The organism is Oerskovia sp. Root22, assembly GCF_001429135.1.
Taxonomy (GTDB): Bacteria; Actinomycetota; Actinomycetes; order Actinomycetales; family Cellulomonadaceae; genus Oerskovia; species Oerskovia enterophila.
Genome location: NZ_LMIL01000007.1, coordinates 749,731 through 855,882 on the forward strand (window position 1 = coordinate 749,731; position 106,152 = coordinate 855,882).

At 70.8% G+C, this 106,152-nt stretch carries 106 protein-coding genes, 4 tRNA genes and 2 pseudogenes (1 of these 112 only partly in view); 26 read left to right on the forward strand and 86 right to left on the reverse strand.

The window, feature by feature from the left end; genetic code table 11:
- Positions 1-406, forward strand: partial view of a class I SAM-dependent methyltransferase gene (locus ASE15_RS08200; RefSeq protein ID WP_056762563.1) — the end only. It extends 893 nt beyond the left edge of the window; the window shows 406 of its 1,299 coding nt (coding positions 894-1,299); its start codon lies beyond the left edge, outside the window; the stop codon is at positions 404-406.
- 3 nt (positions 407-409) lie between these two features.
- On the forward strand, positions 410-1,546 hold the full coding sequence (locus ASE15_RS08205) for a glutamate--cysteine ligase (protein WP_056653873.1): 1,137 nt from the start codon (positions 410-412) through the stop codon (positions 1,544-1,546).
- Positions 1,547-1,589: 43 nt separating this feature from the next.
- Here the strand turns inward: ASE15_RS08205 and ASE15_RS08210 are convergent, their stop codons facing one another.
- Positions 1,590-2,825 (reverse strand): hypothetical protein, encoded by a 1,236-nt coding sequence (locus tag ASE15_RS08210; protein ID WP_056762564.1) that lies wholly within the window; start codon positions 2,823-2,825, stop codon positions 1,590-1,592.
- A gap of 120 nt (positions 2,826-2,945) precedes the next feature.
- Between ASE15_RS08210 and ASE15_RS08215 the strand changes: the two genes are divergently transcribed.
- Positions 2,946-3,695: a class I SAM-dependent methyltransferase gene (locus ASE15_RS08215; protein WP_056762565.1), complete on the forward strand. Its 750-nt coding sequence runs from the start codon at positions 2,946-2,948 to the stop codon at positions 3,693-3,695.
- A 45-nt stretch (positions 3,696-3,740) separates the two neighbouring features.
- Here ASE15_RS08215 and tsaD read toward each other — a convergent pair whose 3' ends face one another.
- Positions 3,741-4,811 (reverse strand): tRNA (adenosine(37)-N6)-threonylcarbamoyltransferase complex transferase subunit TsaD, encoded by a 1,071-nt coding sequence (gene tsaD / locus ASE15_RS08220; protein WP_056653863.1) that lies wholly within the window; start codon positions 4,809-4,811, stop codon positions 3,741-3,743.
- Between the two features lie 117 nt (positions 4,812-4,928).
- Here tsaD and ASE15_RS08225 point away from each other — a divergent pair, with 117 nt between their 5' ends.
- A complete protein-coding gene (locus ASE15_RS08225) occupies positions 4,929-5,570 on the forward strand; it encodes a malonic semialdehyde reductase (protein ID WP_056653860.1) in 642 nt (213 codons plus the stop codon).
- A 77-nt stretch (positions 5,571-5,647) separates the two neighbouring features.
- Here ASE15_RS08225 and ASE15_RS08230 read toward each other — a convergent pair whose 3' ends face one another.
- The 8 genes from ASE15_RS08230 to ASE15_RS08265 all read right to left on the reverse strand — a co-directional run bounded on the left by ASE15_RS08230 (position 5,648) and on the right by ASE15_RS08265 (position 13,560).
- Positions 5,648-6,505: a sulfurtransferase gene (locus ASE15_RS08230; RefSeq protein ID WP_082618296.1), complete on the reverse strand. Its 858-nt coding sequence runs from the start codon at positions 6,503-6,505 to the stop codon at positions 5,648-5,650.
- Entirely contained in the window at positions 6,502-7,056 is a 555-nt protein-coding gene (rimI, locus tag ASE15_RS08235; RefSeq protein WP_056762567.1) for a ribosomal protein S18-alanine N-acetyltransferase, read from the reverse strand. The genes ASE15_RS08230 and rimI overlap by 4 nt, the downstream gene beginning before the upstream one ends.
- Positions 7,053-7,787, reverse strand: coding sequence for a tRNA (adenosine(37)-N6)-threonylcarbamoyltransferase complex dimerization subunit type 1 TsaB (gene tsaB, locus ASE15_RS08240; protein ID WP_056762570.1), 735 nt, complete (start codon positions 7,785-7,787; stop codon positions 7,053-7,055). The genes rimI and tsaB overlap by 4 nt, the downstream gene beginning before the upstream one ends.
- A gap of 9 nt (positions 7,788-7,796) precedes the next feature.
- Positions 7,797-8,441: a tRNA (adenosine(37)-N6)-threonylcarbamoyltransferase complex ATPase subunit type 1 TsaE gene (tsaE, locus tag ASE15_RS08245; protein ID WP_082618297.1), complete on the reverse strand. Its 645-nt coding sequence runs from the start codon at positions 8,439-8,441 to the stop codon at positions 7,797-7,799.
- Complete coding sequence (gene alr / locus ASE15_RS08250) at positions 8,438-9,733, reverse strand: alanine racemase (protein WP_056762752.1); 1,296 nt, start codon at positions 9,731-9,733, stop codon at positions 8,438-8,440. Before alr ends, tsaE begins: the two co-directional genes overlap by 4 nt.
- A 246-nt stretch (positions 9,734-9,979) precedes the next feature.
- Positions 9,980-10,987, reverse strand: coding sequence for a pseudouridine synthase (locus ASE15_RS08255; RefSeq protein ID WP_235534265.1), 1,008 nt, complete (start codon positions 10,985-10,987; stop codon positions 9,980-9,982).
- 94 nt (positions 10,988-11,081) lie between these two features.
- On the reverse strand, positions 11,082-11,834 hold the full coding sequence (locus ASE15_RS08260; protein WP_235534266.1) for a nucleoside/nucleotide kinase family protein: 753 nt from the start codon (positions 11,832-11,834) through the stop codon (positions 11,082-11,084).
- A 49-nt stretch (positions 11,835-11,883) separates the two neighbouring features.
- A complete protein-coding gene (locus ASE15_RS08265; protein WP_056762571.1) occupies positions 11,884-13,560 on the reverse strand; it encodes a bifunctional ADP-dependent NAD(P)H-hydrate dehydratase/NAD(P)H-hydrate epimerase in 1,677 nt (558 codons plus the stop codon).
- A gap of 99 nt (positions 13,561-13,659) precedes the next feature.
- Between ASE15_RS08265 and ASE15_RS08270 the strand changes: the two genes are divergently transcribed.
- Positions 13,660-14,712 carry an LLM class F420-dependent oxidoreductase gene (locus ASE15_RS08270; RefSeq protein WP_056653846.1) on the forward strand — a complete coding sequence of 351 codons (1,053 nt, stop codon included), beginning with the start codon at positions 13,660-13,662 and terminating at the stop codon, positions 14,710-14,712.
- A 197-nt stretch (positions 14,713-14,909) separates the two neighbouring features.
- Here ASE15_RS08270 and ASE15_RS08275 read toward each other — a convergent pair whose 3' ends face one another.
- Positions 14,910-15,260 (reverse strand): holo-ACP synthase, encoded by a 351-nt coding sequence (locus ASE15_RS08275; protein WP_056653843.1) that lies wholly within the window; start codon positions 15,258-15,260, stop codon positions 14,910-14,912.
- A gap of 124 nt (positions 15,261-15,384) precedes the next feature.
- A complete protein-coding gene (glmS, locus tag ASE15_RS08280) occupies positions 15,385-17,250 on the reverse strand; it encodes a glutamine--fructose-6-phosphate transaminase (isomerizing) (protein WP_056653840.1) in 1,866 nt (621 codons plus the stop codon).
- A 172-nt stretch (positions 17,251-17,422) separates the two neighbouring features.
- Here glmS and coaA point away from each other — a divergent pair, with 172 nt between their 5' ends.
- On the forward strand, positions 17,423-18,403 hold the full coding sequence (coaA, locus tag ASE15_RS08285; protein ID WP_139107692.1) for a type I pantothenate kinase: 981 nt from the start codon (positions 17,423-17,425) through the stop codon (positions 18,401-18,403).
- A gap of 128 nt (positions 18,404-18,531) precedes the next feature.
- On the opposite strand, the gene ASE15_RS08290 is transcribed toward coaA, so the two are convergent.
- The 8 genes from ASE15_RS08290 to ASE15_RS08325 form a co-directional block, all read right to left on the reverse strand.
- A complete protein-coding gene (locus ASE15_RS08290) occupies positions 18,532-19,290 on the reverse strand; it encodes a DedA family protein (RefSeq protein ID WP_056653837.1) in 759 nt (252 codons plus the stop codon).
- Positions 19,291-19,608: 318 nt separating this feature from the next.
- On the reverse strand, positions 19,609-20,283 hold the full coding sequence (locus ASE15_RS08295; protein WP_235534267.1) for a peptide deformylase: 675 nt from the start codon (positions 20,281-20,283) through the stop codon (positions 19,609-19,611).
- On the reverse strand, positions 20,280-21,644 hold the full coding sequence (glmM, locus tag ASE15_RS08300; RefSeq protein ID WP_056653834.1) for a phosphoglucosamine mutase: 1,365 nt from the start codon (positions 21,642-21,644) through the stop codon (positions 20,280-20,282). Before glmM ends, ASE15_RS08295 begins: the two co-directional genes overlap by 4 nt.
- A 153-nt stretch (positions 21,645-21,797) precedes the next feature.
- A complete protein-coding gene (gene rpsI, locus ASE15_RS08305; RefSeq protein ID WP_056653832.1) occupies positions 21,798-22,286 on the reverse strand; it encodes a 30S ribosomal protein S9 in 489 nt (162 codons plus the stop codon).
- A gap of 46 nt (positions 22,287-22,332) precedes the next feature.
- Positions 22,333-22,776: a 50S ribosomal protein L13 gene (gene rplM / locus ASE15_RS08310; RefSeq protein ID WP_030151909.1), complete on the reverse strand. Its 444-nt coding sequence runs from the start codon at positions 22,774-22,776 to the stop codon at positions 22,333-22,335.
- Between the two features lie 269 nt (positions 22,777-23,045).
- Complete coding sequence (locus ASE15_RS08315; protein ID WP_082609108.1) at positions 23,046-24,005, reverse strand: rhodanese-related sulfurtransferase; 960 nt, start codon at positions 24,003-24,005, stop codon at positions 23,046-23,048.
- Positions 24,006-24,198: 193 nt separating this feature from the next.
- Positions 24,199-25,926, reverse strand: coding sequence for an ABC-F family ATP-binding cassette domain-containing protein (locus ASE15_RS08320; RefSeq protein WP_056762573.1), 1,728 nt, complete (start codon positions 25,924-25,926; stop codon positions 24,199-24,201).
- 176 nt (positions 25,927-26,102) lie between these two features.
- The gene (locus ASE15_RS08325) at positions 26,103-26,657 is read right to left on the reverse strand and encodes a DUF937 domain-containing protein (RefSeq protein ID WP_056762575.1); all 555 of its coding nucleotides are present in this window, start codon (positions 26,655-26,657) and stop codon (positions 26,103-26,105) included.
- 187 nt (positions 26,658-26,844) lie between these two features.
- Here ASE15_RS08325 and ASE15_RS08330 point away from each other — a divergent pair, with 187 nt between their 5' ends.
- Positions 26,845-27,243 carry a DUF5709 domain-containing protein gene (locus ASE15_RS08330; protein WP_056653823.1) on the forward strand — a complete coding sequence of 133 codons (399 nt, stop codon included), beginning with the start codon at positions 26,845-26,847 and terminating at the stop codon, positions 27,241-27,243.
- Between the two features lie 32 nt (positions 27,244-27,275).
- Here the strand turns inward: ASE15_RS08330 and truA are convergent, their stop codons facing one another.
- Complete coding sequence (gene truA / locus ASE15_RS08335; protein ID WP_056762764.1) at positions 27,276-28,196, reverse strand: tRNA pseudouridine(38-40) synthase TruA; 921 nt, start codon at positions 28,194-28,196, stop codon at positions 27,276-27,278.
- A gap of 34 nt (positions 28,197-28,230) precedes the next feature.
- Here truA and ASE15_RS08340 point away from each other — a divergent pair, with 34 nt between their 5' ends.
- A complete protein-coding gene (locus tag ASE15_RS08340; protein ID WP_056762577.1) occupies positions 28,231-29,016 on the forward strand; it encodes an ROK family protein in 786 nt (261 codons plus the stop codon).
- A gap of 27 nt (positions 29,017-29,043) precedes the next feature.
- Here ASE15_RS08340 and ASE15_RS08345 read toward each other — a convergent pair whose 3' ends face one another.
- The 43 genes from ASE15_RS08345 to ASE15_RS08555 all read right to left on the reverse strand — a co-directional run bounded on the left by ASE15_RS08345 (position 29,044) and on the right by ASE15_RS08555 (position 67,323).
- Positions 29,044-29,781 carry an alpha/beta fold hydrolase gene (locus tag ASE15_RS08345; protein WP_056762579.1) on the reverse strand — a complete coding sequence of 246 codons (738 nt, stop codon included), beginning with the start codon at positions 29,779-29,781 and terminating at the stop codon, positions 29,044-29,046.
- A 261-nt stretch (positions 29,782-30,042) separates the two neighbouring features.
- Entirely contained in the window at positions 30,043-30,561 is a 519-nt protein-coding gene (gene rplQ / locus ASE15_RS08350) for a 50S ribosomal protein L17 (RefSeq protein ID WP_056762581.1), read from the reverse strand.
- A gap of 56 nt (positions 30,562-30,617) precedes the next feature.
- Complete coding sequence (locus tag ASE15_RS08355; protein WP_056653808.1) at positions 30,618-31,637, reverse strand: DNA-directed RNA polymerase subunit alpha; 1,020 nt, start codon at positions 31,635-31,637, stop codon at positions 30,618-30,620.
- A gap of 154 nt (positions 31,638-31,791) precedes the next feature.
- The gene (gene rpsK / locus ASE15_RS08360) at positions 31,792-32,196 is read right to left on the reverse strand and encodes a 30S ribosomal protein S11 (RefSeq protein ID WP_056653805.1); all 405 of its coding nucleotides are present in this window, start codon (positions 32,194-32,196) and stop codon (positions 31,792-31,794) included.
- Between the two features lie 103 nt (positions 32,197-32,299).
- Entirely contained in the window at positions 32,300-32,674 is a 375-nt protein-coding gene (rpsM, locus tag ASE15_RS08365; RefSeq protein WP_030151919.1) for a 30S ribosomal protein S13, read from the reverse strand.
- Positions 32,675-32,888: 214 nt separating this feature from the next.
- On the reverse strand, positions 32,889-33,002 hold the full coding sequence (gene rpmJ, locus ASE15_RS08370; RefSeq protein WP_009740505.1) for a 50S ribosomal protein L36: 114 nt from the start codon (positions 33,000-33,002) through the stop codon (positions 32,889-32,891).
- Between the two features lie 85 nt (positions 33,003-33,087).
- On the reverse strand, positions 33,088-33,309 hold the full coding sequence (infA, locus tag ASE15_RS08375; RefSeq protein ID WP_012867920.1) for a translation initiation factor IF-1: 222 nt from the start codon (positions 33,307-33,309) through the stop codon (positions 33,088-33,090).
- A 307-nt stretch (positions 33,310-33,616) separates the two neighbouring features.
- Positions 33,617-34,453, reverse strand: coding sequence for a type I methionyl aminopeptidase (gene map, locus ASE15_RS08380; RefSeq protein WP_056762582.1), 837 nt, complete (start codon positions 34,451-34,453; stop codon positions 33,617-33,619).
- A gap of 22 nt (positions 34,454-34,475) precedes the next feature.
- Positions 34,476-35,096 (reverse strand): adenylate kinase, encoded by a 621-nt coding sequence (locus ASE15_RS08385; protein ID WP_255354269.1) that lies wholly within the window; start codon positions 35,094-35,096, stop codon positions 34,476-34,478.
- The gene (gene secY / locus ASE15_RS08390; RefSeq protein WP_056653799.1) at positions 35,093-36,388 is read right to left on the reverse strand and encodes a preprotein translocase subunit SecY; all 1,296 of its coding nucleotides are present in this window, start codon (positions 36,386-36,388) and stop codon (positions 35,093-35,095) included. The genes ASE15_RS08385 and secY overlap by 4 nt, the downstream gene beginning before the upstream one ends.
- A 233-nt stretch (positions 36,389-36,621) precedes the next feature.
- Positions 36,622-37,194 carry a 50S ribosomal protein L15 gene (gene rplO / locus ASE15_RS08395; RefSeq protein ID WP_082609121.1) on the reverse strand — a complete coding sequence of 191 codons (573 nt, stop codon included), beginning with the start codon at positions 37,192-37,194 and terminating at the stop codon, positions 36,622-36,624.
- A 2-nt stretch (positions 37,195-37,196) separates the two neighbouring features.
- Positions 37,197-37,379, reverse strand: a complete 183-nt coding sequence (gene rpmD / locus ASE15_RS08400) for a 50S ribosomal protein L30 (protein ID WP_030151924.1) — start codon at positions 37,377-37,379, stop codon at positions 37,197-37,199.
- On the reverse strand, positions 37,379-38,035 hold the full coding sequence (rpsE, locus tag ASE15_RS08405; RefSeq protein ID WP_056653795.1) for a 30S ribosomal protein S5: 657 nt from the start codon (positions 38,033-38,035) through the stop codon (positions 37,379-37,381). The genes rpmD and rpsE overlap by 1 nt, the downstream gene beginning before the upstream one ends.
- Before the next feature lie 52 nt (positions 38,036-38,087).
- Positions 38,088-38,459, reverse strand: coding sequence for a 50S ribosomal protein L18 (gene rplR, locus ASE15_RS08410; RefSeq protein ID WP_056653792.1), 372 nt, complete (start codon positions 38,457-38,459; stop codon positions 38,088-38,090).
- 2 nt (positions 38,460-38,461) lie between these two features.
- Positions 38,462-38,998, reverse strand: coding sequence for a 50S ribosomal protein L6 (rplF, locus tag ASE15_RS08415; protein ID WP_056653788.1), 537 nt, complete (start codon positions 38,996-38,998; stop codon positions 38,462-38,464).
- Between the two features lie 20 nt (positions 38,999-39,018).
- Positions 39,019-39,417, reverse strand: coding sequence for a 30S ribosomal protein S8 (rpsH, locus tag ASE15_RS08420; protein WP_030151928.1), 399 nt, complete (start codon positions 39,415-39,417; stop codon positions 39,019-39,021).
- Positions 39,418-39,493: 76 nt separating this feature from the next.
- Positions 39,494-39,679 carry a type Z 30S ribosomal protein S14 gene (locus ASE15_RS08425; protein ID WP_012867931.1) on the reverse strand — a complete coding sequence of 62 codons (186 nt, stop codon included), beginning with the start codon at positions 39,677-39,679 and terminating at the stop codon, positions 39,494-39,496.
- A 1-nt stretch (position 39,680) separates the two neighbouring features.
- Complete coding sequence (rplE, locus tag ASE15_RS08430; protein WP_056653785.1) at positions 39,681-40,253, reverse strand: 50S ribosomal protein L5; 573 nt, start codon at positions 40,251-40,253, stop codon at positions 39,681-39,683.
- Positions 40,253-40,594: a 50S ribosomal protein L24 gene (rplX, locus tag ASE15_RS08435; RefSeq protein ID WP_056653782.1), complete on the reverse strand. Its 342-nt coding sequence runs from the start codon at positions 40,592-40,594 to the stop codon at positions 40,253-40,255. Before rplX ends, rplE begins: the two co-directional genes overlap by 1 nt.
- A gap of 2 nt (positions 40,595-40,596) precedes the next feature.
- Positions 40,597-40,965: a 50S ribosomal protein L14 gene (gene rplN / locus ASE15_RS08440; RefSeq protein WP_056653778.1), complete on the reverse strand. Its 369-nt coding sequence runs from the start codon at positions 40,963-40,965 to the stop codon at positions 40,597-40,599.
- Between the two features lie 204 nt (positions 40,966-41,169).
- Positions 41,170-41,472 (reverse strand): 30S ribosomal protein S17, encoded by a 303-nt coding sequence (rpsQ, locus tag ASE15_RS08445; protein WP_056653775.1) that lies wholly within the window; start codon positions 41,470-41,472, stop codon positions 41,170-41,172.
- 7 nt (positions 41,473-41,479) lie between these two features.
- On the reverse strand, positions 41,480-41,719 hold the full coding sequence (gene rpmC, locus ASE15_RS08450) for a 50S ribosomal protein L29 (RefSeq protein WP_056653772.1): 240 nt from the start codon (positions 41,717-41,719) through the stop codon (positions 41,480-41,482).
- Positions 41,719-42,138 (reverse strand): 50S ribosomal protein L16, encoded by a 420-nt coding sequence (gene rplP / locus ASE15_RS08455; protein ID WP_056653770.1) that lies wholly within the window; start codon positions 42,136-42,138, stop codon positions 41,719-41,721. Before rplP ends, rpmC begins: the two co-directional genes overlap by 1 nt.
- Before the next feature lie 2 nt (positions 42,139-42,140).
- Positions 42,141-42,983, reverse strand: coding sequence for a 30S ribosomal protein S3 (rpsC, locus tag ASE15_RS08460; RefSeq protein ID WP_030151934.1), 843 nt, complete (start codon positions 42,981-42,983; stop codon positions 42,141-42,143).
- Positions 42,983-43,354, reverse strand: a complete 372-nt coding sequence (rplV, locus tag ASE15_RS08465) for a 50S ribosomal protein L22 (RefSeq protein WP_030151935.1) — start codon at positions 43,352-43,354, stop codon at positions 42,983-42,985. The genes rpsC and rplV overlap by 1 nt, the downstream gene beginning before the upstream one ends.
- 70 nt (positions 43,355-43,424) lie before the next feature.
- On the reverse strand, positions 43,425-43,706 hold the full coding sequence (gene rpsS, locus ASE15_RS08470) for a 30S ribosomal protein S19 (protein ID WP_012867940.1): 282 nt from the start codon (positions 43,704-43,706) through the stop codon (positions 43,425-43,427).
- A gap of 14 nt (positions 43,707-43,720) precedes the next feature.
- Positions 43,721-44,557, reverse strand: coding sequence for a 50S ribosomal protein L2 (rplB, locus tag ASE15_RS08475; RefSeq protein WP_056653766.1), 837 nt, complete (start codon positions 44,555-44,557; stop codon positions 43,721-43,723).
- A 33-nt stretch (positions 44,558-44,590) separates the two neighbouring features.
- Positions 44,591-44,893 (reverse strand): 50S ribosomal protein L23, encoded by a 303-nt coding sequence (gene rplW / locus ASE15_RS08480; protein WP_056653763.1) that lies wholly within the window; start codon positions 44,891-44,893, stop codon positions 44,591-44,593.
- On the reverse strand, positions 44,890-45,591 hold the full coding sequence (gene rplD, locus ASE15_RS08485) for a 50S ribosomal protein L4 (protein WP_056653761.1): 702 nt from the start codon (positions 45,589-45,591) through the stop codon (positions 44,890-44,892). Before rplD ends, rplW begins: the two co-directional genes overlap by 4 nt.
- Before the next feature lie 5 nt (positions 45,592-45,596).
- On the reverse strand, positions 45,597-46,259 hold the full coding sequence (gene rplC / locus ASE15_RS08490) for a 50S ribosomal protein L3 (RefSeq protein ID WP_056653758.1): 663 nt from the start codon (positions 46,257-46,259) through the stop codon (positions 45,597-45,599).
- Positions 46,260-46,273: 14 nt separating this feature from the next.
- Positions 46,274-46,582 (reverse strand): 30S ribosomal protein S10, encoded by a 309-nt coding sequence (gene rpsJ, locus ASE15_RS08495; RefSeq protein WP_012867945.1) that lies wholly within the window; start codon positions 46,580-46,582, stop codon positions 46,274-46,276.
- A gap of 1,018 nt (positions 46,583-47,600) precedes the next feature.
- Positions 47,601-48,791 carry an elongation factor Tu gene (tuf, locus tag ASE15_RS08500; RefSeq protein ID WP_056653755.1) on the reverse strand — a complete coding sequence of 397 codons (1,191 nt, stop codon included), beginning with the start codon at positions 48,789-48,791 and terminating at the stop codon, positions 47,601-47,603.
- A gap of 118 nt (positions 48,792-48,909) precedes the next feature.
- Positions 48,910-51,015: an elongation factor G gene (fusA, locus tag ASE15_RS08505; RefSeq protein WP_056653753.1), complete on the reverse strand. Its 2,106-nt coding sequence runs from the start codon at positions 51,013-51,015 to the stop codon at positions 48,910-48,912.
- A 108-nt stretch (positions 51,016-51,123) separates the two neighbouring features.
- Positions 51,124-51,594, reverse strand: coding sequence for a 30S ribosomal protein S7 (rpsG, locus tag ASE15_RS08510; RefSeq protein WP_030151942.1), 471 nt, complete (start codon positions 51,592-51,594; stop codon positions 51,124-51,126).
- Positions 51,594-51,968: a 30S ribosomal protein S12 gene (gene rpsL, locus ASE15_RS08515; RefSeq protein ID WP_021479869.1), complete on the reverse strand. Its 375-nt coding sequence runs from the start codon at positions 51,966-51,968 to the stop codon at positions 51,594-51,596. Before rpsL ends, rpsG begins: the two co-directional genes overlap by 1 nt.
- Positions 51,969-52,348: 380 nt before the next feature.
- Positions 52,349-56,218, reverse strand: coding sequence for a DNA-directed RNA polymerase subunit beta' (locus ASE15_RS08520; protein WP_056653751.1), 3,870 nt, complete (start codon positions 56,216-56,218; stop codon positions 52,349-52,351).
- Positions 56,219-56,347: 129 nt separating this feature from the next.
- A complete protein-coding gene (gene rpoB / locus ASE15_RS08525; RefSeq protein ID WP_056762583.1) occupies positions 56,348-59,872 on the reverse strand; it encodes a DNA-directed RNA polymerase subunit beta in 3,525 nt (1,174 codons plus the stop codon).
- A 474-nt stretch (positions 59,873-60,346) separates the two neighbouring features.
- A complete protein-coding gene (gene rplL, locus ASE15_RS08530) occupies positions 60,347-60,730 on the reverse strand; it encodes a 50S ribosomal protein L7/L12 (RefSeq protein ID WP_030151946.1) in 384 nt (127 codons plus the stop codon).
- A 108-nt stretch (positions 60,731-60,838) separates the two neighbouring features.
- A complete protein-coding gene (rplJ, locus tag ASE15_RS08535; protein ID WP_030151947.1) occupies positions 60,839-61,366 on the reverse strand; it encodes a 50S ribosomal protein L10 in 528 nt (175 codons plus the stop codon).
- A gap of 357 nt (positions 61,367-61,723) precedes the next feature.
- The gene (locus ASE15_RS08540; protein ID WP_056653745.1) at positions 61,724-64,294 is read right to left on the reverse strand and encodes a CHAT domain-containing protein; all 2,571 of its coding nucleotides are present in this window, start codon (positions 64,292-64,294) and stop codon (positions 61,724-61,726) included.
- 9 nt (positions 64,295-64,303) lie between these two features.
- The gene (locus tag ASE15_RS08545) at positions 64,304-66,109 is read right to left on the reverse strand and encodes a S8/S53 family peptidase (protein WP_157277172.1); all 1,806 of its coding nucleotides are present in this window, start codon (positions 66,107-66,109) and stop codon (positions 64,304-64,306) included.
- Between the two features lie 75 nt (positions 66,110-66,184).
- Positions 66,185-66,682: a carboxypeptidase-like regulatory domain-containing protein gene (locus ASE15_RS08550; RefSeq protein ID WP_068708638.1), complete on the reverse strand. Its 498-nt coding sequence runs from the start codon at positions 66,680-66,682 to the stop codon at positions 66,185-66,187.
- Complete coding sequence (locus ASE15_RS08555) at positions 66,679-67,323, reverse strand: RNA polymerase sigma factor (RefSeq protein WP_056762593.1); 645 nt, start codon at positions 67,321-67,323, stop codon at positions 66,679-66,681. Before ASE15_RS08555 ends, ASE15_RS08550 begins: the two co-directional genes overlap by 4 nt.
- Positions 67,324-67,801: 478 nt before the next feature.
- Between ASE15_RS08555 and ASE15_RS08560 the strand changes: the two genes are divergently transcribed.
- A complete protein-coding gene (locus ASE15_RS08560; RefSeq protein WP_200960526.1) occupies positions 67,802-69,130 on the forward strand; it encodes a glycosyl hydrolase family 18 protein in 1,329 nt (442 codons plus the stop codon).
- A 133-nt stretch (positions 69,131-69,263) separates the two neighbouring features.
- Here ASE15_RS08560 and ASE15_RS08565 read toward each other — a convergent pair whose 3' ends face one another.
- From ASE15_RS08565 to ASE15_RS08590, 6 genes are all read right to left on the reverse strand, one after another.
- Positions 69,264-71,306, reverse strand: coding sequence for an alkaline phosphatase family protein (locus ASE15_RS08565; RefSeq protein ID WP_056762595.1), 2,043 nt, complete (start codon positions 71,304-71,306; stop codon positions 69,264-69,266).
- A 326-nt stretch (positions 71,307-71,632) separates the two neighbouring features.
- Complete coding sequence (rplA, locus tag ASE15_RS08570; RefSeq protein WP_056653730.1) at positions 71,633-72,349, reverse strand: 50S ribosomal protein L1; 717 nt, start codon at positions 72,347-72,349, stop codon at positions 71,633-71,635.
- 125 nt (positions 72,350-72,474) lie between these two features.
- The gene (gene rplK / locus ASE15_RS08575; RefSeq protein WP_056653726.1) at positions 72,475-72,906 is read right to left on the reverse strand and encodes a 50S ribosomal protein L11; all 432 of its coding nucleotides are present in this window, start codon (positions 72,904-72,906) and stop codon (positions 72,475-72,477) included.
- Positions 72,907-72,981: 75 nt separating this feature from the next.
- Positions 72,982-73,785, reverse strand: a complete 804-nt coding sequence (gene nusG / locus ASE15_RS08580) for a transcription termination/antitermination protein NusG (protein ID WP_056653723.1) — start codon at positions 73,783-73,785, stop codon at positions 72,982-72,984.
- Positions 73,786-73,911: 126 nt separating this feature from the next.
- Complete coding sequence (gene secE / locus ASE15_RS08585) at positions 73,912-74,187, reverse strand: preprotein translocase subunit SecE (protein ID WP_082609106.1); 276 nt, start codon at positions 74,185-74,187, stop codon at positions 73,912-73,914.
- A gap of 105 nt (positions 74,188-74,292) precedes the next feature.
- Positions 74,293-74,365, reverse strand: a tRNA-Trp gene (locus ASE15_RS08590).
- A gap of 357 nt (positions 74,366-74,722) precedes the next feature.
- On the opposite strand from ASE15_RS08590, the gene ASE15_RS08595 reads away from it, so the two are divergent.
- Entirely contained in the window at positions 74,723-76,369 is a 1,647-nt protein-coding gene (locus ASE15_RS08595) for an AbgT family transporter (protein WP_056762598.1), read from the forward strand.
- A gap of 137 nt (positions 76,370-76,506) precedes the next feature.
- On the opposite strand, the gene ASE15_RS08600 is transcribed toward ASE15_RS08595, so the two are convergent.
- Both ASE15_RS08600 and ASE15_RS08605 read right to left on the reverse strand, forming a co-directional pair.
- Complete coding sequence (locus ASE15_RS08600) at positions 76,507-77,988, reverse strand: M17 family metallopeptidase (protein WP_056762600.1); 1,482 nt, start codon at positions 77,986-77,988, stop codon at positions 76,507-76,509.
- 108 nt (positions 77,989-78,096) lie between these two features.
- Positions 78,097-79,941, reverse strand: a complete 1,845-nt coding sequence (locus tag ASE15_RS08605) for an SLC13 family permease (protein ID WP_056653716.1) — start codon at positions 79,939-79,941, stop codon at positions 78,097-78,099.
- 181 nt (positions 79,942-80,122) lie between these two features.
- On the opposite strand from ASE15_RS08605, the gene ASE15_RS08610 reads away from it, so the two are divergent.
- The 8 genes from ASE15_RS08610 (at position 80,123) to ASE15_RS08645 (ending at position 87,880) form a co-directional block, all read left to right on the forward strand.
- On the forward strand, positions 80,123-81,142 hold the full coding sequence (locus tag ASE15_RS08610) for an ABC transporter ATP-binding protein (protein WP_082618298.1): 1,020 nt from the start codon (positions 80,123-80,125) through the stop codon (positions 81,140-81,142).
- Positions 81,139-81,993, forward strand: coding sequence for an ABC transporter permease (locus tag ASE15_RS08615; protein WP_056653713.1), 855 nt, complete (start codon positions 81,139-81,141; stop codon positions 81,991-81,993). Before ASE15_RS08610 ends, ASE15_RS08615 begins: the two co-directional genes overlap by 4 nt.
- Entirely contained in the window at positions 81,980-83,323 is a 1,344-nt protein-coding gene (locus ASE15_RS20795) for a sensor histidine kinase (protein ID WP_235534268.1), read from the forward strand. The genes ASE15_RS08615 and ASE15_RS20795 overlap by 14 nt, the downstream gene beginning before the upstream one ends.
- An 83-nt stretch (positions 83,324-83,406) precedes the next feature.
- On the forward strand, positions 83,407-83,997 hold the full coding sequence (locus ASE15_RS08625; protein ID WP_056762773.1) for a response regulator transcription factor: 591 nt from the start codon (positions 83,407-83,409) through the stop codon (positions 83,995-83,997).
- Between the two features lie 74 nt (positions 83,998-84,071).
- Positions 84,072-85,121: an adenosine deaminase gene (locus ASE15_RS08630; protein ID WP_056653710.1), complete on the forward strand. Its 1,050-nt coding sequence runs from the start codon at positions 84,072-84,074 to the stop codon at positions 85,119-85,121.
- Positions 85,122-85,167: 46 nt separating this feature from the next.
- A complete protein-coding gene (locus ASE15_RS08635) occupies positions 85,168-85,605 on the forward strand; it encodes a hypothetical protein (RefSeq protein WP_056762602.1) in 438 nt (145 codons plus the stop codon).
- Entirely contained in the window at positions 85,605-87,215 is a 1,611-nt protein-coding gene (locus tag ASE15_RS08640) for a cell wall metabolism sensor histidine kinase WalK (protein ID WP_235534270.1), read from the forward strand. Before ASE15_RS08635 ends, ASE15_RS08640 begins: the two co-directional genes overlap by 1 nt.
- Complete coding sequence (locus tag ASE15_RS08645; RefSeq protein WP_056762604.1) at positions 87,212-87,880, forward strand: response regulator transcription factor; 669 nt, start codon at positions 87,212-87,214, stop codon at positions 87,878-87,880. The genes ASE15_RS08640 and ASE15_RS08645 overlap by 4 nt, the downstream gene beginning before the upstream one ends.
- A 178-nt stretch (positions 87,881-88,058) precedes the next feature.
- Here ASE15_RS08645 and ASE15_RS08650 read toward each other — a convergent pair whose 3' ends face one another.
- Both ASE15_RS08650 and ASE15_RS08655 read right to left on the reverse strand, forming a co-directional pair.
- Complete coding sequence (locus ASE15_RS08650) at positions 88,059-88,376, reverse strand: hypothetical protein (RefSeq protein ID WP_056762606.1); 318 nt, start codon at positions 88,374-88,376, stop codon at positions 88,059-88,061.
- A gap of 11 nt (positions 88,377-88,387) precedes the next feature.
- Positions 88,388-89,740 (reverse strand): phosphotransferase family protein, encoded by a 1,353-nt coding sequence (locus ASE15_RS08655; RefSeq protein WP_056762609.1) that lies wholly within the window; start codon positions 89,738-89,740, stop codon positions 88,388-88,390.
- A gap of 169 nt (positions 89,741-89,909) precedes the next feature.
- Between ASE15_RS08655 and ASE15_RS08660 the strand changes: the two genes are divergently transcribed.
- Together ASE15_RS08660 and ASE15_RS08665 are read left to right on the forward strand one after the other, a co-directional pair.
- Positions 89,910-90,311 (forward strand): GntR family transcriptional regulator, encoded by a 402-nt coding sequence (locus ASE15_RS08660; protein WP_082609103.1) that lies wholly within the window; start codon positions 89,910-89,912, stop codon positions 90,309-90,311.
- A 123-nt stretch (positions 90,312-90,434) separates the two neighbouring features.
- Positions 90,435-91,340, forward strand: a complete 906-nt coding sequence (locus tag ASE15_RS08665; protein ID WP_056762611.1) for a L,D-transpeptidase family protein — start codon at positions 90,435-90,437, stop codon at positions 91,338-91,340.
- 123 nt (positions 91,341-91,463) lie between these two features.
- Here ASE15_RS08665 and ASE15_RS08670 read toward each other — a convergent pair whose 3' ends face one another.
- From ASE15_RS08670 to ASE15_RS08680, 3 genes are all read right to left on the reverse strand, one after another.
- Complete coding sequence (locus ASE15_RS08670; protein WP_082618300.1) at positions 91,464-92,681, reverse strand: UDP-N-acetylmuramate dehydrogenase; 1,218 nt, start codon at positions 92,679-92,681, stop codon at positions 91,464-91,466.
- Between the two features lie 64 nt (positions 92,682-92,745).
- Entirely contained in the window at positions 92,746-94,056 is a 1,311-nt protein-coding gene (locus tag ASE15_RS08675; RefSeq protein WP_056762614.1) for an MFS transporter, read from the reverse strand.
- Positions 94,053-95,639, reverse strand: coding sequence for an MFS transporter (locus ASE15_RS08680; RefSeq protein WP_082618301.1), 1,587 nt, complete (start codon positions 95,637-95,639; stop codon positions 94,053-94,055). The genes ASE15_RS08675 and ASE15_RS08680 overlap by 4 nt, the downstream gene beginning before the upstream one ends.
- A 99-nt stretch (positions 95,640-95,738) precedes the next feature.
- On the opposite strand from ASE15_RS08680, the gene ASE15_RS08685 reads away from it, so the two are divergent.
- Positions 95,739-96,839 (forward strand): LacI family DNA-binding transcriptional regulator, encoded by a 1,101-nt coding sequence (locus ASE15_RS08685; protein ID WP_056762615.1) that lies wholly within the window; start codon positions 95,739-95,741, stop codon positions 96,837-96,839.
- Between the two features lie 121 nt (positions 96,840-96,960).
- Here ASE15_RS08685 and ASE15_RS08690 read toward each other — a convergent pair whose 3' ends face one another.
- From ASE15_RS08690 to ASE15_RS08715, 6 genes are all read right to left on the reverse strand, one after another.
- A complete protein-coding gene (locus ASE15_RS08690) occupies positions 96,961-97,413 on the reverse strand; it encodes a MaoC family dehydratase (RefSeq protein WP_056653686.1) in 453 nt (150 codons plus the stop codon).
- Positions 97,410-97,877, reverse strand: coding sequence for a MaoC family dehydratase N-terminal domain-containing protein (locus ASE15_RS08695; RefSeq protein ID WP_056653682.1), 468 nt, complete (start codon positions 97,875-97,877; stop codon positions 97,410-97,412). The genes ASE15_RS08690 and ASE15_RS08695 overlap by 4 nt, the downstream gene beginning before the upstream one ends.
- Before the next feature lie 32 nt (positions 97,878-97,909).
- Positions 97,910-98,080, reverse strand: coding sequence for a 50S ribosomal protein L33 (gene rpmG / locus ASE15_RS08700; RefSeq protein ID WP_030151977.1), 171 nt, complete (start codon positions 98,078-98,080; stop codon positions 97,910-97,912).
- Between the two features lie 88 nt (positions 98,081-98,168).
- Positions 98,169-98,245 (reverse strand) — tRNA-Met (locus ASE15_RS08705).
- A gap of 63 nt (positions 98,246-98,308) precedes the next feature.
- A tRNA-Thr gene (locus ASE15_RS08710) sits at positions 98,309-98,381 on the reverse strand.
- Positions 98,382-98,821: 440 nt separating this feature from the next.
- Positions 98,822-98,903 (reverse strand) — tRNA-Tyr (locus tag ASE15_RS08715).
- A gap of 162 nt (positions 98,904-99,065) precedes the next feature.
- Here ASE15_RS08715 and rarD point away from each other — a divergent pair.
- The 5 genes from rarD (at position 99,066) to ASE15_RS08740 (ending at position 103,401) form a co-directional block, all read left to right on the forward strand.
- Positions 99,066-100,049 (forward strand): EamA family transporter RarD, encoded by a 984-nt coding sequence (gene rarD, locus ASE15_RS08720; RefSeq protein WP_157277174.1) that lies wholly within the window; start codon positions 99,066-99,068, stop codon positions 100,047-100,049.
- Between the two features lie 112 nt (positions 100,050-100,161).
- On the forward strand, positions 100,162-100,656 hold the full coding sequence (locus ASE15_RS08725; RefSeq protein WP_191801466.1) for a YajQ family cyclic di-GMP-binding protein: 495 nt from the start codon (positions 100,162-100,164) through the stop codon (positions 100,654-100,656).
- 134 nt (positions 100,657-100,790) lie between these two features.
- The gene (locus tag ASE15_RS08730) at positions 100,791-101,513 is read left to right on the forward strand and encodes a hypothetical protein (RefSeq protein ID WP_056762616.1); all 723 of its coding nucleotides are present in this window, start codon (positions 100,791-100,793) and stop codon (positions 101,511-101,513) included.
- On the forward strand, positions 101,510-102,355 hold the full coding sequence (locus ASE15_RS08735; protein WP_056653673.1) for an HAD family hydrolase: 846 nt from the start codon (positions 101,510-101,512) through the stop codon (positions 102,353-102,355). The genes ASE15_RS08730 and ASE15_RS08735 overlap by 4 nt, the downstream gene beginning before the upstream one ends.
- Positions 102,355-103,401 carry a S9 family peptidase gene (locus tag ASE15_RS08740; protein ID WP_056653669.1) on the forward strand — a complete coding sequence of 349 codons (1,047 nt, stop codon included), beginning with the start codon at positions 102,355-102,357 and terminating at the stop codon, positions 103,399-103,401. Before ASE15_RS08735 ends, ASE15_RS08740 begins: the two co-directional genes overlap by 1 nt.
- A gap of 76 nt (positions 103,402-103,477) precedes the next feature.
- Here ASE15_RS08740 and htpX read toward each other — a convergent pair whose 3' ends face one another.
- The 3 genes and pseudogenes from htpX to ASE15_RS21470 all read right to left on the reverse strand — a co-directional run.
- Positions 103,478-104,353 (reverse strand): zinc metalloprotease HtpX, encoded by an 876-nt coding sequence (gene htpX / locus ASE15_RS08745; protein ID WP_082609100.1) that lies wholly within the window; start codon positions 104,351-104,353, stop codon positions 103,478-103,480.
- A 245-nt stretch (positions 104,354-104,598) separates the two neighbouring features.
- A pseudogene (locus tag ASE15_RS21465) lies at positions 104,599-105,034 on the reverse strand (pyridine nucleotide-disulfide oxidoreductase); the annotation flags it as partial.
- Between the two features lies 1 nt (position 105,035).
- Positions 105,036-106,123: pseudogene (locus ASE15_RS21470) on the reverse strand (FAD-dependent oxidoreductase); the annotation flags it as partial.
- Between the last annotated feature and the right edge of the window lie 29 nt (positions 106,124-106,152).

Here is a 106,152-nt window from a genome sequence, read left to right on the forward strand (position 1 = left end):
CGCCGGGCTCGTCGCCCAGGCCGCAGCGGAGCTGGGCGGGCGCCTGCTCGACCGGACCATCGCCTACGTGACCACGGACTCCCCCGCTCCGCGCGCGGCGGTCGGCAGCGCCGACAGTGCTGATCTCGCGACCGGGTACCGCGTCCTGGACGTCATGCCCTTCAGCCTCAAGAAGCTCAAGGCCTACCTGCGCGAGCGTGGCGTGGGACGCCTGACCATCAAGAAGCGGGGCACGGCCGTCGTGCCCGAACAGCTCCGCAAGCAGCTCGACCTCCGCGGCACCGCGGAGGCGACCGTCGTCCTCACCCGGATCGCCGGCTCGCAGCAGGTCCTGGTCGTCGAACCGTTGATCCGGCCCGACGGCACGAACATCCTCGACTCCCCCACGCCTCCTGAAAGGGGCTGATCGGTGCACCTTCCCTTCGCCCGGTCCGAGCGTTCGTCCGTCGGCATCGAGTGGGAGCTCGCGCTCGTCGACAAGGACTCGGGCGACCTGCGCCAGGTCGCCCAGACCGTGCTCGACGCCGTCGAGCCCACCGACGGCTCGCAGCACCCGCACATCCGCCAGGAGCTGCTGCTCAACACGGTCGAGGTCGTGAGCGGCGTGTGCCGCACGGTCGGCGACGCCGGCCGCGACCTCGAGGCCGCGATCGAGGAGATCCGCGTCCTGACCGACCCGCTGCGCGTCGAGCTCATGAGCGCGGGCACGCACCCGTTCGCGCGCTGGGCCCAGCAGAAGGTCACCGACAAGCAGCGCTACGCGACCCTCATCGACCGCACCCAGTGGTGGGGCCGCCAGATGCTCATCTACGGCGTGCACGTGCACGTCGGGATCGAGGACCGCAGCAAGGTGCTGCCCATCTCGCGAGCCATGCTCGGGTACTTCGCGCACCTGCAGTCGCTCTCGGCCTCGTCGCCGTTCTGGGGCGGCAAGGACACGGGCTACGCATCGAACCGCGCGCTCATGTTCCAGCAGCTGCCGACGGCCGGCCTGGGCTTCCAGTTCGAGACCTGGGAGCAGCTCGAGGGCTACGTCGGGGACATGATCCACACGGGCGTGATCGACCAGTTCGACGAGGTCCGCTGGGACCTGCGCCCGTCGCCGCGGTTCGGGACGCTCGAGACCCGCATCTGCGACGGCGCGACCAACCTCACCGAGGTCCTCGCGCTCGCGGCGCTCAACCACTGCCTGGTCGAGCACCTCTCGACGCTGCTCGACCAGGGCAAGGAGCTCCCGACCATCCCGGCCTGGTTCGCCCAGGAGAACAAGTGGCGCTCGGCCCGGTACGGGATGGACGCCATCATCATCCTCGACCGGGCGGGCAACGAGGAGCTCGTGACCGAGGCCGTGGCCAAGCTGCTCGTCGAGCTCGAGCCCGTCGCGGCCCGGCTCGGCTGTCTCCAGGAGCTCGACGACGTCCGCGTGATCCTGCGCCGTGGCGCGTCGTACCAGCGGCAGCGTGCGGTGGCGCGGCGCAACGGCGGCGAGCTGGACGCCGTGGTGCGCGCGCTCGTCGCGGAGATGCGGGCGGGTCGCCCGCTGTAGCCGCGACGTGCCCGACGCCGGAGCGCACCTCGGGTGCGCCCGGTCAGTAGTCCGTGATCGTGACCCCGCGTGCCGCAGCCTGCTCGGCGAGCCAGTCCTCGGACCAGTCGGGGGCCGTGCACGGCGACGACGAGCTGTCCGCGACCTCCTGCGAGTAGCCGCCCCAGGACAGGACGCGGCAGGTCGCGTCCGACTCGACGACCGTCTTCCAGTCCTCGTCGTCCCGCAGTCCTGCGTCGCCCGCGGACTGGACGACGTCGAACCGGTGCCACCACTGCATGAGGTGCGAGAGCTCGTGCGCGAGCACGAACTCCTTCGCCGCGGCGCTCGCCTCGGGTCCCCAGTACATGAACAGGGTCGTCGGGTAGTCGGGGTCGTAGCACCCCGCGACGCCCGACTCGCGCATGTCGCGCTCGACGATCCAGTCCATGCCGCAGTTGTACGTGCTGTCGTCGGTGAACACCACACGCAGGCCCTCGTTGGCCGCGTTGAGGTCGACGAGCCATCGCGTCGGGTCGGGCTGACCGGGCGCGAAGGGGGTACCGGGGGAAGCCGTGAGCAGGTCGTCCGGCACGGGCAGCGCGTACTCGCCCTGCTTCCATCGTTCCTCCATGCCCGCGCCGGGTGGGAGGTCCGTCCCGTCCGCGGTGAGGTCGCCCGGAGCCGGGTCGACGTCGCCCGTCGCGGGGACCTGGTCCGTGGCGGGCTCCGGGACCGGCTCGGGCGCGACCCAGCCGTCGATCGCCGGGACGGTCGGCGCGGGGTTGTCGAACACCTCGGCGAGGCCCTGCTGCGCGGACCGCACCACGCCGAGGACCATGCCGATCAGCACCAGGACACCGACGATCGCGACGAAGGTTCCGACGAGCGCGGGCCCTCGGCGGCGCGGGGGCTGCGGCGCGCCGGGGGCAGGGTATCCCGGGGGTGCAGCAGGGGCCGGGGGCCCGTGGTGACCGGCTGTGCCCCAGGCCGGGCCGGCGGCCGACGACGGCCCCGGTGCAGGTGCCAGCCCGGTCGGTGCCACCGCAGGGGGCGTCGGGTGCGCTGCCCAGCCGGCTCGCGCGGACTCCTGGGCGGCGAGCGTGCGGTGCACCGCGAACCAGTGCGCCGACGCTGCCAGGGCGTGCTGCTGGGCCGGCCCGGCCTGGGTGCGTGCGTACGCGTGCCACGCCTGCGCGCTCTGCCACGCAGCGGCGGCGCTGCCGGGCGTCGCGGGCACCGACCCCGACGGCGGGCCCGGGTACGCCGGTCCTGCCGGGCCGGGTCGGGCGGGGTCCATGAGCCCTCCGTACTGCCCCCGCGGCGGTCGCGTCGGCCAGGTGGCACGGTATCAAGTCCACCCGCGCGCCCCGCCCGAGGGTCCGAACAATTGGGTGGCGGTGGCTGAGAGCATGGGCGCATGGATCCCGCGGACTTCTACACCGGACTCGTCGTCGAGCTCTACTCGCCCCTGAAGTCGGGTCATGAGGACCCCGAGCGCTACGCGCGCTTCGTCCTGGACTCGGGCGAGCCGGCCCTCGAGCTCGGGTGCGGGGACGGGGACCCGCTCCTCGCGCTGCGCGCGCTCGACCTCGACGTCGAGGGCGTCGACTCGTCGGCCGACATGCTCGCGCGGTGCCGCGAGCTCGCGGCCCGGGAAGGGATCGACGTCGTGGTGCACCACCAGCGCATGGAGCAGCTCGACCTCGACCGGAGCTTCCGCTCGATCTTCCTCGCGGGCCCCACGTTCAACCTGCTGCCGGACGACGACACCGCCCTCGCCGCGCTGCGCCGCATCCGGACCCACCTGACCCTCGACGGCACCGCGATCGTCCCGCTCTTCGTCCCGTCGCCGACACCGACCGAGCAGCTCGGCCTGGCGCGCGGGACGACGCGCGACGACGGCGCGGTCCTGCGCGTCGGGGTCATCTCCGAGGAGCGCGACGAGGAGACCCGGGTCCAGCGCAGCACGCTGCGCTACGAGCGGGTCCTGGACGGGCTGAGCACGGTCGACGAGCGCGTGTGGACCATCCACTGGTACACCCGCGACGGCTTCCGGGAGCTGGCCCGGGCAGCCGGTCTCGAGGTCGTCGACGTCCAGGACGACGAGGGCCGCCCGGCCGCGCACGACGCGAGCGACGTCACGTTCGTGCTGCGCGCCGCGCGCTGACGCGGCGTCGCGCGCGGTTCAGACCGTGACGGTCGTCGGGGCAGATCAGACCGTGACGGTCGTCAGGGGCATGGAGGAGTCGACAGGGATGTCGAGCCCCGACGGCGCGACGCCCGCCCGCACCACGGCCGAGCCGAGCGCGGCGATCATGGCGCCGTTGTCGGTGCAGTAGCGGATGGGCGGGATGCGCAGGTCGATCCCCGCCTCGGCGCAGCGCTTCGCGGCCATGTCGCGCAGCTGCGAGTTGGCGCTGAACCCGCCCCCGACCACGAGCGTCTCGACGCCGTGCCGCTGGCAGGCCGCGATGGTCTTGGCCGTGAGCACGTCCGCGACGGCCTCGGCGAACGAGGCCGCGACGTCGTTCAGGGGCACCTCGAGCCCGCTGTCGACGCGTGCCTCGACCCAGCGGGCGACCGCGGTCTTGAGGCCCGAGAACGAGAAGTCGTACGCGTGCTTCTCCTGGTCCTTGCGCGCGGTGAGCCCGCGCGGGAAGCGGATCGCGGTCGGGTCGCCCTCGCGCGCGAGGCGGTCGACGTGGGGCCCGCCGGGGTAGGGCAGGCCCAGGAGGCGACCGACCTTGTCGAAGGCCTCGCCCGCGGCGTCGTCGAGCGTCGAGCCGAGCTCGGTCACGTCGGTCGCGATGTCGTCCACGAGCAGCAGCGACGAGTGCCCGCCCGAGACCACGAGCGCCATGACGCGCTCGGGGAACTCACCGTGGACCAGCTCGTCGACCGCGGCATGCCCGATCACGTGGTTCACGCCGTACAGGGGCTTGTTCAGGCCGATCGACAGCGCCTTGGCGGCCGAGGCGCCGATCGTGAGCGGGCCCACGAGCCCGGGACCCGCCGTGACGGCGATCGCGTCGATCTGCGAGAGGTCGACGTCCGCCTCGCCCAGCGCGCGCTGGATCGTGGGGATCATCGCCTCGAGGTGGGCGCGCGAGGCGACCTCGGGGATGATGCCGCCGTAGCGGGCGTGCTCGTCCATCGAGCTCGCGACCGCGTCCACGAGGAGCTCGCGGCCGCGCACGAGCGCGACCCCCGTCTCGTCGCAGGAGGACTCGATGCCGAGGACGAGGGGGGCGCCGAGGCTGTCAGAGGTACCGCCAGAAACCATGGTTCCCAGCGTAGTCGTGCCGCAGGGGTCGTCGTGCGACGGGAGCCCCCTGCGCTGTGTCGCACGTCACGGCCCGGATCGGGAAGAGTGATTGATCCTTCAACTGTTGACCGAGGCATGAGCACAGAGACCTTCACCCCCATCGACGCCGCTTTCGACGACCTGCTCGAGATCGACGCCTCGACCGCCGACCTGCTGTTCCGCGAGGCCCGCACCGTCCACGCGTTCGAGGACGAGGCCGTGCCGGACGAGAAGATCCAGGCCGCCTACGACCTGGTCCGCTGGGGACCGACCGCCATGAACACCGTGCCGCTGCGCCTCCTCGTGGTTCGTGACCCCGAGGCCCGTGCGCGCCTGGTCGAGCACATGGCGGACGGCAACAAGGCCAAGACCCTCGCCGCGCCGCTCACGATCGTCGCAGCGGCCGACACGAACTTCCACGAGTTCCTCCCGGTCCTCGCCCCGCACATGGAGGGCGCCAAGGAGAACTTCGAGGCCGCCGGTGAGGAGACGCGCGCCGGGATGTCGCGCACGTCCGCGCTGATCCAGGTCGGCTACTTCATCGTGGGCCTGCGCGCTGCCGGTCTGCACGTCGGTCCCATGGGCGGGTTCGACGCGGCCGGCATCGACGCCGAGTTCTTCGGCGAGAACGGCTGGAAGTCGCTCGTCGTCATCAACGTCGGCACCCCGGCCGGCGAGGGCGCGACCTACCCGCGCCAGACGCGCCTCACGTTCGAGCAGGCGTCGCAGACCCTCTGAGGTACCGCGGCACCGCGTGACCCGTGCTCCGACGCCCCGCGCGTCGCGGTGCCGAGCACGACCCGAGACCCGTCCGGTCAGGCCCCCGTGGCCACCGGGCGGGTCTCGTCGTTGGACCACTGGGACCACGAGCCCGCGTAGAGCGCGGCGTCGACCCCCAGCGTGGCGAGGGCCGCGACCTCGTGCGCGGCCGTGACCCCGGACCCGCAGTAGACACCGACGTGCTGCTCACCGTCGGCGCGCACCCCGAGCGCCTCGAAGCGCTCGCGCAGCGCGTCCTCGCCGAGGAACCGGCCGTCGGGCCCCAGGTTCTGGACGGTCGGGGCGCTCACGGCTCCCGGCACGTGCCCCGCACGCGGGTCCACGGGCTCGACCTCGCCCCGGAAGCGCTCGCCCGCGCGGGCGTCCAGGAGCAGTCCCGCGCCCGACGACGCCAGGTGCGCTGCGTCGTCGGGCGTGAGCGTGGGGAGCTCGCCCTCCGACAGGACGACGTCCCCCGGGACGGGGACGACCTCGCCCTGCTCGAGCGCGAAGCCCGCGCCGGTCCACGCACCGAGGCCGCCGTCGAGGAGGCGGACGTCGGCGAGACCCGCCCACCGCAGGAGCCACCAGACGCGGGCGGCCGACGTGGCGCCCACCGCGTCGTACGCGACGACCCGGGAGCCCGCGCGCACGCCCCAGCGACGCGCTGCCGCCTCGAGGTCGGCGAGGTCCGGGAGCGGGTGCCGCCCCCGCGCGGGCGACGGTGGAGCGGCCAGCTCGGTCTCGAGATCCACGAACACCGCGCCGGGCAGGTGCCCTGCGAGGTACTGGCCGTGGCCGTCGGTGACACCGAGCGCCCAGCGGACGTCGAGCAGGACCAGGTCGCCCGTGCCCGCCGCCACCTCGTCGTGCAGCGCCCGCGCCGGGACGAGCACCGCGTCGCGTGCGCTCACGCGACGCCCGGCTCGTCGGGTACCGCTGCGTCACGGATCTCGGCTGCGGGCGCGTCGTCCGTCGCCGAGTCGTCGGTCAGCTCGAGGCGCATGGTGTACGCGTCGACGTCCTCGGGCTGGTAGTACCGCTTGCGGATGCCGAGCTGCTCGAACCCGAACTTGCCGTACATGGCCAGCGCGGCGTCGTTGTCGACGCGGACCTCGAGCAGCACCGCGCTCGCGCCGACCTGGCGCGAACGGTCGATCAGCGCGGTCAGCAGCACCGACCCGATGCCGAGGTGCTGGTACTGCGGGTCCACGCCGATCGTCATGATCTGCGTGACGTCGCCGTCGAACCACAGCCCCGCGTAGCCGACGAGCTCCTGGGGGCCCGCGGCGTAGAGGCGGACGGGCTCGGCCGCGACGTACCACCGGCCCAGCGCCCCGAGCTCCTCGGCGAGCATGCCGTAGGTCCAGGCGCTCGACCCGAACAGCTCCTGCTCGAGGCGCACGACGCGCGGGAGGTCCGCAGCCCGCAGCGGCCGGAGCTTGACCTCGTAGTGCGCGCTCACGCCCCGGCCCCCGTCGGGGTCGCCGCGGGCGGTGCGTCGCTCGCCCGCTTGCGCGCGGCCGGCTCCTGGACGTCGGGACGGCGCAGGTACAGCGGCTCGGTGGGCTGCTCGACGCCCGCGTCGCGGCGGGCGATCGCGAGCCGCGCGAGGACCGTCGCGTCGGGTACGAGGGGCGCGTCCTCGGCGAGCGGCAGGTGCTCCGGGTACAGCGCGGCCCCTTCGCCCACGACGACGGCGCCCGCGGCCTGGTCGGCCAGCCCCGCGGCCGGACCGACGTCGGGCCCGGCGACGAGCTCGACGACCGGGGTCGCGTGCGGACCCTCGTGCGCCACGACGCGGTAGCGCGCCCAGTAGACCTCCCGACGGCGGGCGTCGGCGGTCGCGAGGACCTCGTCGCCCGGCGTCAGGCCCAGGTCGCTCACGGCCTGCGCCGCGATCGCGTCGAGCCCCGAGACCCCGAGGGCCGGGATCCCGAGCGAGAGCGCGAGCGTGCGGGCCGTGACGAGCCCGACGCGCAGGCCCGTGAACGGAGCCGGACCGGTGCCCGCGACGACCGCGGTCAGCGCGGTCCGGTCCACGCCGGCCTCGGCGAGCACCTCGCTGACGAGGGGGGCCAGGGTCTCGGCGTGCCGACGTCTCTCGTCCGCAGAGCGCACGGCGAGCCGTTCACCGCCTTCCCCGACGAGGGCGACCGCGACGGCGGCTGACGTATCGAGCGCGAGGACTGCCACGGTCCCAGCCTACTTTTCCGCGGACGGGTCGGCGGCCAGCGCCTGCGCGTCCGGTCGGCCCGTGCTCGTGCCCAACGGGGTGTCCGGATCCCCCGACGCCTCGACTGCCTCGACGACGGCCGCGCGCAACGCGGCCGCGGCCCGCTCGAAGTCGGCCCACCGGTCCCCCACGGCCCGCACCGTCACGTGCCGGACACCGGCCTCGGGCGCGTCGAGCCCGTCGTCGGGCTCGCCCCCCGCGACGGACACGCCCAGCCCGCCGCGCGGGCGCTCGATCGTGATCTCCAGGCGGTCCTCGGCGAGGGACTCCACGAGGTCCTGGCCCCACTCGACGACCGTGACCGACTCGTCGAGGCTCGCGTCGAGGTCCAGCGCCTCGACCTCGTCGAGCGAGCCGAGCCGGTAGGCGTCGACGTGGACCAGGTACGGCCCGTCCGCGAGCGGCGGGTGGACGCGCGCGATGATGAACGTGGGCGACGCCACCTGCCCCCGGACCCCCAGGCCCGTGCCGATCCCCTGGGTCAGGGTCGTCTTGCCCGCGCCCAGGTCGCCCGTGAGCATCACGAGGTCGCCCGCGCGCAGCTCACGGGCCAGCGCGAGCCCGAACGCGCGCGTCGCGTCGGCGTCGGGCAGGTCGATGGTCAGGTCGGTCATGACAGCCACTCCTGGTCGTGGTGAAGGGGGGTGTGCGAGGCGGTGGGGGCGGGCTCCGCCGGTGTCGCCGACGCGCCCGAGGCGAGCGCCGTCGTCGGGCCCTCGTCCGCGCCGTCGACGTACACGCGCGGAACCCGCGCACCCAGGCGCGTCGTGATCTCGTAGCTGATGGTCCCGGCGGCCAGCGCCCAGTCCTCGGCGGTCGGGGCTCCCCCGCGGGCCAGGCCCGCGCCGGGCCCGAACAGCGTCACGACGTCGCCCGCCTGCTCGGACGCGTAGGGGCCCAGGTCCAGCACGAACTGGTCCATGCAGACGCGGCCGGCCACGTGCAGGACGCGTCCCGTGCCGTCCACGCCGCCGGCCTCGTCGATCGGCCCACCCACCAGCACGGGGCCACCGGGCCGCTCGGGCAGGGCGCCCGAGGCGTGCCGCGGGATGCCGTCGGCGTAGCCGAGCGGGACCACGCCGAGGTTCGTCGCCCGGGGCGTCGTGTAGGCGTGCGCGTAGGAGACGCCCTGGCCTCCCGCGACCTGCTTGACGGTCGCGAGCCGTGCCTCGAGCGTCATGGCCGGGACCAGCCCGTAGTCGTCGGGCGTGCCGAGGGTCGGGACCGGCGAGAGGCCGTAGACCGCGAGGCCCGGGCGCACCAGGTCGTAGTGCACGCGCGGGTTGGTGAGCGTCGCCGCCGAGTTCGCGAGGTGCCGGACCTCGAGCTGTGCACCCGCGGCCTCGGTCGTGCGCACCGCGGCGTCGAACACGTCGGCCTGGTGCAGGACGGTCGGGTGCTCGGGCTCGTCCGCGAAGGCGAAGTGCGACCAGATCCCGACGACGCGCAGCACGCCCTCGGACTCGGCACGCAGCGCGGCGTCGAGCACGACCGGGAGCTGCTCGGGAACGATCCCGTTGCGCCCGAGCCCCGTGTCGATCTTCAGGTGCACGCGGGCGGGGCGTCCGGCCGCGCGAGCCGCCGCGGCGACCTCGTCGAGGGCCCACGGTGCGGCGACCGAGACGTCGATCTCGGCCTCGACGAGCGCCCTCAGCGGCGCGCCCGGCGCGTAGAGCCAGGTCAGGACCCGCGCCTGGTCGGGGCCGATGCCCGCGGCGCGCAGCGCGAGCGCCTCCGAGATCTGCGCCGTGCCGAGCCACGTGGCCCCGCCCGCGAGCGCCGCGCGGGCGCTGGGCAGCAGGCCGTGGCCGTACGCGTCGGCCTTGACGACCGCCATGACCTGGGCCGTGCCGGCGTGCCGCGCGAGCGACTCGACGTTGGAGCGGATCGCGCCCAGGTCGATCACGGCGCGCGCCGGGTAGTAGTCGGCGGGCGGGACGGGGCCGGTGGCCGACGGCGTGGGGGTGGTGTCGCCGGTGGAACCGTGCGGGGGATCGCTGAAGGGGCTCACGGTCACCGATTCTCTCACCGGCGGTGACCGATGGGCGGGCCGAGGGTGACGGACCCGCCCGGCGGGGTCGTCCTCACCCCACGCCACGGGCTGACGGCCCCGCCCGCCGGGGACGACAGGGCCGGCTGCTGAGGATCGGGCCTACGCCCACTCCTGCAGGGGCCGCGTCGTCTCGAACCGCCGGGGCCTCCCGCTGAGCGGGTCGACGAACTCGATCGAGCGCGAGACGAGCTGGAGCGGCCGGCTGAAGTCGTCAGGGCGCACGTCGTAGAACGTCGGGTAGAAGTTGTCGTGCAGGATCGGCAGGCCCAGCGAGTTCATGTGCAGCCGGAGCTGGTGGGTCTTGCCCGTGTGCGGGGTGAGACGGTAGAGGCCCAGGCAACCGCGGGACCCGTCGCCTCCGTCGCCCGTCCCGGACGGATCCTCGCGGGTGTCCACGAGCTCCACGAGGCTCTCGGAGTTCGGCTCGCCCGGCACCTCGGACGCGCGCATGACGCCGCGCTCCTTGTGGATGCGGCTGCGCACGACGCGCGGCAGGTCGAGCGAAGGGTCGACGCCCGCGACGGCCTCGTACACCTTGGTCACGCGCCGCTCGGCGAACAGCGTCTGGTACGGCCCGCGGACCTCGGGCCGGACGGTCAGCACGAGCACCCCGGCGGTCACGCGGTCGAGCCGGTGCGCGGGCGAGAGCTCAGGCAGTTCGAGGTCCCTGCGCAGCCGGACGAGCGCGGACTCCGCGATGAAGGCGCCGCGCGGGATGCTCGCGAGGAAGTGCGGCTTGTCGACCACGACCAGGTCGTCGTCGCGGTACAGGATCTCGATCTCGAACGGGACGCGTGTCTCCACGGGCGGGTCCCGGTACAGGAACACGCGCGCGTGCTGTGCAAAGGCCGTGTCGGGCGCGACCGGTCGGCCCAGGTGGTCGACGACCTCTCCCGCGGCGACCTTCTCCCGCAGACGCCGCTCGTCGTCGGGAAACCGGTGGACGAGGTGGTCCAGGACGGTGTCCCACCGGGGCGAGCCGTCGCTGCCGTCACCGTTGGGGGGCAGGACGACGCGGGTCGCGTTGAGGCCGTCGCGCACGGGGAGCGGCTGGAACGGGATGCGCCGACGGCGCGGCGGGACCTGAGGGGTCGTGGGGGTCGGCACGGCCACCACGGTAGTCGCTCACCGTGGGCGGCCGTCCGGCTGAGTGCGGAGTTCTTGCGCGACACACCGGGCGTGTCGCGCAAGAACTCCGCACTCAGCGGTGGCAGACGACGTCGGCCCGGTCCCGCGTCGAGGCGACCAGCCGGGCGTTGGTCTCGTCAGGCCCGAGCGCCCAGGCGCGCGCCGCGGCAGGCGGCTTGCCGTGCCGCTCGTGCCGGGCCACGAGGCGCTCGACGCGGACGTGCTCGGGGACCTCGAGGAACCAGGTCTCGTCGAGGATCGCTCGCACCGGGGTCCAGCGCCCGTGGTCCTGGTCACCACCGAGCAGCAGGTAGTTGCCCTCGGTCAGCACGAGCTCGACGTCGGGTCCGACGGGGATCGACCCCGCGACGGGCTCCTCGATCTCGCGGTCGAACGCGGGCGCGTAGACCGTGACGCCGTCGCGGGGCGACCGGAGCCGTTCGAGGAGCGCGACGTACCCGTGGGCGTCGAACGTGTCGGGGGCACCCTTGCGGTCCCGGCGGCCCAGGCGGGCGAGCTCGGCGTCGGCGAGGTGGAAGCCGTCCATGGGCACGACGACGGCGCTCACCCCGGGCGCTCGGACGCCCTGCGTGGACAGGGTCGGCCCGGCGCTGGCGGCGGGTGCGGCGCGCTGCGTGAGCGCGGCGAGGACGTCGCCGGCGAGCGTCGACTTCCCCGCTCCGGGTGCGCCGACGATCCCGACGAGCACCCGGACACGTCCGCCGGGCTCTGCGCGCCGGGCGCGCGCGACGAGAGCTGCGCAGCGGTCCGCGAGCGCCGTCGCGACGTCGCCCTCGATCCACGCCGGGTCACTCTCGACCTGCACGTGCGTCACCTTCGACCTCGTCTCTCGTCACCGTCGGCGTGGCGGTGCGTCACCCTCGGAGCAGCTCGGCCACCACCCCCGGGACCGCCTCGGCCACGTCCATGGCGGCGACGGGTCCGCCCGGGTTGGCCCGCACAGCGGCCAACCCGTGGACCGTAGCAGCCGCGGCAGCGAGCTCTGCCGCCAGCCCGGGCTCTCGGACCACGCGCTCGCCGTACGCAGCCAGGAGGGCGCCCAGGAGCCCCGTGAGCACGTCTCCGGCGCCCGCGGTCGCGAGCCAGGCCGGTCCGTCGGCCTGGGACCACGCGCCCTCGGGCCCGACCACCACGGTCGCCGACCCCTTGAGCAGCACGGTCGCGCCCGTGAGGTCGTGCGCTGTGCGCGCCCAGCGCAGCGGCTCGGCCTCGACGCCGTCCCGGTCGACGTCCTCGCCGCGCGCGCGCAGGAGCGTCGCGAGCTCGCCCGCGTGCGGCGTCAGCACGACCGACGGCGGGCAGGTCGCGGGCAGCAACGACAGCGCACCGGCGTCCACGACGCACGCCGGACGCGGGCCGGCCGAGGCGTCCCAGGCGTCCTGCGCCAGCTCGCCGCTCGCCACCGCGAGCGCGTACCGGATGCGCTCGTGCTGGCCGGCGTCCGGTCCGGAGCCCGTGTCCCGCTCGCTCGCGCCGTCGCGCAGCCCGGACCGCTCCCCCGCGGCCGGGACCCCTGACCCGAGCGCCCACGCCTGGACCCTGCCCTCGGCGGGCACCGCCTCGGGGCGAGCCGAGACGACGACGCGCGCGACGTCGTCGGGCCCGCGGTAGCGCACCATGCCGGCGCCCGCGCGCACGGCCGCCGTGACCGCGAGGACCGCAGCCCCCGGGAACGTCGGTGTGCCCGCGACGACTCCCAGGACCCCGCGCGTGTACTTCTGGTCGCTCGCCCCGGGCACGGGCCACAGGCGCGCGACGTCGGCGGGTTCGAGGCGCCTGACCGCGGGAGTCCCCAGCTCGTCGAGGCCCACGTCGACGGGCGTGACGAGCCCCGCGAGGTGCGTCGCCGGCGGCAGCAGCAGCCCGGGCTTGGGCGCGCCGAACGTGACCGTCCGGTCGGCACGCAGGACCGGCCCGGGGACCGAGCCGTCGTCGACCCCGATCCCGCTGGGCGTGTCGACCGCGACGACCCAGGGGACGTGGACGGCGCGAGCGGCACGCACCGACGTCCCCTCCGCGAGCGCCTCGACCAGCTCCCCTGCCAGCCCCCGCAGCGCCCCCGACGCCCCGATCCCGACCAGCCCGTCGACGACCACCTCGGCCGAGAGGATGCCCTCGACGACGTCCCCCCACCGCGCGGGCCCGGTCGGGACGGTGAGGTCGAGGACCCGTCCACCCGCACGGCGCAGCGCCGTCAGACCTGCGGCATGAGGGTGCCCGCTCGTGCAGACCGCTTCGACCGCGACCCCGCGCCGGGACAGGTACGCCCCCGCGAACAAGGCATCGCCCCCGTTGTTGCCCGAACCCACGAGGAGCACCACGCGCGTGCCGGTCACGCGCCCGGGGCGCGCACCGCCGTCGGGCCCCGCACCCCGCGCTCGCGCGGACCGCCCATGCGCGGCCGTACGCCGCAGGTCGCCTGCGACGACCGTCGCGAGCGCGAACGCCGCGCGCTCCATGAGCGGGACGCCCCGGGCGAGCAGCGGCTCCTCGGCGGCACGGACCTGGGCGGCGGTGAACGCTTCGATCATGGGGCCATGATGCCGCGCGCGGGCGCGGCCCGCCGGGCCGGGCTGCGCGCGGGCGAGACCCGCGCGGCCCCCGTTCCCCGCCGGGCTAGATTGGCGACCATGCGATTCGGACTCTTCATCCCGCAAGGCTGGCGACAGGACCTCGTCGGCATCGACCCCTCGGCACAGTGGGAGACCATGCGGTCGCTCGCTCAGCACGCGGACACCGCGACGACCGGCGCGCCCGGCCCTGACGCGCGGCACGCGTGGGAGTCGGTGTGGGTCTACGACCACTTCCACACGGTGCCCGAGCCCACGGGCGAGGCCACGCACGAGGCCTGGACCCTCATGGCGGCGTTCGCGGCGTCGACCGAGCGCGTGCGCCTGGGCCAGATGTGCACGTGCATGGCGTACCGCAACCCCGCCTACCTCGCCAAGGTCGCGGCGACGGTCGACATCGTGAGCGGCGGCCGCACCGAGATGGGTATCGGCGCCGGCTGGTACGAGCACGAGTGGCGTGCCTACGGCTACGGCTTCCCGGGCGCGGGAGCGCGCCTGGGCGCGCTCGACGAGGGCGTGCAGGTCATGGAGCAGATGTGGCGCACGGGCTCCGCGACGCTCGACGGCACGTACTTCCAGGTCGACGGCGCGCTGTGCCACCCGCAGCCGCTCCAGGTCCTGGACGGCGTGGGGGCAGGAGGCGGCAGCGCCCCCAGCATCCCGCTGTGGATCGCGGGCGGCGGCGAGAAGAAGACGCTGCGCATCGCCGCGCAGCACGCCCAGTACACGAACTTCGACGGGTCCCTGGAGGGGTTCGCGCACAAGTCCGACGTCCTGCGGGGGCACTGCGAGAGCATCGGGCGCCCGTTCGAGGACATCACGCGCTCGGCCAACTACAACGTGGTCATCGGCGAGACCGAGGCCGACGTCGAGGACCGCCTGCGCTGGATCGGCGAGCACTACGCCAAGACCGTCCCGGCCAAGGTGGAGCAGACCGTGCGGGACTTCCGCTCGGGCCCGCTCGTGGGCACCCCCGAGCAGGTCGTCGAGACCCTCCAGAAGCTCGAGGGCGCGGGCATGACGTACGCCATCACGTACTTCGCGGAGGCGGCCTACGACCGCAGCGGGATCGAGCTGTTCGAGCGCGAGGTCGTGCCGGCGCTGCAGGGCTGACTGCTTCCGCTCGCCCCGGTGCCTGCGGGAGGCAGTGTGCCGGTGCCGAGCACGAGGTTGCGGTCGTTCTGACGTCGAGAACGACCGCAACCTCGTGCTCGGCGGCCGCTCGCGGCCGCGCGACCACCTGCTCGACGACGGAGCCCCCTCGGCCTCCCGCCTCACCCGGGCGGAGCGTACGGCGAGGCGACGACCCCTCAGCCCTCCGCGACCACCATGGCCGACGCGATCCCGGCGTCGTGCGAGATCGACAGGTGGAACGACGTGATCCCGAGCGCGGTCGCCCGGGCCTGGACGGTCCCGGTGATCTCGACCTGGGGAGCGCCCCCGACGACGCGGTGGACCGTGGCGTCCTGCCAGTTCATGCCGCCGGGTGCACCGAGCGCCTTGGCGATGGCCTCCTTGGCCGCGAAGCGGGCAGCGAGCGACGCCGCCGGGAGGTCGCGCTCGGCGGGGGTGAAGAGCTTCTCGCGCAGGCGCGGCGTCCGACCGAGCGTGTCCATGAACCGCGCGACGTCCACGACGTCGATTCCCACCCCGATGATCATGCGTTCACCCTAAGTGGTCGCGTGCGGCACGGGCCCAGGACGCCGGAAGCCCACCGGGCCGGGGCACGGTGGGCTTCTGGCAGGTGGTGCTGCGTGCTCGGTCCGGACCGGCGCAGCGCACGGGCTACTCGACCGTGACGGACTTCGCCAGGTTGCGCGGCTGGTCGACGTCGAGGCCCTTGGCCGTGGCCAGCGCCATGGCGAAGATCTGCAGCGGGACGACCGCCAGGAGCGGCGAGAGCAGCGTGGGCGACTGCGGGATCCAGAAGATCTCGTCCGCGAACGGCAGCACCGCGTCGTCGCCGTCCTCGGCGATGACGAGGGTCCGGGCCCCGCGGGCCCGGATCTCCTGGATGTTGGAGATGACCTTCGAGTGCAGCGAGTCGCGCCCGCGCGGCGAGGGCACGACGACGAAGACCGGCTGCCCCTCGTCGATCAGGGCGATGGGCCCGTGCTTGAGCTCACCGGCGGCGAAGCCCTCGGCGTGGATGTAGGCGAGCTCCTTGAGCTTGAGCGCGCCCTCGAGCGCGACTGGGAACCCGACGTGCCGGCCCAGGAAGAGCACCGACGTCGCGTCCTTCATGGAGCGGGCCACGGCGCTGACGTACTCGCCGCGCTCGATCACGGTCTGGATCTTGCGCGGCATCTCGCGCAGGTCGTCGAGGATCTCGCGGATCTCGTCGGGGAACTTGTTGCCGCGCAGCTGCGCCAGGTACAGGCCCAGCAGGTACGCCGCGGTGATCTGCGAGAGGAACGCCTTGGTCGAGGCGACAGCGATCTCCGGGCCGGCGTGCGTGTAGAGGACCGCGTCGGACTCGCGCGGGATGGTCGACCCGTGCGTGTTGACGATCGAGATGACCTTGGCACCCTGCTCACGCGCGTGCCGGACCGCCATGAGCGTGTCCATGGTCTCGCCGGACTGCGTGACGGCCACGACGAGCGTCTTCTCGTTCACGATCGGGTCGCGGTAGCGGAACTCGTGCGCGAGCTCGACCTCGACCGGGATGCGGCACCAGTGCTCGATCGCGTACTTGGCGACGTGCCCCGAGTAGGCCGCGGTGCCGCACGCGATGACGATGATCTTGTCGATGGTCCGCAGCACGGCCTCGTCGATGCGCAGGTCGTCGAGGATCAGGCGTCCCTCGGCGTCGGTGCGTCCCAGCAGGGTGTCGCCCACGGCCTGCGGCTGGTCGTGGATCTCCTTGTCCATGAAGGAGGCGAAGCCACCCTTCTCCGCGGCGGCGGCGTCCCAGTCGACCGTGAAGCGCGTGGCCTCGGCCGGGTTGCCGTGGAAGTCGACGACCTCGACCGAGTCCGGGGTGATGGTCACGATCTGGTCCTGGCCGAGCTCGAGCGCGTCCTTGGTGAAGGCGATGAAGGCCGCGACGTCGGAGCCGAGGAAGTTCTCGCCCTCGCCGAGCCCGACGACGAGCGGCGAGTCGTGCCGCGCACCCACCACGGTGGTGGGGCTGTCCGCGTGGACCGCGAGCAGGGTGAACGTGCCTTCGAGCTGGCGGGCGACGTAGGCCATGGCCTCGGTCAGGTCGCCCGTGCGGCGGTAGGCGCGGGCGAGCAGCTGGGCCGCCACCTCGGTGTCGGTCTCGGAGAGGAACGTGGCGCCGTCGGCCAGCAGCTCCTCCTTGAGGACCGCGAAGTTCTCGACGATCCCGTTGTGGATGACCGCGAGCCTTCCCTCGTCCGCGAGGTGCGGGTGGGCGTTGGTGTCGTTGGGCGCGCCGTGCGTCGCCCACCGCGTGTGCCCGATCGCCGCGGACGCGGCGGGCAGCGGTCTGGCGGCGAGCTCGTCGAGGAGCTTGACCAGCTTTCCGGACTTCTTGGCCGTCGCGACACGGTTCAGCTCGGGTGCGACGAGCGCGACCCCGGCCGAGTCGTAGCCGCGGTACTCGAGCCTGCCGAGTCCTTCGAGGACGACGTCCAGGGGTCGCCCGGACGTTGCGAGAGGGCCTGCGTAACCCACGATTCCACACATGTTTCCGGAGTCTAGCGGCACTGGTTCGGGCTCTCTCGACCGCGACATCTCGCGGTTCTTTGTTAGCGGTCCGGCGGCTCGCGGTTCTCGATCACCGCGTGCGTCCGGCAGAATCATCCGAGTGGTTCCTCCCTCCGACCTGCCCGTCCCTCCGCGCGAGGGTCTCCCTGCGATCGACCCGGGCGCCTCTCCCGGCGCGGGGCTGCTGCCCGAGCGCACCACGGCGTCGCCGTACGTCGACCTGGACCGCGCCGCGTGGAGCAAGCTCTCCGAGTCGACGCCGCTGCCGCTGACGGACGCCGACGTCGTCAAGCTCCGTGGCCTCGGAGACCCGATCGACCTGGCCGAGGTCGACGCGATCTACCGCCCCATCTCCCGGCTCCTCAACCTGTACGTGACGGCCACGAGCGGCCTCCACGAGGCGACGTCGACCTTCCTGCGGGAGAACTCGACGCGCACGCCGTACGTGATCGGTGTCGCGGGGTCGGTCGCCGTGGGCAAGTCGACGACGTCACGCATCCTGCGCGAGATGCTCGCGCGCTGGCCCGAGACCCCGCGCGTCGAGCTCATCACGACCGACGGGTTCCTGTACCCGAACGCCGAGCTCGCGCGCCGCGGCCTCATGGAACGCAAGGGCTTCCCGGAGTCGTACGACCGCCGTGCCCTGATCCGGTTCCTGTCCCGCGTGAAGGCGGGCGCTCCCGAGGTCCGCAGCCCGGTCTACGACCACCTGACCTACGACATCGTCCCGGGGGCCGAGACGGTCGTCCGCAAGCCGGACGTCCTGATCGTCGAGGGCCTCAACGTCCTGCAGCCTGCACGGCCCAGCGCGACCGACGAGTCGACGGTCGCGGTGAGCGACTTCTTCGACTTCTCGATCTACGTCGACGCGCGCACGCGCAACATCCGCCAGTGGTACGTGGACAGGTTCCTCTCGCTGCGCCGGACGGCGTTCGCGCGTCCCGAGTCGTACTTCAAGCGCTACGCGACGCTCACGGACGAGGAGGCGATCGAGAAGGCCAAGTCGATCTGGGACTCGATCAACGCGCCGAACCTCGAGGAGAACATCCTGCCGACCCGCGGGCGGGCGACCCTGGTGCTGACGAAGGGCTCGGACCACTCGGTCCAGCGGGCGCGCCTGCGCAAGATCTGAGCCGCTCCGGGCCCTCCGGGCCCCCGCTGCGAGGCCTTGGAGGGCGCCGTGGGTGCACAGCCCCAGCGCGGCCTCGCCGTCTGCTCACGCCCGCTCAGGGCGGCGAGAGCGAGCGGTGGAACGGGATCTCAGCAGGCTCGGCGGACCGCGGCCCCGTCGTCGTCCTGCAGGCCCTCGGTGCCCGACGACGGCGCGGCGGCCGGGTCGGTCGGCGCACCGTGGAGCGGGGTCGCCCCGGCAGCGACGGCTCGCGCAGCCTCGGCTGCGCGACGCTTGCGGGCCATGCGGTTCATGATGCGGTCGACGACCACCCCGGACAGGACCCCCAGGATCACGCCGAGGACCATGGCCAGGAGCGGCTGGTGGCCGAGCCACTGCGCGGCCACGAGGCCGATGAGGACCGAGTAGAGCGCCCACGTCACGGCCGCGAGGCCCGAGTAGAGCATGAAGCGGCGGCGGGGATAGCCCACGGCACCGGCCGTCATGTTGACCGCGACGCGACCGATGGGGACGTAGCGGGCCGCCAGGATGAAGGCCGCCCCCCGCGCCTTGAGCGCCTGGTCTGCCCAGGCGACGGCCTTGCGGCCGCGGACCGTGCGGAGGAACCCGATCCGCTCGGTACCGATGCCCCTGCCGAGCGCATAGGCGATCTGGTCCCCCGTCCAGGCGCCGGCTGCAGCGATGGCCAGGACGAGCACGAGGTTGGGGTTGCCCGACGCGCTGGCGGCGACCGCGAGGGTGATGACCACGGACTCGCTGGGGATCGGCGGGAAGAACCCGTCGATCGTCGCGAAGGCGTACAGGGCGGGGTAGATCCATGCGGACGCCGCGAGTGCGAGGACCCAGGTCTCCAGGTTCTCCAAGAAGGTCGAGACGGCCTCTATCACGGGTCCTCTGTTCGTCGGCTGGTGTGGCGAACCAGGCTGGTCACAGGTACAGGAGATGCACCTGTGACCAGCCTACGGATACGAGGGGCCGGCACCATCGGGGAAACCCCCCAGTCTGCCCTGATCTCGACCCCTACCTTCCTCGATAGATTCTGCCGCACCGACCGAGACCGGAACGTCATCCTCTGGAGGGAGATCTCCACCTAGGGAGGTCCCCCAGAAGGATGCTGTGACACTTCCGAGGGACTGACCTTCCGGACGGGGCCCAGCCAGGCCCGGCCCGGCAGGTCCGTCAGGAGCCAGCCGGAGCCGGCCAGGTCAGGGCAGCGCGAACCCCAGGGCCTCGGCCGCCCCGGAGGGGTCCGGGGTCTGACCCCAGAACCGCATCATGCTGTCGTTCGACGCGAGCGACCGGAGCTCGGCGCGGTCGAGGTAGAGCCCGCCGCCCAGGTGGTCGGTCTCGTGCTGGACGATCCGCGCGGGCCAGCCCGTCAGGACGTCGTCCACGGGTCGTCCGGCCTCGTCCTGGCCGGTGAGCCGGACGGTCCGGGGCCGGGCCACGACGGCCTGCCAGCCGCTCACGCTCAGGCAGCCCTCGTAGAACGCCCGACGCTCCTCCCCCACGGCCTCGTACGCGGGGTTGACGAGCACGCGGAACGGCAGGGGGTGCCGCTCGCGCAGGTCCGCGTCCTCGGGGTCGGAGACGCCTGCGTCCTGGATCACCGCGACCGCGATCCCCAGGCCCACCTGCGGAGCCGCGAGCCCGACCCCGGGGGCCGCGTGCATGGTGCGACGCATGGCCTCGACAAGCTCGGGGAACAGGTCCCCGAGCTGCCCGGTGTAGGGCACCGCGGGTCGGCGCAGGACCGGGTGACCGGCCTGGACGATCGGCAGCACGCCGTCCTCGTAGCGTGCGAGATGGCTCGCGACCTGGTCGCGCAGCTCCTCGTCGACGGGTCCGGTGAACCCGGGCGCGCGGCTCTCGGCCGTCACAGGGCCAGCCTGTCCCGCACCACCGCGGCGAGCGACTCGGCCACGGCGTCGGCAGAGGCCTGCGTCGCGGCCTCGACCATGACGCGCACCAGCGGCTCGGTGCCCGACGAGCGCAGGACCACACGGCCTGTCTCGCCGAGGCGGGACTCGGCGGCCGCGACGGCCTCCTGGAGGACCTCGTCGGTCGCGGCACGCGCCTTGTCCACCCCCGGGACGTTGAGCAGCGTCTGCGGCAGCTTGGGCACGGCACCCGCGAGGTCCGCGAGCTTGGCCCCCGACTCCTGGATGCGCGCGGCGAGCTGGAGCGCCGTGAGGACGCCGTCGCCCGTGGTCGCGAACTGCGACAGGATGATGTGGCCCGACTGCTCGCCGCCCAGGGTGTACCCGTTGGCACGCATCTCCTCGAGGACGTACCGGTCGCCCACGCCCGTCTGGACGGTCCGGATACCGGCCTCGCGCATCGCGAGGATCAGTCCGAGGTTGCTCATGACCGTGACGACGAGCGTGTCCTCGTGCAGTCGCCCCTTGTCCTTCTCGGCGAGGGCCAGGACGCCCATGATCTGGTCGCCGTCGACGAGCACGCCACGGTGGTCCACGGCGATGCAACGGTCGGCGTCACCGTCGAACGCGACCCCGAAGTCGGCCTCGGAGGCGACCACGACGGCCTGGAGCTGCTCCGGGTGGTTCGAGCCGCACTTCTCGTTGATGTTGCGTCCGTCGGGGCTCGCGTTCATCACGACGACGTCGGCGCCTGCCGCACGCAGCGCGGCGGGTCCCACGTCGCTCGCCGCGCCGTTCGCGCAGTCCACGGCGATCCGCAGCCCCGAGAGCGGCAGGGCGTCGCCCGTGGCGCCGATGCTCCCGATGAGGTGCTCGACGTAGTCCGCACCGGCGCTGCCCGTGTCGGTCCGGACGCGGCCGACGTCGGCCCCGAGCGGACGGTCCCACACGGTGTCGAGCTGACGCTCGATCTCGTCCTCGAGCGAGTCCTCGAGCTTGATCCCGCCACGGGCCAGGAACTTGATGCCGTTGTCGGCCATCGGGTTGTGCGAGGCGGAGATCATGACGCCGAAGTCCACGTCGAGCGTGCTCGTGAGGAACGCGACGGCCGGCGTCGGCAGGACGCCGACGTCGAGCACGTTGACCCCGGCGCTCGCCAGGCCTGCGGTCACTGCCGCGCCGAGGAACTCGCCCGAGGCCCGGGGGTCGCGGCCGATCACCGCCCGCGGGCGGTGCCCTTCGGGTTGTCCCGTGCGTCCCAGCACGTTGGCCGAGGCCACGCCCAGGCCGAGCGCGAGCTCGGCCGTGACGTCCCTGTTCGCCAGCCCCCGCACACCGTCGGTGCCGAACAGTCGTCCCATGAGTTTTCCTCCCTCAACGGGACGGTACCGGCACCGAGGCCCGCACCGCCCCCGCTGCGAGCCGACCGGTCCGGTCGCTCGTCAGCATCCCTGACAAATGACAACGGCCCCGGTGGACGATGTCCACCGGGGCCGTTGTGCGCAAGCGCTGGATCAGCGCTTGGAGTACTGCGGAGCCTTACGGGCCTTCTTGAGCCCGGCCTTCTTGCGCTCGACGACGCGGGCGTCGCGGGTCAGGAAGCCGGCCTTCTTGAGCGCCGGGCGATTGTGCTCGGCGTCGATCTCGTTCAGCGCACGGGCGATGCCCAGGCGCAGAGCGCCGGCCTGGCCGGACGAGCCACCACCGTTGATGCGGGCGATGACGTCGAAGCGACCCTCGACGTCGACCAGCTTCAGCGGGGAGTTGACCAGCTGCTGGTGCACCTTGTTGGGGAAGTACCCCTCGAGGGTGCGGCCGTTGATCTTCCACTGGCCGGTGCCGGGCACCAGGCGCACGCGGGCGATGGCCTCCTTGCGACGGCCCAGGGCCTGCGCGGGGGCGGTGATGCTCTGGCCACGGCCCGTGGGGGCTGCGCTCTCAGAGGTGTAGTTGCTGGGAGTCTCTTCGTCCAGCACGTCGATGTCGACGGTGGTCTCGGCCACTGGTGTGTCCTCGCGTCCTAAGTTCTCGTCTACGAGCAGGCGGAGCCTACTGCGCGACCTGGGTGATCTCGAAAGTCTTCGGCTGCTGCGCGGCGTGCGGGTGCTCAGAGCCTGCGTAGACCTTGAGCTTGCCGAACTGGGCGCGGCCGAGCGAGGTCTTGGGGATCATGCCGCGGACGGCCTTCTCCACAGCACGCTCGGGGTGCTTCTCCAGCAGGTCGCTGTAGGCGACCGCCCGAAGACCACCCGGGTAACCGGAGTGGGTGTAGGCAAGCTTCTGCTCGCGCTTGTTGCCGGTGAGGGCGACCTTGCCGGCGTTGATGACGATGACGAAGTCACCTCCGTCGACGTGAGGCGCGAAGGTGGCCTTGTGCTTGCCACGGAGCAGGGTCGCCACGTGGGTGGCGAGGCGGCCCAGGACGACGTCGGTCGCGTCGATGACGTACCAGTCACGCTGGACGTCGCCGGGCTTCGGGGTGTACGTACGCACGGTCGTAGCCTTCGTTTCGTGTCTTCGATGTCTTCGGCGCAGGAGCCTGCGTCCGACAAGTCGTTCGGCCTTCGGTCGACGGATGTCCACGTCACGGAGCGAGTGGGCGCACAAGTGACGAGATAACCGAAGGGGAAGCACAACGACTCAACAGACTACCTGGACGGCCCATGCAGGGTCAAAACAAGATGCGTCACACCGAGGGCGAAAAGGACCTCGGTGTGATCAGCCTCGTCGGACGGCACGGGCTCTGGTGCCAGACAGCCGATTCAGGCGGTTGCCCGGTGGTTGTCGTGGGAGAGACCGGTCATCGCGTCTTCCCGAGGTCGAGGATACGCGCCCGGGCGCAGTTCGGCACAGGCGTCGCACTGGAGCGTGCGCGCCAGGCCCGCGCAGTCGGTGCAGAACAGGCGCAGCGTCTGGCACCCGGGGTCGACGCAGTTCTCGTACTTCGCGGTCGCCGCGCCGCACTCGCAGCACGCACCGAGCGGGACCGTGTCGTCGCCGAACTCGACGTGCATGCGCTCGTCGAACACGTAGAGCGACCCTTCCCACAGCCCCTGGTCGCCGAACGTCTCGCCGTAGCGGACGATCCCGCCGTCGAGCTGGTAGACCTCCTCGAAGCCGCGCGCGAGCATGAGCGAGGACAGGACCTCGCACCGGACGCCGCCCGTGCAGTAGGTCACGACGGGACGACCCTTGAGGTCGTCGTAGGCGCCCGAGTCGAGCTCCGCGACGAAGTCACGCGTCGTCGCGACGTCCGGTACGACCGCACCGCGGAACTTGCCGATCGCGGCCTCGAACGCGTTGCGGCCGTCGAAGAACACGACGTCCTCGCCGCGCTCGGCGACCAGCTCGTGGAGCGCCTCGGGGGCGAGGCGCACCCCGCTGTCGACCACGCCGTCCTCGTCGACCGCGATCTCTTCGACGGCCCCGAAGCTCACGAGCTCGGGCCGGACCTTGACGGACAGGCGGGGGAAGTCGCGCCCCGTGCCGTCCGACCACTTGACGTCGATCCCTGCGAAGCCCGGGTACTGCTTGGTGGTCTTGACGTACTGCTTGAGGTTCTCGACCGTCCCGCCGAGCGTGGCGTTGATGCCGTGCTCGGAGACGATGACGCGGCCCGTCAGGTTCCACTGCTCCCCGAGCGAGCGTTGCCACAGCTGCACCGCGCGCGGGTCGGCGAGCGGTGTGAAGGCGTAGAAGAGCACGATCTTGGGGACAGCCATTGCTCCATTTTAGGAGCCCGACGGCGCCGCGCATGCCGTGCTATCGGCTCTCCGTGGGGCGTGTGGTCTTCCTCACCGCGTCCCGTCCTCGCGTGGGGCCCGTCCCGGCGCCGTCATGTCTCGTCGTCGCCCGACCGACCCTGAGCCGGCGACCGGGGGGCGCCCCGACGACGGGGCGCCACCGGTCGGCCGGTCAGCGCTGCCGCTTGACGCGCTCGACGTCCCACACGGGCTCGGGGGTCTCGACGACGCGGCCGTCGGAGCCGAAGACCACGAACCGGTCGAAGCCGCGCGCGAACCACCGGTCGTGCGTGACGGCCATGACCGTGCCCTCGAACGCCAGGAGGCCCGCCTCGAGCGCCTCGGCCGAGTGCAGGTCGAGGTTGTCGGTCGGCTCGTCGAGCAGCAGGAGCGTGGCTCCCCCGAGCTCGAGGAGCAGGATCTGGAAGCGCGCCTGCTGGCCGCCCGAGAGCGTCTCGAAACGCTGCTCGGCCTGACCGACCAGCTCGTAGCGGTCGAGGGCCTTGCTCGCGGGCTCGCGCCCCATGCCGTCGCGCGCACCGTCGCCGCGGTGCAGGATCTCGAGGAGCGTGCGGCCCTCGAACTCCGGGTGGGCGTGGTTCTGCGCGAACCACCCCGGGCGCACGCGCGAGCCGAGCACGGCGCGGCCCGTGTGCGCGACGGGCGGGACCACGGCCGCGTCGCCCGGAGCACCCGCAGCGCCCCCAGTGCCCCCAGCGGACTCGTAGACCGGCCGGTGCTCCACGTCCGGGTCCGACCCACCCCGCGCCAGCAGGCGCATGAAGTGCGACTTGCCCGAGCCGTTGGACCCCAGGATCGCGACGCGCTCGCCGAAGAAGACCTCGAGGTCGAACGGCTCCATGAGGCCCGTGAGCTCGAGCCGCTCGCACGTCACGGCGCGCTTGGCCGTGCGCCCGCCCGTGAGCCGGACCTTGACGTTCTGCTCGTGGGCGAGCACCTGCGGCGGGCCGGCCTCCTCGAACTTGCGCAGGCGCGTCTGGGCGGCCTGGTAGCGGCTCGCGAGCCCGTCGTTGAACGCCGACTTGTTCTTGAGCATGTTGACGAGGTCCTTGAGCTTGGTGTGCTCCTCCTCCCAGCGGCGCAGCAGCTCCTCGAGGCGGCTGCGCCGGTCGGCGCGCGCCTCGGCGTACGTGCCGAACCCGCCGCCGTGCACCCAGATCGTGCCGCCCGCGGCCGTGGGCTCCACGGTGGCGACCTGGGTCGCCGTGCGCGCCAGGAGCTCGCGGTCGTGGCTGATGAACAGCACGGTCTTGGGCGAGGCCGCGAGCTTCTCCTCGAGCCAGCGCTTGGTCGGCACGTCGAGGTAGTTGTCGGGCTCGTCGAGGAGCAGGACCTCCTCGGGACCGCGGAACAGTGCCGTGAGGACCAGGCGCTTCTGCTCGCCGCCGGACAGCGTGCGGACCTCGCGGAACTGGGCCTGGTCGAACGGGATGGACAGGACCTCGTCGGTGACCTTGTCCCACTCGGCCTCGGCCTCGTAGCCGCGCGCGTCGGCCCAGTCGGCGAGCGCCTGGGCGTAGCGCATCTGGGAGGGGGTGTCGTCGACCGTCATGATGTCGAGCTCTGCCGCGGCGAGCTCGCGCGCGGCGTCGCGGATCGAGGGCTGCGCGAGGTCGACGAGCAGGTCGCGGACCGTGCGCTCGTCGTCGATGCGGCCGACGAACTGGCGCATGACGCCGAGCCCGCCGCTGCGTCCCACGGTGCCGCCGTGCGGCGACAGGTCGCCCGCGACGATGCGCAGGAGCGTCGTCTTGCCGGCGCCGTTGGGTCCGACGAGCGCGACCTTGGCCCCGTCCGCGACGCGCAGGGTGGCCCCCGCGAGGAGGGGACGCCCGTCGGGCAGGAAGTAGCTGATGTCGCTGATGTCGATGTGACCCACGGGCTCATCCTCCCTGCCCGAGGCCCCGGATGACGATTCCTTTCCGCCCGGGCAGCCGCGGGCGCCGGGCCCGGGCAGCGAGCGGGCTCGCCTGCGACACCCTCGCGACGCCCGACGGCGAGGCGCACCCCGGGCGGGCTGGTGCGCCCGGGGTGCGCTCCGCCGTCGGGCAGGGGTCAGCGCTTGCCGCCGCCCAGCAGGCCGCCCAGCCCGCCCAGGATGCTCCCGAGACCGCCGCCCGAGCCCCCCTGACCGCCACCCAGGAGCCCGCCCAGCAGGTCGCCGATCCCGCCGCTCCCGGCGGCCTCCTGCGTCCCGGTCGGCTGCTCGCTCTTGCCCCCGAGCTGCTTGGCGAGGAACGACAGCGCGATGGGCGCGAGCGCCGGGAGGATCGAGGCCAGGACGTTCGACTGCGTGCCGCTCTTGTCCGCGAGCTGCGCGACCACCTGTTCCTCGTTCGAGCCGAAGATGTTGCGGACGATCTTCTCGCCGTCGGCCGTGTCGACGTCGTCGAGGTTCACGCCGCCCTCGACGAGAGAGGGAGAGTGCTGCCCGAGGGCCTTGCGGAGCGACGCGGCCCCGGCCGGGTCCTGCGCGTTGGCCTGGAGCCCGCCGATCAGCGCGGGCAGCGCGGTCGTGACCGCCTGCTGGGCGGTCGCCTCGTCCACGCCGAGCCTGCCGGCGAGCTGGTCGAGAGGGATGGCGGACAGGAGGTCGTCGATCGATGCCATGGGGACTCCTGGTTCAGGCCGCCCCGTGGGTCGAGGACGGCGTCGTCACGGGACGCACGTGACCGCAGGCGCCTCGGACGGTCGCCCGCCGGGAGTCCTGCGGCGCACGTGGTCCGAGCCTAGTCCGCAGGAGGCCGGATCCGCCCGGTGGGCTGCACGAACGCGCCACCGGTGCGAGTGTGGAGACATGAGCGACGACACACCGGCCACCCGGACAGACCCGGCCCTCGGCACCGAGGGCGACTCCGACCAGCTCCAGCAGGACGACACCCTGGTCGACCGCGGCGTCGACGACGTGCTCGACGAGGGGTACGCACCACCCGAGCGCGCACCCCTGACCTACGCCCACCCCGAACGGCTCGAGGAGGACGGCGAGTCGCTCGACCAGCGCCTCGCCGACGAGGAGCCCGAGGACTGGGACACCGACCCTCTCGACCGCCCCGACACGACCCGCTCGGGCCGCCTCGTGGCGGACGCCGACGCGCTCGACGGGCGCGTCAACGACACGTACGCGGACGACGCCGGGATCGACGGCGCCGCGGCGAGCGCCGAGGAGGCCGCGGTCCACATCGTCGAGGAGCCGTAGGGGCGGGCCTGCGGGGGCGCAGGACGCCGGCGCTACGAGGTCGGGGACGCCCCTGCTCCGGCGGCCTGTGCCGCGGTGCCCGCGTCCCACACGTCCTCGTCCATGCGCACCGCGCGCACGCGCTCGGCGCGGGCCGCGAGCTCGTCGTCGGGCGGGTACGTGACGGCCTCGAGGACCAGGCCGTGCGGGGGCACGACGCCGGCCCCCGCGTCCCGGCGCCTCGCCGCCAGGACCTCGACCGGCCACGAGACGGGGCGGCGCCCCTCCCCCACGGCGACCGACGCCCCGACGAGCGCCCGGACCATGTTGTGGCAGAAGGCGTCCGCGCGGACGTGCGCGACGACGAGCCCCTCGTCGGGGCCGCCGGTCGCGCGCTCCCAGGACAGGTGCTGGAGCTCGCGGATCGTGGTCGCGCCGGGACGCGGCTTGCAGAAGGCCGCGAAGTCGCGCACGCCGAGCAAGGGCTGCAGCGCCTCGTGCATCGCGTCCGCGTCGAGCGGCTTGCGGTTCCACAGGACCCACTCGCGACGCAGCGGGTCGCGCAGGGCCGGGTCGTCGACGATCCGGAACGTGTAGCTGCGGTAGAGGGCCGAGAAGCGCGCGTCGAACCCCTCCGGCGCCCGGGAGGCCCGGTGCACCACGACGTCCCCCGGCAGCACTCCTCCGAGCCGTGCGACGAGCGCCTCCCCCGGCTCGCGGTCCGACCGACCCGGCATCGCGTCCCACACGGCCCGCGGGAGGTCGACGTGGGCCACCTGCCCGCGGGCGTGCACGCCCGCGTCGGTGCGCCCCGCGACCGTCAGGCGCGGCGGTTCACCGCGAAGGATCTGCCCCAGGCCGTCCTCGAGGGCGCCCTCGACGGTCCGCAGACCGGGCTGTCGGGCCCAGCCCGCGAAGGCGGTGCCCTGGTAGGCGAGGTCCAGGCGGACGCGGACCGGCTGCTCGTTCGTCACGTGCACCTACGCTAGCGCCCGTTAGTGTGCAGACATGCCCGAACGTCCCGCCGCGACCGACCCCGCCGACCTGCGCACCCTCGCGGTGGACTGCGGCGGAGGCGGCATCAAGGCCAACGTGCTCGACGCCGCGGGGACCGCGCACGCGACCGCGGTGCGGGTACCCACGCCCTACCCGCTGCCGCCCTCGCTCCTGGTCGACGTCATCGCGCAGATCGCCGACCGCCTGCCCCCCGCCGTACGTGTCACGGTCGGCATGCCCGGCATGATCCGGCGTGGGGTCGTCGTGCACACCCCGCACTACATCACGCGCTCGGGCCCGCGGAGCAGGGTCGACCCGGCGCTCGCCGAGCAGTGGGCCAGCTTCGACGTCCAGGCCGCCGTGAGCGAGCGCCTCGGGATCCCCGCGCTCGTCCTCAACGACGCCGAGGTCCACGGGGCAGGGGTCATCGCAGCGTCTGGCCTCGAGCTCGTCCTGACCCTCGGCACGGGCCTCGGTTCCGCGCTCTTCCACGGAGGGCGCCTCGCCCCCCACCTCGAGTGGTCCCACGCCCCGGTACGACGCGGGACCAACTACGACGAGTACATCGGGGAGGTCGAGCGACGCAGGCTCGGGAACGGGCTGTGGTCGCGGCGCGTCGTGGCGCTCGTCGACGGCCTGCGCCCCGTCTTCTGGTGGGACCGCCTCTACCTCGGCGGGGGCAACTCGCGCCAGATCACGCCGTCCGCGCTCGAACGGCTCGGCGACGACGTCGTGATCGTCCCCAACTCGGCCGCGCTCGTGGGCGGGGCACGGGCGTGGGACCTGCCCCTGGCCTGAGCGGACCGGGCGGTCCCGGCAGCGGGATCAGGTCCGCTGCGACTCCGTCCCCGCGACCTCCCCGTACGCCTCGAGGACCGCCCGGTTGAACGCGACGGGCCGGTCCAGGCTCACGAGGTGCTTGGCCCCGGGGATCACGACGAGCTCGGCCGTGGCCCCTCCCGCCCGGGCCGCCGCCACGAACTCGCGCTCGCCGAGGCGGAAGTGGTCCCACCGGCCGTTGACGAACCACACCGGCGAGCCGGTCGCGGCCAGAGCCGTGAGCGGGTCCGAGGCGCCCACCTCGTCGAGGATCGCGGTCATGGCCGTCAGGGCGAACCCGCCCGCCCCGATGTCCACGATCCCGGCCGGAGGCAGGGTCCGGTCGACCAGCGCCTGGTTGATCGCCGCGCCGTTGTCGGGCAGCTTCTCGATCCGGTCGGCCGCGACGCGCCACGCTCCCCGCAGCGGCGAGCCGGGGACTGTGCAGCAGCTCGCGGCGACGAGACCCGCGACCTGCTCGGGGAACCGCGCGCGGTGCTCGATCCCGACGTACCCGCCGAGCGAGAGCCCGACGACGAGCGCCCGGCCGCCCAGGTCGTCCACGGCACGAGCGACGGTCGCCACCGCACCCTCGAGCGTGAACGGCTCGCCGATGCGTCGGCCGTGGCCCGGCAGGTCCGGCGCGACGGCCACGACACCTGCACGGTCCATGGCCTCGAGCTGCGCACGCCACATGGTGCGGGACGTGCGAGAGCCGTGGACGAACAGCACCGGGAGAGCCATGTCGACCAATCTAGGACGAACGGACCCGCGACGCGGTCGGTGGACGGTTCATGGTCACCGAGGTCGAGGCCCGTTGGTCCCGACGCCTCAGGCCCTTGCTCGGGTCGTCGCGCTGAAGGACGGGCCGGGGCAGCCTGACGCCGTCGACCGCGGGACGATGACCGCCCGACGCCCGCTCCGCCGTCGGGCATGGCGAAGGGCCCGGCACCAGATGGTGCCGGGCCCTTCAGGAGGTACCCGTCCGGCTATGCCGGAGCGAGATCAGTCCTCCTTGGAAGCCGGAGCGTCCTCGACGACGGGAGCGTCCTCGACAACAGGAGCGTCCTCGACGACCGGCGCGTCCTCGACCTTGGCGGCCTTGGGCTTGCTGGTCTTCTTCGTGGCCTTCTCGGCCTCGCGGACGACAGCCTGCTTGGGGCTGACGGGCTCGGTCACGAGCTCGATGACGGCCATGGGGGCGTTGTCGCCCTTGCGGTTGCCGACCTTCGTGATGCGCGTGTAGCCACCGTTGCGCTCCGCCATCTGCGGGGCGATCTCGGTGAAGAGCGTGTGCACGACGGACTTGTCGCGAACGACGGTCATGACGCGACGGCGAGCCGACAGGTCACCGCGCTTCGCGAACGTGATGAGACGCTCGGCCAGCGGACGCAGGCGCTTGGCCTTGGTCTCGGTGGTCGTGATGCGGCCGTGCTCGAAGAGCGCCGTGGACAGGTTCGCGAGGATGAGACGCTCGTGAGCCGGGCCACCGCCGAGCCGCGGACCCTTGGTGGGGGTAGGCATTGATCTTGCTCCTTAGAAGTGGATCGTGCGTGCGGCCGAGCCGCTCGCACGGAAGGTCAGTACTGCTGCTGCTCGTCGGAGAACGTCGCCTCGTCCTCGTCGGCCTCGTAGTAGTCGGCCGTCGAGGGGTCGAAGTCCAGCGGCGAGTCCTTGAGGTTCAGGCCGAGCTCAGCGAGCTTCTCCTTGACCTCGTTGATGGACTTCGCGCCGAAGTTCCGGATGTCCAGCAGGTCTGCTTCGCTGCGAGCGACGAGCTCGCCGACCTGGTGGATGCCCTCGCGCTTGAGGCAGTTGTACGAACGGATCGTGAGGTTGAGCTCCTCGATCGGGAGCGCCAGGTCCGCGGCGAGAGCGGCGTCCGTCGGGGACGGGCCGATCTCGATGCCCTCGGCCTCGACGTTGAGCTCACGGGCGAGGCCGAAGAGCTCGACGAGCGTCTTGCCGGCCGAGGCCAGCGCGTCGCGCGGGGAGATCGCCTGCTTCGTCTCGACGTCGACGATCAGCTTGTCGAAGTCGGTGCGCTGCTCGACACGGGTCGCCTCGACCTTGTACGTGACCTTGAGGACCGGCGAGTAGATCGAGTCGACGGGAACACGGCCGATCTCGGCGTCGAAGGACTTGTTCTGGTTGGCGGAGACGTAGCCACGTCCACGCTCGACCGTGAGCTCGATCTCGAGCTTGCCCTTGTCGTTGAGGGTGGCGATGTGCAGGTCCGGGTTGTGGACCTCCACACCCGCCGGCGGAACGATGTCCGCGGCGGTGACCGCGCCAGCACCCTGCTTGCGCAGGTACATCACGACCGGCTCGTCGTTCTCCGAGGAGACCACGAGGTTCTTGATGTTGAGGATGATCTCGGTGACGTCTTCCTTGACACCGGACACCGTGGTGAACTCGTGGAGCACACCGTCGATACGGATCGAGGTCACTGCAGCGCCCGGGATGGACGAGAGCAGCGTGCGACGAAGCGAGTTGCCGAGGGTGTAGCCGAAGCCAGGCTCGAGCGGCTCGATGGAGAAGCGCGAACGGTTCTCCGAGAGGACCTCTTCGGTCAGGGTGGGGCGCTGTGCGATCAGCACTGGTGTGTTCCTTTCAGTGTGCGTCCGCCATATGACGCATCACGGGCAACGCTGTGCCGGGGCGGGACTCTGTCCACCCGCCCAGGTGGCTGCGCCCGCCGCCGCGCCGACCCGACGAGGTCGGGTGCGGCGCGACGGCGAGCGAAGCGGAAGATCAGACGCGGCGACGCTTCGGGGGGCGGCAGCCGTTGTGAGCCTGGGGCGTCACGTCCTGGATCGAGCCGACCTCGAGGCCGGTCGCCGTGAGCGAGCGGATCGCGGTCTCGCGACCGGAACCCGGGCCCTTGACGAAGACGTCGACCTTCTTGACGCCGTGCTCCTGGGCGCGGCGAGCCGCGGACTCGGCAGCGAGCTGCGCGGCGAACGGGGTCGACTTGCGCGAGCCCTTGAAGCCGACGTGGCCGGCCGAGGCCCAGGCGATGACAGCACCGGTCTGGTCCGTGATCGACACGATCGTGTTGTTGAACGTGCTCTTGATGTGAGCCTGGCCGTGAGGGACGTTCTTCTTGTCCTTGCGGCGCGGCTTGCGAGCCGCGGTGGCGCGAGTCTTGGGAGGCATTTCTGAGTTCTCTCCTGGTCTGAGGTGTTCGGACCGGGTCGGCGTGCGCTGCGCGGGTGAACTCGAGGTTCAGGCGAGCGGCACGCGTCCCACGGACTACTGCTTAGCGGGCCTTCTTCTTGCCGGCCACGGTGCGCTTGGGTCCCTTGCGGGTACGCGCGTTGGTCTTGGTGCGCTGCCCGCGGACGGGCAGGCCGCGGCGGTGACGCAGGCCCTCGTAGCAGCCGATCTCGACCTTGCGGCGAATGTCAGCAGCCACCTCACGGCGGAGGTCACCCTCGAGCTTGTAGTTGCCCTCGAGGTAGTCACGCAGCGCGACGAGCTCGGTGTCACCGAGGTCCTTCACGCGAACGTCCGGGGAGATCCCGGTGGCGGCCAGCGTCTGCTGGGCGCGGGTACGGCCGACGCCGTAGATGTAGGTGAGCGCGATCTCGAGCCGCTTCTCGCGGGGGAGGTCGACGCCGACAAGACGTGCCATGTGCCTTTCGGCTCCTCTGTACTTCGTTCGGAGGTCTACCGCACCATCTTCCCGCGGAGCTGCGGGCCCCGGCCTCCGAGCCGGGGGTTCCCCTCAGTGGGCCTGTGCGGCCCGACCGTGAGGTTCGTGGTGATGCGCTGGTTGGCACCCGAGGGTGCCGGCGACCGGTCCGCTCTCGCGGACTTGGATCACCGTGCGCCGGAGCGCCGGGGACTCAGCCCTGGCGCTGCTTGTGGCGCAGGTTCTCGCAGATCACCATGACGCGACCGTGCCGGCGGATCACCTTGCACTTGTCGCAGATCTTCTTGACGCTGGGCTTGACCTTCATCAGTCTGTTCCTCCGCCGCCGCACGCACGCGCAGGCGAACCCAGGCTTGCGGCAGCAGTTGTTTCGAGTGGTGGATTCTTGACGACTACTTGTAGCGGTAGACGATCCGGCCACGGGACAGGTCGTACGGGCTCAGCTCCACCACCACCCGGTCCTCAGGGAGGATCCGGATGTAGTGCTGTCGCATCTTGCCCGAGATGTGAGCCAGAACCTTGTGCCCGTTGGCCAGCTCCACGCGGAACATCGCGTTCGGCAAGGCCTCGACCACGCTGCCCTCGATCTCGATGACACCGTCCTTCTTTGCCATATCCTCCGCTAACTCTCGTCTGAACTGCTTCCCACGCACCCGTGCTCTACGAGGACCGGTGAGTGGACGTCGTGTGTGGTCCGGCCCGTCGTCGGTCAGTTCGACTCGCACGGGAAACGCGGACTACACCCAGCGGACTATCCTACGGCATGGATCACCGCGAGGGAACCGCGGGGCTGTGCACCCGGTCGCCCCGGACTGCAGGGGTCGGGCATGCGCCGCCGGCACGGCGGACGAGCGACGGCCCGCCCCGGACCGGAAGGGGTCAGGACGGGCCGTCTTCTCGATTCAGGCCTTCTCCGGGCCGTCAGACGTCGAGCGGGGCGATCGTGACGCCGAGCTCGGCCAGCTTGGCCGCACCGCCGTCAGGGGCCGTCAGGACCCAGATGCCGTCCTCGAGGATCGCGACGCTGTGCTCCCAGTGAGCAGCACGAGCACCGTCGTCGGTGACGACCGTCCAGTCGTCCTCGAGAACCTGCGTGAAGCGCTCACCACGTGTCACCATGGGCTCGATCGCGAGGCACATGCCCGGCTTGAGCCGAGGGCCGCGCTCGCGCGTCCGGTAGTTCAGGACGTCCGGCGGCTGGTGCATCGAGGTACCGATGCCATGGCCGACGTACTCCTCGATGATCCCGTACGCGACGCCGTCCGCGGCAGCCGAGGCCTCGATCGAGTCCTCGACCGCGTTCCCGACGTCACCGAGCCGTTCGCCGGTCGCCAGGGCGGCGATGCCCGCCCAGAGCGCCCGTTCGGTTGCCTCGACCAGCGCGACGTCTGCGGCGTCCGCCTCCGGCAGCACGAACGAGAACGCGGAGTCCCCGTGCCAGCCGTCGACGATCGCGCCGCAGTCGACCGAGACGACGTCGCCCGGGAGGAGCTCGCGTGTCCCGGGGATGCCGTGCACCACCTCATCGTTCACCGAGACGCAGAGCGTCGCCGGGTAACCGTGGTACCCCAGGAACGACGGGGTGGCACCGGCGTCACCGATGACTGCCGCCGCCAGGGCGTCCAGGTCTGCGGTCGTCATGCCGGGACGCACCGCCGAGCGGACCGTGGCGAGCGCGTCAGCGACCACCAGGCCCGCCCGGCGCATGGTGCGCACCTGGTCGACCGTCTTGTACTCGATCTTCTCGCGGCCGAACACTTCTCGCTCCAACCGTCCCGGGTCAGCCGACGAGAGGCGCGAGCGCCTCGACGAGACGCGTGGTCACGTCGTCGATCTCACCGATGCCGTCGACCTGGGCGAGCAGACCGCGCTCGGCGTAGGCCGACGTCAGCGGAGCCGTCTGCTCGGCGTAGATGTCCAGACGCCGAGCGATGGCCTCCTCGGTGTCGTCCTCGCGGCCCTCGATCTCCGCACGCTTGCGCAGACGAGCCAGGAGCTCGTCACGGTCCGCGGTGAGCTCGAGGACGGCGTCCAGGCGGACGCCGAGGTCCGCGAGGATCTCGTCGAGCTCGACGACCTGCGCCGCGTTGCGCGGGTAGCCGTCGAGGATGAAGCCGCGCGCCACGTCGTCCTGGGCGAGACGGTCACGGACCATCTCGTTCGTCACGGAGTCCGGGACGAGCTCACCCTTCGCGGTGTACTCCTGGACGAGCCTGCCCAGCTCGGTGCCGCCCTTGATGTTCGCACGGAAGATGTCGCCCGTGGAGATCGCAGGGATGCCGTAGTGCTCCGCCAGGCGAGCTGCCTGGGTGCCCTTGCCTGCACCCTGGGGACCCATGATGATCAGGCGAGCGGAGCGCGTGCCGGAACGCTGAGCGTCGGCAGTCAACTCTGAGGTCAACGGAGGAACCCTTCGTAGTGACGCTGCTGCAGCTGCGAGTCGATCTGCTTGACCGTCTCGAGACCGACGCCCACGACGATGAGGATCGAGCTACCGCCGAACGGGATGTTCGTGCTCACCCCCAGCAGGACGAGGACGAGCGTCGGGATGAGCGCAACGAGCGCGAGGTAGATGGCACCCGCGGAGGTGATGCGGGTGATGACGTAGTCCAGGTACTCCGCCGTCGGGCGGCCGGCACGGATGCCGGGGATGAAGCCGCCGTACTTCTTCATGTTGTCGGCGACCTCGTCCGGGTTGAACGTGATGGCCGTGTAGAAGAAGCAGAAGAAGACGATCAGGAGCACGTAGATCGAGATGTGGATCGGCGAGGCCGGGTCCGCGAGGTACTTCGAGACCCACTGGACCCATCCGGCCGTCGCGTCGCCGAACTGGGCGATGAGACCGGGGACCGCGAGCAGCGACGACGCGAAGATGACCGGGATGACACCCGACATGTTGATCTTGATCGGGATGTAGGTGCTGGAGCCGCCGTACATCTTGCGACCGACCATGCGCTTCGCGTACTGCACCGGCACTCGGCGCTGGGACTGCTCGACGAAGACGACGAGACCGATCACCAGGATGATGACCGCGATCATGATGGTGAAGTTCACGGCGCCGTTGGCGCCACCTGCGATGGACCACAGAGCCGTGGGGAAGCTGGCGGCGATCGAGGTGAAGATGAGGAGCGACATGCCGTTGCCGACGCCGCGCTCCGAGATGAGCTCACCGAGCCACATGATCAGACCGGTACCGGCGGTCATGGTGATGACCATGAGGGCCGAGGTCATGAAGCTGTCGTTCGGGATGACCTCGACCGGGCAGTTCGGGAAGAGGAAGCCGCTGCGGGCGGTCGTGATGACCGTCGTGGACTGCAGGATCGCGAGGGCGATGGTCAGGTAGCGCGTGTACTGCGTGAGCTTCGCGGTACCGGACTGACCTTCCTTGTGCAGAGCCTCGAAGTGAGGGATGACCACGCGGAGCAGCTGCACGATGATGCTCGCGGTGATGTACGGCATGATGCCGAGCGCGAAGATCGAGAGCTGGAGCAGGGCTCCACCGCTGAACAGGTTGACCATTCCGAGGAGGTCGTTCTGCCCCTGGGCCGCGATGCACTGCTGGACGTTGGCATAGTCCACGCCGGGGGTAGGGATGAACGAGCCCACACGGAAGATCGCCATGATGGCGATCGTGAACAGCAGCTTGCGCCGCAGGTCAGGTGTCCGGAAAGCCCGGGCGAATGCGCTGAGCACCTATCCTCCTGGCCCGCTCGAGGCGGGATGTCGTGTCGCCGGGGTTCGGCGAGATGTGACGCACCCGGCACGGGACGCCACTGGGCACCTTAGCCGCTGCGCCGCGATGGACGGCAATTTGAGACAACCGGCAGTGATTCTACGTTCCCCCGAGCGAGGCTGGTACCGGCTACCACGCCTCTAGACGCAGACAGGGCCGACAGCGCATAGCGCTATCGGCCCTGTCCTTCGTATCAGTTCTCCGAGATGGAGCCACCGGCCGCAAGGATCTTGTCCTTGGCGGAACCAGAGAGCGCGTCGACCGCGACCTCGAGCTTGACGGTGATCTCACCCGTGCCGAGCACCTTGACGAGCTCGCCCTTGCGGACGGCTCCCTTGGCGACCAGGTCCTCGACGGTGACGGAGCCACCCTCGGGGTACAGCGCGGAGAGCTTGTCCAGGTTCACGACCTGGTACTCCGTGCGGAACGGGTTCTTGAAGCCACGAAGCTTGGGCAGACGCATGTGGAGCGGCATCTGACCACCCTCGAAACGCTCCGGCACCTGGTAACGAGCCTTCTGGCCCTTGGTACCACGGCCGGCCGTCTTACCCTTCGACGCCTCACCACGACCCACACGGGTCTTGGCCTTCTTGGCGCCGGGGGCCGGACGGAGGTGGTGCACCTTCAGGGTGCCACCAGCGCCGACGGTCTGCTGAGCCTCGGCCTTGGGGGCCTCGGCGACAGCAGCCTTCTTGGCAGGAGCCTTCTTCTTGGGAGCGTCGGTCGAAGCCTCGACCGCGGTCTCCTTCTTGGCCTTCTCAGCCATGATCACTCGACCTCCTCAACGGCGACGAGGTGCGCCACCGTTGCGACCATGCCGCGGATCTCCGGGCGGTCCTCCTTCACGGCGGTGTCGCCGATCCGCTTGAGGCCCAGAGTGCGCAGCGTGTCGCGCTGATTCTGCTTGCCGCCGATGGCGGACTTCGTCTGGGTCACCTTGAGTCGAGCCATCACGCACCTACCCCAGCTGCACGTGCACGCAGGAGGGCGGCCGGAGCCACTGCCTCGAGCGGCAGGCCACGGCGCGCTGCAACAGCCTCAGGCTGCTCCAGGTTGCGCAGGGCCTCGACCGTTGCGTGCACGATGTTGATCGCGTTGGACGAACCGAGCGACTTGCTCAGGACGTCGTGGATGCCCGCGCACTCCAGCACGGCGCGCACCGGACCACCGGCGATAACACCGGTACCCGGAGCGGCCGGACGCAGGAAGACGACACCGGCGGCTGCCTCGCCCTGGATGGGGTGAGGAATGGTGCCCTGGATGCGGGGAACCTTGAAGAAGTTCTTCTTGGCCTCCTCGACACCCTTGGCGATCGCCGCGGGAACTTCCTTCGCCTTGCCGTAGCCGACGCCGACGGTACCGTCGCCATCGCCCACCACGACGAGCGCGGTGAAGCTGAAGCGACGGCCGCCCTTGACGACCTTGGACACGCGGTTGATGGTGACGACGCGCTCGACGAAGGCGTTCTTCTCGGCGGCGTCACCACGGCGACCGTCACCACGGCGACCGTCGCGACGAGCGTCGCCCCGGCCTCCGGAGTTGCGGTCGGTCGACTCGTTGGCGGCACCCGTAGGGGCGCCGGTGCTGCTGCGCTGCCCTGCAGCCATCAGAGAATCCTTTGCTTCCGTACCGTGTACACGGTGGTGGTTTCGGCCATCATCACAGGGACAGACCGCCTTCGCGGGCCCCGTCGGCGACTGCAGCCACCCGGCCGTGGTACTTGTTGCCACCGCGGTCGAAGACGACCGAGTCGACACCAGCGGCCTTGGCACGCTCTGCGACGAGCTCGCCGACCTTGCGGGCCTTCGCGCTCTTGTCGCCCTCGAGCGACCGCAGGTCGCCCTCGATGGTCGAAGCGGAAGCAACGGTCTGGCCGATCGTGTCGTCCACGATCTGCGCCGTGATGTGGCGCGCGGAGCGCGTCACCACGAGGCGGGGACGAGCAGCCGTGCCGGCAATCTTCTTGCGCAGGCGGAGGTGGCGGCGCTTGCGCGAGACCGCCTTGCCCTTGCCGAGAACCTTGAGAGCCATCGTTACTTACCAGCCTTTCCGACCTTGCGGCGGACGACCTCGCCGGCGTACCGCACACCCTTGCCCTTGTACGGCTCGGGCTTGCGGATCTTGCGGATGTTCGCAGCGACCTCGCCGACCTGCTGCTTGTCGATGCCCGCGACCGAGAACTTGGTCGGGGACTCGACAGCGAAGGTGATACCAGCGGGCGCGGACACCACGACGGGGTGGCTGAAGCCCAGAGCGAACTCCAGGTCAGTGCCCTTCGCGGTCACGCGGTAACCGGTACCGACGATCTCGAGCTTCTTCTCGTAGCCCTCGGTGACACCGGTCACCAGGTTTGCGAGAAGCGTGCGGGTCAGGCCGTGCAGAGCGCGCGACGAGCGCTCTTCGTTGGGGCGCGTCACCACGAGGGTGGAGGCGTCCTGGGAGACCTCGATGGGGGCGGGGATGGTGTGCTCCAAGGAACCCTTCGGGCCCTTGACCGTCACCAGTGCGCCGCTGATCGTGACATCCACTCCGGCGGGAACCGGAACGGGGATCTTGCCGATACGAGACATGGCGTATCTCTCCTTTCCGATTACCAGACGTAGGCGAGGACTTCTCCGCCCACGCCCTTCTTGGCTGCCTGACGGTCGGTCAGGAGGCCGGAGGACGTGGACAGGATCGCCACGCCGAGGCCACCGAGAACCTTGGGCAGGTTGGTCGACTTCGCGTACACACGCAGGCCGGGCTTCGACACGCGGCGCACACCAGCAAGGGAGCGCTCACGGTTCGGGCCGAACTTCAGCTGGATCGTGAGGTACTTGCCCACGGGGGCGTCCTCGACGGTCCAGCCGGAGATGTAGCCCTCGGCCTGCAGGATCTCAGCAATGTGCGACTTCAGCTTCGAGAACGGCATCTGAACCGTCTCGTGGTAAGCCGAGTTCGCGTTACGCAGACGGGTCAGCATGTCTGCGATCGGGTCGGTCATCGTCATTGGGCTTCAGCCCTTCCTCGCCGGGGTATCTGGCCGGTTCCCCGAGGGGAACCGTGCCAGACCTACGACGTAGTTGTTACCAGCTGCTCTTGGTGACGCCGGGAAGCTCGCCACGGTGTGCCATCTCGCGAACGCAGATACGGCACAGGCCGAACTTGCGGTACACGGAGTGCGGGCGACCGCACTTCTGGCAGCGAGTGTAGGCGCGAACCGCGAACTTAGGCTTTGCGGCTGCCTTGTTGACCAGGGCCTTCTTCGCCATATCAGTTCTGCTCCTTGAAGGGGAAGCCGAGACGGCGCAGCAGGGAGCGGCCCTCGTCATCGGTCGTCGCCGTCGTCACGATCGTGATGTCCATACCGCGGACGCGATCGATCTTGTCCTGGTCGATCTCGTGGAACATCGACTGCTCCGTGAGACCGAAGGTGTAGTTGCCGTGTCCGTCGAACTGCTTGGGCGACAGGCCGCGGAAGTCGCGGATACGCGGCAGCGCGATGGACAGCAGGCGGTCGAGGAACTCCCACATGCGCTCGCCGCGCAGCGTGACGTGCGCGCCGATCGGCATGCCCTCACGCAGCTTGAACTGAGCGATGGACTTGCGGGCCTTGGTGACCTGCGGCTTCTGGCCGGTGATGGCCGAGAGGTCGCGGATGGCACCCTCGATGAGCTTCGAGTCCTTGGCCGCGTCGCCGACACCCATGTTGACGACGATCTTCGTCAGTCGTGCAACCTGGTTGACGTTCTCGTGGCCGAACTCCTCGAGGAGGCCGGCGACGATCTCGTCGCGGTAGCGCTGCTTGAGACGCGCGATCTCCGGGGCTTGCAGTTCAGTGCTCATCAGATGTCCTTACCGGAACGCTTGGCGACGCGCACGCGGACGTTACGCGTACGGCCGTCACGCTCGACCTCTTCGGTGCGGTACCCGACGCGGGTGCCCTTCTTGGTCTCCGGGTCGACGACCATCACGTTGCTCACGTGGATCGGCGCCTCGACGACCTCGATGCCACCGGTACGCGTCCCACGCTGGGACTGACCCACCTTGGTGTGCTTCGTGACGCGGTTGATGCCCTCGACGATCACGCGGTCGGAGTCCGTGAGGACCTCGAGCACGCGACCCTGCTGAGTGCGGTCCTTGCCAGAGATGACGACCACCAGGTCGCCCTTCTTGATCTTCGCCATGTTCAGAGCACCTCCGGAGCCAGCGAGATGATCTTCATGAACCGCTTGTCGCGCAGCTCGCGGCCCACGGGGCCGAAGATGCGCGTGCCACGGGGCTCGCCGTCGTTCTTGAGGATCACGGCCGCGTTCTCGTCAAACTTGATGTAGGAACCGTCCGGACGACGGCGCTCCTTGGCGGTGCGGACGATGACCGCCTTCACGACATCGCCCTTCTTCACGTTGCCGCCGGGGATAGCGTCCTTGACGGTTGCGACGATGACGTCGCCGATTCCGGCGTAGCGACGGCCCGAACCACCGAGAACACGGATGCAGAGAATCTCCTTCGCACCCGTGTTGTCGGCGACGCGAAGTCGCGACTCCTGCTGGATCATGTAATGAACTCCTGTCGTCGAGCTGGTTCTCGCTGAGCGAGCCTTGCCGAACGGATAGCTGTCAGTGCCGGGTCCCTTGCGGGTGAACCGGCCAGGCGCGGCGGGGTACCGCCACCCTGTCTACTGGTTGCCGCACCTTGGTGCGGCCCGAGACCGGTCGTGACGGGCGGGATCCCGCCCGTCACGACCTGGTAGGCCCAGGGCCTACTTGGCCTTCTCGAGGATCTCCACCAGGCGCCACCGCTTGGTCGCGGACAGCGGGCGGGTCTCCATGATAAGGACGAGGTCACCGACGCCGGCAGCATTCTGCTCGTCGTGGACCTTGACCTTGCTCGTGCGCCGGATGACCTTGCCGTAGAGCGGGTGCTTGACCCGGTCCTCGACCTCGATCACGACGGTCTTGTCCATCTTGTCGCTCACCACGTAGCCGCGCCGCGTCTTGCGGTTGGCGCGCTGGTCAGCGGCCGTCTCGGTCACCGGTGCGGCGTTCGTTGCGTTCTCGCTCATTCCAGCCTCACTCACTCACGCTCGGTGCGGTACGGATACCGAGCTCGCGCTCACGCAGGATCGTGTAGATCCGCGCGATGTCGCGACGCACGGCCTTCAGGCGACCGTGGCTCTCCAGCTGACCGGTGGCCGACTGGAAGCGGAGGTTGAAAAGCTCCTCCTTGGCCTTCTTCAGCTCGGCGACGAGCTTCTCGTCATCGAACGTGTCCAGCTCGCTCGAACCCAGTTCCTTGGTTCCGATAGCCATCAGTTGCCACCACCCTCGCGCACCACGAAACGGCACTTCATCGGGAGCTTGTGGATCGCGCGGCGCATGGCCTCGCGAGCCAGGGGCTCCGGTACACCGGCCAGCTCGAAGATGATACGGCCGGGCTTGACGTTGGAGATCCACCACTCGGGCGAACCCTTACCAGAACCCATGCGGGTCTCCGCCGGCTTCTTGGTCAGCGGACGGTCCGGGTAGATGTTGATCCAGACCTTTCCGCCTCGCTTGATGTGGCGGGTCATCGCGATACGAGCAGCCTCGATCTGGCGGTTCGTGACGTATGCAGGCTCGAGAGCCTGGATGCCGAACTCGCCGAACGCGATCTGGTTGCCACCCTTCGAGGCGCCGGAGCGCGAGGGGTGGTGCTGCTTGCGGTGCTTCAGCCTGCGCGGGATCAGCATGCTCAGGCCTCCGTTCCGGACTCAGGAGCCTTCTCGGCGACAGGTGCCTCCGCCCCTGCAGCTGCAGGTGCCTCGGACTGCGCCGGACGCTCGTTGCGACGACCAGCACCGCGACGGTCTCCACCACGGTCAGGACGGTCGCCACCGCGGGGGCCACCACGGCCCTGGCGGGGAGCGGCGGTCGCCTGCTGCGCAGCGAACTCCTTCTCGGTCATGTCGCCCTTGTAGATCCACACCTTGACGCCGATACGGCCGAAGGTGGTGCGGGCCTCGAAGAAGCCGTAGTCGATGTTCGCGCGGAGCGTGTGCAGCGGCACACGGCCTTCGCGGTAGAACTCCGAGCGGCTCATCTCGGCGCCGCCGAGACGACCCGAGCACTGGACACGGATGCCCTTGGCGCCGGCGCGCTGCGCGGACTGCATGCCCTTGCGCATCGCACGACGGAAGGACACGCGGCTCGCGAGCTGCTCCGCGATCCCCTGGGCCACGAGCTGAGCATCGATCTCAGCGTTCTTGACCTCGAGGATGTTGAGCTGGACCTGCTTGCCCGTGAGCTTCTCGAGCTCGCCGCGGATGCGGTCTGCCTCTGCGCCACGGCGGCCGATGACGATGCCCGGACGTGCGGTGTGGATGTCCACACGAACACGGTCGCGGGTGCGCTCGATCTCGACCTTGGAGATGCCGGCACGCTCGAGGCCCGTGGCCATGAGCTTGCGGATCTGGACGTCCTCACGGACGTAGTCGCGGTACCGCTGTCCGGGCTTGGTGCTGTCGGCGAACCAACGCGACCGGTGGTCGGTGGTGATGCCGAGGCGGTACCCGTGCGGGTGAACCTTCTGTCCCACTATCGGGCCCTTCCCTTCGTGTCTTCGCGCGGAACGAGAACCACGGTGATGTGGCTCGTCCGCTTGAGGATCTGGCTCGCGCGCCCCTGAGCGCGAGGCCGGAACCGCTTGAGGGTCGGGCCCTCGTCCACGAACGCCTGGGCAACGACGAGCTCCTGCTCGTCGAATGCCACGCTCGCGCGGTCGGCCTTCACCCGTGCGTTCGCGATCGCGCTCTCCACGACCTTGCGGATGGGCTCACTCGCGGCCTGCGGTGCGAACTTCAGCACCGCGACGGCCTCGGTGGCCTGCTTGCCACGGATGAGGTCCACGACGCGCCGGGCCTTCTGGGGCGTGACACGGACGAACCGCGCCTGCGCCTTGGCTTCCATTGCTGTCCTGCCTTCTTGTCTCGTCATGACGTTCGGAGTCGTCGTCTCTTGATCTGCGTCTGCACGCAGATCAGCGACGACGGCCCTTCTTGTCGTCCTTCACGTGGCCGCGGAAGGTCCGGGTGGGTGCGAACTCGCCGAGCTTGTGGCCAACCATCGACTCGGTGACGAACACCGGAGTGTGCTTGCGTCCGTCGTGCACGGCAAAAGTGTGACCGAGGAAGTCGGGCGTGATGACCGACCGACGGGACCAGGTCTTGATGACGTTCTTGGTCCCCTTCTCGTTCTGGACGTCCACCTTCTTCTGAAGGTGTCCATCGACGAAGGGGCCCTTCTTCAGGCTGCGTGGCATCTGTCAGGCTCCTATCAGCGCTTCTTGCCGGTACGGCGACGACGCACGATCAGCTTGTCGCTCGGCTTGTTGGGACGGCGGGTACGACCTTCGGCCTGGCCCCAGGGGCTGACCGGGTGACGTCCACCGGAGGTCTTGCCTTCACCACCACCGTGAGGGTGGTCGATCGGGTTCATGGCGACACCACGGACGGAGGGGCGCTTGCCCTTCCAACGCATACGGCCGGCCTTGCCCCAGTTGATGTTCGACTGCTCGGCGTTGCCCACCTCGCCGACCGTCGCGCGGCAGCGCAGGTCGACGTTGCGGATCTCACCGGACGGCATACGCAGCTGGGCGTAGGGTCCGTCCTTGGCGACGAGCTGCACGGAGGCACCAGCCGAACGGGCGATCTTCGCGCCGCCACCGGGCTTGAGCTCGATGGCGTGGATGACCGTACCGGTCGGGATGTTGCGCAACGGCAGGTTGTTGCCGGGCTTGATGTCGGCGCCGGCGCCGTTCTCGATGACGTCGCCCTGCTTCAGCTTGTTCGGCGCGATGATGTAGCGCTTCTCGCCGTCCGCGTAGTGCAGGAGCGCGATGCGTGCCGTGCGGTTGGGGTCGTACTCGATGTGAGCGACCTTCGCGGGCACGCCGTCCTTGTCGTGACGACGGAAGTCGATGACTCGGTATGCGCGCTTGTGGCCACCACCCTTGTGACGGGTGGTGATGCGACCGGTGCTGTTGCGGCCACCGCTCTTGGTGAGCGGACGGACCAGCGACTTCTCCGGCTGCGAGCGCGTGATCTCGACGAAGTCGGCAACGCTCGAGCCGCGGCGGCCGGGCGTCGTCGGCTTGTACTTACGGATTCCCATGGGGATCTGTCCTCAATCTGCTCTCGTCCGGCCTCAGCCGACCGGCCCGCCGAAGATGTCGATCGTGCCCTCGCGGAGGGTGATGATCGCACGCTTGGTGTCCTTGCGCTTGCCCAGTCCGAAACGCGTCCGCCGGGTCTTGCCCTTGCGGTTGATCGTGTTCACGGAGGCAACCTTGACCGAGAAGATCTGCTCGACAGCGATCTTGATCTCGGTCTTGTTGGCCCGCGGGTCCACGAGGAAGGTGTACTTACCCTCGTCGAGGAGCCCGTAGCTCTTCTCGGAGACCACCGGCGCGAGCAGGATGTCGCGGGGGTCCTTCGTCACGGCGGTCACTTCGCGGCCTCCTCGGCCTCGTCAGCTGCTTCCGACTCGGACGCGACGGCCTTGACCGACGAGCCCGTGGCGGGTCCGGCGAGGAACGCAGCGAGTGCGCCCTCGGTGAAGACCACGTCGTCGGAGACCAGCACGTCGTAGGTGTTCAGCTGGTCAGCGACCAGGAGGTGCACCTGCTCCGCGTTGCGGAGGGACTTGCTCGTCAGCTCGTCGCCGCGCTCCAGCACCACGAGCACGTGCTTGCGGGGAGAGAGGTTGGCGAGCGAGGAGATCGCGGCCTTGGTCGACGGCTGGCCGTCGATCCCGAAGCCGGACACGACGTGGACACGGCCTGCACGAGCCCGGTCGGAGAGGGCGCCGCGCAGGGCAGCAGCCTTCATCTTCTTGGGGGTGCGCTGGCTGTAGTCGCGCGGCGTCGGGCCGTGAACGACCCCACCGCCGGCGAACTGAGGCGCACGGGTCGAACCCTGACGGGCGCGGCCGGTGCCCTTCTGCTTGTACGGCTTGCGTCCACCACCGCGGACCTCGCCGCGGCTCTTGGTGTCGTGCGTGCCCTGACGGGCTGCAGCGAGCTGCGCGACGACAACCTGGTGGATCAGCGGGACGTTCGTCTGGACGTCGAACACCTCGGCGGGAAGCTCGGCGGTGCCGGCCTTCTTGCCCGTGGCGTCGAGGACGTCAACAGTGAGAGCTGCCATGAGTGTCATGCTCCCTTCACGGCGCTACGCACGAGGACGACGCCGCCCTTGGGGCCGGGCACTGCGCCCTTGACGAGCAGCAGACCCTTCTCTGCGTCGACCGCGTGGACGGTCAGGTTCTGCGTGGTCTGCTGGTCGAAACCCATGCGACCAGCCATGCGCACGCCCTTGAAGACTCGACCCGGGGTCGAGGCCCCACCGATCGAACCAGGCTTGCGGTGGTTACGGTGTGCACCGTGGGAGGCAGGCGCGCCGTGGAAGCCGTGACGCTTCATGACACCGGCCGTGCCCTTGCCCTTGGTGGTGCCCTGGACGTCGACCTTCGCGCCGGCCGTGAAGACCTCCGCGGTGATCTCCTGGCCGAGGGTGTACTCACCGGCGTTGGTCGTGCGGACCTCGGTCACGTGACGGCGCGGCGTGACGCCGGCCTTCTCGAAGTGACCCTTGAGGGGCTTCGTGACCTTGCGCGGGTCGATCTGGCCTGCAGCCAGCTGGACCGCGCTGTAGCCGTCGACCTCGTCGGTACGGACCTGGGTCACGACGTTCGTGCCCACGGCAACGACCGTGACGGGAACCAGGCGACCGGCCTCGTCCCAGAGCTGGGTCATGCCGAGCTTCGTGCCGAGCACGGCCGTGACGGGCCGCTCGTTCTGCTGGGGGGTAGTCATGTTGTCCTCCCGCCTCAGAGCTTGATCTCGATGTTCACGTCCGCAGGCAGGTCGAGACGCATGAGCGAGTCGACGGCCTTCGGAGTGGGATCGATGATGTCGATAAGCCGCTTGTGCGTGCGCATCTCGAAGTGCTCGCGGCTGTCCTTGTACTTGTGAGGCGACCGGATGACGCAGAAGACGTTCTTCTCCGTCGGCAGCGGCACCGGGCCCACGACCGTTGCACCAGCGCGGGTGACAGTGTCGACGATCTTGCGCGCCGAGCTGTCAATCACCTCGTGGTCGTAGGACTTGAGCCGGATGCGGATCTTCTGTCCCGCCATGGCGTCGTCTGACTCTCTCTCTCGAACCGCTAGCTGTCCGACCCCCGCGCTCGGGCGTGTCGCCTATCGCGACATACCCAGCGCACGCACCGAGGAACGGTGCAGGGCCGTTGGATATGTGAACCGCTCACGCATCGGGCCAACTTCTGGCGCCCGACGGCGTCACAGCCGTTCACAACGTTGTCGAGCCTGTGCAGAACCTGAGCTCCGCGGGGTCCTCGATCCGTATCGACAGAGAGTTCAACCCGCGGCAACCCCGGAATACCGAGGTCCGCATGCTTAGCGGTTCAACACACTGTTCGACACATGAAAGAGCGCACCCGTAACAGGCAACCTGAACAGTCTGCCACAGGAAGCCGTGGAAGACCAATCATGGTGCGTGTGACTCTGCCCTCAGAGGGACTGTCCCCACGCTCCGACCGACACGCTCACGCGCAGTGCGGGCTTGTCGGTCCTTCTAGGGTAACCGCCCGGACGGGCCTCGCAGGACGAAGTGACCGCCCTCACACCCGCGATCGGCCCGGCATTGGGAACCATGGACCGCCCACGCGCGCCTCACCTGCATCGATGCGACGCGACGACGCCCCCACCAGATTCCAGATCGGTGGGAGATCACACCGCCGGAACCTGCCGATCCGCCCCGCACACCCCCGCTCGAGGCGCCTCGCACGACCGGACACGACCCCAGGCCGGCGGTGAGTCGCTCGATGGAGCCTCGCTCTGCCCTCTCGCCCGCGACCGCACGGAGCGACGGCGCCCACCGGCTCGTCAGGCGACTCGACGTCCGCGGGCGGTCCCTGGCAGCTCGACCTTCGACATCAGGCCCACCGGCACCAGTACGCGAGGACGCCGGCGTCGCGGCGCGCCGTCGGCGTCCGGGTCAGGCACGGCCGGCCAGGCGTCCGGGGACGACGAAGGGCCCGGGTACCTTGCGGTACCCGGGCCCTTCGGTCAATCCTTCCCGGCTCCCCGAGCGCGAGGCTCAGGAGCTGCCGGGGTGGATCAGGTGGTCAGAAGATCACTTGATGATCTTCGTGACACGGCCCGAACCGACCGTACGGCCGCCCTCACGGATGGCGAAGCCGAGGCCCTCCTCCATGGCGATCGGCTGGATCAGCGCGACCGTCATCTCGGTGTTGTCACCAGGCATGACCATCTCGGTGCCCTCGGGCAGCGTGATGACGCCGGTGACGTCCGTGGTGCGGAAGTAGAACTGCGGACGGTAGTTCGAGTAGAACGGGTTGTGACGCCCACCCTCGTCCTTGCCCAGGATGTAGACCTGAGCCTCGAAGTCGGTGTGCGGGGTGATCGAACCCGGCTTGACGACGACCTGGCCGCGCTCGACGTCCTCGCGCTTGATGCCGCGGAGCAGAAGACCGGTGTTGTCGCCGGCCTGAGCCTCGTCCATCTGCTTGTGGAACGTCTCGATACCCGTGACCGTGGTCTTCTGCGGGTTGCGGATGCCGACGATCTCGACCTCGGAGTTGACCGCGAGGGTGCCGCGCTCGACCTTGCCGGTGACGACGGTGCCACGACCGGTGATCGTGAAGACGTCCTCGACAGGCATGAGGAAGGGCTTGTCGAGCTCACGGACGGGCTCGGGGACGTTCTCGTCCACGGCCTCCATGAGCGCCTCGACGGACTTGACCCACTCGGGGTCGCCCTCGAGAGCCTTCAGACCGGAGACGCGGACCACGGGGGCCTCGTCGCCGTCGAAGCCCTGCGACGAGAGGAGCTCACGCACCTCCATCTCGACGAGCTCGAGGATTTCCTCGTCCTCGACCATGTCGGACTTGTTCAGCGCGACCAGCAGGTAGGGGACACCCACCTGGCGGGCGAGCAGAACGTGCTCACGCGTCTGGGCCATGGGGCCGTCGGTCGCCGCGACCACGAGGATCGCGCCGTCCATCTGAGCGGCACCGGTGATCATGTTCTTGATGTAGTCGGCGTGCCCGGGAGCGTCGACGTGAGCGTAGTGACGCTTCTCCGTCTCGTACTCGATGTGCGCGATGTTGATCGTGATACCGCGCTGCTTCTCTTCCGGAGCCTTGTCGATCTCGTCGAACTTGAACTCGGGGTTCACGTCCGGGTACTTGTCGTGCAGCACCTTGGAGATCGCTGCCGTCAGGGTCGTCTTACCGTGGTCGACGTGACCGATGGTGCCGACATTGACGTGCGGCTTGGTCCGCTCGAACTTGGCCTTCGCCACTGGGGTCCTCCTGGGACTTGGGTAGTTGTGCCGAACGATGCAGATGCACAAGACATCTGCGGGGCGTGCGGGTCGCTACAGGTTGATGGTTGTTACAGGGTCTTCGACCTGTGGGGACTCACTCGCCCCGGGTCTTCTTGATGATCTCTTCGGCAACGTTCCGAGGGACCTCGGCATAGCTGTCGAATGACATCGAGTACACAGCACGACCCTGGGTCTTGGACCGCAGGTCGCCGATGTACCCGAACATCTCGGACAACGGTACTTGAGCACGGATGACCTTGACACCCGTCGCGTCCTCCATGGACTGGATCATGCCGCGACGAGAGTTGAGGTCACCGATCACGTCGCCCATGTACTCCTCGGGCGTACGCACCTCGACCGCCATGACCGGCTCCAGCAGAACCGGGTCCGCCCGCTTGACGCCCTCCTTGAGGACCATCGAGCCGGCAATCTTGAATGCCATCTCCGAGGAGTCGACATCATGGTACGCGCCGTCGATGAGCGTAGCCTTCACGCCCACGAGCGGGAAGCCGGCGAGGACACCCAGCTGGAGGGCGGCCTGGATACCGGCGTCGACCGACGGGATGTACTCACGCGGGATGCGACCACCGGTGACGGCGTTCTTGAACTCGTAGAGCTCGCCGCCCTCGGTCAGGTCGAGAGGCTCGAAGGTGACCTGCACCTTGGCGAACTGACCCGAACCACCGGTCTGCTTCTTGTGCGTGTAGTCGATCTTCTCCGCCGCGCGGCGGATGGTCTCGCGGTACGCGACCTGCGGCTTGCCGACGTTCGCCTCGACGTTGAACTCGCGACGCATGCGGTCGACGAGGATGTCGAGGTGGAGCTCGCCCATGCCGCCGATGACGGTCTGGCCGGTCTCCTCGTCGAGCTTGACGCGGAAGGTCGGGTCCTCCTCGGCGAGCTTCTGGATGGCGACCGAGAGCTTCTCCTGGTCGGCCTTCGTCTTGGGCTCGATGGCCACGTCGATGACGGGCTCCGGGAAGGTCATCGACTCGAGGACCACGGGGTTCGCGATGTCACACAGGGTGTCACCGGTCGTCGTGTCCTTGAGGCCGATGAACGCGTAGATGTGGCCGGCGCTGCCGAGCTCGACCGCGTTCTCCTTGTTGGAGTGCATCTGGAAGATCTTGCCCAGACGCTCCTTCTTGCCCTTGGTCGCGTTGAGCACCTGGGTGCCCGGCGTGACCTGGCCGGAGTAGACGCGGACGTACGTCAGCTTGCCGAAGAACGGGTGCGAGGCGACCTTGAACGCCAGGGCCGCGAAGGGCTCCGTGGCGTCGGGGTGGCGCTCGACGATCTTCTCCTCGTCCTTGACGTCGTGACCGTTGATGGCCGGGACGTCGAGGGGCGAGGGGAGGTAGTCGATGACCGCGTCGAGCATGGGCTGGACGCCCTTGTTCTTGAACGCGGAGCCGCACAGGACGGGGAAGGCCTCGCCCGAGACGGTGAGCTTGCGGATCGCGGACTTGATCTCCGCGATCGTCAGCTCTTCACCGTTGAGGTACTTCTCGAGAAGCTCCTCGTCGGCCTCGGCGACGTTCTCGACGAGCTCGGCACGGTAGGTCTTGGCCTTCTCGAGGAGGTCCGCGGGGATCTCCTCGATCTCGTAGGCCTCGCCCATCTTGGTCTCGCCGCGCCAGACGAGCGCGCGCATCTCGAGCAGGTCGACGACGCCCGTGAACTCGCTCTCCGAGCCGATCGGCAGCTGGATGACCAGCGGCTTGGCCTTGAGGCGGTTCACGATGGTGTCGACCGTGAAGTAGAAGTCCGCGCCGAGCTTGTCCATCTTGTTGACGAAGCAGATGCGCGGGACGTTGTACTTGTCGGCCTGGCGCCAGACGGTCTCGGACTGGGGCTCGACGCCCTCCTTGCCGTCGAAGACAGCAACAGCGCCGTCGAGCACGCGCAGGGAGCGCTCGACCTCGACCGTGAAGTCCACGTGGCCCGGGGTGTCGATGATGTTGATCTGGTTCTTGTTCCAGAAGCAGGTCACGGCGGCAGACGTGATCGTGATGCCGCGCTCCTTCTCCTGCTCCATCCAGTCGGTCGTCGACGCGCCGTCGTGCGTCTCACCGATCTTGTAGTTCACCCCGGTGTAGAACAGGATGCGCTCGGTGGTCGTGGTCTTACCGGCATCGATGTGGGCCATGATGCCGATGTTGCGGACCTTGTTCAGGTCGGTCAGCACGTCGTGTGCCACGGGTACTTCCCCTTTGTGTGGGTTGAGTCGGGGGCGATGCTTCGACCGAGAGGCCGGCTGGACCCGCCGACGGCCCCGGGGGTGAACCCCCAGGGCCGGTCGGTCGGACTACCAGCGGTAGTGCGCGAAGGCCTTGTTGGACTCGGCCATCTTGTGCATGTCCTCGCGACGCTTGACCGCGGCACCGAGGCCGTTGCTCGCGTCGAGGATCTCGTTCATGAGGCGCTCGGTCATGGTCTTCTCGCGACGGGCGCGCGAGTAGTCCGTGAGCCAGCGCAGCGCGAGCGTCGTGGAACGCGTGGGGCGCACCTCGACGGGGACCTGGTAGGTCGCGCCACCGACACGGCGAGAGCGGACCTCGAGGGCCGGGCGCACGTTCTCGAGCGCACGCTTGAGGACGACGACGGGGTCGCCGTCGGTCTTCGCGCGGACACCCTCGAGGGCACCGTAGACGATCGCCTCGGCGGTCGACTTCTTGCCGTCCAGGAGGACCTTGTTGATGAGCTGCGTGACGACCGGGGAACCGTAGACAGGGTCGACGATGAGCGGCCGCTTCGGGGCGGGGCCCTTACGAGGCATTAGCTCTTCTCCTTCTTGGCGCCGTAGCGGCTGCGAGCCTGCTTGCGGTTCTTGACGCCCTGGGTGTCGAGTGCGCCACGGACGATCTTGTAGCGGACACCGGGGAGGTCCTTCACACGGCCGCCGCGGACGAGCACGATGGAGTGCTCCTGGAGGTTGTGGCCGACACCGGGGATGTACGCGGTGACCTCGACCTGCGAGGACAGCTTCACGCGTGCGACCTTGCGCAGTGCGGAGTTCGGCTTCTTGGGGGTGGTGGTGTACACACGCGTGCACACACCACGCCGCTGCGGGGAACCCTTGAGGGCGGGAGTCTTGGACTTCCCGACCTTCGAGGTCCGCCCCTTGCGGACGAGCTGCTGGATCGTAGGCACTACGTCTCCGTGTCTTCTCGAGCTGGACCGGGGCGAACCCCGGCGGTGGTCTACGGGCTGTGGGCGCCGACGGCAAACGGCACCTGCGACGCAGAGCGTCGCAATCGCCACGTACCACCGGCTCGATGGTCCGGGCCCCGAACCACGGATCATCCGAGGAACACAGGGACCGGAATGCTCGCGCACTCACATCGGCTCGCTGGAGAACACCACAGCGAGCCCGACGGCGCGGGCACGGTCATTCACGATACCTGCCAGTTGGCAGGTAGTCAAAGCGAGAGGGGGTGGTCGCGGCGCGTCGAACGCGCCACGACCACCCCCTGTGCTACTCGCTCCCCCGCGGCCCGACGACGAGATGTCGCCGGGCTGCGGGGACAGGATCAGCGGTAGTCGCCGAAGTCCAGGTCCTCGAGCGGGATCGCCTCGCCGGAGCCCATGCCGAGCCCCTGGAAGTCGATCTCGTCGTAGCCGAAGCTCGGGTAGAGCTCGGTCTTGGCCTGCTCGGTGGGCTCGACCTCGACGTTGCGGTAACGGGGCAGACCCGTACCGGCCGGGATGAGCTTACCGAGGATGACGTTCTCCTTGAGGCCGAGGAGCGGGTCACGACGACCGCTCATCGCTGCCTCGGTGAGGACGCGCGTCGTCTCCTGGAAGGAGGCCGCCGAGAGCCACGAGTCGGTCGCGAGCGACGCCTTCGTGATCCCCATGAGCTCGGGACGGCCGGAGGCCGGCTGGCCCCCCTCCGCCACGGCGCGACGGTTGAGGTCCTCGAAACGTCCACGCTCGGCCAGCTCGCCCGGGAGCAGCTGCGAGTCGCCCGAGTCCAGCACGGTCACGCGACGCAGCATCTGCCGCACGATGACCTCGATGTGCTTGTCGTGGATGTCCACGCCCTGGGAGCGGTAGACCTCCTGGACCTCGTCCACCAGGTGCTTCTGGGTGGCACGGGGGCCGAGGATGCGCAGGACCTTCTTGGGGTCGACCGCACCCTGGACCAGCTGGGTACCGACCTCGACGTGGTCGCCGTCGCTGACGAGGAGGCGCGAACGCTTCGTCACCGGGTAGGCGAGCTCTTCCGAGCCGTCGTCGGGGGTCAGGACGATGCGGCGCGTGCGCTCCGCCTCGTCGATCGTGATCCGACCCGAGAACTCCGCGATGGGGCCCTCACCCTTCGGGGTACGTGCCTCGAAGAGCTCGGTCACACGGGGCAGACCCTGCGTGATGTCGTCCGCGGAGGCCACACCACCGGTGTGGAACGTACGCATCGTCAGCTGGGTACCGGGCTCACCGATCGACTGGGCCGCGATGATGCCGACGGCCTCGCCGATGTCGACGAGCTTGCCCGTGGCCAGCGAACGGCCGTAGCACTTGGCGCACGTACCGACGCGGGACTCGCAGGTCAGGACCGAGCGGACCTTGACCGTGTCGATCCCGGCAGCGAGGAGCGCGTCGATGACCAAGTCACCGGCGTCCTCACCACCCTTGGCGATGAGGTTGCCGTCGGCGTCCTGCACGTCGGAGGCCAGCGTGCGGGAGTAGATGCTCGTCTCGACCTTGTCGTGACGGACCAGGCGGTCGCCGATCTTCTCCCCGACGGGCAGCGTCAGACCACGCTCGGTGCCGCAGTCCTCCTCGCGGACGATGACGTCCTGCGACACGTCGACCAGACGACGGGTCAGGTAACCCGAGTCGGCCGTACGCAGGGCGGTGTCGGCGAGGCCCTTACGGGCACCGTGCGTCGCGATGAAGTACTCGAGGACCGAGAGGCCCTCACGGTAGTTGGACTTGATCGGGCGAGGGATGATCTCACCCTTCGGGTTCGCCACGAGGCCGCGCATACCGGCGATCTGACGGACCTGCATCCAGTTACCACGAGCACCCGAGCCGACCATCGTGTAGACGGTGTTGCGCTCGGGGAAGCTCGCGCGCATCGCGGTGGCGACCTTGTCGGTGGCCTGGGTCCAGATCTCGATGAGCTCCTGACGGCGCTCGTCGTCCGTGATCAGACCACGCTCGTACTCCTGCTGGACCTTGAGCGCACGAGCCTCGTGCTCCTCCAGGATCGCGGCCTTCTCGCTCGGCGTCGCGACGTCGGAGATCGCGATGGTGACACCCGAACGGGTGGCCCAGCGGAAGCCGGCCTCCTTGAGGGCGTCGAGCGAGGCAGCGACCTCGACCTTGGGGTAGGTCTCGGCCAGCTCGTTGACGATCGTCGAGAGCTTCTTCTTGTCGACGATCCCGTTGACGTAGCCGTAGCTGACGGGGAGCGTCTCGTTGAAGAGCGCGCGGCCGAGCGTCGTCGCGAAGACGAACGGCTCGCCCGGGACGAAGCCCTCGGGGGCGTCGCCCTCGGCGAAGACGAGGCCGTCCATGCGGATGCTGACCTCGGCGTTCAGGTCCAGCGTCCCACCGTCGAAGGCCATGATGGCCTCGGCGACGGAACTGAACGCACGCCCTGCACCCTTGGCATCCTTCTTGTCGTTCGTCAGGTGGTACAGGCCGATGATCATGTCCTGCGAGGGCATGGTCACCGGACGGCCGTCCGACGGCTTCAGGATGTTGTTGCTCGAGAGCATGAGGATGCGGGCCTCGGCCTGGGCCTCGGCCGACAGCGGCAGGTGCACGGCCATCTGGTCACCGTCGAAGTCCGCGTTGAACGCGGCACACACGAGCGGGTGCAGGTGGATGGCCTTGCCCTCGACCAGCTGGGGCTCGAACGCCTGGATACCGAGACGGTGCAGCGTCGGTGCACGGTTGAGCAGCACTGGGTGCTCGGTGATGACCTCTTCGAGGACGTCCCACACGACCGGGCGCGCGCGCTCGACCATGCGCTTGGCGCTCTTGATGTTCTGCGCGTGGTTCAGGTCCACGAGGCGCTTCATCACGAAGGGCTTGAAGAGCTCGAGGGCCATCTGCTTCGGCAGACCGCACTGGTGCAGCTTGAGCTGAGGGCCGACCACGATGACCGAACGGCCCGAGTAGTCGACACGCTTGCCGAGCAGGTTCTGACGGAATCGACCCTGCTTGCCCTTGAGCATGTCGGAGATCGACTTCAGCGGACGGTTGCCGGGGCCCGTGACCGGGCGACCACGACGGCCGTTGTCGAAGAGCGAGTCCACAGCTTCCTGCAGCATGCGCTTCTCGTTGTTGACGATGATCTCCGGGGCGCCCAGGTCGAGAAGACGCTTGAGGCGGTTGTTCCGGTTGATCACGCGGCGGTACAGGTCGTTCAGGTCCGAGGTCGCGAAGCGGCCACCGTCGAGCTGCACCATGGGGCGCAGGTCCGGCGGGATGACCGGGACGGCGTCCAGCACCATGCCCGTGGGCGAGTTCGTGGTCGTCAGGAACGCGTTGACGACCTTGAGGCGCTTGAGCGCACGGGTCTTCTTCTGGCCCTTGCCCGAGCGGATGATCTCGCGCAGGAGGTCGGCCTCGGCAGCCAGGTCGAAGTCCTGGAGACGCTTCTGGATCGCCGCGGCGCCCATCGAGCCCTCGAAGTAGTTGCCGTAGCGGTCCTGGAGGGCGCGGTACAGCATCTCGTCGCCCTCGAGGTCGGCGACCTTGAGGTTCTTGAAACGGTCCCAGACCTGGTCCAGGCGGTCGAGCTCGGCGTCGGAACGCTTGCGGATCGCCGCCATCTCGCGCTCGGCCGAGTCGCGGACCTTGCGGCGGGCGTCGGCGCGAGCGCCCTCGGCCTCGAGCGCGGCCAGGTCGGCCTCGAGCTTCTGGGCACGGGTGTTGATGTCGTTGTCGCGACGGTCCGTGATCTCCTTCTTCTCCAGGTCGATCTCGTTCTGGAGGTTGGGGAGGTCTTCCTGACGGCCCTCGACGTCGACCGACGTGATCATGTACGCGGCGAAGTAGATGACCTTCTCGAGGTCCTTCGGCGCGAGGTCGAGGAGGTAACCGAGGCGGGAGGGCACACCCTTGAAGAACCAGATGTGCGTGACAGGAGCGGCGAGCTCGATGTGGCCCATGCGCTCGCGGCGCACCTTCGAGCGCGTCACCTCGACGCCGCAGCGCTCGCAGATGATGCCCTTGAAGCGCACGCGCTTGTACTTGCCGCAGTAGCACTCCCAGTCACGGGTGGGACCGAAGATCTTCTCGCAGAAGAGCCCGTCCTTCTCCGGCTTGAGGGTGCGGTAGTTGATGGTCTCAGGCTTCTTGACCTCGCCGTGAGACCAGTCACGGATGTCGTCTGCCGTGGCCAGTCCGATACGCAGCTCGTCGAAGACATTGACGTCGAGCAAGGTGGTCCTACTTCCTTCGTCTGCCGGCCTGTCCGGGGTTCGTCCCGGCCGGCGCGGTGGAGGTGCTACAGAGTGTCGGGTGGCGGTGGGGGCGGTCGTTCGTCACGAACGCCCCCACCGCTTCCGAGATCAGATCTCGTCGATGCTGGATGCTGCGTTGGGGCGACGCGAGAGGTCGATGCCGAGCTCCTCGGCAGCGCGGTACACGTCGTCGTCCGACTCACGCATCTCGATGGAGACACCGTCGCTGGAGAGCACCTCGACGTTCAGGCACAGCGACTGCATCTCCTTGAGGAGAACCTTGAAGGACTCCGGGATGCCCGAGTCGGGGATGTTCTCGCCCTTGACGATCGCCTCGTAGACCTTGACACGGCCCGGGACGTCGTCGGACTTGATCGTCAGCAGCTCCTGGAGGGTGTACGCCGCGCCATAAGCCTCGAGCGCCCACACCTCCATCTCGCCGAAACGCTGTCCACCGAACTGCGCCTTACCACCCAGCGGCTGCTGCGTGATCATGGAGTACGGACCGGTCGAGCGGGCGTGGATCTTGTCGTCCACCAGGTGGTGGAGCTTCAGGATGTACATGTAGCCCACGGAGACCGGCTCCGGGAACGGCTCGCCGGAGCGGCCGTCGAACAGACGGGCCTTGCCGTCGCGCCCGACCATGCGGTTGCCGTCACGGTTCGGCAGCGTCGTGGAGAGCAGACCCGTGAGGGCTTCCTCCTCGAGGCCGTCGAAGACCGGGGTGGCCACGGGGCGACCGGGCTCGGACGATGCCGCGACGACGGGGAGGCGCTCCTTCCAGGAGAGGTCGCCCTCGCCTGCTGCGCCGTCCGTCTGCGAGATGTCCCAGCCCTGCTTGGCGACCCACCCGAGGTGGGTCTCGAGGACCTGGCCGACGTTCATACGACCGGGGACACCCAGCGGGTTGAGGATGACGTCCACGGGGGTGCCGTCCTCGAGGAAGGGCATGTCCTCGACCGGGAGGATCTTCGAGATGACACCCTTGTTGCCGTGACGGCCGGCGAGCTTGTCGCCGTCCGTGATCTTGCGTCGCTGCGCGATGTAGACGCGGACCAGCTGGTTGACGCCGGCGGGCAGCTCGTCGCCGTCCTCACGGTTGAACTCGCGGACGCCGATGACGGTGCCGGACTCGCCGTGGGGGACCTTGAGCGACGTGTCGCGGACCTCGCGGGCCTTCTCGCCGAAGATGGCGCGCAGCAGGCGCTCCTCGGGGGTCAGCTCGGTCTCGCCCTTGGGCGTGACCTTGCCGACGAGCACGTCGCCCGCGCCGACCTCTGCACCGATGCGGATGACACCGCGCTCGTCGAGGTCCGCCAGGACGTCCTCGGAGACGTTCGGGATGTCCCGCGTGATCTCCTCGGGGCCGAGCTTCGTGTCGCGGGCGTCGACCTCGTGCTCCTCGATGTGGATCGAGGACAGGACGTCGTCCTGCACGAGGCGCTGCGACAGGATGATCGCGTCCTCGTAGTTGTGGCCTTCCCAGGACATGAACGCGACCAGCAGGTTGCGGCCGAGCGACAGCTCGCCCTCGTCGGTCGCCGGGCCGTCGGCCAGCACGGAGCCGACCTCGACGCGTGCTCCCTCGTCGACGACGACGCGCTGGTTGTACGACGTGCCCTGGTTCGAGCGGCGGAACTTGGCCGCGCGGTAGCTCGTCGTGGTCGCGTCGTCGTTGGCGACGACGATCATGTCGGCCGAGACCTCGGTCACGACACCGGGCTTGGTGGCGACGATGACGTCACCGGCGTCGATGGCTGCACGACGCTCCATGCCGGTCCCGACGAGCGGGGCCTCGGAACGGACCAGGGGCACGGCCTGACGCTGCATGTTGGCACCCATGAGTGCGCGGTTGGCGTCGTCGTGCTCGAGGAACGGGATGAGGGCGGTCGCGACCGACACCATCTGGCGCGGCGAGACGTCCATGTAGTCGACCTCGGTGCCGAGGACGTCAGCCGTCTCGCCACCCTTGGTACGGACCAGGACGCGCTCCTGACGGAACGAGCCGTCCACGTTGAGCTCGGTGTTCGCCTGGGCGATGACGTAGCGGTCCTCGTCGTCGGCCGTCAGGTAGACGACCTCGTCGGAGACCTTGCCGTTCTCGACCTTGCGGTACGGCGTCTCGATGAACCCGAACGGGTTGATCCGGCCGTAGGAGGCGAGCGATCCGATCAGACCGATGTTCGGGCCTTCAGGAGTCTCGATGGGGCACATGCGGCCGTAGTGCGACGGGTGGACGTCACGGACCTCCATGCCGGCGCGGTCACGGGACAGACCACCCGGGCCCAGCGCGGACAGACGACGCTTGTGCGTCAGGCCGGCGAGCGGGTTGTTCTGGTCCATGAACTGCGACAGCTGCGAGGTGCCGAAGAACTCCTTGATCGACGCCACCACGGGGCGGATGTTGATCAGGGTCTGCGGCGTGATCGCCTCGACGTCCTGGGTCGTCATGCGCTCGCGCACGACGCGCTCCATGCGCGAGAGACCGGTGCGCACCTGGTTCTGGATGAGCTCACCCACGGCGCGGATACGACGGTTGCCGAAGTGGTCGATGTCGTCGGTCTCGACGCGGATCTCGACGGGCTCGCCGGCACGCGTGCCGGGGAGCGTCGTGACCTCTGCGTGGAGGGCCGCGAGGTACTTGATCGTCGCGACGATGTCCGTGACGGACAGCGTGGAGTCCGCGAGGGGTGCGTCGACGCCGAGCTTCTTGTTCGCCTTGTAGCGGCCGACCTTCGCGAAGTCGTAGCGCTTGGGGTTGAAGTAGAAGTTCTCGAGGAGCGAGCGGCCGGCCTCGACCGTGGGCGGCTCGCCCGGGCGGATCTTGCGGTAGAGGTCGACGAGCGCCTCTTCCTCGGTGTGGACGTGGTCCTTCTCGAGCGTGTCGAGCACGGCCGGGAAGTCCGCGAACTCCTCGCGGATCTGCGACTCGGTCACGCCGAGGGCCTTGAGCAGCACCGTGACGGACTGCTTGCGCTTGCGGTCGACGCGGACGCCCACGGCGTCACGCTTGTCGATCTCGAACTCCAGCCACGCACCGCGCGACGGGATGATCTTCGCGGAGTAGATGTCCTTGTCGCTCGTCTTGTCTGCCTGGCGCTCGAAGTACACGCCGGGCGAACGGACGAGCTGCGAGACGACGACGCGCTCGGTGCCGTTGATGATGAAGGTGCCGCGCGCGGTCATGAGCGGGAAGTCGCCCATGAAGACGGTCTGGCTCTTGATCTCACCGGTGTTGTAGTTCACGAACTCCGCGGTGACGAAGAGCGGTGCGGCGAAGGTGAAGTCCTTCTCCTTGCACTCCTCGGCCGTGTACTTCGGGGGCTCGAAACGGTGGTTCGAGAAGGAGAGAGACATGGAGGAGCCGAAGTCCTCGATCGGGGAGATCTCCTCGAAGATCTCCTCGAGACCCGACGTCGCGGGGACGTCCTGGCGACCGGCAGCAGCCGCGGCGTCGACGCGTGCGCGCCACGCCGGGTTGCCGAGCAGCCAGTCGAAGCTCTCCGTCTGGAGCCCGAGCAGGTCGGGCACCTCGAGAGGCTCGTAGATCTTGGCGAAAGAGACGCGCCGGGAAGCGGTGCGGTTCGCGATAGCGTCGGCGGACGGAGCAGAAGGGGTGCGCGAGGCAGCCAAGAGGGGTCCTTCCCTGCAGATCGATTGCACGCTGTACGCTGCGTGGCTGGAGGACCTCTTCCCCCTGAGGCTGCCGTGGTGCACGATGGACGCACACCGGAGACGGTTCGGGCAGTTCAGAGGGTGCCGAGGGCACACGCGAGCGCAAAGCGCTAGCATACCCGGCCCGGTCAAGCGTGTCCAGCGACGCCAAATCACGGCCTGTCAAGACCGTTGTCGAGCCGCGTTCCACTCCCCCACCGGACCGGTGAGGACATCTTCTCGGTGGCCGCCATATGCCGCCCAAGAACACGAAAAATTCCCTGCCCGACGGCGCCGGTCACCTTCTCCTGGAAGGTGGGCTCCGGCGTCGGGCCGGGAGACGCACAAGCGACGAGAGGCCCGCACCCCGGAGGGTGCGGGCCTCGTCGCCTGTGCTACCTGTCAGGTCGCGCGAGGCGACCTGTCATGCGATACCGCCCCGAAGGGCAGTGATCACTTGACGGTGACGGTTGCGCCGGCGCCCTCGAGGGCAGCCTTGGCCTTGTCAGCAGCGTCCTTGGCGACGTTCTCCAGGACGGGCTTGGGGGCGCCGTCAACGAGGTCCTTGGCCTCCTTCAGGCCGAGGCTCGTGAGGGCACGCACCTCCTTGATGACCTGGATCTTCTTGTCGCCGGCAGCCTCGAGGATGACGTCGAACTCCGTCTTCTCCTCGACCTCCTCGGCGGCAGCGGCCGCGGGGCCTGCAACGGCGACGGCGGCCGGAGCGGCTGCGGTGACCTCGAAAGCGTCCTCGAACGCCTTCACGAACTCAGAGAGCTCGATGAGGGAGAGGCCCTTGAACTGCTCGATGAGCTCTTCGGTGCTGAGCTTCGCCATGATGGCGGTCCTTTCGGTTGGTGCTCGGCAGCGGCCCTGTCAACGATCCACAGAGCCCTGCTGGAAGCAGAGGGGGTGTGTGCGTGCTGCGTGATCCTCCGAGGAGGGTCAGGCTGCAGCGCTCTCCGATTCCTGCTTGAGGCGCAGGGCATCGATGGTGCGAACGGCCTGCGAGGCGGGCGCGTTGAACAGGTATGCCGCCTGGTAGAGCGGCTGCTTGAACGCGCCGGCCAGCTTGGCCAGCAGGACCTCGCGGGACTCGAGGTCCGCGAGCTTGGTGATGTCCGCAGCGGTCAGGGAGCGTCCGTCGAGGACACCGCCCTTGATGACCAGTGCGGGGTTCGCCTTGGCGAAGTCACGCAGGCCCTTGGCCGCCTCGACCGGGTCACCGGTCACGAAGGCGATGGCCGAGGGGCCCTTGAAGTCGGCGTCGATCTCGATGCCGGCTTCCTTGGCCGCGATGGCGGTCAGCGTGTTCTTCACCACGGCGTAGGTTGCGTTGCCGCTGAGCGACCGACGCAGCTGCTTGAGCTGCGCGACGGTGAGCCCGCGGTACTCGGTCAGCACGGCCGCGTTCGACTCGCGGAAGTTCTCCGTGAGCTCTGCGACTGCGGCTGCCTTGTCCGGCCTCGCCATGGCAATCCTTCCGGTGGTGGTGCCACCGGTCTCCGCAGGGCGGGGGCCCTGGGGGGTGAGGTCCTGCGGAGACGAGAAGAGCCCCGCGCAGGCGCGGGGCTCGAAGTGCAGGCTCTCGCCCGCTCCGTGAACTCTCACCTGCGCTGGCCTCCGCACTTCTGCGGGACTTCGGTCCGGACTGCAGCTGACGAGTCAGCGGGCAGGACGGTACGACCGGCGGTCTTGGGTACTGGAACAGAGTACGTGACGCGGGCGTGTGGTCCAAATCCGGCCCGACGGCGCCGCGCACCGCGCGCTCCGGACGGCTCAGGCGGGCGGCGAGCCGCACGCGCGCGGCTCGGATGGTGCTTCACTGCTTCAGAGCGCGAGCGGCCCGAAGCAGACGAGGGGCACCGGCTCGTCCTCGCTCGCGACGGCCGTCGCGAGCGCCTCTCCCGGTGTCGCTCCCGCACGCAGCTCACCGTGGAACTCGGGCATGACCCGTGCGGCGACGTCGTCGCGCAGCGGAGCGACGCTCGCGACGACGGCCCTCGCCCCGAGCCGGAGCAGGACGCTCGTGAGGCCGAGCGGCTCGCCACCGATCCGGACCGACGACAGACCTGCCTCGCACGCCGAGAGGACGACGACGGCACCTCGGAGGTCCACCCCGTCGAGCTCGTGGGCGAACAAGGGACCGTCGGCGAGCCGCAACGACGAGAACAACGGGTTGTCGGTCTCGTGCTTGCCGTGCGTCGCGAGGTGGACGACCCCCGCCCCGGGAAGCCGCTCGATCGTCGCCGCGCACGTCGCGTCCTCACCGGACAGGAGCGTCGCGCTGCCCCACGCGCCGGCCACTGCCTCGGCCTCCGCCTCGGCCGCGCGCAAGCCGGGTCCGGCCACGACCACGACGTCCGGATCGGCCGGTACAGGGGCTGCCTCCTGCAGGTCGATCCAGGAGTTGACCCAGGTCCGGCGACCGACCCTGGACGGGAGCGACGACCACGGGACGGCCAGGAGAAGGTCGCGAGCGGCGACGTGCAGGTCGCCCTGCGCGTCGATCGGGGCGAGGAGCTCGCGATCGAGCCAGGCGAGGCCGCGCTCGAGCGAGGCGCGGGCCGCTGCGCGCATGGGGGCGGGGATCAGGTCGTTCGCCAGGACGTCGAGGTCTGCCCGGGTGCGTCGGATCCGTTCACCGATCTCCGCCATCGGTGCCAGTCGGACCATGCTCAGACCGTATGCGTCCGCACGCAGCACACGGAGCGACTCGTCCGCGACCACGAAGTCCGCGACGACCGTCGACGAGCTCCTCGACGTCAAGGCGCTGCGCAGGCGACGGGCGGTGACGGCGGTCGGCGTCGCGGCTCCCCCTCCCTCCTGCCAGGCCCGACGTCTCGCGGCCTCCTGCAACCGACGGGCCTCGCTCAGGTGCGTACGTCGACGTTCCAGGCGTTCGCCCGAGGGGTTCGCTCCCAGGAGCCTGGCCGACTCGATCTCCTGGCGTGCGCGAGTGAGGAGCTCGGCGGACTCGACGTCCGACGGTGGCCGGACCCTCCCGCTGCCGGCGACGGTCGCGCGCCCACGCTCGACGGCGTCGAGGAGCGCGGAGGCACGTCCGGTGCGAAGGGCCGCGGCCACGTCCACGTGCCCCAGGCGTACGCCGTGCACCGCCGAGGCTGTGATGGCGTCGACGGACCCCACCCCCTCCCGGTGCTCGGCGAGCATGCGCTGGCCCCGGCGCACCGCACGCAGCGCCGCTCCGCGCTCACCCGCGGCGAACGCGAGCTGGGCGGTCACGGCCTGGTGCTGCAGACGCAGCGGCAGCGCCACACGTCCGAGGTGACCCGGCACCTGAGAGAGGACCTCGCGCGCGCCCGCAGGGTCCTTCGCCGCGAGGAACCACTCGGCAGCCAGGAGCTGGGCGGGCACGGTCACCCCCCGGCCGACGGCCGCGCCGAGCGACGTCCCGACGTCTGCGAGCGCGAGCGCGCGAGCGGCCCTCCGCCGGGCCACGCCGATCGAGACGCCGACCGACCGGTCCTCGGCCAGCCGCGCCTGGAGCTCGGCCACCCGAGCCCGTGCAGCCCAGGGATCGTTGCCGATGCGGTCGAACCGGGCCGCTGCAGCACGGGCCTGACGCTGCGCCTCCGCGTAGCGGCGCAACCCCACGAGGCACTGAGCGCGCAAGAGCTCGACCTCGGCGACGTCCCGGACCATCCGGTTGCGGGCCAGGTGCTCGCGCGCCTCGGCGAGCGTCGCGTCCGCGTCCGAGAGCAGTCCTGCCTCCAGAAGAACCTGGGCCTTGTCGATGAGACCGACCGACGCGTGCCGGTCGGGAGCGCCTCTCTCGGCTTCCTCCATGTCACGCAGAGCGCTCGGCAGGTCGCCCCCGAGGTACTTGGCGTATCCGAGGTTGTGCTGCGCCTTGGACGCGAGCAGCGCATCGCCCAGGTCCTCCGCACGACGGACCACCTCGGCGAGGTCCGACTCGGCCCGACCAAGGTTGCCCAGCTCGAGGTGCAGCGACCCCCGGTTGAGGAGGAGGACCGCGGCATCGAGCGGGCGGGCCACGTCGATGAATCGAGCAGCGGCATCCATCTCCTCGACCGCCTCGACGACCCGTCCGGTGCGCAGCCGGAGCAGACCGCGCTGCCCGCCGACCACGAGCTGGAGGTCCTCGGGCCCGTGGGCCTCGACCCACGCCCGGGCCTCCTCGAGGAGATCCAGCGAGCGGTCGACATCGCCCTCGTACTCGAACCTGGAGATCGCCAGACCGATGAGCGCCCGGACGTGCGCGTAGCTCTTGTCCGGGTCCGTCGCGAAGGCCGGCTCCTCGAGGTCCGCGAGGAGAGTGCGGTAGAGCTGAGCGGCCCTGGCGTGACGCCCCCGGGCATTGGTGGCCGACGCGAACTCGAGGCGTGCGCGCAGGGTCTGACCAACGCTGCGCGTCACGCCGTCACCTCATTCCGCGGTCACCTCCGTGGGGACCAGTCCAGTGGCCAGGGTAATGGACTCCCACAGCCACGCGCAGCGTCCCGGAGCTCCTTCACCCGGTACCAGCGCGCTCGGTGACGTCGGGTCCGCCGCGGAGTCGTCCAGCAGGTAGGACGCGAGCTCGCCGGCCAGCACGGGGGCTGCGAACGACGTGCCGCTCCAGCTCGCGAACCCACCCTGGAAGCCCTCCGGGTCGATCGTGGCGCGGTTGCCCTCCGACCAGAGCTCCTTGAGCCAACGGGTGGGGGCTACCGCGCCGTCCATGGTCGTCGGAGCGGTCGAGACGAGCGCCGCCCCGGGACGCACGCAGGTGACCCAGGGCCCGTCGTTGCTGAACAGGGCGGTCGTCCCGTCCGGGTTCAGGGCCCCGACCGTGAGCACGGGCGGCTCGTCCTTCAGGAGAGCGACGCCCGGGAGCGGTACGGGCGGCGTCTGTCGACGATCGATCCTCGGTGCGAAGGCCGCGGGATAGCTCGGCCTCGTCTGCCCGTCGTTCCCGGACGAGACGACGACCAGCACCCCGTAGCGCCGGAGCGCCCGCAGGACGGTGCCGAACGGGGCGTCGAAGTCCGCGTCCTCGGGTCGCTCGTGGTAGTACCCGAGCGAGAGCACCAGGACGTCGATCGGGGAGTAGCCCTTCCGACCGACGAGTCCGAGCACGTGCCAGAGAAGCACCCGGCGCAGCGAGCGCAGGAGGTCTCGCTCCGGGATGACCCCGGCACCGCCGTAGAGGCGAGGGGCCAGGATGACCGCATCAGGGCACTTCTGGTGGACGAGGCCGGCGATGAAGGTTCCGTGCCCGGCGACAGGGTCGAGCGGGCCCGTCAAGGGAGAGATCGACACGCCACCGATCTCCGGGTCCTCGTACTCGTACTCCGTCTCCGGCAGCACGGACAGCGGCTCTCCGAGCAGCTCGGGGTCCCGCACCACGATCGTCCCGCGCGACTCGAGGGACGCGTCGAACCAAGGATGCGCCCCCACGCCGGTGTCCAGGACCGCGACCACGGGTCGACGCGTCCCGTCGGCCGCCGTGTACTCGTCGTCTCCGACCGCCAGGCGACGCGCTGGGACGGGCCCTACCCAGTTCACCGGGGTCCGGCCGCCCGAGCCGGGGGCTGCGTACTCTGCGGTACCCGTGACCGGGAACGGCTGCGTGTAGGGGAAGGGCTGGGTGTACGGGAAGGGCTGCGTGTACGGGAAGGGCTGCGTGTAGGGGAACGGCTGGGTGTACGGGAAGGGCTGCGTGTACGGCTGGCCACCGATGGCCGGTCCCGCCGACGGCGCGATCATGTGGTCGAGGCCCACCCGTGGGCTGCACTTGTCGTCCGGGCACAGGCGCCCGCCGAGCTTCTCGATCACCTTCCACGCGTCCGGGAGCTCCCCCTCGCTGCCGCCCTTCTGCCGCAGGCGAGCCGAGAGCCCGAACACGCGTCGCAGGTCGCGGGTCGTCTCACGATCGAGCCTCGCCCGGGTGATGAGCTCCGCGTCGGCCTTGCTGGCCTCCTCGACCTCGACCGTCAGGTCGAACTTCTCCGCAGCCTCCTCGAGCCACCGCAGCGAACGGTTGCCGGTCAGGTCGTCCGGAGACTCCGGAACCAGGACCCGGTCCCCCACGTACCACGTGGGGTGCGGCGAGGACTGCCCGGCCCGACGCGGCGCGGTGATCGGGTCGAGAGTCCGCGTTCGCCACTGCAGCCGGTTCGGCCGGTCCCCGAAGGGCCGTCCGCCCGGCGGGACGGGTGGCGTGGCCGACTGCTCTGGGGTCTCACTCATCGGTGCTCCAATGCACGAAGGGGACTACCGCCGAGGGGTGGGCCGCCGGCGCGTGAAGAAGATGTCGCGAGATCGCTACAGCTCGATGATGGGCGTGGTCACTGCGTCGCCGTCCGCACCGGGGGTCCGCAGCAGGAGGCTCGCCGGGCCGGGGGCGACGTCCTCGAACACGAATCGGCCGTCCTCGTCGGTGGTCGTCGAGACCATCCCGTCCGGGCGGTGCAGCTCGACCGTCAGCTCTCCGGCGGGCGCAGCCCAGCCGTCGATCCTGATCCTGGTGTCGTCCCGGGTCGAGAGCGTGATCATCACGGTCAGCGACTCGGCCGTGAACGTGATGGTCCGCGCCTCGACCGGCGGCGCCTCACCGCGGACGGACATCTCCGGTACGCGCACGTACTCGAGCTCCATGACCTCGGCCTCGAGGCCGGCCAGCGTGATCGCGAAGAGCGACCTCTCGACGAGACCCTCAGGTACCGGATCGAGCGTCATGCTGATCCGAGCGAGATCCGCCAAGATCTCGAGGTCGACCGTGTCCAACGGGTCGTCGGGGCTGTATCCGATCGGCGCGCTCATGATGTTTCCCATGTCCTGTCCCCCTGATCGCTTTCCATGATGTCGCGGAGCTTGGCCAGGCAGCGCCCGCGGTTGGATCCGATGCTTCCCACCGGCATACCGATGGCGCTCGAGATGTACTTGTAGTCAGGGCGGTCCGCCAACGAGATCAGCCGGAGCAGCCGCTGGCAGCGGTCCGGCAGCTGGAGGACGGCCCGCCACAGGTGGCGGTCTCGCTCCACCTCGAGGACCTGGGTCTCGGGGGTGGGGTCCGAGGACGGCAGTGCGCCGACAGGGCCGTCGAGCAGGTCGTCGGGAAGCTCGGTGCGGCGCTTCTGGTCGTCGCGCTGCTTGCGGACCACCTCCCACGCACCGCGCTTGGCGGTCACGAGGAGCCACTTGAGCACCGCGTGCGGCTCCTGGATGGTGTGAGCGTTGCGCACGAGCGCCATCCAGGTGTTCTGGACCACGTCGTCGGCGTGCTCTCGGTCGGCACCCTGCGCCCGCGCCGTGTGCCACAGCAGCGGGGTCGCCTCCTTCACGAAGTCGGCCAGTGCCTGGTGCTTGCCCTCCCGGTAGTCGAGGAGAGCAGCCGCGGCTCGATCGCCGAGGCTCACCTCCGGTTCGTCGACTTCCGGGACGTCCTCGGTGATCCGTGTCATGGCTGGGTGCGCCGTCTGCTCTCGGTCGTGCTCGGGTACTTCGGGGGAACCCGAGTCTAGAGGTGTTCGTGCAGGTGGGACAAGCATTTCCGCCATAGCAGCACCTCCCTCCGACCCGCTCTCGCGGCACTCTCGACGGACAGGCCGACTGGTCGTCGGACCTCCTCCTGCTGGGAGAGAGGGGGGTTCGTCGCGTTTGATACACGTTCGTGAGATCTTTCCCGAACGATCTCGCCGACGCCTCGGGCGACCGCGCGGCCCCGGCCCCCGCCGCGCCGTCGGGCAGGCTCGCAGAGCCTCTACGGGTACGTGACCCGTACGGGGATCCACGTATGGACAGGGCGCAGAGAGTCGTGGAATCCCTCATCACACGCGTGACCCAGGTCACGTACGGTCGGCCTGACCGACCACGACCGGTCCACTCCGACGGTCCCGGTGAGACGACGACGTCCCGGACCCCCTGCTAGAGGAGCTACACGTGAGAACCCTTCGCCACCCCGCCGACGGCACCCGCCGTCCGGCTCGTCTGCTCGCGGCGCTGACCGCCGCGACCGTCGCGCTCGGCGGCCTCGCGCTCGCCGGCACGAGCGCCCAGGCCGCACCGCTGCCCGCCGCCCAGCCGGCGACGGTCGCCGCCGCAGCCGCTCCCGGCCACCAGTGGCTCACGGGCTACTGGCACAACTTCAACAACGGCTCGGTCGTCATGCCGCTGAGCGACATCCCGGCTGCGTACAACCTCGTCGCGGTCGCGTTCGCCGACAACCTGACCGGCACGCCCGGTGGCATCACGTTCAACCTGTCGAGCGCCGAGCTCAACGGGTACACGGTGCCCCAGTTCAAGGCCGACATCGCCGCGATCCGGGCGCAGGGCCGCAAGGTCATCCTGTCGGTCGGCGGTGAGAAGGGGAACGTGATCGTCTCCAACGCGACCGAGGCGAAGAACTTCGCAGACACCGCGTACGGCCTGATGCAGGAGTACGGGTTCGACGGCGTCGACATCGACCTCGAGCACGGCATCAACGCGACGTACATGTCGAGCGCGCTGCACCAGCTCTCGGCCAAGACCGGACCGAACCTCATCATCGCGATGGCACCGCAGACCATCGACTACCAGGCCACCTCGATGGGGTACTACCAGCTCACGCTCGCGATCAAGGACATCCTGACGATCGTCAACACCCAGTACTACAACTCGGGCGCCATGATGGGCTGCAACCAGCAGGTCTACAGCCAGGGCAGCATCGACTTCCTCACCTCGCTCAGCTGCATCCAGCTCGAGATGGGCCTGCGCCCCGACCAGGTCGGCATCGGCGTCCCCGCGGTCCAGGCCGCTGCCGGCGGCGGCTACCAGCCCATCGCCAACGTCATCAAGGCCGTCGACTGCCTCGAGACCGGGACGGGCTGCGGCACGTTCAAGCCAGCCACTCCGTACGGCAAGATCGGCGGCGTCATGACCTGGTCGATCAACTGGGACAAGAAGAACAACTACGCGCTCGCCACCGCGGTGGGCGCCCGCCTCGGCACCGGCTCGGGCGGCGGCGGCACCGACCCGACCGGCGGCAGCACCGGCGGCGACCCCACGGGCGGCGACCCCACCGGCGGCACCGACCCGACCGGCGGGACCACGGGCGGCAGCACGGGCGGCTCGGGCACCTGCTCGGCCGCGGCGTGGGACGCCTCGAGCATCTACACCGGCGGCAACACCGTCGCCCACAACGGCCGCACCTGGCAGGCCAAGTGGTGGACCCGCGGCGACGCCCCCGCCCCGAGCGACTGGGGCGTGTGGAAGGACCTCGGCGCCTGCTGAGTCCCCGTCCCCGGTGACGGCGGTACCGTCACCGTGACGACCGAGCCGCCCGGCTCTCCTCCCCAGGGAAGGAGAGCCGGGCGGCTCCGTGCTGCCGGCCGCAAGGGGGCGAGCGGCAGCGCGGCGCGGGACGTCAGTCGACCGGGAAGAGCGAGACCGTCAGCGTCGCTCCGTAGGAGCCGGGAGCGGTGTCGGCCGGCAGCTCGAGAGCGAGGTCGGCCGTGACGTCGCTCGTGCCCTTGCGGCCGATCGCGTCGGCCCCCGCGAGCGTCTGCGGCGTCGACAGCCCTGCTCCCCCGCCCTGCGCAGAGGAGATGCGCGGCCCGGCGGTCACGCCCGGCTTGTCGACGACCAGGCGCGGTGCCCAGCCGAGCCGGTCCGCGCCGAACGTCGTCGACCCCGCCGAGAACGCGGTCGACTGGCCCGAGACGGCCCAGCCCGCAGCGTCACGACGCGTGTCCGAGACGCTCACGACGGGCAGCGCCGCGGTGTACGCCAGGTGGTCGCCGTCGAGCCCACCCGCGAGCCGCACGGGCGCGCCGTCGCCCGCGACGGTCATCGAGAGCTTGCCCTCCGTCACGACCTCCTCCACGACGGCCTCGAGCGCGATGCCCTCGGCACCCGCGGGGTCGGTCTCGCCCTGCGCCGCGAACCGCACCTGGTCGAGAGCCCAGAACCAGTCGTTCGTGCCGCTGTAGTGGAAGCGGTACTGCGCGGTCCTCGCCCCGGCCGGGACGTCGGTGACGATCGCGCGCTTCCCGTTGTCGCTCGCGGGGAACGAGGCCACCTGGACCGGGGCGGCGCCGTCGAAGCTCACGAGGACCTCCGCGACCTGCACGCGGTCATGACGGTACGAGTGCTCGAACGTCAGCACGGCCTGCTCCTTGCCCGCGACCGCGTAGTCGGGCGTGACGAGCGTCGAGTCGAACTTCCCCGCACCGTGGGCCTTGTCGTCCCACTCGTCCGAGTCGGCGACCGCGATCACGTCGCGCCCACGCGTGAAGTTCTCCCGCGCCTGGCCCGCCTCGGCCGCCGACCAGAACGTCTGGGTCGTGAACGACCAACCGCGCCACTCGGTCACGCCACCCGACGGCATGGCCGAGTTGTCGACGCTCCAGCCCGTCGGGGGCGTCGTCGTGAAGCCGAGCGTCCCGGCCGGGACGCCCGTCTCGTCGACCCGGGGCGCGAGCGCGGGGCGCAGGGAGTCGAAGTCGTCGGAGACGTCGTCGCCGATCGGGGTGCCGTCGAGCCCCCACGCAGGGTCCACCGCGACACCGGCCTGCCGCATGACCGTCGGCGCGATGTCGGTGATCGCGAGGTTCTCCTGGCGACCGCGCGGCTCGATGCCGTCGCCCGCGGCGATGACGAACGTCGCGCGCTCGGTCTGCGCCCGGCCGCCGTGCCCGCCCTTCGGCAGGTGGCCGTGGTCGGCCGTCACGATGATGTTCCAGCTCTCGGCCCCCCGCGTGGGCCGCGCGTCGATCGCGGCGAGGATGCGGCCGATGCGTGCGTCCTGGACCTCGAGCTCGGCGGCGTACTGGGCCGCGTCCGCGCCGTGGCTGTGACCGGCGCCGTCGATGTCGTCGAGGTGGAGGAACGCCACGTCGGGGTTCTGCGTCCCGAGGTAGGTGATCGCGGCCTGCTCGGTCTTGACGTCCGAGCCCGTCGCGATGCGCAGGTCGATCCCGTCGGAGACGATGTCGCCGTTGCTCGCCGACGACGTGATCGGGGCCCAGGTCGAGGCCGCGAACGTCGCAATGCTCGGGTCGACCTGCTCGAGGCGATCGAGGAAGCTCGGGTACTGCGCGTAGTTCTTGCCCGCGAAGGTGTTGTCGCGGACGTTGTGCTTGTCCGTCCACACGCCCGTGAGGATCGTCGACCAGCCCGCGCCGGACACCGTCTGGGCGCCGCGCTGGCTCACCTCGGGTGCGTCGCTCGTGGCGTACAGGAGGCTGTGACCCGAGGTCCCGCGCTGCATGAGCGCGTGGAGGGTGGGGGTCGAGGCCGCCTCGATCTTGTCGAGCCGAGCCCCGTCGAGCCCGATCACGAGGGTCTTGTCCGTACGAGTTCCCTGCAGGACGGGGGCTTCGCCGTCGGCGGCGAAGGCGGCGGCCGGGACGAGGAACGTCCCTGCTGCCAGCGACCCGGCGAGTGCCAGGTGTGCGATCTTGCGCATGTCCAACCCTTCAGTCGTCATGGTGCACGTCATGGATGCGGTGTCCGGACGAGCCGCGAGACTCACCTGTCCAGACAGGCCTCACTCTGACCGCGCCAGGCAGACCAGGGATGAACCGGGACGATCGGGGCCGTGAACGTCTGCGTCGGGCGGGCCCCGGATCGGGCCACCTGCTGCACATACCAGACATTTCAACGACGCCCGACGACGGCAGGCAGCACCGCACGGACCGGCACGTCCGCCCGTCCCGCCCGACGACGAAAAGACCGACGGCGCCCCTCCCCGTGAGGGGAGAGACGCCGTCGGTCAGGAAGAGAACGGGCTGATCAGGCCGCGTCGTCCTCGAGGAGCTTCGTCGCCTTGGACGGGTCCACGGGGATGCCGGGGCCCATCGTCGTCGAGAGCGTCGCCTTGCTGATGTAGCGGCCCTTGGAGGAGGACGGCTTCAGACGCAGGACCTCTTCGATCGCTGCCGCGTAGTTCTCCACGAGCGCCTTCTCGTCGAACGAGACCTTGCCGATGATGAAGTGGAGGTTCGAGTGCTTGTCGACGCGGAACTCGATCTTTCCGCCCTTGATGTCCTCGACGGCCTTCGCGACATCCATGGTCACGGTGCCGGTCTTCGGGTTCGGCATCAGACCACGGGGGCCGAGGACCTTACCGAGGCGACCGACCTTGCCCATGAGGTCGGGCGTCGCGACAGCGGAGTCGAAGTCCGTGTAGCCGGCGGCGACCTTCTCGATGAGCTCGTCGCCACCGACGATGTCGGCGCCGGCTGCACGAGCCTGCTCCGCCTTCTCGCCGTTCGCGAAGACCAGGACGCGGGCGGTCTTACCGGTGCCGTGAGGCAGGTTGACCGTTCCACGGACCATCTGGTCCGCCTTGCGGGGGTCGACACCGAGACGGAACGCGACCTCGACGGTCGCGTCGTACTTGGTGGGCGACGTCTCCTTGGCGAGACGAACCGCCTGGAGCGGGGTGTAGAGCTCGTCGCGGTCGATCTTCTCCGCGGCGGCGCGGTATGCCTTGCTGCGCGTTGCCATCTGCTTCTCCTTGTCGAGCAGTCGTGGTCTACGGATCCGCGCGGACCCTGCCACTGCCTGCCGGTCGAGGACCGGCGGGCTCATGAAAAATGAGGTTCAGCCCGGAGGCTGGGGGTGGAGCTGGGTCAGCCCTCGACCGTGATGCCCATGGAGCGAGCGGTGCCCGCGATGATGAGCGACGCAGCGTCGAGGTCGTTCGCGTTGAGGTCCTCGAGCTTGGTCTGAGCGATCTCGCGCACCTGGGCGGAGGTCAGCTTCGCGACCTTGACCGTGTGCGGGGTGGGCGAACCCTTGTCCACGCCGGCGGCCTTCTTGATGAGCTCGGCTGCCGGGGGGGTCTTGGTGATGAAGGTGAACGAGCGGTCCTCGTAGACCGTGATCTCCACGGGGATGACGTTGCCGCGCTGCGACTCGGTCGCCGCGTTGTACGCCTTGCAGAACTCCATGATGTTGACGCCGTGCTGACCGAGCGCGGGGCCGATCGGCGGGGCGGGGGTTGCTGCACCGGCCTGGATCTGGAGCTTGATCAGCCCAGAGACCTTCTTCTTGGGAGGCATGAGATTCCGTGCTTTCTGTGTCTGGGCCGACGCCGTGGGCGATGACCCGGTTGCAGGTACTGCCGTCGAGCAGGATCAGATCTTGGCGACCTGGTTGAACGACAGCTCGACCGGGGTCTCCCGGCCGAAGATGGAGACGAGGACCTTGAGCTTCTGGCCCTCGGCGTTGATCTCGGAGATCGTCGCGGGGAGCGTGTCGAACGGACCGTCCGTGACGGTGACCGACTCGCCGACCTGGAAGTCGACCTCGAAGGGGGCCTTGGCCGACGCGGCGGGCTTGCCGGCCTCGGCCTTGGGCTCGATCGTCGGGGCGAGCATCGAGAAGACCTCGTCGAGCGTCAGCGGCACCGGCTGGTGGGTGTGGCCCACGAAGCCCGTGACACCGGGCGTGTGACGCACGGCGCCCCACGACTCGTCGGTCAGGTCCATGCGGACCAGGACGTAGCCGGGGATGCGGACGCGACGGACGATCTTCTTCTGCGCGTTCTTGATCTCCGCGACTTCTTCCATGGGGACTTCGATCTGGAAGATGTAGTCCTCCATGTTCAGGCTCTGGATGCGGTTCTCCAGGTTGGCCTTCACACGGTTCTCGTAGCCCGCGTAGGAGTGGATCACGAACCAGTCGCCCGGCTTGGTGCGCAGGTCCTTCTTGAACTCCTCGACCGGGTCGAGGTCGTCGAGGATGTCGCCGTCCTCGTCGACACGGGGCTCGTCGTCGGCCTCGGCCGGCTCCTCGTCCGTCTCGGTGTCCAGCTCCTCGTCGTCCGCCTCGACCTCGTCGATGGCAGCCTCGGGTGCGTCGAGCTCGACCTCGGCGCCTTCGGCGACGGGCTCGGTGGGATCGACGTTCTCCGCCTGGTCCAGCGACTCCTGGGACACGAACGAACCTGCTTTCTACTGACTACTCGAACATGCTATTGACGGGACCGCTCACGGTCCTCGCGCTCCGGGCGCGTACTCGTGCGGTGCCGCGAGATGCTCGCGGCACGAGGCGCCCTCCGGGAATCAGTCCCCGAAGACCCACAGGACGGCCTTGCCGATCCCGAGGTCGAGCACCGTCACGAACGCCATGACCACGGCCACGAAGACGAGGACGACGGTGGTGTAGGTGATCAGCTCGGAACGAGTGGGGGTGACGACCTTCTTGAGCTCGGCGATCACCTGGCGGACGAACAGGGCGATCCGCGAGAAGATGTTGCCCTTCTTCGCGTCGCCCTTGTTCTTGTCACCGCCGGCGCGCACGCCTTCAGCACCCAGCGCCTCTGATGGCGATTCGCTCACTGTTCATCCCCACTACGTGACGTTGAAACCGAAACCGATGCTGACCTTTCGTGGTGTAACCCGTTACCGGACTACGCGCACGCCCCCGAGGAGGACGACGCCTTGCAGGGCAGACAGGGCTCGAACCTGCAACCTGCGGTTTTGGAGACCGCTGCGCTACCAATTGCGCCACTGCCCTTCGTGATCGATGCCACCCCGCGAACCTACCCAGAAGGCAGAGATCATCGGGTGGGCACCTGCCACCGAAGGAATACTGTACGCGAACCGAGCGCCGTGGTCGAACCGGCCCTCGTCACGTCCCGTCGGAGCCCGTCCGGCCCCACCGGGTGACCGCCCGCGAGGCACCCCTCGGCACCCGCTCGCGACCGTCCTTCAGGACCCACGCTAGACGACGGCCCGCAGATCTCACCCGCTCGTCCGGCATTCGATCGCCCGCTCCCGGTGATTCACCCCACATCCACACGATCTCCTCGCAATACTTACCCCCGAGTCCTCGCGCACCCCGCACGAGGCGATCGGGACATGAGAGGGCGACATGTCGGAAGCCGCGGTCGTACGACGCACCCCCCTCGAGCGCATGCTCGACGGGATCGAGCGGGTGGGGAACAAGGTCCCGCACCCCGCCATCATCTTCCTGGGCCTCATCGCCCTCATCATCGTGCTCTCGCACGCGTTCTACCTCGCCGGGACCTCGGTCACGTTCGACCAGGCGCAGGTCGCCGAGCAGGTCGAGCCGAGCGGCGAGGAGCTCATCGGGGACGCGCCCTACCAGAGCGAAGACCCCCACGTGGAGCAGGTCACGGTCTCGGTCGAGTCGCTCCTGAGCGCCGACGGGATCCGGTTCATCTTCACGTCGCCCGTCGAGAACTTCAACGGGTTCGGCGTCGTCGGCGTGATCGTGGTCGCCATGATCGGCGTGGGCCTCGCCGAGGAGGTCGGCCTGATCGGCGCCTTCATCAAGCGCCTCGTCAAGGTCACGCCGGCGCGCTTCATCACGCTCATCGTGGTGTTCCTCGGCGTGCTGTCCTCGATCGCGACCGACGCGGGCTACCTGGTCCTCATCCCGCTGGCGGCCGCGGTGTTCCACACGCTCGGCCGACATCCGCTCGCGGGTCTGGCAGCGGCGTTCGCGGGCGTGGGCGGCGGGTTCGGCGTGAACCTGCTCATCACCCCGATCGACGGCATGCTCGCCGAGATCACCAACGAGTCGATCGCGGACCCCGCGCAGCACGTCTCGATCACGGGCAACCTCTACTTCTCGATCGTCTCGACCATCGTGGTGACCCTGGTCGCGACGCTCGTGACCGAGAAGTTCGTCGAGCCCCGCCTGGGCACCTACCGGGAGGACGAGGCCCCCGCGGCCGACGACCACGACTCTGGCGGGGCCGCCGCCCCGGCCCCCTCGGGCGAGCTGACCGCCGCGGAGAAGCGCGGGCTCAAGTGGTCCGGGTTCGGCCTGATCGGCGTCACCGCGTTCATCCTGCTGCTGACGCTCCCGTCCTGGGGGCCGCTGCGCAACCCCGAGACGGGCAGCCTCATCGAGGGCTCGCCCCTCATGGGCAGCATCATCTTCCTGATCCTGATCTACTTCTTCGTCATGGGCCTGTGCTACGGCAAGGGCGCCGGGACGATCAAGAACAGCATGGACGTCATCAACCCCATGACGAAGACGATCGCGGGCCTGTCCGGGCTGATCTTCCTGCTGCTGATCATCAGCCAGTTCATCGCCTACTTCAACTACTCGAACCTGGGCACGGTCGCGGCCGTGAACATGGCCGACGCCCTGGAGCAGGCGAACCTCGGGACGGTCCCGCTCATCATCGGCCTCATCGCGATGACGGCCGTGATCGACATCTTCATCGGCGGCGTGGTGCCGAAGTGGGCGATCTTCGCCCCGATCTTCGTGCCGCTGTTCATCCAGCTCGGCATCTCGCCCGACCTCGCGGTCGCGGCCTACCGCGTGGGCGACTCGCCGATCAACGTCGCGACCCCGCTCATGCCGTACTTCGCGCTCATCGTGATCTTCGCCGAGCGGTACCGCAAGAAGGTCGGCGTGGGCTCGATCATCTCGCTCATGCTGCCGTACACCGTCGCGCTGCTGCTCGTGTGGACCGCGCTGCTCGTGGGCTGGTACCTGCTGGGTCTGCCGCTCGGCCCGGGGGCGGAGATCTACCTGCAGTGAGGTAGGGCCCGACGGCGGAGCGTGCGTCGTCGGGCCCGCGACACCCCGCCCCGGGTCCTCCCGGGTGACGCGACGAGGACATGACGAGAGGCCGGGCGCCCGCAGTGCGGGCGTCCGGCCTCTCCTGTGCACAGGACCTACGCGACCGGGACCGTGAACGCGCCCGCGAGCTCGGCGAGAAGGCGCGCCCCGAAGCCCGTGGCGCCCTTGGTCCAGACCGCGTCGTCGGTGTCCGACTTCATGGTGCCGGCGATGTCGAGGTGGGCCCACGACACGTCGCCGACCCACTCGGCGAGGAACAGCGCCGCGGTGATGGCCCCCGCGAACTCCCCGCCCAGGTTCTTGATGTCCGCGACGTCCGAGTCGAGCTGGGGCCGGTAGCGGTGCTCGAGCGGGAGGCGCCAGACGCGCTCGTCGGTCGCGGCCGACGCCGACTCGACCTGGGCGGCCAGCGCGTCGTCGTTGCCGAGCAGCGCGGCACGCGCCGTGCCGAGCGCCGCGAGCGCCGCGCCCGTGAGGGTCGCGATGTCGACGATCGCGTCGACGCCGTCCTCGACCGCGAGCGCGATCGCGTCGGCCATGACCAGTCGGCCCTCGGCGTCGGTGTTGACGACCTCGATCGTGCGGCCGCTGCGCGTCGTGAGGACGTCGCCCAGCTTGGTCGCGCTGCCCGAGGGCATGTTGTCGGTGCACGCGAGGTACGCCGTGACGGTCGTGCCCACGCCCAGGTCCTTGAGCACCGAGAGGGCAGCGAGCGCCGCCCCGGCCCCGGACATGTCCATCTTCATGGCCGCGTGCATCGCGTTCGAGGGCTTGAGGCTGATGCCGCCCGAGTCGTAGGTGATGCCCTTGCCGACGAACGCGAGGTGCCCCTCACCGCCGCGGTACGTCAGCCTGACCAGGCGGGGCTCGACGACGCTGCCCGAGTTGACCCCGAGGATGCCGCCGCACCCCATCTCCGTCAGCGCGGCCTTGTCGAAGACCTCGACCTCGAGGCCGTTCGCGGCCCCCAGGCGCACCGCGACGTCAGCCAGGTCGGGGGCCGTGAGGTAGCCCGCCGGGGTGTTCGCGAGGTCGCGCGAGACGAGCGCCGCGCGGGCCAGGACCAGGCCCCGCCGGGCACCCGCGAGCGCCTCGGCCGCGTCCCCGTCCGTGAGCAGGACGATGCCCGTGACCGGGACCGTCGCGGGCTCGGTGCGGAGCTGGTCGTAGCGGTAGCGCCCCAGCAGGACGCCCTCGACGACCGCGCTCGCGACCTCGGCGAGGTCGAGGCCCTCGGTGCCCGCGAGCGAGAGCGTCACCACCGTGTCGCGCGCGACGGCCCGGGCGTGGTGGGCCGCGGCGTCACGGATCGCGGCGGTGTCGAGCCGGCCGGCCGGTCCGGCGCCGACAGCGACCACGTCGGCCCCTGCGGAGGGGCGGGCGAGGGTCTGCCCCGCACGCCCCGTGAAGCCCCAGCGGGCGAGCTCGTCGCGGTCGGCGCCGATCGCGGCCGGGACGTCGCCGTCCGAGGTCACCAGGACCCCGGTCGTGGCCCCTGCCGGCGCTGCGTCGACGGACACCTCGACGGCGCGTACGGCGGTGTCGGACGGGATCGGGTCGAAGGGTGCGTCACCCATGGCGTGCTCCATCTCTCGGGCCGCGGCCGGGGCCGGGGCTGGTGCAGTGCGGTGTGGTGCAGTGCGGGACGTGCGGTGCGGGTTGGTGCAGGACGTGCCGGGCGAGCCCTACGGCCGCCAGATCAGGGGGACGAGGAACACCGCGACCAGCAGGTAGACCCCGAGCACGGGCAGGCCGAGCTTCCAGTAGTCGCCGAACCGGTAGCCGCCGGGTTCCATGACCATCATGTTGCCGGGCGTCGCGACGGGCGTCAGGAGCGCCGCGGCGGACGCGACCGCGACGCACATCACGAGCGGCACGGGCGAGATCCCGAGCTCGAGCGCGACCGACCCTGCGATGGGGATCATGACCAGGGCCGTGGCCATGTTGCTGATGAGCTGCCCGAGCACCGCGCACAGCACGAAGATGCCGAGCAGCAGGAGCGTCAGCCCTCCCCCGCCGACCACGTCGATCAGCGCCGTCGCGACGATCTCCGCGGCGCCGGTCTGCGTGATCGCGGTCGAGAGCGGGATCATGCCCGCCACGAGGATCACGGTCGTGAGCGAGATCGAACGCTGCGCCTGGCGCGTCGTGACGACGCGCAGCAGGATCATCGCGATCGCGGCCCCCACGGCGGTGACCGCAGCCGGCAGCACGTCCGTCGCGAGCGCGGCCACCATGAGCACGAGCACCACGATCGCCGGCACGGCCCGGCGCCCGAGCGGCGCGGCCTGGCGGCGGATCGAGTCCGGGGTGTCGACCACGAGGACGTCGGGGTCGTCGGTGTGGCGGTCGAGCGCGTCCCACGGCCCCTGGAGGAGCACCGCGTCGCCCGCGCGCAGCGTGACCTCGTGGTCGCGCGGGTCGGCCGCGGGCCGGTTCTCCCCCTCGTCGGTGGCCGGGTCGAGGACCTCCCCGAGCCGCTTCACGGCCAGGACCACGAGCTCGCCCGAGTCCGTGACCATGCCCGGGAAGACGCGCTCGCCGATCAGGCCCGAGCGCGGGCGCACGATGACCTCGGCGACCCCGTGCTCGCGGGACACGAGCCCGCAGGTGACGTCCTCGCCGTCGGGCCCCGTGGGGGCGACCAGGCCGCTGGCGGCCGCGAACCCGTCGATCCCCCTGCGGCCGCCGCGCACCACGAGCTGACCGCCCGCCGCAACCTCCGACGCGGGCCGACCCGACCGGTCCTGCACCGCGACCGCGTGCACCGAACGGTCGCCCGTGTCGATCGCGTCGGCCGCGACCCCGACGAGTGGTGAGCCCACGGGCACGGCGAGGCGCGCGATGCTGCCGGACGGAGCGTAGTCGCGCAGCAGGTCCGCGGGCAGGCCCGTCAGGTCGCGCGAGAGCGAGCGCGCGCTGCGGTGCGGCAGCAGGCGCGGACCCCACAGCACGCAGACCAGGATCGTCCCCGCGAGCAGCGGGACGCCCACCAGCGCGAACTCGAAGAACCCCAGGCCCGTGCCTGTCTCCTCGAGGGCCGTCGCCGAGACGATCACGTTGACGGGCGTGCCCGTCAGCATGAGGAGCGACCCGGCGTGCGCACCGAACGCGAGGGGCATGAGGAGCTGCGAGGGCGAGCGGCCGAGCCGCGTCGAGAGGACCACGACCATGGGGAACAGCGCCGCGACCGCGCCGTTGGGCGTGACGAGCGCGGACAGCACCGCCGAGAGCACCAGCATGAGCACCATGAGCCGGGCGGGGCTCGTCCCCGCCCGGTCGATCAGCTGCTGGCCCGCCCACGCCGTGATGCCTGCGGCGTCGAGCGCCTCGGCGACCACGAACAGCGCTGCGATGAGGATCACGGTCGGGGTGCCGAAGCCCGCGAGCGACTCCTCGACCGTGAGGACGCCCGTGAGGTAGAGCGAGAGCGCGACCGCGAGCGCCACGACACCGACCGGCAGCCTGTTCCACACGAAGAGGACCACCGCTGCGCCCAGGACGGTCAGCGTGATCGCGGCGTCGCTCATGCGGCTGACAGTAGTGGACCCCTGGCGGGCCATCGCGGCGGACATCCCGTCACCGTGGGTGAGTCTTCCGGTCACCCCCCGGCGGGCGTGCCCGTCACCGCCCGCGTCCACCGACCGGTGGACCCCGCGTCCCCCCGACCGGTCGTCGCGGCGAGCCCCACGCTCACGCCAGGCTGGAGCCATGAGCACAGACAGGACTCCTCCCCGAGCAGGCACGAGCTCCCCGGCCATCGAGGTCCGCGGGCTCACCAAGCGCTACACGCAGGGCAGCGGCGCAGGCAGCACCGTGAAGCAGGCGGTCGACGGGCTGGACCTCACGGTCGAGCGCGGCGAGATCTTCGCGGTCCTCGGCCCCAACGGCGCAGGCAAGACCACGACGGTCGAGATCCTCGAGGGCTTCCGCAAGCGCGACGGCGGGCAGGTCCAGGTCCTCGGCGAGGACCCCGCGCTCGCGGGGCGCGCGTGGCGCAGCCGGATCGGCGTCGTGCTCCAGGACTCGCGCGACCAGGCCGAGCTCACGGTGCGCGAGCTCGTGCGCCACTTCGCGACGTTCTACCCGGCCCCGCGCGACCCCGAGGAGGTGATCACCGCCGTCGGGCTGCAGGAGAAGGCGTCGACGCGTGCCCGCCAGCTCTCGGGCGGCCAGCGGCGCCGCCTCGACGTCGCGCTCGGGATCGTGGGCGACCCCGAGCTGCTGTTCCTCGACGAACCCACGACCGGGTTCGACCCGCAGGCCCGCCGCAGCTTCTGGGACCTCGTCCTGGCCCTGCGCGCGAGCGGCACCACGATCCTCCTGACGACCCACTACCTCGACGAGGCCGCGCACCTGGCCGACCGCGCCGCCGTCGTACGCGACGGGAAGGTCGTCGCCCTCGGGGCGCCGGGCGACCTGGGCGGGCCGGGTGCGCTGCGCCCCGCCGTGCAGTGGGTGTCCGACGGCGTCACGCACGTCGAGCGCACCGACCACCCGACCGCGCTGGTCGCCTCGCTCGCGGCACGCCTGGCCGGACCCGACGGCGAGGTGCCGGGCCTGCGCGTGCTCCAGCCGAGCCTCGAGGACGTGTACCTCGAGCTCATCGGGGCCGTACCGGCGGCCCCGTCCGCAGACCCGTCCGCCACCTCGTCGGCAGCCGCGCCGCCCGGGCTCCCGCCGACCTCCGCCGTCCCGTCCGCACCCGTCGCCGAGGAGGCCACCCGATGAGCACCCAGACCGCCCCCGCACCAGCCCCCCACGCCCGGCGCGCGCTGCCCGGCACCCTGCGCACGGGGCTGCGGCGGACCTGGATCGAGATGCTCGCGTTCCTGCGCGAGCGCGACGCGGTCATCTTCATCCTGGCCTACCCGCTCATCATGATGGCGATCTTCGCGACGGTGTTCGGGCAGCAGGAACAAGGGAACGCCACGGACTCCGTGCCGTTCACGCAGTACTTCCTGCCCGGCATGGTCGCCACGGGTGTCATGCTCACGAGCTTCCAGAACCTCGCGATCTCGATCGCGGTCGAGCGCGACGACGGCACGCTCAAGCGCCTGCGCGCGACGCCGCTGCCGGCGACCTCGTATTTCCTGGGAAAGATCTGCCAGGTCCTGATCGCCGTGACCGTGCAGACCGCCGCGCTGCTGCTGCTCGCCGCCACGGCGTTCGACGTCCCGATGCCGACCACCGCCTCGGCCTGGGGGACGTTCGCCTGGGTGTTCGTGCTCGGTACCGCGACGGGCTCGGTGCTGGGCGTCGCGTTCTCCTCGGTGCCCCGCTCCGGGAAGTCCGCGAGCGCCGTCGTGACGCCCGTGGTGCTGGTGCTGCAGTTCATCTCGGGCGTGTTCTTCGCGTTCTTCGCGCTGCCGTCGTGGATGCAGCAGGTCGCGTCGGTCTTCCCGCTGAAGTGGCTCGCGCAGGGCATGCGCTCGGTGTTCCTGCCGGCAGAGGCCGAGGCCCTCGAGGTGGGCGGGTCGTGGCAGCACGGTGCCACGGCTGCTGTACTGGTCGCATGGCTCGTGGTGGGACTCGTGGTGGGGGTGCGGACGTTCCGGTGGCGGCGTCGTGACGACGGCTGACGGCCACGCCCCCGACGAGGCCGGGACGGTGCAGGACTCGCAGGCCGCCCAGATCGACGGCACGTGGGAGCGCGACGTGCGCTGGTGGGACGTGGCGTTCTACGTCATCGTCGTCCTCAGCGCGCTCGCGCTGCTCACCGCCGACGTCCGCGGCACGGCGCTCGTCGTCTCGCTCGCGGCCGTCGGGGTCATCCTCGTCGGGTACGTCGGCTGGGGGCGGCGCGCCGCGCGGACGCGCAACCAGGTGGCCGCGCACGTCTACCTCGTCGTGGCGATCGCGTGCACGCTCGTGGTCGTGGGTCAGGACGCGCTGGGCACGCTCCTGCTGTTCGCGGTGTTCACGCAGATCTGGATGCTCTCGGAACGCCTGTGGACGCAGGTCGTGCTGTGCGTCGTGCTCGCGGCGGGCACGGCGCTCGCGCTCGCGTTCGACCCGACGACAGGCCGGGTCGGGGTGGCCGAGCTCGCGAGCACGGCACCGCAGATGGGCGTCGCGCTGGCGTTCGCGCTCAGCCTCGGGCTGTGGACCGCGCACACCATGCGGCAGGCCGAGCGGCACGCGCGGCTCGTCGACGAGCTGCGCGCGACCCAGGCCGAGCTCGCGCGCTCGCACCACGAGGCGGGCGTGCTCGCGGAGCGCGAGCGCGTCGCCCAGGAGATACACGACACGCTCGCCCAGGGGTTCACGAGCGTGGTGATGCTCGCGCAGGCCGCGAGCGCCGACCTCGACCGGTCGGCCCCCGACGCGGCGCGCGAACGGCTCGCGCTCGTCGAGTCGACCGCGCGCGACAACCTCGCCGAGGCGCGGGCCCTGGTCGCCGCGGCCGCGCCCGCCCCGCTCCAGGTGGGCACGCTCGGCCAGGCACTGCGCCGCCTCGCCGACCGCTTCACGGACGAGACGGGCACGCACGTCGACCTCGAGGTCGCGGACGTGCTCGGGCTCTCGAGCGCCGAGGAGGTGGTCCTGCTGCGGTCCGCGCAGGAGGCCCTGGCCAACGTGCGCCGCCACGCGGCGGCGAGCGCCGTCGTCGTCTCCCTGGTGCCTGGAGGCACTGCAGGGGCCGGCTTCCCGGGGTCCGGTGACGGACCCGACTGCGCCGCGGTCGTGCTCGAGGTCGTCGACGACGGGCGCGGGCTCGGCCCGGGCGTCGTGGAAGGGTTCGGCCTGCGCGGCATGCGCGAGCGCGTCGCGGCGAGCGGCGGCGAGGTCACCGTGCACGGGACGCCCGGGGGCGGGACGAGCGTGCGCGTCGAGCTGCCCGTCCCCGGACGGCCCCCTGCGCCTGCTGCGTCCCCCGCCACCACCCCTGCCCCCCGGAGCACCTCGTGACCACTTCCTCGCCCGCCACCTCCCCCCAGGTGCGCGTCCTCGTGGTCGACGACCACCCCGTGGTCCGTTCGGGCCTCGTCGGGATGCTCACGGCCGAGCCGGACCTCGTGGTGGTCGGTGAAGCGGGCGACGGGCGCGAGGGCGTGCGGCTCGCGCACGAGCTGCGCCCCGACGTCGTGCTCATGGACCTGCGCATGCCCGTGCTCGACGGCGTGGGGGCGACGAGCGAGATCCTCGGCGGCCCCCGCTCCCCCGGCGACGGGCGGGGTGCGCGGCCCCGCGTCGTCGTGCTCACGACGTACGAGACCGACACCGACATCCTGCGTGCGGTCGAGGCAGGAGCCACGGGGTACCTGCTCAAGGACACGCCGCGCGACGTGCTCGTGGCCGGGATCCGGGCCGCGGCCCGCGGCGAGACCGTCCTGGCCCCCACGGTCGCGACCCGGCTCGTGACGTCGGTCCGCGGCGCGGGCGAGCGGCTCACGCCCCGCGAGTCGCAGGTCCTCGCGCTGGTCGCGCGCGGGCTGAGCAACCCCGCGATCGGGCGCGAGCTGTTCATCTCCGAGGCGACCGTCAAGACGCACCTGCTGCGTGCGTTCGCCAAGCTCGGGGTCGACGACCGCACGCGCGCCGTGACCGTCGCGATCGAGCGCGGGATCCTGCCCGGCGCGTGAGGCCGGCCCCGATCTCACCCGGCCGGGGACCGGAACTCCCCGTGCGGGGGCCCGGCTGATGGAAGACTGCCCCTGTGCGTGATCTGGCGAAGCTCCCCAAGGCCCACCTCCACCTGCACTTCACCGGGTCCATGCGGCCCGAGACGCTGCGGGACCTCGCGGCGCAGTACGGGGTGCGGCTCCCGTCCGCGCTGCTCGACGGCGACCCGCTGCGCCTGCCCGCGACCGAGCGTGGCTGGTTCCGCTTCCAGCGCCTGTACGACGCCGCGCGCGCGTGCGTGCGCTCCGAGGCGGACATGCGCCGGATCGTGCACGAGGCCGCGGAGGACGACGCGGCCGAGGGGTCGGGGCGCCTCGAGATCCAGGTCGACCCCACGTCGTACGCGCCCTTCGTGGGCGGCATCTCGCCCGCGGTCGAGATCGTGCTCGACGCGGCCCGCGAGGCGAGCGCCGCGACGGGGACCGAGGTGGGCGTGATCGTCGCCGCGTCGCGCATGCGGCACCCGCTCGACGCGCGCACGCTCGCGCGCCTCGCGGCGCAGTACGTGGGCGACGGTCCGGGCGAGGTCCTGGGATTCGGGCTGAGCAACGACGAGCGGCGCGGGGACACCGCGGCCTTCGCGCCCGCTTTCGCGATCGCGCGCCGCGCGGGGCTCGCCCTGGTCCCGCACGGTGGCGAGCTCCTCGGCCCGGACCACGTGAGCGAGGTCCTGACGGACCTGGACCCGGACCGGCTCGGCCACGGGGTCCGGTCCGTCGAGGACCCGCGGGTCCTCGAGCAGGTCGTCGAGCGGGGGGTCGCCCTCGAGGTCTGCCCCGCCTCGAACGTGTCGCTCGGGGTGTACGACGACGGCGCGCAGGTCCCGCTCGGGGCGCTCGTCGACGCGGGCGCGCAGGTCGCGCTCGGGGCCGACGACCCGCTGCTCTTCGGTTCGCGGCTCGTGGCGCAGTACGAGTCGGCGCGGACCGAGCACGGGTTCTCGGACGAGGAGCTGGCCGACCTCGCACGCTCCTCGATCCGGGCGAGCCGGGCCGGGCGCTCGACCACGGCGCGGCTGCTCGCGGGTGTCGACGCGTGGATCGCCGACGAGGCACCACCCACAGGAGAGGCGCCCCGTGGGTGACCGCCGCTCTCATGCCTCTCTCATGAGGACCCGGGACACTCGCGCCATGCGACGGACGACGATGTGGGTGGGCGCCCTGGTGCTGGGCGCCCTCGGCGTCGGCACGGCTGCCGTGGCCCTCGTCTCCGCGAGCCCCCCGGACCGTGACCTGGGCAACCAGGTCGTCCTGAGCCCTGCCCCGGTCGAGACCGTGACCCCCGAGCCCGTCCCGTCCCCCGTCGAGTCCGTCGAGGAGGAACCGGTCGAGCCCACGGAGCCCGGCGACGAGGGGTCGGACGACGACGGGGCCCTCGTCCCCGTCCAGCCGGCCCCTCCTCGCAGCGGGGGCACCGTCGACAGCGGCACCGGTACGGCGCCTCAGACCGACGAGCAGCCCTACGACGACGGCATGTACCACCCCGGCGACGAGTACGACGACGGCATGTACCGCCCGTCGGACGAGTACGACGACGGCATGTGGACCCCCGACACGGGGAACGGATGATGGCCCAGGCCCCCGACCCCGCCGCGCCCCACCTCCCCCGCACGACCGCGCGACTGCTGACGGTCCGCGCCCGTATCCTCGGCGCGGTCCTCGCTCTCGCGGCCCTGGGGCTGATCATCGCGGGCGGCGTCGCGTTCACGTCCCAGCGCAAGCACGTCGACGACCGGATGGACCTCTCCCTCACGCGCTCGCTCGAGGAGTTCAAGGCCCTCGCCCAGGACGGCGTCAACCCCTCCACGGGAGAACGCTTCACGTCGTCGGACGACCTGGTGAACATCGCGATGCGCCAGACCGTGCCTGCCCCGCACGAGGGCATGGTGGGCTTCCGCGCCGGACGCGCCCAGTGGATCGCGGCGTCGCCCGTGCCCCTGCGGCTCGAGGACGACGAGACGCTCATGGACGCCTTGGAGCCCCTGACCACGGGCGACCGGGTCGCCCTGCGCGAGATCACGACGCCCACCACCAGCTACCGGGTGCTGGTCGTGCCCGTGACGGACGGCAAGGAACCCTCCGCGCTCGTCCTGGCGTACGACCGCGATGCCGAGCACGCCGAGTTCGACCAGGTCTTCCGGACGTACGCGATCATCGCGGTGGTCTCGCTCCTGCTCATCGGCGCGGTCGGCTGGCTCGTCGCGGGGCGCCTGCTGCGCCCCGTGCGCCTGCTCGGCCAGACCGCTCGGCGGATCAGCGACACCCACACGTCCGAGCGCATCCCGGTCACGGGCAACGACGACGTCTCCGAGCTCACCCAGGCGTTCAACGAGATGCTCGACCGTCTGGCCGCCGCGTTCGACGCCGAGCACCAGCTCCTCGACGACGTGGGGCACGAGCTGCGCACCCCGCTGACGATCGTCCGCGGGCACCTCGAGCTCATGGACCCGGGCGACCCCGAGGACTCGGCGGCCACGCGCAGTCTCGCGCTCGACGAGCTCGACCGCATGCACCGGCTCGTCGACGACCTCATGACGCTCGCGACCGCTGGGAGCCCGGACTTCGTCCGCCTCGAGGAGACCGACCTGGGGCGCCTGACCGACGACATCCTCGACAAGGCCCGCCTCCTGGGCGACCGCAGGTGGAAGATCGACGCACGCACCGGAGCCACCGCGCTCGTCGACGAGCAGCGCCTGACCCAGGCATGGCTCCAGCTCGCCTCGAACGCCGTGAAGTTCTCCGCACCGGGGTCGAAGATCACCCTGGGCTCCGCGGTGCGTGACGGCCGGATCCGGCTCTGGGTCCGGGACGAGGGCATCGGCGTCTCGCCCGACCAGCTCGAGCGCATCTTCGTGCGCTTCGCGCAGGCCGAGCGCGACCCCGCGTTCCGCGACGGCGCGGGTCTGGGCCTGGCGATCGTCAGCGCGATCGCGGGCGGGCACGACGGCCGGGTCGAGGTCTCCTCGACCCGAGGTTTCGGTTCCACCTTCACGCTCGACCTGCCGCTCGAACCCGGCCTGGCTCCGCCCGCGCCCGGACCGGACCACGACCACCGGAGCTCCCCTCCCTCGCCGGCAGGTCCGGCACGGGAACACCCGGAGCACGACCTCTTGACTCCGCTGACCGTGGAGATCCCCGTGATCTCCCCGGCGCACCTGGGTGAAAGGACATCGCTGTGAGCCAGATCCTCGTCGTCGAGGACGAGACACGGATCTCGTCGTTCGTGTCCAAGGGGCTGCGCGCGGCCGGGTACGCGAGCACGGCCGTCACGACCGGTCGGGAGGGCTACGACCTGGCGCAGACAGGCGACTACGACCTGATGATCCTGGACCTGGGACTGCCGGACCAGGACGGGTTCACGGTCCTGCGCCGGCTCCGCTCGGCCCGCAACACGATCCCCGTCATCATCCTCACGGCCCGGTCCTCGGTCACCGACACCGTGGCGGGCCTCGAGGGCGGGGCGGACGACTACATGGTCAAGCCGTTCCGGTTCGAGGAGCTGTTGGCGCGCATCCGCCTGCGCCTGCGGACCGAGCCCGCGGGCGAGGTCACCGTGCTCTCGCACGGGTCGCTCAGCCTCGACCTGCGCACGCGCCGCGCCCGCACCGAGGACCGGGAGGTCGACCTCTCGGCCCGGGAGTTCGCCCTCGCCGAGACGTTCCTGCGCAACCCGGGCCAGGTCCTGAGCCGCGAGCAGCTGCTCTCGCGGGTGTGGGGATACGACTTCGACCCGGGCTCCAACGTCGTGGACGTCTACGTCCGCTACCTGCGCAACAAGCTGGGCCCCGAGCGCGTGGTCACGGTGCGCGGCATGGGCTACCGGCTGGCGGACCCGGCGGCCTGAGCCGTCCGCGACACGCCGTCGCGATGGGCCACGGGGCGTGAGCCAGGCCCGCCGTGGGCCAGGAGCGCGCCGCGCGGCCGACCGTACGACGAACGAGAGGGCGGGGGCACCCTGTGCCCCCGCCCTCTCGTGGTGCAGCCGGTGACGCGCCGGCCGCCGGGTCGCCCGTCGACGCCCCCTACGGGGTAGCGGCCGACGGGGACGTCTGTGCCGAGGCGGGACTCGCAGGAGTCACCGGGCTCGGGGCGGTGTTCGCGGAGTCCGCCGAGGTCGGCGACCCGGCGGTCACGCTCGTCGTGGCGCTCGACGGGTCGAGGTCCGACGGGCTGGGCGTCGCGCTCGTGGCGCGTGCCGTCGTCGTGCCGTCCGCCGCGCGCTCGACGACCGCAGCCGGGTCCTGCCCGACGTCGTCCTGCGCCGCGGCCATCGTGGCGCCGAACCCGACCCCGAGCACGCCCAGCGTGCCGGTCGCGACCCAGATCCTGCGTGCGTCCATGTCCTACCTCCTCAGCCGAGGGGCAGCCGGTCCGCCGCCTCGTCCCTTCGAGAGTCCGCCGGAGGCGTGAGAGCCCGAGGAGCCGTCGGTGAGAGGACTCTGAGACGGTCCTCGGCCCCTGCGAGGAGCTCTTCGGCGACGGCGAGCCAGACCTCGGCGAGCGCGTCGCGCGGCGCGCCGGGCAGCAACGAGAGGACGACGCCGGCGGTGCGCGCGCGCAGCCCGACCGGGTCCGTGCTCTCGCCGAACGCCGCGAGGCAGCGGTCCACGAGTCCCTGGACCCCGGGGTACACCTGGGGCGCGAGGGTCTCGAGGACCGCGAGGTGCCCGGCCATGCACGCGAGGTCGTCCACGCGGTGACCCGGGCCGAGCGTGTCGACGTCGAGGACAGCGGCCACCCGGCGGCAGCCCGCTCCGCCGACGAGGAGGACGTTGGCCTCGTAGAAGTCGCCGTGCGTCGCGACCACGGGGCCGGGGTCACGGGTCTCGACGATGCGGCGCACGCCTCGTTCGAGGGCCTCGATGCGCGCGGCGACGTGAGGAAGGCGCCCGACGGCGGAGCGTGCGTAGTGCGCGGAGCGCTCGGCCCAGGCGGGGCGGCGCTCGAGCAGGACGGCGTCCGGGGGCAGCGCGTCCAGCGCCCGGAGCAGCTCGTGCGGGTCGACCGTGAGCGCCTGCTCGTGCCGGGGGGTCGAGGCCACGGCGGAGGCCATGGTCTCCTCGGGGCGCGCACCGAGGACGAGGATGCCCTCACCGAGCGAGGCCAGGACCCTGGGGGCCGCGAGCGGCGCCGTCAGGCTGTATCCCTGGGGAGCGGCCTCGGCGACCAGGAAGAGGTCGTGGCGCAGCCGGAGCTCCGCGACCCTGTCCGGGCGGACGACCTTGAGGTAGACGTCGCCCGCGGTCGTCCGTGCGCGCAGGACGGCCCGGCGCAGGGGGCGGTAGGCGACCAGGTCCAGCCCCAGGACGAGCGGGGCGTGCGCGTCGATCGAGCGCCACCGGTCGGTCAGCGTCGCGGCGTCGCAGGCCGTCGCGAGCCCCGGCAGGAGGGGGTCCACGGGATGGCGCCACACGTGGACGGTCTGGTCGCCGTCGACCATGCGCAGGATGCCGTGCCGTTCGACGACGTCGGGCGGGAGGTCGGCCGTGGTCGCCACGAGGTACTCGTCGCGCCCTCCGGCCGTCCGCAGCCCACCGGCGCGGCCGCGCACCGTGACCTCGTACCCGACGCTCACCTCGGCGCCCGGGCGCGCGTGCACCTGGTGCACGCGCCACGAGCCCAGCGCGACGTGGTCGACGGCGAGCGCCGCCTCCAGGAGGTCCCCGGCCCGGGGACCGGTGAGCAGCTGCGCGGCGGTGTCCATGAGAGCAAGGCAAGAGGCCCGACGTGATGCGGGGATGAGGGCTGCGTGAGAGACCTCTCACGCAGCCGTTGACACCGCGAGGGGCGACTGCCATTGTGTCGGCATGATGATACAAAACCTCCGGGGTGAGATGACCGTGCCGCTGCCCCTCACCCACCGGGACGCCTGAGTGGCCGGGACCGAGCAGCCCGGCGCGGCAGGGTTGCACCTCGAGATCGACCTCGCGTCGGGCGTGCCCCCGTACGAGCAGATCCGCTCGCAGGTCGTCGCGCACGTCGCCGCGGAACGCCTCGTGGTCGGCGACCGCCTACCCACCATCCGGGCCCTCGCGGCCGACCTCGGCCTCGCCGCAGGAACCGTCGCACGCGCCTACCGCGAGCTCGAGTCGGCCGGCATCACCACGACGCACCGTCGCGCGGGCACGGTCGTCGCCGACGGCGTGGCCCCCACCGACGTCGTCGCCCGGCAGGCCGCACGCACCTTCGTCGCTGCGGTGCGCGAGGCGGGGCTCGACGACGACGCGATCTTCGCACTCGTGCGAGGCGAGCTCCTGCGCCGGCACAGCGACTGACGACCGACGCTTCACAACGATTGCGCATACCGCGCGCGGGCGATGCAGGCCCTGTGCCTGCGGCGTGAGAACGTGGTCGTGCCAGTTCTCCGGCAGGACGCCGGGCATCGAGGGGGAACACGCATGTCGAAGGAACGATCGATCAGGACGAGATGGACTGCCACCACGGCCGCCCTCGTCGCCCTGCTGCTCGTCGGAGGGTGCGACGTCCTGAGCCCGGGCGCCGGCGAGACCTCGGCCCCGCCCACCTCGACCTCGTCGCCCTCTCCCTCCGAGACGCCCAGCCCCGCTCCGACGCCCACCGAGGCCCCGGCTCCCGAGCCCACGCCGGAGCCGCCGGCGCCGGTCGAGCCGGCACCGCCCGCCGAGACGCCCGCTCCCCCGGCTGCCGAGCCCGCGCCCGTCGCGCCGGCCCCCGACCCCGCGACCGAGGAGCTCGTGCGCGGGAGCACAGGAGATCGGGTCGTCGCCCTCCAGCAGCGCCTCGCCGACCTCGGCTACTTCGGAGCGAGCCCCGACGGCACGTTCGGTCCGGGCACGCAGCAGGCCGTCTGGGCCCTGCAGAAGGCCGCGGGCATCGGCCGCGACGGCCGGGTCGGCCCCATGACCCAGGCGGCGCTGGACCAGGGTGTCCGACCCACGCCCCAGAGCTCCTCGGGCCACGTGATCGAGATCGACATCGCCCGTCAGCTCGTCCTGGCGGTCGACGACGGGCGCGTCACCGCGATCATCAACGCCTCGTCGGGCAACGGCGAGCGCTACGAGGCCAAGGGTCGGACGTACTACGCCCGCACCCCTGCGGGGACGTTCACGGTGGGGCGTCAGGTCGACGGGAACTACGAGTCCTCGCTCGAGCTCGGGAGCATGTGGCGCCCCAAGTTCTTCAACGGTGGGATCGCGGTCCACGGCTCGGGCTCGGTCCCCCCGTCACCCGCGTCGCACGGGTGCGTGCGTGTCGCCAACGGGGCCATGAACTGGATCTGGGACTCGTGGGGCGCCCCGGCCGGCACGACCGTGATCGTCTACTGACCAGCCCAGCCGCTCGGTCCGCGAGGTAGAGGGCCCGCGTCGAGACAGTGGGCCGGAGCCCTCTACCTCGACGCGGGCCCTCTACCTCGGCACTTCCGGGACTCGGCAGCGACGCTCAGTGCCTCAGAGCGCGACGCCCACCAGCACGGGCTCGGGGACCAGCTCGATCCCGTAGGCGTCGAGCACCCCGTCGCGCACGGTGCGTGCGAGCTCGACGATCTCCGCTGCGGTCGCCGCCCCTCGGTTCGTCAGGGCCAGGGTGTGCTTGGTCGAGAGCCTCGCGGCGCTCGACGGGCCGTGCACGCCGAACCCCTTGGTGAAGCCCGCGTGCTCGATGAGCCAGGCCGCCGAGGTCTTGACCATGGTCGGGTCGATCTCCCCGAGGCTCGGACCCGTGGTGCGCGACGGGAGCGCCGACCGGACCGGGAAGCGCGGGGCGTCGTGCGGCAGCAGGTCGGCCTGGTCCGCGGCGACGACCGGGTTCGTGAAGAACGAGCCCGCGCTCCAGCGGTCGTGGTCGGGGGCGGTCGGGTCGTCGAGCAGCATGCCCTTGCCCCCGCGCAGCTCGAGCACCGCGGCGCGCACCTCGGCGCTCGGCGCGCGCTCGCCCACCTGGACGCCCAGGCGGCGCGCGAGCTCGGGGTAGCCGATCGGGGCCGAAAGGGTCCCGAGCCGCATCTGGAGGTTGACCTCGAGGACGACGAAGCGCGGGGACGGGTACCAGATGTCGCCGCCGTCGGGCGAGGCGTGCATGGTCCGCTTGAGGAGCGAGGTGCGGTAGCCGAAGTCCAGGTCGATGAGCGGCAGCGTGCGGATGCGCGACTCCGCGCGGTCCCACACGCGCACCGAGGCCACGACGCCCGCGACCTCCTGGCCGTAGGCTCCGATGTTCTGGACCGGGGCCGCCCCGACGGTTCCGGGGATGCCGGACAACGCCTCGATCCCGACCCACTCCTGGGCCACGGCCCGTTCCACGAGCTGGTCCCAGTCCTGCCCCGCGGTCACGGTCACGCTCCCGCCGCCGCACGTGTCCTCCGCGTCGATGCGGATCTCGGCACGCACGTCGCGGACCACGACCCCACCGAAGCCCTCGTCGCTCACGAGCAGGTTGGAGCCACCTCCGAGCACGAGGAGCGGCTCGCCCGCGTCGTCGGCCGCACGGACCGCGTCGACGAGCTCTGCCTCGGTGCTCGCCTCGAGGTACGCGTCGGCAGGGCCGCCGACGCGCAGGGTCGTGAGGTCGGCGAGCGTGGGCTGCTCGAGCACCTCGCCCGGACCGGGCGCGGCACCCTCGGTGACGGCTTCGACGGCGGACACGCGGCGCGGAGAGGGGGCGGTCATGGCTCCAGCCTAGTTCGCCCCGCTCGTGCCCCTGCTCCGCACCCCTCGTCGGTCGAGCGAGATGTCAGGCGCCCCCGGTGCCCGTGCCGCCCGCCGCGGTGGGCAGCGGCTTGGCCGCGTTGACCACGAGCAGCCCGATCACGAGCGGCACCGCGATCACGAGCAGCGCGGGGCGGTAGCCGCCGATGTGCTCGGCCAGGAACCCGATGAGCGGCGGGCCGACGAAGAACGCCGAGTACCCGATGGTCGACACGACGCTGACCCGGACCGCGGCGTGCGTGGGGTCGTCCGACGCCGCGCTCATCCCGACCGGGAAGCCCAGCGCCGCACCCATGCCCCACAGCACCACGCCCACGAGCGCGACCCACAGGATGGGCACGAGCGCGAACACGAGCAGGCCGACGAACGCGAGGCCTGCCGAGATGCGTAGCACGGCCACCCGGCCGAACCGGTCGAGCAGCCCCGTCCCGAGCAGGCGCATGCCCGTCATGGCGGTGAGGAAGATCCCGAGCCCCACGGCGCCCATCGCGTCGGACGTGCCGAACCCGTCGACGACCGCGAGCCCGACCCAGTCGTTCGCCGCCCCCTCGGTCAGCGCGGCGGCCAGCACCACGAGGCCGATGAGCAGCGTGCGCGGCTCCTTCCAGGCGGCGAGGGCGCTGCGCGCGCCCTTGCCGTGGACCGCGGTCGCGGGGTCCTCGCCCGCGGCGTCGTCCCGCAGGTCGCCCGACGACGCAGCGAGGGCCTCGTCCGTGACCGCACCTGCGGGGAGGAAGGACCGCACGCACCACAGGACCGCGAGCAGGCTCAGCGCGAGCGCCACCGCGAGGTGCCACTGCACGGGCACGCCCGCGAGCGCGGCCAGGGCGCCGACGCCGGCGCCGGCCATGGTCCCGAACGAGAAGCCCGCGTGGAAGCGCGGCATGATCGCCTTGCCGAGGCGCTGCTCGACCGCCGCGCCCTCGATGTTCATCGCGGCGTCCCAGACCCCGGTACCGATCCCGAAGAGGAACAGGCCGACCCGCACCACGTCGACCGAGCCCTGGGACACGCCCGTGACGGCCACGACGAGCCCCGCCACGTTGACCGTCGCGAAGATCACGACCGCGCGCGAGGCGCCGACGCGCTGGACGACCATGCCCGAGAGCGGCAGCGCGAGGAGCGAGCCGATCGCGGCGAACAGCAGCAGGAAGCCCATGCTGCCCTCGGAGAGCCCGAGCGCGTCCCGGACCGCGGGCAGGCGCGAGGCCCAGCTCGCGAAGTTGAAGCCGTTGAGGAAGAACACCGCGAACACGGCCCAGGTGGCTGCCTGGACGACGCGGGCGGTGCTCGCTGCGCGCTGCTCCCCGGAGCGGGGGGCGGGCGGGGTGGTCATGCGGGGGTCTCCTCGCGTCGGTGGGAGGTCGAGCCGGACGGTGCAGGGTCGGTCGCGCCGTGTCGCCGCACGGCACGACGGCGGCGCCGCGTGCGCAGGGTCGACGGTACCGCGTGGTGGGTTACCACCTGGTCAGGCTTCGCGGTCGCGTCGGGCGCCCCCACCCCGGTGTCCTCGGGACGTGCGTCGTCGTCGAGCGACGCCTCGTCCGCACCGGAGCCCTCCGCACGGCGACCCGTGGGAGGGAGGGGAGCTCCGTCGTCGGGCCCTGCGAGCGGCGCGGGGCGCTCCCCCGCGACCAGCGGCGCGACCTTCGTCGAGAGCAGCACGCTGACGACCATCGCGACCACGATGAGGACGAGCGCGTGGCGCGCACCCATGGCCTCGGCCGCGATGCCCAGCAGCGGCGGTGCCGCGAGCGAGGCCATGGACGAGAACGCCGAGACGACCGAGACACGGCTCGCGGCCTGCATGGGCTCGTCCGAGGCCGCGGCGATACCGATCGGGACCGCGAGCGCTGCGCCCAGGCCCCACGCGACCACACCCACGCCCGCGAGGGCGAGGTTCGGGGCGAACCCGAACAGGAGCAGGCCGCCGATCGAGGCGACCCCCGAGACGCGCAGCACCGTGACGCGACCGTAGCGGTCGATCAGGCGGGTGCCGAGCAGGCGCATGACGGTCATCGCGCCGACGAACGCGCCGAACACGACCGCGCCCACCGCCTCGGTCTGGTCGAACCCGTCGACCACGGCGAGCGAGAGCCAGTCGTTCGCCGAGCCCTCGGACAGTGCCGCGGCCATGATGACGAGGCCGATGAGCAGAGTGCGCGGCTCGCGCCAGGCACCGAGCGCCGCCCCCAGGCGCACGCGGCGCGAGCGCGGGTGCAGCACCGCGGCAGCCTCGACCCCGTCGGGGCCGGCGTCGCCCAGACGCGCCTCGACCCGCGGGCGGGGCAGCGTCGCGTGGACGAACATCGGGATGCTCACGAGGCGCCAGATCGTCGCGACGACCGCGGTGCCCACGAACTGCACCAGGACCGGGACGTCGCCCGCGGCGCACGCGGCGCCGACGAGCGAGCCCACGACCGCGCCGATGCTGAAGGCCGCGTGGAACTGCGGCAGGATCGTGCGCCCCGTGCGCCGCTCGACGCTCGCGCTCTCGACGTTCATGGGGACGTTGCCGAGCGAGAACGCGACCCCGTTGAGGAAGATGCCCGCGGCCAGCAGCGGGACCGAGCCCGTCGCGGGGCCGACGCCCAGGAGCACGAGGGCCGCGGCGAAGAAGCCGGTCGAGGCGAGCATGGCCGCCCGACCGCCGAAGCGGTTGACGATCGGTCCGGCCAGCGTGACCGTCACGAGCGCGCCGACCGCGCCCGCGAGCAGCACGAAGCCGAGGTCCTTGGGCGTCATGCCCAGGGCGTCGCGTACCGAGGGGATGCGGGCGAGCCAGCTCGACATGGTGATGCCGTTGAGCAGGAAGATCCCCAGGAGGGACCAGCGGGCGCGGGAGAGGCCGGGGTCGAGCGCTGGTCGAATCGATTCGATACCTGCGTCGGGAGTGGCCTTCGAAACGATTCGAGACATGGTGACAAGTCTGCGGGTAGTCTGGCCGCGCCGTCAAACACCTTTTCCGTGCGTCACGGCGGATCCGAGTTCGTCCAGAAGACCGGCAGAGGGGCAACGATGACCGATTCCGAGCAGGCACCCAAGCCACCGGGCCGTCCGACCCTCGCCCGCGTGGCCGCGCTCGCCGGCGTCTCGGTGTCCACCGCGTCGCTCGCGTTCTCCGGCGCCGGCCCCATCACCCCCGAGACGCGCGAGCGCGTCATGACCGCCGCGACCGAGCTCGGGTACGCGGGCCCCAACCCGCTCGGCCGTCAGCTCCGCTCGGGGCGGTCCGGGATCGTGGGCGTCGTGATCGGCGACCAGCTCAAGCGCGCGTTCCGCGACCCCGTCGCGGTCCAGGTCCTCGACGGGCTCGTCTCGACGCTCGGCACGAGCGGGCTGGGCGTGCTCCTCATCCCCGGCATCCCGTCCGAGGACCCGTCCCGCGCGGTCGACCCGCTCATCGAGAGCGCCGCGATGGACGTCGCGGTGCTCGTGTGGGGCATCGGGACCGACGACGCGACCCTCGACGCGCTGCAGCGCCGCGGCGTCCCCGTCGTGATCGGCGAGGGGCACCCCGTGCCCGGGACCCCGCTCGTCGGCATCGAGGACCGCAAGGGCACGGCCGAGGTCGTGCGCCACCTGGTCGACCTCGGGCACACCCGCATCGCCGAGATCGCCCTCCCCCTCGACAACTCCCGCCGCAGCGGGGTCATCGACGCCGACCGCCTCGCCCAGGCCGACCGCACCCCCACGCTCAACCGGCTCGCGGGCGTGCGTGATGTCGTCGAACCCCTGATCTCCTGGGAGACCGAGGCCTCGCTCGTCGAGCACGGGCACGCGGCCGCGGTCGAGATCCTCGGGACCTGGGTCCCGTCCGACGAGCGCCCGACCGCGATCATCGCCCACTCGGACCTGCTCGCCGCGGGTGCCGTCCTGGGCGCCAAGGAGCTCGGCCTGCGCGTGCCCGAGGACGTGTCCGTCGCGGGCTTCGACGGGCTCGACCTGCCGTGGCTCAGCCCGGACACCCTCACGAGCGTGCACCAGCCCCTCGCGGAGAAGGGGGCCGAGCTCGGCCGCGCCGTCGTCTCGCTCCTCGCGGGCAAGGAGCCCGAGACCGTGATGCTCGACGTCACGCTCGTCGTGGGGACCACGACCGGGCCCGTCCCGGCCGCCTGAACCACCCGGTCCAGCTTGGCCGCACCGTGGGTCCGCAGCCCCACCACCGACGTCGAAGGGCGCCTCTCCCATGCGGGAGAGGCGCCCTTCGTCGTGTGCAGGCTGCGCGGCGGAGGCCCGCTCAGAGGCGGACGACGGCCTGCGCCTTCATGAGTACCTTGGCACCCTCGAACGTGACGGTCAGGTCGACGCGGACCGTGCGGGCCTCGGCGTCGATCGCCCCGATCGCTCCGGACACCGAGATCACGGCCTCGCCCGGGTTCGGCACGGGCACGGGGCGCGTGAAGCGTGTCTGGTAGTCGACGACAGCCCCCGGGTCGCCGGCCCAGTCCTCGACGAGGGCCACCGCGGCACCCATGGTGAACATGCCGTGCGCGATCACGCCGGGCAGGTCCACGCTCTGCGCGAAGGTGTCGTTCCAGTGGATCGGGTTGAAGTCGCCGCTCGCGCCGGCGTACCGGACGAGGCGGGCGCGGTCGACCGCGATCTCGCGCGTCCCGACGACGTCACCCACCGCGAGGGCGGAGAGGTCCGGTCGCGTGGTGGTCACCGGGGAAGCCGTGGGCTCGGTCATGCGTCCTCCCCGCGGACGACGAGGCTGGACGTGACGGTCGCGACGGGCTCGACGGTTCCGGAGCCGTCTGCCGCCAGGGCGCCGATCTCGGCACGAGTGGTGACCATCGAGATGCCTGCCCGTTGCGTGATCGAGTCGACGTGCAGGACCGTGACCAGCTCGTCGCCGGCGACGATGGGTCGGTGGTGCACGAACCGCTCGTCCGCGTGGACGACCCGCGTGAAGTCGACGCCGGCCTCAGGGTCCTGGATGAACGGGGCCTCGGCGCGCTGCGCGACGACCACCGCGAAGGTGGGCGGCGCGATCAGGTCCGGATAGCCCAAACCCCGCGCTGTGACCACATCGTGGTGCGCGGGGTGGGTCGAACCGACGGCGCTGGCGAACTCGCGGATCTTCTCGCGGCCTACGGAGTACGGGGCGGTGGCCGGGTACTCACGACCGGCGTAGTCAGCGTTGATCGCCATGCGTGTCGGTGCTGCTCAGAGGAGCCGCTGGATCAGCGGGTCTCGCGGTGAGCGGTGTGCTTGCCGCAACGCGGGCAGAACTTCGCCAGCTCGAGACGGTCGGGGTCGTTGCGGCGGTTCTTCTTCGTGATGTAGTTGCGCTCCTTGCAGTCCACGCATGCGAGCGTGATCTTCGGGCGAACGTCTGAGCTCTTGCTTGCCACGGTAGTGCCACCTCTCGCGCCTCCGGAGGGCGCTACGTGCTTGCTAGGCCGCACGGCGCCGGCCGCCGTACGGTGTGATGTCAGGAAGTGGTAGCGGGGGCGGGGCTCGAACCCGCGACCTCACGATTATGAGCCGTGCGCTCTGACCAACTGAGCTACCCCGCCGCGTGATGAACGCGGGGTCGTGTCGCCAGTATTCCAGCGAGACGACCCCGCGTCACTTCACAGAGCCCCGAAAGGGAATCGAACCCTTGACCTTCTCCTTACCATGGAGACGCTCTGCCGACTGAGCTATCGGGGCAGCGGTGAAAAGATTACACGGGTTCTGCCGTGGTGCGAAATCGGCCTCGGCGACCACCCGGGAACCCAGTGATCAGGCCGATTTCTCGACCTGTCGACCGTGCACCGCGATGCCTGCACGACACGTCGCACGCGTCCGACATGTCACGACTTCACCCCCACGTCGCACGCACAGCCTGCCGTCGACGCGCAGCACGCTCACCGGACCGAGGTCGAGGAACGGACGAGGGGCACCGCGAGGAGAGACGGACGGCACGCCCGGGCGCTCCTCGGCCGAGCCGCACCGGCCGCGGGCCGAGAGGCGGAGGCGAGCTCCGACGTCGGGCAGGACGGGCGTGCACCGCGCCGGCCCACGACGCACCTCGCGCCGACCCGTCCCCATGCGACCCCGCCAACGCGAACGAGGCGCCACCCCAGGGGGTGGCGCCTCGTTCAGGTGCGTGGCAGGTGAGGGATTCGAACCCACGAAGGCTATGCCGTCTGATTTACAGTCAGATCCCTTTGGCCGCTCGGGCAACCTGCCATGTTCGGTTGTGCACTCTCGCTGGCCGACCGCGACCGGGCTGCACCGAGGCGCAACCAGAGGACGCTTCCGAACTGCGGGAGCGTGGCAACAGTACAGCCGATCGGGCCCTGGTGAAAAATCGACCCCGCGCGCACGCCCCGCCCACGCTTACAGTGGACCGTGAGCCAGGCCCCCCAGCACCCCGCGAACGACCTCTCCGCGCCACCGGACGCTCCCCGTCCAGGTGCCCCGGGAGCCCCCGCCCCGATCGACCGCCTGGGCGTGGTCCTGGGCGCGAGCGCGTACTTCCTGTGGGGCGCGATGCCCCTGTTCTTCCCCCTGCTCCAGCCGGCCGGACCGCTCGAGATCATCTCCCACCGTGTGGTCTGGAGCCTGCTCTTCTGCCTGCTCCTGCTGCTCGTGATGCGCAAGCTGCCCGCGTACCGGGCCGTGTTCCGGGTGCGCCGGACCGTGGGGCTGCTCGCGATCGCGGCCGTCCTGGTCGCCACGAACTGGGCCGTCTACGTCTACGGCGTGCTGTCCGGGCACGTGCTCGACGCCGCGCTCGGGTACTTCATCAACCCGCTCGTCACGGTGCTCCTCGCGGTGCTCGTGCTCAAGGAACGGCTGCGGCCCGCTCAGTGGGTCGCGCTGGGGATCGGGGCCTCGGCCGTGATCATCCTCACGATCGGCCTGGGCCGTCTGCCGTGGATCGCCCTGACCCTCGCGATCTCGTTCGGGCTGTACGGGCTCGTCAAGAACCGGGTCGGACGGGACGTCGAGGCCCTCCCGGGGCTCGCGGTCGAGACCACGCTGCTGTTCCCCGTGGCGCTCGGCTACCTCGTCTTCCTGGGCGCGACGGGGGTCGGGACGTTCGGCACCGAGGGCACGGGCCATGCGCTCCTGCTGGCCTCGAGCGGCGTCGTCACGGCCCTGCCCCTGCTGCTCTTCGGCGCGGCGGCCCGCCGCCTGCCGCTGAGCCTCGTGGGCATGCTCCAATACCTCGCCCCCGTGCTCCAGCTCCTCGTCGGTCTCCTCGTGTTCCACGAGCCCATGCCGCCCGCGCGGTGGGCCGGCTTCTCGCTCGTGTGGCTCGCGCTCATCGTCCTGAGCGTCGACGGCCTGCACGCCATGCGCGCGTCCCGCCTCGCAGCGACGCGCTGACCCGCAGCGCGCGCCGACACCGCCGACACCGCCGGGCCCGGGGCGGCATCCGTGCCGCCCGCCCACTACCGTGGACCCCAGACCACCCCACCTACCGCGTCAGGAGAGCACCGTGGCCGATTCATCGATGGACATCGTCAGCAAGGTCGACCGCCAAGAGGTCGACAACGCCCTCAACCAGGCCGTCAAGGAGATCCAGACGCGCTACGACTTCAAGAACGTCGGCGCCTCGATCGCCTGGAGCGGCGAGAAGATCGTCATGATCGCCAACTCCGAGGAGCGCGTGCTCGCGATCCTCGACGTCTTCCAGACCAAGCTCATCAAGCGCGGCATCTCGCTCAAGGCGTTCGACACGGACGACAAGGAGCCCAAGCTGTCGGGCAAGGAGTACCGCCTCGAGGGCGTGCTCAAGGAGGGCCTCGCCGGCGAGAACGCCAAGAAGATCACCAAGATCATCCGCGAGGAGGGCCCCAAGGGCGTCAAGACGCAGATCACGGGCGACGAGGTCCGCGCGACGAGCAAGTCGCGCGACGACCTCCAGGCCGTCCAGTCGCTGCTCAAGGGTGCGGACCTGGACTTCGCGGTGCAGTTCACGAACTACCGCTGACACCTTCTCGCGACGGGCGCGTCGCCGGTCGGGCTCCTGCCCGACGGCGGCGCGCCCGTCCGCGTGTCGGGTCGCGCCGGGTCACGCCCGCGACGTGCGGGCGTGTCGCTCCCACGCGGACCTAGACTCGCGGCGTGGACACTCACCGGCTCTCGTCGCCCGAGGCCCTCGCCTGGGCGGGCTGCGGGCCGTGGTCGCGCGGCGGTGACGCCGCCGCCGCGGGGGTCGGGTTCACGGGCGGCCCGACGCTGCGCCCCGAGGTGGACGCGGACAGCATCGAGGTCCTGCTCAGGCGCCGTGAGGCGCTCTGGGCGCGCCTCACGCCCCTCGCCTTCTTCGGTGTGTCGATGCTGATGCTGTCGATGTCGTCGACGAACCCGCTGTCCTGGACCTGGCGGGTGGCCGCCGTGGTCGCGGTAGCCGTCGTCGTGCTTCTCGCGGGCCGGGTCCGCCACACGCGGGAGGGTCGCGTGGCCGCCGCGCTCGAGGCGGGCGGGCCGACGGCCCTCCTGCTCGCCACGTGCGTCCCGGCTCGCAGCGGCTGGCGGCTGGATCTCGCGGCCGCTGACGCACCGGGCCTCGTCGTGGCCTCCGTCCGGAGCCCTGTGCTCGGCACGGTCCTGGCCCGCTTCGCCGACCAGGAGCTCTCCCGCGCCGTCTCTCCCGAGACCCTGCGCAGAGCGCCGTGGCGCGCGTGGGCCGCGGAACCCGTGCTCGTGGTGGGCGGCCGGTCGGCGTGCGCGGTCACGGCGCTCCAGGGGGCCGACGGCGGCTCGTGGATCCTGTCGAGGGCTCGTCGCCAGCCCGCGCGACGCGCGCGTGTCGCGACCTCCGAGCGGCAGGGAGCCCTCGCATGACCCGCCCCCTGCGCCCGCCCCGCGTGGTCGCGACAGACCTCGACGGGACCCTGCTGCGCTCGGACGGCACGGTCTCCGAACGCACGCGCGAGGTCCTGGCCGCACTCGACGAGGCCGGGACCCAGGTCGTGTTCGTCACGGCCCGCCCGCCGCGCTGGCTGACGGAGGTCGGCACGCTGGTCGGTGGTCACGGCGTGATCATCTGCCTGGGCGGGGCGTGCGTGTACGACGTCGGCACGCGCCAGGTCGTCGAGTCGCGCGGTTTCGCGCCGCTCGCCCTGGGTGGCGTGGTCCGCGACCTGCGCGCCGCGGTGCCGGGCGTCGCGCTGGCCGTCGAGCGGGTCGACGGTCCGGTGTTCGACGCGTCGTTCCGGCACGACGAGGACACGCCCGAGGCGTGGCGCGGACCGGTCGAGCGTGCGCTCGACGCTCCCGTCGCGAAGCTGCTCGCACGCACCGACGACACCGCGCAGGACGAGTTCTTCGAGCGCGTGCTGGACGCGGTCGGCGACCGGGCCCTGCTCGCCTACTCCGGCGCGGCCGGCCTCGCCGAGCTGCTCCCGCCCGACGTGACCAAGGCCGGAGCGCTGTCCGCCTGGTGCGCGTCGCACGGCATCGCGGCAGCAGACGTGTGGGCGTTCGGCGACATGCCCAACGACCTGCCGATGCTCGCCTGGGCCGGAACCTCGTACGCAGTAGCGAACGCGCATCCCGACGTGCTGGGCGCCGTCACGCACCTCACGGCGTCCAACGACGAGGACGGCGTCGCGGTCGCGCTCGAGGGCCTGCTCGACGGGTGGACCTCGCACCCCGGCCCGTTCGCCGACAGGTCGGGTGCCTGATGGCCGCGCTCCCCGGACGGGACGGCCCGCACGTCCCGTCACGCCCCGCTCGACGGCTGCCGGCGCTCGCCCTGGCGGTCGTCCTCTCGCTCACGGTCGCCGGCTGCACGGCCTCGTCCCCCGACCCGACGTCCTCCCCGCCCCCCGCGGCCGACGCACCCTCCCGGCCGACCGAGCCCGACGACGCGGTGCTCACGACGTTCTCCTACGGGCCGCGCCCGGCACAGACGGCCGACCTGATCCTGCCGGCCGAGCTCGCCGAGGGGACCGGAGAACTGCGTACGCCGTCCGGCGACGAGGCTCCCGAGCTCCCGGTCGTCGACGTCGTCGTCCTCGTCCACGGCGGCGGCTGGGACGCCGTCTACGACCGTTCGTCCGAGACCGAGGTCGCCCGGGACCTGACCGACGACGGCATCGTGGTGTGGAACCTCGACTATCGCGGCGTCGGCGCGCCCGACCCGCTCGACGAGGGCGGCTGGCCCGGGACGTTCGAGGACGCCGCCGCAGGCCTCGATCTCCTCCCCCAGGCCCTCGGGGACGCAGGACTCGCGCCGGGGCGCGTGGCCGTCGTCGGGCACTCCGCGGGCGGGACCATGGCGCTGTGGCTCGCGGCCCGGCACACCCTGCCCGACGGCGCGCCCGGCGCGGACCCGCTCGTCCGTCCCGACCTCGTGGTCACCCAGGCAGGCGTGAACGACCTGAAGACCGCCGGGGTCGAGGGGCCCGTCGAGGGAGCCGTGCAGGCGCTCATGGGCGGCTCGACGAGCGAGGTCCAGGACGACCGGTACGACCTCGCCTCCCCCACCGCACTGCTGCCCCTCGGTGTCCCGACGCTCGTCGCGACCGGGGACCTGGACGCCGTGGTCGTGCCGTCGGTCGCGACCGACTACGCCGCGGCCGCGCAGGCCGCCGGAGACGACGTGACCCTGTCCGTGGTCGCGGGCGACGACCACCTCTCGCACCTGTCTGCGACCTCACCCTCGTGGGCCGCGGTACGCGACTGGCTGGCCGAGCGTGGGATCACCCCGGTCGGGGCCACGAGATAGCGGTTCGTCGAAGCAGGCGACCCTCGTCGAGGTCCGGTCTGCAGACCACGACCGGGCTCTCCCTCGGCGCAGGCAATCAGTAGCGGGTGATGCCGCCCTGCTGGCCCGCCATGGTCTCGAGCCGCTTGATGCGCTCGGCCATGGGCGGGTGCGTCGCGAACATCTTGGCGACGCCCGCGCCACGGAACGGGTTGGCGATCATGACGTGCGAGACGTCGACGAGATCACGGTTCTGCGGCAGCGGCGCCCTCGCGGTCCCCTGCTCGAGCTTGCGCAGCGCCGACGCGAGAGCCAGCGGGTCGCCCGTGAGCTTGGCGCCGTCCTCGTCCGCGTCGTACTCGCGCGTCCGGGAGATCGCGAGCTGGACGACCATGGCCGCGACCGGCGCGAGCAGGGCCATCGCGAGCGCGGCGAGCGGGTTGCCGCCCCGGTCGCGGTTGCCGCCGAAGATCAGCAGGAACTGCGCGAGCGACGTGATGACGCCGGCCATCGCACTGGCGACCGAGGACGTGAGGATGTCCCGGTTGTACACGTGCATGAGCTCATGACCCAGGACCCCGCGCAGCTCACGCTCGTCGAGCAGCGTGAGGATCCCCTCGGTGCAGCACACCGCGGCGTTCTTGGGGTTGCGTCCCGTCGCGAACGCGTTGGGCGCCTGCGTGGGCGAGACGTACAGCTTGGGCATGGGCTGACGTGCAGCGGTCGAGAGCTCGCGCACGATCCTGTACATCGCCGGCTGCTCGAGCTCGCTCACGGGCCGCGCGTGCATGGCACGGATCGCGATCTTGTCGGAGTTCCAGTACCCGTACGCGGTGGTCACCAGACCGATCGCGACGAAGATCCACAACGTGCCGGCCGAACGGGCGAACACCGCCCACAGCCCCAGGATCACGACCCACATGATCCCGAACAGTCCTGCGGTCTTCAGACCGTTGAAATGCTGGTGACCCACTCCCAGCCCCTTCCCTCGAGCACAGGATGCCGTGGTGCGAGCATCCACCGGAAGAACGCGCGGCGCACGCGGGAGGTTCCCTCCGCCGTCGGGCACGGGCGCGCGCGACGAGCCGCACGGCGGGAGGCGACTGTGGGTGGCTGGGGGGGGCGGCGACGCGCCCTGGGAGCCCACGGCGCAGCAGGTCCCGGTACGACGACGGCGCCCCGGCCCGGGTGGGCGGGGCGCCGTACGTGGTGCGCGGGTCAGGCCGTGGCGTCGTCCTCGCGGCGTGCGATGCGGATCATGTCCTCGCGCGGCACGACCTTGATGCGCTCACGGCCGTGCGGCTCGCCCTGCGCGCGCTCGTGGGCGTCCAGGACCTCCCAGTCGGACCACTGCACCAGGTGCACGCCCCGCTCCGTCAGGAACTCGATGATCGCGTCGGGCGAGCCGTGCGGCGCGACGCGTCCACCCTCGAGGTCCCCCTCGACGGCCTCCACGCCCTCGGCTGCGGCAACTGCCCCCGTGACGTCCTCGACGAGGTGGCGGACGGTCTCCGAGGCGTCGGACTTGGTGTGCCCGATCAACCCGACCGGGCCRCGCTTGATCCAGCCCGTGGCATACACCCCCGGGACCTGCTCACCATCGATGTCGATCACCCGACCCTCACGGTTGGGAATGACACCCTTGAGCTCGTCGNCGCTTGATCCAGCCCGTGGCATACACCCCCGGGACCTGCTCACCATCGATGTCGATCACCCGACCCTCACGGTTGGGAATGACACCCTTGAGCTCGTCGAACGGCACCTCGGGCAACGGCGACCCGAAATACCCCACCGCACGATAGACCGCCTGCACCGGCCAGTCCTGGAACTCCCCCGTCCCACTGACCGTCCCGTCACCGTTGAGCACCGTGCGCTCGGTRCGCAACCCCTCGACCCGCTCCTGCCCCAGCACCGCGACCGGCGCCTTCAAGAAATGCAGGTGCAACCGGCGCGAAGCCGTGAACYCGCTCGGGTCCTTCAGCGTCCAGTCCGTCAACGTCTTGACGACCTGCTTCGTCTGGTTCGACGAATTGATCGCCGCCATCGACCCCTCGTCGAACTCGAAGTCCTCCGGATACACGATCACGTCCACATCCGGCACATGACCCAGCTCACGCAGCTCCAACGGCGAGAACTTCGCCTGCGCCGGACCACGCCGCGCGAACACGTGCACATCCGTGACCGGCGACGCCTTCAACCCCGCATACACGTTGTCCGGGATCTCCGTGGGCAACAGATCATCCGCATGCTTGGCCAAGATCCGCGCCACGTCCAACGCCACGTTCCCCGCCCCCAGCACCGCGACCTCACGCGCCTCCAACGGCCACGTCCGCGGCACGTCCGGATGCCCGTCGTACCACGACACGAAATCAGCAGCACCGAACGAMCCCGGCAGATCGATCCCCTCGATCGCCAACGCCGCATCCCGGATCGACCCCGTCGAGAAGATCACCGCGTCATAGAACTGCCGCAGATCGTCCAGCTTCAGATCCACCCCATAATCCACGTTCGCCAACAACCGCACATCACCACGCGCCAACACCTTGTGCAACGCCACGATGATCTGCTTGATCCGCGGATGATCCGGAGCCACCCCATACCGCACCAACCCAAAAGGCRCRGGCAGACGCTCGAACAGATCGATACTCACCTCGACATCCGTCTTCGACAGAATGTCCGCCGCATAGATACCAGCAGGACCAGCGCCGACGATAGCGACGCGCAAAGGACGGGAGCTGCTCACAGGAAAGAACGCCTTCCGATCGAGGAGGG

Coding starts and splice junctions, on each gene's coding strand:
- ASE15_RS08210 (WP_056762564.1), bottom strand. CDS start 2,825: ATGGACCCCGCCCGACCCGGCCCGGCAGGACCGGCGTACCCGGGCCCG.
- ASE15_RS08215 (WP_056762565.1), top strand. CDS start 2,946: ATGGATCCCGCGGACTTCTACACCGGACTCGTCGTCGAGCTCTACTCG.
- tsaD (WP_056653863.1), bottom strand. CDS start 4,811: ATGGTTTCTGGCGGTACCTCTGACAGCCTCGGCGCCCCCCTCGTCCTC.
- ASE15_RS08225 (WP_056653860.1), top strand. CDS start 4,929: ATGAGCACAGAGACCTTCACCCCCATCGACGCCGCTTTCGACGACCTG.
- tsaE (WP_082618297.1), bottom strand. CDS start 8,441: ATGACCGACCTGACCATCGACCTGCCCGACGCCGACGCGACGCGCGCG.
- ASE15_RS08265 (WP_056762571.1), bottom strand. CDS start 13,560: ATGATCGAAGCGTTCACCGCCGCCCAGGTCCGTGCCGCCGAGGAGCCG.
- ASE15_RS08270 (WP_056653846.1), top strand. CDS start 13,660: ATGCGATTCGGACTCTTCATCCCGCAAGGCTGGCGACAGGACCTCGTC.
- ASE15_RS08275 (WP_056653843.1), bottom strand. CDS start 15,260: ATGATCATCGGGGTGGGAATCGACGTCGTGGACGTCGCGCGGTTCATG.
- glmS (WP_056653840.1), bottom strand. CDS start 17,250: ATGTGTGGAATCGTGGGTTACGCAGGCCCTCTCGCAACGTCCGGGCGA.
- glmM (WP_056653834.1), bottom strand. CDS start 21,644: ATGGGACGACTGTTCGGCACCGACGGTGTGCGGGGGCTGGCGAACAGG.
- ASE15_RS08315 (WP_082609108.1), bottom strand. CDS start 24,005: ATGGCTGTCCCCAAGATCGTGCTCTTCTACGCCTTCACACCGCTCGCC.
- ASE15_RS08325 (WP_056762575.1), bottom strand. CDS start 26,657: ATGGCATCGATCGACGACCTCCTGTCCGCCATCCCTCTCGACCAGCTC.
- ASE15_RS08330 (WP_056653823.1), top strand. CDS start 26,845: ATGAGCGACGACACACCGGCCACCCGGACAGACCCGGCCCTCGGCACC.
- ASE15_RS08340 (WP_056762577.1), top strand. CDS start 28,231: ATGCCCGAACGTCCCGCCGCGACCGACCCCGCCGACCTGCGCACCCTC.
- ASE15_RS08345 (WP_056762579.1), bottom strand. CDS start 29,781: ATGGCTCTCCCGGTGCTGTTCGTCCACGGCTCTCGCACGTCCCGCACC.
- rplQ (WP_056762581.1), bottom strand. CDS start 30,561: ATGCCTACCCCCACCAAGGGTCCGCGGCTCGGCGGTGGCCCGGCTCAC.
- rpsK (WP_056653805.1), bottom strand. CDS start 32,196: ATGCCTCCCAAGACTCGCGCCACCGCGGCTCGCAAGCCGCGCCGCAAG.
- rpsM (WP_030151919.1), bottom strand. CDS start 32,674: ATGGCACGTCTTGTCGGCGTCGACCTCCCCCGCGAGAAGCGGCTCGAG.
- rpmJ (WP_009740505.1), bottom strand. CDS start 33,002: ATGAAGGTCAAGCCCAGCGTCAAGAAGATCTGCGACAAGTGCAAGGTG.
- infA (WP_012867920.1), bottom strand. CDS start 33,309: ATGGCAAAGAAGGACGGTGTCATCGAGATCGAGGGCAGCGTGGTCGAG.
- rplO (WP_082609121.1), bottom strand. CDS start 37,194: ATGGCTGAGAAGGCCAAGAAGGAGACCGCGGTCGAGGCTTCGACCGAC.
- rpmD (WP_030151924.1), bottom strand. CDS start 37,379: ATGGCTCGACTCAAGGTGACCCAGACGAAGTCCGCCATCGGCGGCAAG.
- rpsE (WP_056653795.1), bottom strand. CDS start 38,035: ATGGCTGCAGGGCAGCGCAGCAGCACCGGCGCCCCTACGGGTGCCGCC.
- rplR (WP_056653792.1), bottom strand. CDS start 38,459: ATGGCTCTCAAGGTTCTCGGCAAGGGCAAGGCGGTCTCGCGCAAGCGC.
- rplF (WP_056653788.1), bottom strand. CDS start 38,998: ATGTCTCGTATCGGCAAGATCCCCGTTCCGGTTCCCGCCGGAGTGGAT.
- rpsH (WP_030151928.1), bottom strand. CDS start 39,417: ATGACGATGACCGACCCGATCGCAGACATGCTGACCCGTCTGCGTAAC.
- ASE15_RS08425 (WP_012867931.1), bottom strand. CDS start 39,679: ATGGCGAAGAAGGCCCTGGTCAACAAGGCAGCCGCAAAGCCTAAGTTC.
- rplE (WP_056653785.1), bottom strand. CDS start 40,253: ATGAGCACTGAACTGCAAGCCCCGGAGATCGCGCGTCTCAAGCAGCGC.
- rplX (WP_056653782.1), bottom strand. CDS start 40,594: ATGGCGAAGATCAAGAAGGGCGACCTGGTGGTCGTCATCTCTGGCAAG.
- rplN (WP_056653778.1), bottom strand. CDS start 40,965: ATGATCCAGCAGGAGTCGCGACTTCGCGTCGCCGACAACACGGGTGCG.
- rpsQ (WP_056653775.1), bottom strand. CDS start 41,472: ATGAGCGAGAACGCAACGAACGCCGCACCGGTGACCGAGACGGCCGCT.
- rpmC (WP_056653772.1), bottom strand. CDS start 41,719: ATGGCTATCGGAACCAAGGAACTGGGTTCGAGCGAGCTGGACACGTTC.
- rplP (WP_056653770.1), bottom strand. CDS start 42,138: ATGCTGATCCCGCGCAGGCTGAAGCACCGCAAGCAGCACCACCCCTCG.
- rplV (WP_030151935.1), bottom strand. CDS start 43,354: ATGGAAGCCAAGGCGCAGGCGCGGTTCGTCCGTGTCACGCCCCAGAAG.
- rpsS (WP_012867940.1), bottom strand. CDS start 43,706: ATGCCACGCAGCCTGAAGAAGGGCCCCTTCGTCGATGGACACCTTCAG.
- rplB (WP_056653766.1), bottom strand. CDS start 44,557: ATGGGAATCCGTAAGTACAAGCCGACGACGCCCGGCCGCCGCGGCTCG.
- rplD (WP_056653761.1), bottom strand. CDS start 45,591: ATGGCAGCTCTCACTGTTGACGTCCTCGACGCCACGGGCAAGAAGGCC.
- rplC (WP_056653758.1), bottom strand. CDS start 46,259: ATGACTACCCCCCAGCAGAACGAGCGGCCCGTCACGGCCGTGCTCGGC.
- rpsJ (WP_012867945.1), bottom strand. CDS start 46,582: ATGGCGGGACAGAAGATCCGCATCCGGCTCAAGTCCTACGACCACGAG.
- rpsG (WP_030151942.1), bottom strand. CDS start 51,594: ATGCCTCGTAAGGGCCCCGCCCCGAAGCGGCCGCTCATCGTCGACCCT.
- rplL (WP_030151946.1), bottom strand. CDS start 60,730: ATGGCGAAGCTCAGCACCGAAGAGCTCATCGAGCAGTTCAAGGGCCTC.
- rplJ (WP_030151947.1), bottom strand. CDS start 61,366: ATGGCGAGGCCGGACAAGGCAGCCGCAGTCGCAGAGCTCACGGAGAAC.
- ASE15_RS08545 (WP_157277172.1), bottom strand. CDS start 66,109: ATGAGTGAGACCCCAGAGCAGTCGGCCACGCCACCCGTCCCGCCGGGC.
- ASE15_RS08550 (WP_068708638.1), bottom strand. CDS start 66,682: ATGAGCGCGCCGATCGGATACAGCCCCGACGACCCGTTGGACACGGTC.
- ASE15_RS08555 (WP_056762593.1), bottom strand. CDS start 67,323: ATGACACGGATCACCGAGGACGTCCCGGAAGTCGACGAACCGGAGGTG.
- ASE15_RS08565 (WP_056762595.1), bottom strand. CDS start 71,306: ATGCGCAAGATCGCACACCTGGCACTCGCCGGGTCGCTGGCAGCAGGG.
- rplA (WP_056653730.1), bottom strand. CDS start 72,349: ATGGCAACGCGCAGCAAGGCATACCGCGCCGCCGCGGAGAAGATCGAC.
- rplK (WP_056653726.1), bottom strand. CDS start 72,906: ATGCCTCCCAAGAAGAAGGTCTCTGGGCTGATCAAGCTCCAGATCCAG.
- ASE15_RS08595 (WP_056762598.1), top strand. CDS start 74,723: ATGTCGGAAGCCGCGGTCGTACGACGCACCCCCCTCGAGCGCATGCTC.
- ASE15_RS08600 (WP_056762600.1), bottom strand. CDS start 77,988: ATGGGTGACGCACCCTTCGACCCGATCCCGTCCGACACCGCCGTACGC.
- ASE15_RS08605 (WP_056653716.1), bottom strand. CDS start 79,941: ATGAGCGACGCCGCGATCACGCTGACCGTCCTGGGCGCAGCGGTGGTC.
- ASE15_RS08610 (WP_082618298.1), top strand. CDS start 80,123: ATGAGCACAGACAGGACTCCTCCCCGAGCAGGCACGAGCTCCCCGGCC.
- ASE15_RS08615 (WP_056653713.1), top strand. CDS start 81,139: ATGAGCACCCAGACCGCCCCCGCACCAGCCCCCCACGCCCGGCGCGCG.
- ASE15_RS08625 (WP_056762773.1), top strand. CDS start 83,407: ATGCTCACGGCCGAGCCGGACCTCGTGGTGGTCGGTGAAGCGGGCGAC.
- ASE15_RS08635 (WP_056762602.1), top strand. CDS start 85,168: ATGCGACGGACGACGATGTGGGTGGGCGCCCTGGTGCTGGGCGCCCTC.
- ASE15_RS08640 (WP_235534270.1), top strand. CDS start 85,605: ATGGCCCAGGCCCCCGACCCCGCCGCGCCCCACCTCCCCCGCACGACC.
- ASE15_RS08650 (WP_056762606.1), bottom strand. CDS start 88,376: ATGGACGCACGCAGGATCTGGGTCGCGACCGGCACGCTGGGCGTGCTC.
- ASE15_RS08655 (WP_056762609.1), bottom strand. CDS start 89,740: ATGGACACCGCCGCGCAGCTGCTCACCGGTCCCCGGGCCGGGGACCTC.
- ASE15_RS08665 (WP_056762611.1), top strand. CDS start 90,435: ATGTCGAAGGAACGATCGATCAGGACGAGATGGACTGCCACCACGGCC.
- ASE15_RS08670 (WP_082618300.1), bottom strand. CDS start 92,681: ATGACCGCCCCCTCTCCGCGCCGCGTGTCCGCCGTCGAAGCCGTCACC.
- ASE15_RS08675 (WP_056762614.1), bottom strand. CDS start 94,056: ATGACCACCCCGCCCGCCCCCCGCTCCGGGGAGCAGCGCGCAGCGAGC.
- ASE15_RS08680 (WP_082618301.1), bottom strand. CDS start 95,639: ATGTCTCGAATCGTTTCGAAGGCCACTCCCGACGCAGGTATCGAATCG.
- ASE15_RS08685 (WP_056762615.1), top strand. CDS start 95,739: ATGACCGATTCCGAGCAGGCACCCAAGCCACCGGGCCGTCCGACCCTC.
- ASE15_RS08690 (WP_056653686.1), bottom strand. CDS start 97,413: ATGACCGAGCCCACGGCTTCCCCGGTGACCACCACGCGACCGGACCTC.
- ASE15_RS08695 (WP_056653682.1), bottom strand. CDS start 97,877: ATGGCGATCAACGCTGACTACGCCGGTCGTGAGTACCCGGCCACCGCC.
- ASE15_RS08735 (WP_056653673.1), top strand. CDS start 101,510: ATGACCCGCCCCCTGCGCCCGCCCCGCGTGGTCGCGACAGACCTCGAC.
- ASE15_RS08740 (WP_056653669.1), top strand. CDS start 102,355: ATGGCCGCGCTCCCCGGACGGGACGGCCCGCACGTCCCGTCACGCCCC.